Source organism: Peribacillus sp. GL_122 (genome assembly GCF_057835005.1).
In genome coordinates this window covers 167,501-252,500 of record NZ_CM174415.1, presented here as the reverse complement: position 1 = coordinate 252,500, position 85,000 = coordinate 167,501, and the positions used below count along the sequence as shown (strand labels likewise).

The 85,000-nt window shown below is 41.7% G+C and carries 66 protein-coding genes, 9 tRNA genes, 6 rRNA genes and 2 pseudogenes (2 of these 83 cut by a window edge); 22 read left to right on the top strand and 61 right to left on the bottom strand.

Going from position 1 to position 85,000, the window contains the following annotated elements; all coding sequences use genetic code 11:
* The 4 genes from AC3ISB_RS01340 to AC3ISB_RS01325 form a co-directional block, all read right to left on the bottom strand.
* Nucleotides 1-714: ribosomal RNA gene (locus AC3ISB_RS01340) — 16S ribosomal RNA — on the bottom strand (it extends 837 nt beyond the left edge of the window).
* Between the two features lie 531 nt (nucleotides 715-1,245).
* A 5S ribosomal RNA gene (rrf, locus tag AC3ISB_RS01335) occupies nucleotides 1,246-1,361 on the bottom strand.
* Between the two features lie 66 nt (nucleotides 1,362-1,427).
* Nucleotides 1,428-4,360, bottom strand: a 23S ribosomal RNA gene (locus AC3ISB_RS01330).
* A gap of 175 nt (nucleotides 4,361-4,535) precedes the next feature.
* Nucleotides 4,536-6,086: ribosomal RNA gene (locus AC3ISB_RS01325) — 16S ribosomal RNA — on the bottom strand.
* The 16S, 23S and 5S rRNA genes sit together here, the layout of an rRNA operon.
* A 637-nt stretch (nucleotides 6,087-6,723) precedes the next feature.
* Between AC3ISB_RS01325 and AC3ISB_RS01320 the strand changes: the two genes are divergently transcribed.
* Complete coding sequence (locus AC3ISB_RS01320; RefSeq protein WP_489275355.1) at nucleotides 6,724-7,482, top strand: alpha/beta hydrolase; 759 nt, start codon at nucleotides 6,724-6,726, stop codon at nucleotides 7,480-7,482.
* A gap of 80 nt (nucleotides 7,483-7,562) precedes the next feature.
* Complete coding sequence (locus tag AC3ISB_RS01315; protein WP_096340795.1) at nucleotides 7,563-7,733, top strand: CsbD family protein; 171 nt, start codon at nucleotides 7,563-7,565, stop codon at nucleotides 7,731-7,733.
* A gap of 114 nt (nucleotides 7,734-7,847) precedes the next feature.
* Here AC3ISB_RS01315 and AC3ISB_RS01310 read toward each other — a convergent pair whose 3' ends face one another.
* The 5 genes from AC3ISB_RS01310 to AC3ISB_RS01290 form a co-directional block, all read right to left on the bottom strand.
* Entirely contained in the window at nucleotides 7,848-8,990 is a 1,143-nt protein-coding gene (locus tag AC3ISB_RS01310) for a PP2C family protein-serine/threonine phosphatase (protein WP_452454374.1), read from the bottom strand.
* A gap of 263 nt (nucleotides 8,991-9,253) precedes the next feature.
* Nucleotides 9,254-10,087, bottom strand: coding sequence for a CheR family methyltransferase (locus AC3ISB_RS01305; RefSeq protein WP_480340394.1), 834 nt, complete (start codon nucleotides 10,085-10,087; stop codon nucleotides 9,254-9,256).
* 28 nt (nucleotides 10,088-10,115) lie between these two features.
* Entirely contained in the window at nucleotides 10,116-12,914 is a 2,799-nt protein-coding gene (locus tag AC3ISB_RS01300; protein WP_480340393.1) for a response regulator, read from the bottom strand.
* Between the two features lie 312 nt (nucleotides 12,915-13,226).
* A complete protein-coding gene (locus tag AC3ISB_RS01295; protein ID WP_489275352.1) occupies nucleotides 13,227-14,543 on the bottom strand; it encodes a hemolysin family protein in 1,317 nt (438 codons plus the stop codon).
* 180 nt (nucleotides 14,544-14,723) lie between these two features.
* Entirely contained in the window at nucleotides 14,724-15,155 is a 432-nt protein-coding gene (locus AC3ISB_RS01290; protein WP_286178757.1) for a MerR family transcriptional regulator, read from the bottom strand.
* 489 nt (nucleotides 15,156-15,644) lie between these two features.
* Here AC3ISB_RS01290 and AC3ISB_RS01285 point away from each other — a divergent pair, with 489 nt between their 5' ends.
* Entirely contained in the window at nucleotides 15,645-16,070 is a 426-nt protein-coding gene (locus AC3ISB_RS01285) for a DUF4395 domain-containing protein (RefSeq protein WP_377400551.1), read from the top strand.
* Between the two features lie 43 nt (nucleotides 16,071-16,113).
* Here AC3ISB_RS01285 and AC3ISB_RS01280 read toward each other — a convergent pair whose 3' ends face one another.
* The 4 genes from AC3ISB_RS01280 to AC3ISB_RS01265 form a co-directional block, all read right to left on the bottom strand.
* Nucleotides 16,114-17,868 carry an FTR1 family protein gene (locus AC3ISB_RS01280; RefSeq protein WP_141994166.1) on the bottom strand — a complete coding sequence of 585 codons (1,755 nt, stop codon included), beginning with the start codon at nucleotides 17,866-17,868 and terminating at the stop codon, nucleotides 16,114-16,116.
* Nucleotides 17,869-17,954: 86 nt separating this feature from the next.
* Nucleotides 17,955-19,241, bottom strand: coding sequence for an iron uptake transporter deferrochelatase/peroxidase subunit (efeB, locus tag AC3ISB_RS01275; RefSeq protein WP_098187315.1), 1,287 nt, complete (start codon nucleotides 19,239-19,241; stop codon nucleotides 17,955-17,957).
* Complete coding sequence (gene efeO / locus AC3ISB_RS01270; protein WP_489275349.1) at nucleotides 19,242-20,087, bottom strand: iron uptake system protein EfeO; 846 nt, start codon at nucleotides 20,085-20,087, stop codon at nucleotides 19,242-19,244.
* A gap of 187 nt (nucleotides 20,088-20,274) precedes the next feature.
* Entirely contained in the window at nucleotides 20,275-20,754 is a 480-nt protein-coding gene (locus tag AC3ISB_RS01265; RefSeq protein WP_098372134.1) for a MarR family winged helix-turn-helix transcriptional regulator, read from the bottom strand.
* 129 nt (nucleotides 20,755-20,883) lie between these two features.
* Here AC3ISB_RS01265 and AC3ISB_RS01260 point away from each other — a divergent pair, with 129 nt between their 5' ends.
* The 3 genes from AC3ISB_RS01260 (at nucleotide 20,884) to AC3ISB_RS01250 (ending at nucleotide 23,230) form a co-directional block, all read left to right on the top strand.
* Nucleotides 20,884-22,398, top strand: coding sequence for an MDR family MFS transporter (locus AC3ISB_RS01260; protein ID WP_489275347.1), 1,515 nt, complete (start codon nucleotides 20,884-20,886; stop codon nucleotides 22,396-22,398).
* Between the two features lie 131 nt (nucleotides 22,399-22,529).
* Nucleotides 22,530-22,664 carry a hypothetical protein gene (locus AC3ISB_RS01255; RefSeq protein WP_489275346.1) on the top strand — a complete coding sequence of 45 codons (135 nt, stop codon included), beginning with the start codon at nucleotides 22,530-22,532 and terminating at the stop codon, nucleotides 22,662-22,664.
* A complete protein-coding gene (locus tag AC3ISB_RS01250; protein WP_489275344.1) occupies nucleotides 22,661-23,230 on the top strand; it encodes an SGNH/GDSL hydrolase family protein in 570 nt (189 codons plus the stop codon). The genes AC3ISB_RS01255 and AC3ISB_RS01250 overlap by 4 nt, the downstream gene beginning before the upstream one ends.
* Before the next feature lie 40 nt (nucleotides 23,231-23,270).
* Here AC3ISB_RS01250 and def read toward each other — a convergent pair whose 3' ends face one another.
* Entirely contained in the window at nucleotides 23,271-23,849 is a 579-nt protein-coding gene (def, locus tag AC3ISB_RS01245; protein ID WP_489275342.1) for a peptide deformylase, read from the bottom strand.
* A gap of 249 nt (nucleotides 23,850-24,098) precedes the next feature.
* Here def and AC3ISB_RS01240 point away from each other — a divergent pair, with 249 nt between their 5' ends.
* Together AC3ISB_RS01240 and AC3ISB_RS01235 are read left to right on the top strand one after the other, a co-directional pair.
* Nucleotides 24,099-25,832, top strand: a complete 1,734-nt coding sequence (locus tag AC3ISB_RS01240; RefSeq protein ID WP_489275340.1) for an AAA family ATPase — start codon at nucleotides 24,099-24,101, stop codon at nucleotides 25,830-25,832.
* A gap of 352 nt (nucleotides 25,833-26,184) precedes the next feature.
* Nucleotides 26,185-26,376: pseudogene (locus AC3ISB_RS01235) on the top strand (ABC transporter ATP-binding protein); the annotation flags it as partial.
* Between the two features lie 42 nt (nucleotides 26,377-26,418).
* Here AC3ISB_RS01235 and nagE read toward each other — a convergent pair.
* Nucleotides 26,419-28,329 carry an N-acetylglucosamine-specific PTS transporter subunit IIBC gene (gene nagE / locus AC3ISB_RS01230; protein ID WP_489275338.1) on the bottom strand — a complete coding sequence of 637 codons (1,911 nt, stop codon included), beginning with the start codon at nucleotides 28,327-28,329 and terminating at the stop codon, nucleotides 26,419-26,421.
* Between the two features lie 311 nt (nucleotides 28,330-28,640).
* On the opposite strand from nagE, the gene nagA reads away from it, so the two are divergent.
* From nagA to AC3ISB_RS01210, 4 genes are all read left to right on the top strand, one after another.
* Nucleotides 28,641-29,819 carry an N-acetylglucosamine-6-phosphate deacetylase gene (gene nagA / locus AC3ISB_RS01225; RefSeq protein WP_141994158.1) on the top strand — a complete coding sequence of 393 codons (1,179 nt, stop codon included), beginning with the start codon at nucleotides 28,641-28,643 and terminating at the stop codon, nucleotides 29,817-29,819.
* Nucleotides 29,819-30,553: a glucosamine-6-phosphate deaminase gene (gene nagB, locus AC3ISB_RS01220; protein ID WP_489275335.1), complete on the top strand. Its 735-nt coding sequence runs from the start codon at nucleotides 29,819-29,821 to the stop codon at nucleotides 30,551-30,553. Before nagA ends, nagB begins: the two co-directional genes overlap by 1 nt.
* Nucleotides 30,554-30,568: 15 nt before the next feature.
* Nucleotides 30,569-31,291, top strand: coding sequence for a GntR family transcriptional regulator (locus AC3ISB_RS01215; protein ID WP_098372142.1), 723 nt, complete (start codon nucleotides 30,569-30,571; stop codon nucleotides 31,289-31,291).
* Between the two features lie 67 nt (nucleotides 31,292-31,358).
* Nucleotides 31,359-32,081 carry an SIS domain-containing protein gene (locus AC3ISB_RS01210; protein WP_480340382.1) on the top strand — a complete coding sequence of 241 codons (723 nt, stop codon included), beginning with the start codon at nucleotides 31,359-31,361 and terminating at the stop codon, nucleotides 32,079-32,081.
* A 109-nt stretch (nucleotides 32,082-32,190) separates the two neighbouring features.
* Here the strand turns inward: AC3ISB_RS01210 and AC3ISB_RS01205 are convergent, their stop codons facing one another.
* On the bottom strand, nucleotides 32,191-35,307 hold the full coding sequence (locus AC3ISB_RS01205) for an MMPL family transporter (protein WP_480340381.1): 3,117 nt from the start codon (nucleotides 35,305-35,307) through the stop codon (nucleotides 32,191-32,193).
* Nucleotides 35,308-35,775, bottom strand: a complete 468-nt coding sequence (locus tag AC3ISB_RS01200; protein WP_452454356.1) for a MarR family winged helix-turn-helix transcriptional regulator — start codon at nucleotides 35,773-35,775, stop codon at nucleotides 35,308-35,310. It lies immediately after the preceding gene.
* Between the two features lie 166 nt (nucleotides 35,776-35,941).
* Here AC3ISB_RS01200 and AC3ISB_RS01195 point away from each other — a divergent pair, with 166 nt between their 5' ends.
* Nucleotides 35,942-36,484 carry a YtxH domain-containing protein gene (locus AC3ISB_RS01195; protein WP_480340380.1) on the top strand — a complete coding sequence of 181 codons (543 nt, stop codon included), beginning with the start codon at nucleotides 35,942-35,944 and terminating at the stop codon, nucleotides 36,482-36,484.
* A gap of 68 nt (nucleotides 36,485-36,552) precedes the next feature.
* Here the strand turns inward: AC3ISB_RS01195 and AC3ISB_RS01190 are convergent, their stop codons facing one another.
* The 10 genes and pseudogenes from AC3ISB_RS01190 to AC3ISB_RS01145 form a co-directional block, all read right to left on the bottom strand.
* Nucleotides 36,553-37,443, bottom strand: coding sequence for a foldase protein PrsA (locus tag AC3ISB_RS01190; RefSeq protein WP_063236126.1), 891 nt, complete (start codon nucleotides 37,441-37,443; stop codon nucleotides 36,553-36,555).
* Nucleotides 37,444-37,731: 288 nt separating this feature from the next.
* Entirely contained in the window at nucleotides 37,732-38,805 is a 1,074-nt protein-coding gene (locus tag AC3ISB_RS01185; protein ID WP_339201234.1) for an ABC transporter substrate-binding protein, read from the bottom strand.
* Nucleotides 38,802-39,605 (bottom strand): ABC transporter permease, encoded by an 804-nt coding sequence (locus AC3ISB_RS01180; protein WP_098372148.1) that lies wholly within the window; start codon nucleotides 39,603-39,605, stop codon nucleotides 38,802-38,804. Before AC3ISB_RS01180 ends, AC3ISB_RS01185 begins: the two co-directional genes overlap by 4 nt.
* A gap of 1 nt (nucleotide 39,606) precedes the next feature.
* Nucleotides 39,607-40,410, bottom strand: a complete 804-nt coding sequence (locus tag AC3ISB_RS01175) for an ABC transporter permease (protein WP_098372159.1) — start codon at nucleotides 40,408-40,410, stop codon at nucleotides 39,607-39,609.
* Nucleotides 40,400-41,510 (bottom strand): annotated as a pseudogene (locus AC3ISB_RS01170) (ABC transporter ATP-binding protein). The gene AC3ISB_RS01175 and the pseudogene AC3ISB_RS01170 overlap by 11 nt, the downstream one beginning before the upstream one ends.
* Nucleotides 41,511-41,573: 63 nt before the next feature.
* Complete coding sequence (locus AC3ISB_RS01165) at nucleotides 41,574-42,116, bottom strand: helix-turn-helix domain-containing protein (RefSeq protein WP_489275330.1); 543 nt, start codon at nucleotides 42,114-42,116, stop codon at nucleotides 41,574-41,576.
* Nucleotides 42,117-42,286: 170 nt separating this feature from the next.
* Nucleotides 42,287-43,672 (bottom strand): protoporphyrinogen oxidase, encoded by a 1,386-nt coding sequence (locus AC3ISB_RS01160; protein ID WP_489275328.1) that lies wholly within the window; start codon nucleotides 43,670-43,672, stop codon nucleotides 42,287-42,289.
* A gap of 179 nt (nucleotides 43,673-43,851) precedes the next feature.
* Nucleotides 43,852-44,370, bottom strand: coding sequence for a GNAT family N-acetyltransferase (locus AC3ISB_RS01155; RefSeq protein WP_377414710.1), 519 nt, complete (start codon nucleotides 44,368-44,370; stop codon nucleotides 43,852-43,854).
* A 119-nt stretch (nucleotides 44,371-44,489) separates the two neighbouring features.
* Nucleotides 44,490-46,523: a Na+/H+ antiporter gene (locus tag AC3ISB_RS01150; protein WP_098372153.1), complete on the bottom strand. Its 2,034-nt coding sequence runs from the start codon at nucleotides 46,521-46,523 to the stop codon at nucleotides 44,490-44,492.
* Nucleotides 46,524-46,821: 298 nt separating this feature from the next.
* A complete protein-coding gene (locus tag AC3ISB_RS01145; protein ID WP_489275326.1) occupies nucleotides 46,822-47,712 on the bottom strand; it encodes a diacylglycerol/lipid kinase family protein in 891 nt (296 codons plus the stop codon).
* A 507-nt stretch (nucleotides 47,713-48,219) separates the two neighbouring features.
* Between AC3ISB_RS01145 and AC3ISB_RS01140 the strand changes: the two genes are divergently transcribed.
* From AC3ISB_RS01140 to yhfH (AC3ISB_RS01120), 5 genes are read left to right on the top strand one after another with little or no spacing between them, the layout of a single operon-like run.
* The gene (locus AC3ISB_RS01140; protein WP_489275324.1) at nucleotides 48,220-48,354 is read left to right on the top strand and encodes a protein YhfH; all 135 of its coding nucleotides are present in this window, start codon (nucleotides 48,220-48,222) and stop codon (nucleotides 48,352-48,354) included.
* 43 nt (nucleotides 48,355-48,397) lie between these two features.
* Complete coding sequence (gene yhfH / locus AC3ISB_RS01135; protein WP_098372156.1) at nucleotides 48,398-48,535, top strand: protein YhfH; 138 nt, start codon at nucleotides 48,398-48,400, stop codon at nucleotides 48,533-48,535.
* Nucleotides 48,536-48,565: 30 nt separating this feature from the next.
* The gene (yhfH, locus tag AC3ISB_RS01130; protein WP_144529495.1) at nucleotides 48,566-48,703 is read left to right on the top strand and encodes a protein YhfH; all 138 of its coding nucleotides are present in this window, start codon (nucleotides 48,566-48,568) and stop codon (nucleotides 48,701-48,703) included.
* Between the two features lie 29 nt (nucleotides 48,704-48,732).
* Nucleotides 48,733-48,870, top strand: a complete 138-nt coding sequence (yhfH, locus tag AC3ISB_RS01125; RefSeq protein WP_144553350.1) for a protein YhfH — start codon at nucleotides 48,733-48,735, stop codon at nucleotides 48,868-48,870.
* A 29-nt stretch (nucleotides 48,871-48,899) separates the two neighbouring features.
* Entirely contained in the window at nucleotides 48,900-49,040 is a 141-nt protein-coding gene (gene yhfH, locus AC3ISB_RS01120) for a protein YhfH (protein ID WP_480340375.1), read from the top strand.
* Between the two features lie 108 nt (nucleotides 49,041-49,148).
* Here the strand turns inward: yhfH (AC3ISB_RS01120) and AC3ISB_RS01115 are convergent, their stop codons facing one another.
* From AC3ISB_RS01115 to AC3ISB_RS01060, 12 genes are all read right to left on the bottom strand, one after another.
* Nucleotides 49,149-50,783 (bottom strand): PucR family transcriptional regulator, encoded by a 1,635-nt coding sequence (locus tag AC3ISB_RS01115; protein WP_480340374.1) that lies wholly within the window; start codon nucleotides 50,781-50,783, stop codon nucleotides 49,149-49,151.
* A 166-nt stretch (nucleotides 50,784-50,949) separates the two neighbouring features.
* Complete coding sequence (locus AC3ISB_RS01110; protein ID WP_098371753.1) at nucleotides 50,950-51,165, bottom strand: hypothetical protein; 216 nt, start codon at nucleotides 51,163-51,165, stop codon at nucleotides 50,950-50,952.
* A gap of 16 nt (nucleotides 51,166-51,181) precedes the next feature.
* Nucleotides 51,182-52,666 (bottom strand): NCS1 family transporter, encoded by a 1,485-nt coding sequence (locus AC3ISB_RS01105; protein WP_098371752.1) that lies wholly within the window; start codon nucleotides 52,664-52,666, stop codon nucleotides 51,182-51,184.
* A 42-nt stretch (nucleotides 52,667-52,708) separates the two neighbouring features.
* Complete coding sequence (gene hydA / locus AC3ISB_RS01100) at nucleotides 52,709-54,127, bottom strand: dihydropyrimidinase (RefSeq protein WP_098371751.1); 1,419 nt, start codon at nucleotides 54,125-54,127, stop codon at nucleotides 52,709-52,711.
* 14 nt (nucleotides 54,128-54,141) lie between these two features.
* The gene (gene preA / locus AC3ISB_RS01095) at nucleotides 54,142-55,428 is read right to left on the bottom strand and encodes an NAD-dependent dihydropyrimidine dehydrogenase subunit PreA (protein WP_339201229.1); all 1,287 of its coding nucleotides are present in this window, start codon (nucleotides 55,426-55,428) and stop codon (nucleotides 54,142-54,144) included.
* Nucleotides 55,429-55,454: 26 nt separating this feature from the next.
* The gene (locus AC3ISB_RS01090; RefSeq protein ID WP_480340396.1) at nucleotides 55,455-56,813 is read right to left on the bottom strand and encodes an NAD(P)-dependent oxidoreductase; all 1,359 of its coding nucleotides are present in this window, start codon (nucleotides 56,811-56,813) and stop codon (nucleotides 55,455-55,457) included.
* Between the two features lie 711 nt (nucleotides 56,814-57,524).
* On the bottom strand, nucleotides 57,525-58,790 hold the full coding sequence (hflX, locus tag AC3ISB_RS01085; RefSeq protein ID WP_347941006.1) for a GTPase HflX: 1,266 nt from the start codon (nucleotides 58,788-58,790) through the stop codon (nucleotides 57,525-57,527).
* Between the two features lie 275 nt (nucleotides 58,791-59,065).
* The gene (locus tag AC3ISB_RS01080) at nucleotides 59,066-61,189 is read right to left on the bottom strand and encodes a heavy metal translocating P-type ATPase (protein ID WP_480340373.1); all 2,124 of its coding nucleotides are present in this window, start codon (nucleotides 61,187-61,189) and stop codon (nucleotides 59,066-59,068) included.
* Nucleotides 61,182-61,553 carry an ArsR/SmtB family transcription factor gene (locus AC3ISB_RS01075; RefSeq protein ID WP_098371746.1) on the bottom strand — a complete coding sequence of 124 codons (372 nt, stop codon included), beginning with the start codon at nucleotides 61,551-61,553 and terminating at the stop codon, nucleotides 61,182-61,184. The genes AC3ISB_RS01080 and AC3ISB_RS01075 overlap by 8 nt, the downstream gene beginning before the upstream one ends.
* 525 nt (nucleotides 61,554-62,078) lie before the next feature.
* The gene (locus AC3ISB_RS01070) at nucleotides 62,079-62,279 is read right to left on the bottom strand and encodes a cold-shock protein (RefSeq protein WP_034304915.1); all 201 of its coding nucleotides are present in this window, start codon (nucleotides 62,277-62,279) and stop codon (nucleotides 62,079-62,081) included.
* Between the two features lie 328 nt (nucleotides 62,280-62,607).
* Nucleotides 62,608-64,302, bottom strand: coding sequence for a methyl-accepting chemotaxis protein (locus AC3ISB_RS01065; protein ID WP_489275322.1), 1,695 nt, complete (start codon nucleotides 64,300-64,302; stop codon nucleotides 62,608-62,610).
* 13 nt (nucleotides 64,303-64,315) lie between these two features.
* Complete coding sequence (locus tag AC3ISB_RS01060; protein WP_489275320.1) at nucleotides 64,316-65,485, bottom strand: ATP-grasp domain-containing protein; 1,170 nt, start codon at nucleotides 65,483-65,485, stop codon at nucleotides 64,316-64,318.
* Nucleotides 65,486-65,852: 367 nt separating this feature from the next.
* Between AC3ISB_RS01060 and AC3ISB_RS01055 the strand changes: the two genes are divergently transcribed.
* The 3 genes from AC3ISB_RS01055 to AC3ISB_RS01045 are packed head-to-tail and all read left to right on the top strand — an operon-like array spanning nucleotide 65,853 to nucleotide 69,327.
* The gene (locus AC3ISB_RS01055; RefSeq protein ID WP_489275318.1) at nucleotides 65,853-67,598 is read left to right on the top strand and encodes an ABC transporter ATP-binding protein; all 1,746 of its coding nucleotides are present in this window, start codon (nucleotides 65,853-65,855) and stop codon (nucleotides 67,596-67,598) included.
* Nucleotides 67,599-67,621: 23 nt separating this feature from the next.
* Nucleotides 67,622-68,296, top strand: a complete 675-nt coding sequence (locus AC3ISB_RS01050; protein WP_098371742.1) for a response regulator transcription factor — start codon at nucleotides 67,622-67,624, stop codon at nucleotides 68,294-68,296.
* On the top strand, nucleotides 68,293-69,327 hold the full coding sequence (locus AC3ISB_RS01045) for a sensor histidine kinase (RefSeq protein ID WP_489275316.1): 1,035 nt from the start codon (nucleotides 68,293-68,295) through the stop codon (nucleotides 69,325-69,327). The genes AC3ISB_RS01050 and AC3ISB_RS01045 overlap by 4 nt, the downstream gene beginning before the upstream one ends.
* 368 nt (nucleotides 69,328-69,695) lie before the next feature.
* Here the strand turns inward: AC3ISB_RS01045 and AC3ISB_RS01040 are convergent, their stop codons facing one another.
* From AC3ISB_RS01040 to sigW, 10 genes are all read right to left on the bottom strand, one after another.
* Nucleotides 69,696-70,556: a CPBP family intramembrane glutamic endopeptidase gene (locus AC3ISB_RS01040; protein ID WP_489275315.1), complete on the bottom strand. Its 861-nt coding sequence runs from the start codon at nucleotides 70,554-70,556 to the stop codon at nucleotides 69,696-69,698.
* 343 nt (nucleotides 70,557-70,899) lie between these two features.
* Nucleotides 70,900-71,199 (bottom strand): hypothetical protein, encoded by a 300-nt coding sequence (locus tag AC3ISB_RS01035; RefSeq protein WP_489275313.1) that lies wholly within the window; start codon nucleotides 71,197-71,199, stop codon nucleotides 70,900-70,902.
* A 369-nt stretch (nucleotides 71,200-71,568) separates the two neighbouring features.
* Nucleotides 71,569-71,940, bottom strand: coding sequence for an iron chaperone (locus AC3ISB_RS01030; RefSeq protein WP_098371738.1), 372 nt, complete (start codon nucleotides 71,938-71,940; stop codon nucleotides 71,569-71,571).
* A gap of 462 nt (nucleotides 71,941-72,402) precedes the next feature.
* On the bottom strand, nucleotides 72,403-72,855 hold the full coding sequence (locus AC3ISB_RS01025) for a hypothetical protein (protein WP_141992578.1): 453 nt from the start codon (nucleotides 72,853-72,855) through the stop codon (nucleotides 72,403-72,405).
* A 658-nt stretch (nucleotides 72,856-73,513) separates the two neighbouring features.
* The gene (gene glmS, locus AC3ISB_RS01020) at nucleotides 73,514-75,316 is read right to left on the bottom strand and encodes a glutamine--fructose-6-phosphate transaminase (isomerizing) (protein WP_098371736.1); all 1,803 of its coding nucleotides are present in this window, start codon (nucleotides 75,314-75,316) and stop codon (nucleotides 73,514-73,516) included.
* 465 nt (nucleotides 75,317-75,781) lie between these two features.
* Nucleotides 75,782-77,131 (bottom strand): phosphoglucosamine mutase, encoded by a 1,350-nt coding sequence (gene glmM, locus AC3ISB_RS01015; protein ID WP_141992577.1) that lies wholly within the window; start codon nucleotides 77,129-77,131, stop codon nucleotides 75,782-75,784.
* A 56-nt stretch (nucleotides 77,132-77,187) separates the two neighbouring features.
* Entirely contained in the window at nucleotides 77,188-78,546 is a 1,359-nt protein-coding gene (locus AC3ISB_RS01010) for a CdaR family protein (protein WP_098371734.1), read from the bottom strand.
* Nucleotides 78,539-79,363: a diadenylate cyclase CdaA gene (gene cdaA / locus AC3ISB_RS01005; RefSeq protein WP_480340364.1), complete on the bottom strand. Its 825-nt coding sequence runs from the start codon at nucleotides 79,361-79,363 to the stop codon at nucleotides 78,539-78,541. Before cdaA ends, AC3ISB_RS01010 begins: the two co-directional genes overlap by 8 nt.
* Nucleotides 79,364-79,581: 218 nt before the next feature.
* Nucleotides 79,582-80,205, bottom strand: a complete 624-nt coding sequence (locus AC3ISB_RS01000; protein ID WP_063236210.1) for an anti-sigma factor family protein — start codon at nucleotides 80,203-80,205, stop codon at nucleotides 79,582-79,584.
* 16 nt (nucleotides 80,206-80,221) lie between these two features.
* A complete protein-coding gene (gene sigW, locus AC3ISB_RS00995) occupies nucleotides 80,222-80,785 on the bottom strand; it encodes an RNA polymerase sigma factor SigW (protein ID WP_489275309.1) in 564 nt (187 codons plus the stop codon).
* A 172-nt stretch (nucleotides 80,786-80,957) separates the two neighbouring features.
* On the opposite strand from sigW, the gene AC3ISB_RS00990 reads away from it, so the two are divergent.
* Nucleotides 80,958-81,143, top strand: a complete 186-nt coding sequence (locus tag AC3ISB_RS00990) for an aspartyl-phosphate phosphatase Spo0E family protein (RefSeq protein ID WP_076372678.1) — start codon at nucleotides 80,958-80,960, stop codon at nucleotides 81,141-81,143.
* Nucleotides 81,144-81,281: 138 nt separating this feature from the next.
* On the opposite strand, the gene rocF is transcribed toward AC3ISB_RS00990, so the two are convergent.
* The 12 genes from rocF to AC3ISB_RS00930 form a co-directional block, all read right to left on the bottom strand.
* Nucleotides 81,282-82,184 (bottom strand): arginase, encoded by a 903-nt coding sequence (rocF, locus tag AC3ISB_RS00985; protein WP_141992575.1) that lies wholly within the window; start codon nucleotides 82,182-82,184, stop codon nucleotides 81,282-81,284.
* A gap of 204 nt (nucleotides 82,185-82,388) precedes the next feature.
* Nucleotides 82,389-82,464: transfer RNA gene (locus tag AC3ISB_RS00980), tRNA-Ala, on the bottom strand.
* A 21-nt stretch (nucleotides 82,465-82,485) separates the two neighbouring features.
* Nucleotides 82,486-82,557 (bottom strand) — tRNA-Gly (locus AC3ISB_RS00975).
* A gap of 3 nt (nucleotides 82,558-82,560) precedes the next feature.
* Nucleotides 82,561-82,635 (bottom strand) — tRNA-Gln (locus AC3ISB_RS00970).
* Nucleotides 82,636-82,739: 104 nt separating this feature from the next.
* A tRNA-Tyr gene (locus AC3ISB_RS00965) sits at nucleotides 82,740-82,823 on the bottom strand.
* 18 nt (nucleotides 82,824-82,841) lie between these two features.
* Nucleotides 82,842-82,917: transfer RNA gene (locus AC3ISB_RS00960), tRNA-Thr, on the bottom strand.
* A gap of 15 nt (nucleotides 82,918-82,932) precedes the next feature.
* Nucleotides 82,933-83,008, bottom strand: a tRNA-Val gene (locus tag AC3ISB_RS00955).
* An 8-nt stretch (nucleotides 83,009-83,016) separates the two neighbouring features.
* Nucleotides 83,017-83,091: transfer RNA gene (locus AC3ISB_RS00950), tRNA-Glu, on the bottom strand.
* A gap of 32 nt (nucleotides 83,092-83,123) precedes the next feature.
* Nucleotides 83,124-83,196: transfer RNA gene (locus tag AC3ISB_RS00945), tRNA-Thr, on the bottom strand.
* A gap of 3 nt (nucleotides 83,197-83,199) precedes the next feature.
* Nucleotides 83,200-83,274, bottom strand: a tRNA-Asn gene (locus AC3ISB_RS00940).
* Nucleotides 83,275-83,319: 45 nt separating this feature from the next.
* Nucleotides 83,320-83,435 (bottom strand): 5S ribosomal RNA (gene rrf, locus AC3ISB_RS00935).
* 74 nt (nucleotides 83,436-83,509) lie between these two features.
* A 23S ribosomal RNA gene (locus tag AC3ISB_RS00930) occupies nucleotides 83,510-85,000 on the bottom strand (it continues 1,442 nt past the right edge of the window).

Here is an 85,000-nt window from a genome sequence, read left to right as displayed (position 1 = left end):
AATCTCTACGCATTTCACCGCTACACTTGGAATTCCACTTTCCTCTTCTGCACTCAAGTTCCCCAGTTTCCAATGACCCTCCACGGTTGAGCCGTGGGCTTTCACATCAGACTTAAGGAACCACCTGCGCGCGCTTTACGCCCAATAATTCCGGACAACGCTTGCCACCTACGTATTACCGCGGCTGCTGGCACGTAGTTAGCCGTGGCTTTCTGGTTAGGTACCGTCAAGGTACCAGCAGTTACTCTGGTACTTGTTCTTCCCTAACAACAGAACTTTACGACCCGAAGGCCTTCTTCGTTCACGCGGCGTTGCTCCGTCAGACTTTCGTCCATTGCGGAAGATTCCCTACTGCTGCCTCCCGTAGGAGTCTGGGCCGTGTCTCAGTCCCAGTGTGGCCGATCACCCTCTCAGGTCGGCTACGCATCGTCGCCTTGGTGAGCCATTACCTCACCAACTAGCTAATGCGCCGCGGGCCCATCTATAAGTGACAGCGTAAACCGTCTTTCCATCTTCTCTCATGCGAGAAAAGAACGTATCCGGTATTAGCTCCGGTTTCCCGAAGTTATCCCAGTCTTATAGGCAGGTTGCCCACGTGTTACTCACCCGTCCGCCGCTAATCTCAGGGAGCAAGCTCCCGTCGATTCGCTCGACTTGCATGTATTAGGCACGCCGCCAGCGTTCGTCCTGAGCCAGGATCAAACTCTCCGAAGAAATGTTTGACTTGCTCATTTGCTTTTTTGATAGTGTGTGCTCACTTAAAATTTAACGTTGGCGCTTTGTTTTGTTCAGTTTTCAAAGAGCAATTTTACAATCATTCTTTCGAACGGCTGTTTATTCATCATAACACTTTATTGATTAGTTGTCAACTTCTGCGAAGTTTTTAACTTATTTTAAATCGCTGTGTTTTTCAGCGACCATTTCATCTTATCATTTTCATAGTAAGAAGTCAATAGTTATTTCTTTCAGCAATCTGCCGAAAGTGATGAAGTTTTTCGTTCGTAAAGTTGGTGCTTATTTATATTAATCTTTTCCTGCGATAAAGTCAACACATTTCACAATAAATATTTTCTTCTCTCAAAGTAAGATCAAGAATGGTTTCAAGGGTACGTTTTGCTTAAGGAAAATACACACATTAGTTGGACAGAGCTGAAGGTATCATGAAAAAGCCTTAAAAGTTTTCATCTTTTTTCATGACCTTATGAAACAAAAAAAGACCAGCCGGATGGCTGATCTTTTTAAATGGCTTGGCGGCGTCCTACTCTCACAGGGGGAAACCCCCAACTACCATCGGCGCTGAAGAGCTTAACTGCCGTGTTCGGAATGGGAACGGGTGTGACCTCTTCGCTATCGCCACCAAACATAAAAGGAACGTTGTTCCTTCAAAACTAGATAATAATAAGAAGGTATTTCATTTTTTTAAAGCGTTGGTTAAGTCCTCGATCTATTAGTATCAGTCAGCTCCACATGTCGCCACGCTTCCACCTCTGACCTATCAACCTGATCATCTTTCAGGGATCTTACTAGCTTGCGCCATGGGAAATCTCATCTTGAGGGGGGCTTCATGCTTAGATGCTTTCAGCACTTATCCCGTCCGCACGTAGCTACCCAGCTATGCCTTTGGCAAGACAACTGGTACACCAGCGGTGCGTCCATCCCGGTCCTCTCGTACTAAGGACAGCTCCTCTCAAATTTCCTGCGCCCGCGACGGATAGGGACCGAACTGTCTCACGACGTTCTGAACCCAGCTCGCGTACCGCTTTAATGGGCGAACAGCCCAACCCTTGGGACCGACTACAGCCCCAGGATGCGATGAGCCGACATCGAGGTGCCAAACCTCCCCGTCGATGTGGACTCTTGGGGGAGATAAGCCTGTTATCCCCGGGGTAGCTTTTATCCGTTGAGCGATGGCCCTTCCATGCGGAACCACCGGATCACTAAGCCCGACTTTCGTCCCTGCTCGACTTGTAGGTCTCGCAGTCAAGCTCCCTTGTGCCTTTACACTCTACGAATGATTTCCAACCATTCTGAGGGAACCTTTGGGCGCCTCCGTTACTCTTTAGGAGGCGACCGCCCCAGTCAAACTGCCCACCTGACACTGTCTCCCACCCCGATAAGGGGCGCGGGTTAGAATTTCAATACAGCCAGGGTAGTATCCCACCAACGCCTCCACCGAAGCTAGCGCTCCGGCTTCTCAGGCTCCTACCTATCCTGTACAAGCTGTACCAAAATTCAATATCAGGCTGCAGTAAAGCTCCACGGGGTCTTTCCGTCCTGTCGCGGGTAACCTGCATCTTCACAGGTACTATAATTTCACCGAGTCTCTCGTTGAGACAGTGCCCAGATCGTTACACCTTTCGTGCGGGTCGGAACTTACCCGACAAGGAATTTCGCTACCTTAGGACCGTTATAGTTACGGCCGCCGTTTACTGGGGCTTCGGTTCAAAGCTTCGCTTGCGCTAACCTCTCCCCTTAACCTTCCAGCACCGGGCAGGTGTCAGCCCCTATACTTCGCCTTGCGGCTTCGCAGAGACCTGTGTTTTTGCTAAACAGTCGCCTGGGCCTATTCACTGCGGCTTTTCTGGGCTATTCACCCTAAAAAGCACCCCTTCTCCCGAAGTTACGGGGTCATTTTGCCGAGTTCCTTAACGAGAGTTCTCTCGCACACCTTAGGATTCTCTCCTCGCCTACCTGTGTCGGTTTGCGGTACGGGCACCTTACATCTCACTAGAGGCTTTTCTTGGCAGCGTGGAATCAGGAACTTCGGTACTATATTTCCCTCGCCATCACAGCTCCGCCTTAATGGAAACGGGATTTGCCTCGTTTCCGGCCTAACTGCTTGGACGCGCATATCCAACAGCGCGCTTACCCTATCCTTCTGCGTCCCCCCATCGTTCAAACGATGTATAGGTGGTACAGGAATATCAACCTGTTGTCCATCGCCTACGCCTTTCGGCCTCGGCTTAGGTCCCGACTAACCCTGAGCGGACGAGCCTTCCTCAGGAAACCTTAGGCATTCGGTGGAAGGGATTCTCACCCTTCTTTCGCTACTCATACCGGCATTCTCACTTCTAAGCGCTCCACCAGTCCTTCCGGTCTGACTTCAACGCCCTTAGAACGCTCTCCTACCATCGACACCTAATGGTGTCAATCCACAGCTTCGGTGATACGTTTAGCCCCGGTACATTTTCGGCGCGGAGTCACTCGACCAGTGAGCTATTACGCACTCTTTAAATGGTGGCTGCTTCTAAGCCAACATCCTGGTTGTCTAAGCAACTCCACATCCTTTTCCACTTAACGTATACTTTGGGACCTTAGCTGGTGGTCTGGGCTGTTTCCCTTTCGACTACGGATCTTATCACTCGCAGTCTGACTCCCAAGAATAAGTATTTGGCATTCGGAGTTTGACTGAATTCGGTAACCCGTTGGGGGCCCCTAGTCCAATCAGTGCTCTACCTCCAATACTCTCATCTTGAGGCTAGCCCTAAAGCTATTTCGGAGAGAACCAGCTATCTCCAGGTTCGATTGGAATTTCTCCGCTACCCACACCTCATCCCCGCACTTTTCAACGTGCGTGGGTTCGGGCCTCCATTCAGTGTTACCTGAACTTCACCCTGGACATGGGTAGATCACCTGGTTTCGGGTCTACGACCTCATACTCATTCGCCCTATTCAGACTCGCTTTCGCTGCGGCTCCGTCTCATCAACTTAACCTCGCATGAAATCGTAACTCGCCGGTTCATTCTACAAAAGGCACGCCATTACCCATTAACGGGCTTTGACTACTTGTAGGCACACGGTTTCAGGATCTATTTCACTCCCCTTCCGGGGTGCTTTTCACCTTTCCCTCACGGTACTGGTTCACTATCGGTCACTAGGGAGTATTTAGCCTTGGGAGATGGTCCTCCCTGCTTCCGACGGGATTTCTCGTGTCCCGCCGTACTCAGGATCCACTCAGGAGGGAACGAAGTTTCAACTACAGGGTTTTTACCTTCTTCGACGGACCTTTCCAGGTCGCTTCATTTACCCCGTTCCTTTGTAACTCCATGTTGAGTGTCCTACAACCCCAAGAGGCAAGCCTCTTGGTTTGGGCTAATTCCGTTTCGCTCGCCGCTACTCAGGAAATCGCGTTTGCTTTCTCTTCCTCCGGGTACTTAGATGTTTCAGTTCCCCGGGTCTGCCTTCAGTACCCTATGTATTCAGGTAAAGATACTGTTCCATTACGAACAGTGGGTTTCCCCATTCGGAAATCTCCGGATCAAAGCTTACTTACAGCTCCCCGAAGCATATCGGTGTTAGTCCCGTCCTTCATCGGCTCCTAGTGCCAAGGCATCCACCGTGCGCCCTTTCTAACTTAACCGTTAAAAAAGTCTTACAGATGCTTTGAAAAAAATTAATTGCCTTCTATCTATTATCTAGTTTTCAAGGAACAAAGCAGAAAGAATCCATCACATCGTGATGCTTCTCTTTCCTATTTGAATGAATTACTCATTCAAAACTGAACAAAACAAAAGCGCTCTCGTAATTATCCTTAGAAAGGAGGTGATCCAGCCGCACCTTCCGATACGGCTACCTTGTTACGACTTCACCCCAATCATCTGTCCCACCTTAGGCGGCTGGCTCCATGAAGGTTACCTCACCGACTTCGGGTGTTACAAACTCTCGTGGTGTGACGGGCGGTGTGTACAAGGCCCGGGAACGTATTCACCGCGGCATGCTGATCCGCGATTACTAGCGATTCCGGCTTCATGCAGGCGAGTTGCAGCCTGCAATCCGAACTGAGAATGGCTTTATGGGATTCGCTTACCTTCGCAGGTTTGCAGCCCTTTGTACCATCCATTGTAGCACGTGTGTAGCCCAGGTCATAAGGGGCATGATGATTTGACGTCATCCCCACCTTCCTCCGGTTTGTCACCGGCAGTCACCTTAGAGTGCCCAACTGAATGCTGGCAACTAAGATCAAGGGTTGCGCTCGTTGCGGGACTTAACCCAACATCTCACGACACGAGCTGACGACAACCATGCACCACCTGTCACTCTGTCCCCCGAAGGGGAAAGCCCTATCTCTAGGGTTGTCAGAGGATGTCAAGACCTGGTAAGGTTCTTCGCGTTGCTTCGAATTAAACCACATGCTCCACCGCTTGTGCGGGCCCCCGTCAATTCCTTTGAGTTTCAGCCTTGCGGCCGTACTCCCCAGGCGGAGTGCTTAATGCGTTAGCTGCAGCACTAAAGGGCGGAAACCCTCTAACACTTAGCACTCATCGTTTACGGCGTGGACTACCAGGGTATCTAATCCTGTTTGCTCCCCACGCTTTCGCGCCTCAGTGTCAGTTACAGACCAGAAAGTCGCCTTCGCCACTGGTGTTCCTCCAAATCTCTACGCATTTCACCGCTACACTTGGAATTCCACTTTCCTCTTCTGCACTCAAGTTCCCCAGTTTCCAATGACCCTCCACGGTTGAGCCGTGGGCTTTCACATCAGACTTAAGGAACCACCTGCGCGCGCTTTACGCCCAATAATTCCGGACAACGCTTGCCACCTACGTATTACCGCGGCTGCTGGCACGTAGTTAGCCGTGGCTTTCTGGTTAGGTACCGTCAAGGTACCAGCAGTTACTCTGGTACTTGTTCTTCCCTAACAACAGAACTTTACGACCCGAAGGCCTTCTTCGTTCACGCGGCGTTGCTCCGTCAGACTTTCGTCCATTGCGGAAGATTCCCTACTGCTGCCTCCCGTAGGAGTCTGGGCCGTGTCTCAGTCCCAGTGTGGCCGATCACCCTCTCAGGTCGGCTACGCATCGTCGCCTTGGTGAGCCATTACCTCACCAACTAGCTAATGCGCCGCGGGCCCATCTATAAGTGACAGCGTAAACCGTCTTTCCATCTTCTCTCATGCGAGAAAAGAACGTATCCGGTATTAGCTCCGGTTTCCCGAAGTTATCCCAGTCTTATAGGCAGGTTGCCCACGTGTTACTCACCCGTCCGCCGCTAATCTCAGGGAGCAAGCTCCCGTCGATTCGCTCGACTTGCATGTATTAGGCACGCCGCCAGCGTTCGTCCTGAGCCAGGATCAAACTCTCCGAAGAAATGTTTGACTTGCTCATTTGCTTTTTTGATAGTGTGTGCTCACTTAAAATTTAACGTTGGCGCTTTGTTTTGTTCAGTTTTCAAAGAGCAATTTTACAATCATTCTTTCGAACGGCTGTTTATTCATCATAACACTTTATTGATTAGTTGTCAACTTCTGCGAAGTTTTTAACTTATTTTAAATCGCTGTGTTTTTCAGCGACCATTTCATCTTATCATTTTCATAGTAAGAAGTCAATAGTTATTTCTTTCAGCAATCTGCCGAAAGTGATGAAGTTTTTCGTTCGTAAAGTTGGTGCTTATTTATATTAATCCCATTTCACTTTAATGTCAATGCCTTTTTCTCCATTTCTTATATTTATATCTTGCACCGGTTATAAGCTTCTTCAATTTATCAAAAATTCCAAGACAGTACTTATATAATAGAAAGAATGGCAACGATACATGGAATAGACCTACTAAGTATCTTTATCCTTTTTTAATGCCTCTTAATGACAATGAATTTTGGAATATAACCAAGTTGACTTCACAATTTTCATTATGCTATTATATAACCAAGTAAAATAATCGGAATAGTTAATTTTATTTATAAACTTTCTTTCAATAAAACTTAGCTAATTTAAAGGAGATGGGAATATGACAGCAGCAATGGTAATACCAGGTGCGGAATCTTTTATCATACCCGGCAATTCTATCGGCATTCTTATTTGCCATGGTTTTAATGGAACGCCACAAAGCGTAAGGTATTTAGGTGAAAAATTCGCCGCCAAAGGCTTCACTGTCTTCGCTCCTCGACTGGCGGGCCACGGAACGGATGAATATGAAATGGAAACGAGTCATTATCAGGAATGGATACAAGATGTTGAAATGGCTTATGCAAAATTAAAGCGAACCTGCACCCATGTATTCGCCATCGGACAATCAATGGGAGGCGCCCTTGTTCTCGATTTAGCGACAAAAGTGGCTTGTGATGGAATTCTCACCATCAATGCCGCTCTCCAAGTTCCTGAATATGAAAAATATCGTAAACAATCGGTTCCGCGCTTCGTTCCTGAAGGCAAGCCTGACATAAAAGACGATACAACTAAAGAAATCACATATGACCAAGTTCCGGCAAAAGCAATTAATCAATTGCTCGATATAATGGAACATACCAGTCAAAAACTAGTAGACGTTGCATGCCCGATACTTATCTTCCATTCTCCAGAAGATCACGTTGTACCAGACTCGTGTTCCTATCAGATTTACGATACTGTCATGTCCGGTGATAAGGAGATGGCGCCCCTTGAAAATTCATATCATGTGGCCTCGTTGGATCATGACAAAGATCATATCATTGATCGGTCATATCAGTTCATTCAAAGGTTAAGCAAAAGGGCAATAATCGCTTCTTAAACTCCTTTCTCCATAAAAATCAGGTTTACCCATACACTTCATGGGTATATATAGCATATAAAGAAAAAGGAGGTAACATAATGAGCGGTTTATCAGACAAAGTAAAAAGTGCTGTAAATAAAGTTAAAGGTGAAACGAAAGACCAAGTCGGAAACGCGAAAAATGATCCTCACTTACAAGCAGAAGGTAAAGTCGACAAATTAAAAGGCAATCTCCAAGATGGCATTAGTAAATTGAAAAATGACCGTTAATTGCAAATAACCGAATAGAGGATTCTCTCTCTAAACGAACATTCTCATTTCATATAAAAGTGACCCCCCTTTTATAGAGAAGAGGCGGCAGATAATCTGCCGCCTCTTCCTTCTTCAATTTGCTTGAATAACAACAACACACATATCATCAGGTTGATCTTGCTGCATTTCCGGGGACATCAAAAAATCGATAGGGGGAGATTCTTTACAATCAAACCAGCTCGTCGAGACCGCTTCTTTTATTTGGTCGAGTCCTTCCGTCCCTTCTCGATCTATTGCTTCCATGACTCCATCCGTAAATAGCATAATCTGAATCTTCTCTTCATAATGAATGACGGATTTCTCTATTTTCATTTCGGTGAAGAACCCAACAGGACATGTCCCTTTTGAAAGTGAGGCCACTTTTCCATTGTCCATTAAAGCAAATCCCGGAGGATGTCCGGCATTCACATATTCCACTGTCTTTTGCTCTGTATCAATGATCATATAAATCGCGGTAAAATAATAATGCACTTGATTATCTTCTTTATTAAGGGTACTCATCCAGCGATTCATTTCGTTTATTACTGCCACTGGATCTGTATGTGTCCTGATGGCATCCCTCAATACGGAGGAAATGAACATGCACACAAGTGAGGCGGATATACCATGCCCCATCATATCCAACAGGATGATCCCATACCGATTTTCATCGATGCGGTGCCAATAGTACATATCCCCTGCTAATTTATTCGCAGGTAAGTATGATGCCCTTATAGTTAAGTGGTCATTTATAATGGGTTCACTTAATAAGCTGCTTTGAACCTGCATGGAAAGATCCAATTCATTGCGGATTTTTTCATCCTGCATTTTATGCCAATCTTTTTCATATTTAAGTCTTAACCCTACGCGAATCCTCGCAAGTAAATCTATTTTATTGATAGGCTTCATTATATAATCAATTCCACCAACATCAAGTGCCTCGGCCACCTTATTTGAATCTTCAAGGGCGGTTACAAAAATGACGGGTATATCTCTAAGGTGTGGAATACTTTGAAGTCTCCTGCACGCCTCTATCCCATCGATCTCCGGCATCATGATATCAAGCAGAATGATATCAACTGAAGTCTCTTTAGGTTGCGGACTATCCACCTGTAAATATTCAAACATCTCAACAGCTGAAGTTAATGATAGAAAATCCGTATAGCCAGCTCGTTTTAGAATTTTCTCTATAACGAAAAGGTTAACCTGGTTATCATCTACGATTAAAATCGTCATTCTTTCATTCCCCTTTTGGCTTATATCGAGCGGCAACATTTATCTTCATTATATGGATCGGTACGTTCTAAAACTCCCTTAAATATTATAACGAAGTTCAGTCTCATTTAATAATAATAAACCATGGCAGCGATTTTACATGGAGACCAACTCATTTTATATACCCCTTCTTCCGATACCTTAAACATAGAAATGCAAAAAAAGTGAAAAATAATGCACTAAATTAAAAAGAAAGAGTCCGCTTATATGCGAACTCTTTCTTTTTACAATTTCCGATAAATTCTTTCCTTTGAGTCAAAGTCCTCATAATCTTCCGAAAAGGATGATGTATGAAGTGTTTCCTTGCTGCCAACCGCAAGGAAGCCGTCTTTACAAAGACTGTCATAAAACAACTGATTAACATAGGTCTGCAATTCACCGGTAAAGTAAATCATCACATTCCGGCACATGATGATATGAAACTCATTGAACGAACCATCAGTAACTAAATTATGCTGGAAAAACACAATGTTTTTAAGGAGATTCGAATCAAGATAAGCATTTTGATAATCGGTTGTATAATACTCCGAAAATTCCTGGTTACCTCCAGCTTGCAAATAGTTTTTCGTATAAGACTGCATTCTATTTAAAGGTAATATTCCTTTTTCCGCATGACGGAGGACTTCATCATTCATATCAGTGGCGTAAATCCTCGCCTTATCATAAAGTCCTTCTTCCTTGAGGATGATCGCCATGGAAAAGGCTTCTTCACCGGTCGAACATCCCGCATGCCAAATTCTGATTTCAGGAAGTTTTTTCAGGAGCGGTACAATATTTAAACGAAAGGCTTTAAAGAAATCCGGATCGCGAAACATTTCAGTGACATTTATTGAAAAATCCTTCAAAAGCTTCTCAACATACCCTTTATCATATAAAACCATTTCAATCATTCCGCTAATCCTGCGAACATGGTCCAGTCTCATTCTATTTTCAACTCTTCTTTTTATTGAAGAACGCATATATTTGCGAAAGTCAAAGCCAGAAACGGAATAAATGGCCTCTAACAATAATTCGATTTCTAAATCTTCTCTTTCCTCAATCGTTAAAGTATCCTTCATGCAAAACCTTCCTTACCCGTACTATCAATCAATTAGTTAGCCATACTCTTAGGACGGATAGCAGCTGATCCAATTTCAACGGCTTGCTGACATAATCCGAGGCGCCGGCCTTCAGGCATTTTTCCCTATCGCCTTTCATCGCTTTCGCAGTTAGCGCGATGATTGGGAGTTCCTCGAACTTACTTTGCTCGCGAATTCTGGTCATCGTTTCGTAACCGTCCATGCCTGGCATCATGATATCCATCAAAATAACATCTATATCGTTTCCTTTTTCAAGGAGTTCCAAACATTCATAGCCGTTTTCAGCTGTAAGGATTTCCATCCCCTCATGCTTCAGCGCATTTTTCAGAGCAAATATATTACGGTGATCATCATCGACGACCAGTACTGTTTTATTGCAGAATGGTTTGACCTTATTCTGATTTTCTTCATCCATTATAACTACATCCGATTCTCCTTGACCGCCAAAAGGCGCTTCAGAATCATCGTGGTTAGCTGCTGCCACTTCTGGAGAAGCAGCTATTGCTTCGCCGACATTTTTGAAGCCCTCTGGCATGCTTGGAATAAAGAAAGTAAAGGTACTGCCTTGCCCTTCTTCACTATCTACAATGACCCAGCCTCCCAGAAGTTTAGCAAACTCCCGGCAAATCGATAGCCCTAGGCCCGTACCGCCATATTTTCTCATTGTAGCTCCGTCACCTTGCTGAAACGCTTCAAAGATAAGTTTTTGCTTTTCTTTTGATATTCCGATGCCCGTATCCGTCACCTTAATTTCAACCCAATTGCTAGCTCCTTTTGTCTGTATCCATTGTGCTACATTTTCTTCATCAGCTTTTTGGATTTGAACAGACACAGAACCTTTTTCCGTGAATTTAAATGCATTGGATAACAGGTTTTTCAAAATTTGCTGGAAGCGCTGTTCATCCGTAAAGAAAATATCCGGAACGTTTTTACTTTTTTCTATTATAAAGTCAATGTTCTTTTTCTTCGCTACATGATCGAAGTTACGGTGCAATAACTCAGGAAGTTCACTCAAATTCATTTCGTCAAAGACCACTTCAAGCTTTCCGACTTCAACTTTTGATAAATCCAAAATGTCATTAATCAACGTTAATAAGTCTTGGCCCGATGAATTAATGACACGAGCGAATTCCTGTTGCTCTTCATTTAATTTACTATCATTTGGATCTGAAAGCATTTCAGATAAAATCAGAATACTATTGAGCGGTGTCCGCAATTCATGGGACATATTTGCCATAAACTCCGATTTGTATTTTGAACTTAACTTTAATTCTTCCGCCTGTTTTTCAAGATTTTGTTTTGCGACTTGAAGCTCTTTCGATTTTTCTTCGGTTTCACGATTTCTCTCTTCTAATTGTTCATTGATCATTCGCAACTCTTCAGCCTGTGTTTGCAGTTCCTCCGATTGGGCTTGCATTTCCTCTGACTGTGACTGCAATTCTTCCGATTGAGCCTGTAACTCTTCGGTCTGTGCTTGTGATTCTTTCAATAAACGCTCTATTTCCATCCGGCCCTCTACATTATTAATCGTGATGCCTAGAGTATCAAGAACCTGGTTCAGGAAAGATTTTTGCAACTTCGTAAAAGTCTCCAAACTTGCCAGTTCAACCATCGCCACAACTTCTTCCTCAAAAACGACTGGCGCAATGACAATGCTTTTCGGATTGACTTCCCCTAATCCTGTCGTTACCAATTGAAAATCTTCAGGGATATCGTCAATGACTTTGGATTTCTTTTCAAGGGCACATTGTCCGATCAACCCTTCGCCAAGACGGAATTCACGTCTGCCCGAATCTTCGCCATCTCCAGCAAAGCTGGCAAGCTTCACAAAACGCATATCCACACCCTCACCCCGTTTGACGTAAAAAGCTCCAATTGAAGCCCCCATCATCGGTGCAAGTCTTGTAATGAACCGGTCAGCCAGAACTTCCACATCAACAATGCGCTGATACATGGTAGCTATATCTGCAACACGGGTCTGGATCCAGTTCTGTTCACTGATCTTTTCGGTGAAATCTTTCTCTTTTCGATTATAGTCTTCAAGCGATTCCGCCATATCATTGAACGATCTCGCTATATCACCAATTTCATCAGTAGTCCGAACCGGAACTCTTGGTATGACAGATAAATTTTTAAAATCGATATTTTTGATGACATTCGTAATCGATTGCAGATCTTTCGAAGTACTGCGAATCATCCAAACAACCGTTACGGAAATAACCAAAATGCTGAGAATAACCGCAAAAATCACAAAGCCGATCATATCTTCATAGGTTTGTTTCGAATTACTTAATGTATCTTTCATGACACCTTCTTGGTAATCCTTAAATTCATCCATCGTACTGATGACTTTCGTTCGTTTTTCCCTCTGGTCATCCATCAGGCTTGTTAGATCCGAAGAGTTTCCCGACTTTATCTTTTGGATGATCTCAGCCTCCGTTATGGAGTAAGAAGCATATTGAGTCTCGAACTCTTTCAATAATTGCTTTGCTTTCGCCTTATTTAACGAACCTGATAACCCAGCAATTTTTGATTCAATCAAACTATGATTCTCATTGATGATTTCGAGGCTCTCTGCTCTTTCTTCTTTGTTTGCATCATTAGCTGCAAACAGGATCTCACGGTCCGACCTGGAAAAAAGCTGACGGATTTCCATCGAATCTTGAACTTTTTCATAGCGATTTTCAACTATCTCAGTCATGCTGCTCTTTAAATTGTTAAGCGTAACCATCATGAAAGAAAGTAAAATAGCCAAGAAAAACAAGATTAAACCAAATCCCAACATTTGCTTCTTCTTAAAACCCATTTTCCCGCCCACCTTCGATACTTATTTATACCAGCCAAAAATAAACGGCATTGCAAAGTAAATCTTAATACTATCATTAGTATTACTTTTATTCTTTGACACTTTAAAATGATATATAGATAGATTCATTGCTCAAAGTCAATTTTAACATTTTCCAAGTCAAAATGGTTACCTACAGCGTACTTTTCAAGGAATTCCTTTTCCAAGTAAGTAACAGTCTGCTTTAACCATTGTTATAATTGTCATTGTTCGAACGAAGGAGCATTAATAAAAGCCGAAAGTTTCCACTTTCGGCTCTTGTTGTGATCCTGTTTATTTAATCTTCTTCACTTCAACATATAAAACATGGTGGCCGTCCATTTCCTTTACAGTAAATTCAAATCCGGCGTATTCGATTTTATCCCCGACAGCAATCTCAAATCTGCCTGTCAGGAACCATCCTCCCAATGTATCGATATCTTCCTCCGGCAAATCGATAGCAAGGGTATCATTGACATCTTCAACCAATGTTTTAGCGTCGAATACATAATGCCCTTCATCAATCTTTTGAATGAGCGGACGTTCATCCTGGTCAAATTCATCACGGATTTCCCCAACGATTTCTTCAAGGATGTCTTCAACCGTAACAAGACCGGCAGTTCCGCCATATTCATCAGTCAAAACTGCCATATGGATCCGTTCCTTCTGCATTTTCAGCAGCAAATCATGAATGGCGATCGTTTCAAGAACACGTATGATGGGCGTTACAAAGGAATCCACCGTCAAAGCTGTTACATTATCTTCTGTAATCGTCGCTGTATAAAGTCGCTTGATATTGACCATCCCCACGACGTTATCTTTATCGCCGTCTATGACCGGATACCTTGTGTATTGTTCTTCTTGAATAAGTTCAACAACTTCCAATAATGGCATGCCTTTTTCGATAACGGTCATTTCCGTACGCGGAACCATGATTTCATTGGCAATACGCTCATCAAATTCAAATATCTGATTTACATATTTGTATTCCGATTGGTTGATCTCACCGCTTTTATAGCTTTCCGATAAAATGATGCGCAGCTCTTCTTCAGAATGGGCCATTTCTGACTCAGATGCTGGCTTTAATCCGAAAATGCCAGTCAGAAGACGCGCAGAACCATTCAGTAACCAAATGAATGGGTATAAAATGCGGTAGAAGAGAATTAACGGCTTTGCAAAAAGCAAGGTTACATCTTCAGCCTTTTGAATGGCAACCGTTTTCGGTGCCAATTCACCGACTACAACATGAAGGAATGTTACGGAACCGAACGCGATCAGGAACGAGATGATGTGACTTACGGATTCCTCTAATCCCCATTTAGTGAACAATGGTTTTAAGATCGCCTCGACCGTCGGTTCACCCAACACCCCCAAACCTAAGGCGGTTACTGTAATCCCCAATTGACAGGCAGATAAGTACTCATCGATATGCGTTGTCACTTTCTTGGCTGCGAGGGCATTTCTATGCCCTTCTTCAATCAATTGATTGATTCGGGAACTTCTGACTTTCACGATTGCAAATTCCGATGCAACGAAAAATGCGGTTAATGCTATTAATACAGCTACTGCTATTAACTTTATAAAAATCTCCAATATGTGCGGGTTCGCCATATAGTGCCAATCCTTCTGACCTTCGGATTAGACATGTACGGCTTAATCCCAAGCACCTCCTGTATAAATGGTTATTGTCGTTTCAAAATGCGATTTTTGCCTTATAACATGAACCAAAACCATTTAGCCTATATCGTTAATATGCACCTTAGTGCATAAAACTATAGAGATAAATTTTAATCATACAAGCAACAATAATAATGATTGGATCAAGGCCATGCTTTCACGGGACACCTGTTTTTTTAGAAGAAGCTCACTTTTTCCGTCCTTTTCAATCAAGCTGATGAATTCCTGAAGTTCCTCGTTCAGGCCATCCATTTTATTCTTGAGTTGAAGACCTTTTTCCTCAATTGCTGACGCGGCTTCCATTTCCTTTTTAAGTAGTTCTTTAATATCTTCCAATGAAAGGTTTTCTCTTTTGTATCCTTCGATACGGCGGAGCCTTTCAAGTTCACCGACTGAATAATAACGGTAATTAGAGGCGGAACGTTCTGCTTTAAGCAAGCCTAGGTTCGTATAATAATCTACGGTTCGTTTCGTAACGTTCGCCATTTCCGCCAACTCGCCAATTTTTAAAGTCTCGTTCCCAACATAACCCCCCCTAACCGTCACGTGATGGTTTGACAAACAAAAAGTATGTCTTTTCCTCCATGACGTTTTATTCTATTCCATAATCGTACATTATTTTAATTGAAATGAAAAATATTTATTACCCTCTTTTTACCCTTTAATGGAAAAACAAAAACCGATTAATTGAATAATCGGTTTAATTTTATAATTTAATCCACGGATTTATTTTTTTGTTTTAACTGAGAATTGATTGCTCAATATCTTAGGACCGCATTGGCATAGGGAAGAATGCTTTAGCTTTTTTATTGGTGTTCCGCATGTTTCACAGACTTTTGCTACCATTTATACTGTCCTCCTTACTTTAATTGCTTGTTATATATATTATACTACTTTTATAATGATAATCAATACTAAATTAAAATAATTATAAACAAGGAGAGTTTTTGACTTTATTTTATTAGCTTTTCAATTCACAAGTGATTATAATAAAGATGAAATATCACAAAACACATAAGGAAGGTTGGTATAAGTATGACGAGTGAAATCCGTTCCATTCCCCGTCCCTTAGTACGAACGAATCAATGGGTCATTTTGTTAAGCGTAGCCACCGCCTTATTAACGGGACAAATATGGATATTAGTGATTCCTTTAACAGCAGGACTTTTGGGTCTTCTCTTTAATTTCAATCCAGTGATGCGTCTCGCCAAGCTCTTTCTGAAAAAGAAACCTTCCGATTATATTCCTGAAGATCATTCACAGCAACAATTCAACCAGGTCATAGCAGTCGCTTGCTTAGGACTTGGATTCACTTCTTTTTTGCTGGGTTGGAATGTTACCGGTTATATATTCACCTTGATGGTCGGCATGGCTTCTCTCATAGCCATTCTTGGATTCTGCATCGGCTGCTTCATCCTTTTTCAATGGAAGCAATATTCCTATCGCCGATCTATTCGCTAATACCACACATAAAATGGGACTGACATTCGTCAGTCCCATTTTATTATTCGGTTGCCCGTAAGGAATTACTCTTTTTGACCCAAATGGTGGCCAATGCAATCAGCAATAATAATACACCTTGCGGCACCAGCGTTTCCATTGTTGGATAAAGACCTATCGTTTCCACAAATGGGAAGGAGCTGATCGTATTTGTCTGTAACACTTGAGAAACCTGAAGTGAGTGGATAGAGACTCCAAGAATCTTGAAAGCCAAGGCATATATGAGTATCGTTGCCACTTTAAAGAATAGGGTCATCGGTAATTTCACACTGTACCGCAGCATGATGAAACCAATTACCACTAAAATGAGGAAGGCAAGGAAAATCCCGCTCAACAGCTGCTTTAATTCCATATAAGGAGCCATTCCAGCATAAAAGATAATCGTCTCGGCACCTTCACGGAATATGGATAGAAAACTGATTAAAGCGAAAGAGATGATACTCCCCGTCGCAATGGCTTGGTTCATTTGCTTGCCGATATACCGGTTCCATGCATTGACATTCGATTTACTATGAAGCCAAAGACCAATTGTCAACATCATCAATACAGCTATTATCCCAGTGATTCCCTCAATATATTCCCGGCTTGAAGCAGCTGTGATCTGAGAGAAAACGATATTGATTATGACCGCCAATATAGAACTGGCAGCTAAACCCGCACCAACTCCTGTCCAAATCCATTTTTGTTTGTCCGCTTGCCCGATTTTCTTTAGGAAAGACAGCAATGTAGCTACAATCAAGAGTGCTTCCAACCCTTCCCGCAAAAGGATCAGAGCTGCATCCCATGTTGTATAACCCGTATCCTCAATTAAAGGGAGTAACCTTGTGTTTAAATCGGATACGATTCCCTTTGCTTCATCTGCCTTTACATTTTTCGACTCTAATAGGCTGATTGCGGTCGGGACTTTCGTTTCCATATCGCTGTAAAGCTTGCTGTCCCTTGTGGAAACCTCCCCTTCTACATTAGGCCAAATTGTTAAGATTTCATTTAGCTTATCAACGGCAGAATCGATTTCATCCTTTTCAATATCCGTTGCACTTCCTTGTAAAAGTTCTGTTACATCCCCAAGTGAATATGTGTTCTTCTGGCTTCCTACTTCAACTTTACCAGCAAGGAAATCCTCGATTAGACCCTTCAATTCAGTTAGATTTTTTTGGGCTTTTTCCGGATCAGGTGGGTCTTGGGTAATCGCTATCCGCACAAAGGCCATTTTCGTTTCAAACTCACCATATGTAGCAACACTTTTCTCCCTGACAATGACCTCTGCATCGGTCCATTGATTCAGGAGATTGGTATATTGAACTTTAGCTTGATCAAAGTCACCTTCAGTTATCAAAGCCTCCAACTTATCTATTAATGGAAGTATCGCTTGTAACCGTTCTTTATAGTCAGTCTTGTCAACAGGGTTTTCATTGGCATCATAAATAACAAGCGTACTTGATAATGCCGATAATCGCTTCTTGATTTCATCTGTGGAGGCTTGGTCGCTCACAGCACTTTTTACAGCGGATAGCTGCTCGTCGACTTTCCTCGCACTCTCGCTGTCCGTTTTTATCGTTTTCCAATCTTGCTCGAATAGATCGATATTTTTCGATACTTCCTCAAGGTCGCCGGATTTTACCTTCATTAAACTATCGCCAATATAAACAAAAAGCTGATCATGGTTTTCACCCGCCGAAACCATCTTTATATCAGTCGAAAGAAATAAAAGACTGACGACTAAAACCAATATCCCACTCTTCCATCTAGAAACGGTCATAGTGGTTCCTCCTTATTCATGAACTAAAATCGCCAACTGGATAATGTCCATGCTGGCGATTTTCACGTCCTCATTTGAAATTATATTTATCCAAAAAGGGAATCCCCGATATAGCCACCCTTTTTCACACCTGGTAAACAAGCGAACATGGCACTGCCCCTGTGAACGATATATTCGTTGAGCTTATCATTTTTCGCCAGTCGCTCTTGTATGGGTATGAATTGTTTACTTGGGTTTCGCTGAAAACAAATGAATAGCAAGCCGGCATTGAAGCTCCCTGTTTTAGGATCCATTCCATCTGCATATGAATATGGACGCCGCAATATCTTTGCTTTTCCGTCCCCCCTGGAGAGACTCATATGTGAATCTTCTGGAATGATCCGATTTCCATTTGGATCTTTAGCTTCAAGGTCCACGGTATCGAACTCATTCTTCATTCCTAGTGGGGCTCCACTGTCGCGATGACGGCCAAACGTATTTTCTTGTTCTTTCAATATAGTCCGGTCCCAAACTTCAATGTACATCTGGATTCGTCGCACCACCATATAACTGCCTCCAACAAGCCAGTCAGGACCGTCCTCACCCTTCACCCAAACATGCTCATTCATTTCATTATTATCATTCTTATCCGGATTGACAGTACCATCCTTAAACCCGAATAAGTTCCGCGGTGTCGTTTTTTGTGAATCGGCTTGCTTAGTCCGTTGAAAACCTGTTTGTGCCCAATGAATGATCGCTTTCCCTCTGCCTATCCTCACTAAGTTCCGGACGGCATGGAAAGCCACTTGAAGATCATCTGCACATGCTTGAATACAAATATCCCCACCGCTCCATTCTTCTTCTAAAGCATCTAAAGGGAATTGGGGCAGGTCCTTTAATTCGGCAGGTCTTTTTGATTTCAAACCAAATCGATCTTTTCCATCCTTCGAAAACAGGGTCGGCCCCACTCCAAAAGTGATCGTTAAATTGGAAGGTGATAATTCTTTCGCTTCCCCTGTATCCTTTGGAGGCATATTCGTATTAAGTGATGTATCACCAATCAAATTCCCCGCGGTCATCTGAGCCGCAGCCTCTGTCCAATCCTTAAATAACTGGATTAAGTCTGACCTTTTATCCGTGGTTACTTCCAATGATGCGAAGTAAAGGTTATCTTGCGCTTCAGTGGTGATACCAGCTTGGTGCGCTCCATAAAAAGGAACAATATCCTTAGTTTGTCCCTTCGCCTTTTGTTCAGAAAGTGTCAGAAGCCCACCAAATCCGGATGCTCCTATCACGACTCCGATTCCACCCACTCCTGCCGTTTTCAACATGTTTCGACGACTCACCTTTTTTGTAAAAAGCCCGGTTTCATCTTTCGGCGTATGTTCTTTCAATTAAGATTCCTCCGTTACAATACCTATTTGCGAAAGTGGTTCAGCCAATGCATCAATTGCTTGACTTAACTCTTTGACTTCAGATTCCTTTAAATCCGTATATGAGATGTAGCCATTGCCTTCCTTATGCTTTTCAAGCAAGCCGTATACATCGTCAAAACGTTTTTGGATTTCCGCAGCAAGCTTCGCATCCTTTTCTTTTAGAGCTGGAGTAAGCAGTTCATAGATCTTTTCTGCACCTTCAACATTAGCCACGAAATCATATAAATCGGTATGGGAGTATCGGTCTTCTTCTCCTGTCACTTTACTCGTGGAAACTTCATTCAATAAATCCACTGCACCCGTGATCAACAAATCAGGTGTTACCTCAACCGTCTCAACTTTGGCACGAAGCAAATTGACATCACTCATTAATTTATCTGCATACTTTTCGTATCCTTTCGTTGTATTTTCTTGCCATAACCCCATTTCAATCCTATGGTAACCGCCCCATTCTTCATCTTTGACATCCCCTTTACGCGCATCGATTTTGGGATCAAGATCGCCAAAAACTTCAGCGATGGGTTCCGCTCTCTCATAATGCATCCGTGCTGGTGCGTATAATTCCTTCGCCTTTTCAATATCACCGGCAGATACGGCCGTAGTGAATTCTTCCGTTGCGTTTACGAACTCTTCTATTTCACCAATGGCATATTCCCGGTACTCGCTAGATACACCATCAAGCTTACTCGCACTCACTTCTTTGGCCTTATCATCTGCCGGTTTAGTTCCTTCCTTTTCCTGCGCACAGCCAAATAATAGACTGGTTGATAGTAATACTGCTAATGACGCCTTTGCTTTCTTCATATTGTATTCTCCCTTTGAAATGTTTTGTAGATTCATATTAGCAGATAATGAAATTCATTATCAATATATATTTTAATGGAAACATAACATTGTTCATTCTCTTCCAAAATATTCAACTTTATCCCTTTTCCTTTCGTATGATAAGCCACCGGCTGGCTAAAGATAAAAAAGGCAGCCTATACATCTGCTACCTTTCACGCTCACTCATTAATTTGTCATTTTCTTTGTCCATGATTTTTGTTATATCCTCAATAAATTTATCGATTAACATTAGCTCTTGCTCATTATAAGCGGAACATAACTCCTTGGTTGCCATAGAGAGCGATTGATAGTGCGATTTAATCTGTTCCTGTCTTTCGGGTATCGGTGCAATCATTACCCTTCTTCCATCCAATTGATCTCGTTCCCTTTTAACATAACCGGATTTCTCAAGGCGATTGATCAGTGCCGTAACCGATCCCGTACTCAATCCTGTAATTTTGGATAATTCACCGGCGGTAATCGGTCCTGTTTCATTCAATATTTCAGCACTCTTTAAGTCCGTATGGGACACCCCTATTTTCTGGGCCATGTTTTGTTGAAATAAAACGGACCTCATTCCATACCGCTGCAATCTGTGTGTTAAACTCTCTAACAGAGTTGCATTCAACCCATTATCACTTGACATAAAATGCCACCCCTTTTACACTTAAATTTATCTTGATTTTCAAGATAAATATTTTGTTTCATCTTAACGTTTACCCTTCAACCATGTAAAGGAAATTCATTAGCTGGTTGATTTGAAGGAGGAAAATAAATGAACAATCAAAAAAAACAAAAATTCATTGTTGCCGGTTTACTATTGGGTATCTTGATGTCAGCAATGGATAATACGATTGTTGCAACTGCAATGGGAACGATCGTTTCTGATTTAGGCGGGTTCGATAAGTTTGTATGGGTGACATCTGCCTATATGGTCGCCACGATGGCAAGTATGCCGATTTTCGGTAAGCTTTCCGACATGTATGGAAGAAAGCGGTTTTTTATTTTTGGACTTATAGTCTTTTTGGTCGGTTCCGCATTATGCGGCATGGCTCAGAGCATAGTGCAGTTAAGTATCTTCCGTGCAATCCAAGGGATAGGCGGAGGCGCTTTGATGCCTATAGCCTTTACGATCATTTTTGATATTTTCCCACCGGAAAAACGCGGGAAATTAACTGGCCTTTTCGGCGCTGTATTTGGGGCCTCAAGCGTATTGGGACCACTTTTAGGCGCTTATATTACTGAATACTCCAGCTGGCATTGGATTTTCTACGTCAATGTTCCGATTGGGGTCATTTCTTTATTTTTCATCTGGAATTATTACAAGGAGTCACCCAACACCCAAGAGCAAAAAATTGATTGGGGTGGCGCAGCAACTCTCGTCATTGCCGTTATCAGCTTAATGTTCGCTCTCGAACTGGGCGGGGAGTATGGCTGGAGTTCCTCTCCTATCATAGGCCTGTTTTCCAGTTTTGTGGTTTTCTTCGTTTCATTTTTCTTTTTCGAAAAAAGAGCAAAAGATCCAATCATTTCATTATGGCTGTTTAAAAGGCGATTATTTGCCACTTCTCAGATTTTAGCGATTCTTTATGGCGGCACGTTCATTATTTTAACCGTCTATATCCCGATTTTCGTGCAGGCAGTTTACGGTGGTTCCGCAACAAATGCCGGCTTGATTCTCACTCCCATGATGCTTGGTTCAGTATTCGGCAGTGCAGTTGGCGGGATATTCAATACAAAGACAAGCTTTCGCAACTTAATGACGATTTCCGTCATCTGTTATTTTGCAGGAATGCTTCTATTAGGGACCATTACCCCTGATACCAGCAGGACTTTATTAACTTTGTACATGATTCTTACTGGATTTGGCATGGGCTTTTCTTTCTCCCTTTTACCTATTGCGTCCATTCACAACTTGGAACCTAGATTCAGGGGGTCGGCCAACTCAACAAACTCATTCCTCCGTTCATTTGGGATGACACTCGGTGTAACGATTTATGGAGCGATTCAGACAAATGTATTCCAAAGTAAAATGACGGAAGCATTTAAAGGAATGCAAGGAGGTCCGGATACAGCCGGATTGATGGAGGACCCACGTCAGCTCTTCCAATCGGATACACGTGCCGAGATTCCGGACTTTATCTTGGATAAAATCGTTCATGCGATGTCCGATTCGATATCATTAATATTCACCTTGGCTCTCATTCCGATCGGTCTTGCTGCAATCACTGTTTTCTTCATGGGAAAAACAAGAGTGGAAACACCTTCAAAAAAGGAATCATTGCAATAAACAAAAAGCGCTGAAATTCCAGCGCTTTTTGTTATTTTCATCTTCCTTCTATAAATGGGAGGTGAAGATTGCCGAAAAATCATTCCACAACTAAAATATAAGTAACACATTCACATACCGAGGTGAGAAGTTTGAAGATCGTATGTTTTGGTGACAGTTTAACAAGAGGCATTTCTTATGTTATGGGGCGCCTTCGCATCATTAAAGAAAATTATCCGAACTCTTTAGCTAAGCTAACAGAATCTTTGCCATTCGTGGAAGCTTGAATAAAGGGGTTTTCAATGACAACTCCGACATGTTGGTTAGCCGGATCGAGAAAGACGTCATGTCTGAAAATCCCGATATCGTACTAATAGAGGTCGGTGGAAACGACTGTAACTTCCATTGGGATGAAGTAGCCAACAATCCAGAAGGTGACCATGAGCCCATCGTTCCAATCGAACGCTACCTGGATAATATCACACAACTTGTCAAGCAGATTCAGGACAAGCATGTAACACCATTCCTTTTAACTCTCCCGCCACTTGACCCTGCCAGGTATTACAGATCCATCGCTGATAAGTTCGGTCATTCGATCGGGCATTTCGTTTCCCATGTCGGTGGTATTGAACATTGGCATGGGATGTATAATCGCCAATTGAAACACCTTGCAGAGGAACTAAAGGTGCCATTGATCGATATCCGTTCCTATATTAAATCCTCCGGCGACTTGGGTCGCTTGATTAGCGATGATGGCATCCACCTCACTTCAGAAGGGTACCAGCAAATGAGCATGGCCATATCCAGTGATTTGCAAAAGCATATGGAAGAGGATATGCTTCCTCAGCCATAAAACGGTAAAAAGGCAAAGCATGGCGCTTTGCCTTTTTTCCTTACAGACTTTTCACTTCCACGTTTTCCGGAAGCTTGAAAGGGTTTTCGGTGTTGATCCGGTCATAAAACATCGTCCCGTTTAAATGATCTAACTCATGTTGAAAAACGATTGCAGCAAAGCCCTTCAGCCGCATCTCTATTTCCTCACCATTACCATCCACCGCTTTAATTTTAACCCGTTCATAACGCGGTACATAGCCTTTAATATCACGGTCGACAGAAAGGCAGCCTTCACTTTGCGGTAAATAGATCATAGTGGCCGAATGACTGATGATTTTCGGATTCACAAGGGCATATTCAAACAGCTTCCCCTTTTCGTCGGGAAAATACATGACGAACATACGTTTATTCAAGCCTATCTGATTTGCAGACAACCCCACTCCTTCACGCAAGTTGAACTTCTTTTGGAGTTTTGGATCCTGACTATTTTTCAGGTATTGCATCATGCATCCCAACGTTTCACGATCTTCATCCGAAATCGGCAGGCTAACTTCATCCGTTACCTGACGCAGAATGGGATCCCCTTCTCTAACGATATCCTTCATCGTAATCATATAGTCTTTTATAAATTTACTCATAGAACTTCACACTCTTCTACCATTTTATTTTTTCATGACTTAGACCATTTCACTTTAGCATTTCGCTTTTAAAAAGTCTAATATGCTGGTTAGATTAAATATTTCTAAATTCCGGGATCTTTAAACTACCATAATAAATATTATTTCTTTCATTTCACATTATTTACCTTTAATTTAAGGTATAAAGACCTATAGATTACATGTTTAAAAATTTTATACTAGATATATACTCTTAAAGGAGATGAAAAATTGAACTCGAACTCTAAATTAGTTTCGAAATTGCTGCCGTTCCTTACGGCTCTCATTGTGATAATTGCTGGAGTCAGTTGGTATGTTGTTACTCAGTCAAAGGATATGGTCATTCCCTTTTCTTCGGTAGAAAAGACGATTAAAGCCCAAAATGGAGCCCTTGTCACCATTGAAGAAAAAAGAAATGGCACTCTTCACATCTCCACGCCAGATGGAGAATATGTTTCCAATATTCCTCCCAACAGTCAAATGATCAATAAACTTGTCGAAACTTATAACGTTCAATATTCTTTTTCATCAACTAATAAATCAGCATTATGGATTTTAGGCGGTTTAATGGCGGCTCTCGTCACAACCGGTGTCATTATACAGAAAAAATCAAAGAACGGATTGCGGATCGGCAGTAAAAAACAAAGCCTTTCCACCCCAAAGCCCCTGCCAGAGATAACTCTGGATGATGTAGGCGGGTTGCAATCCGAAATCAAACAGGAAATCCTACAGACACTCACTACACTGAAGGAACCTGAACGTTCAGCTAAAATTGGAATTAAGCCGCCTCAAGGCATTTTATTATATGGCCCCCCTGGAACGGGGAAAACTCTGCTTGCACAGGCAATTGCAAAAGAGCTTGGTGCAAACTTCTTCTCAACGAGCGGTTCAGCCTTCAACGAAATGTTTGTTGGAGTCGGTGCAGCCCGAGTCCGCAGCCTTTTCCAAAATGCACGTAAGCAATCGCCAGCTGTCATTTTCATCGATGAAGTGGACGCGTTGGCTGGTAAAAGGAAAGCTCATGGCGGGGAAGAAGGCGAAAAAACGTTAACTGAACTGCTTGTGCAATTGGATGGAGGCCATCCAAATGAAGGCATTTTATTCATTGCAGCGACCAACCGGAAAGATATGCTCGATGAGGCATTTCTACGTCCGGGCAGGATTGATTTTTCTTTCCAAGTTCCACTTCCAGATACACAGGGAAGAAAGGAAATCATCGATATCCATACGAAGGGAAAGCATCTAGCGACAGATGTCCTGGCTTCCCTGGATGAGTTGGCTGAAAGTACATCCGGTTTCTCCGGCGCTGACTTAAGCTCCCTGTTCGATACTGCCTCACGACATGCCCTGAGGAATGAACAGGATATGATTCGTAAACAGGATCTAGATTACGCCATTGACCGTACGATACTTGGAGCGACATCACGTACCTTGAATGATGCGGATACGAAGCGGCGTGTGGCCATTCATGAAAGTGGACATGCCCTTATTGCAGCTTTGACAAAGCCCGGTTCCGTTCGAAAGGCGACCATCATTCCGCGTGGGGAAGCCCTTGGATATGTAGCGCCAATACCAAAAGAACTCCATCTGGCAACAGCCAGTGAATTGCTTGATCAAGTCAAAATGATCTTAGCAGGTGGCGTGGCGGAAAGAATGTATTTAGGAGAACATAGCATCGGTGTAGGCGGAGATGTACAACAGGCGAAGCATCTGCTTGAACAAATGGTCGATACCGGAATGCTTCAAGATGGATTTACCCTCACCTTTAATAAAGGTGAGAAGGAGCAAAAGATGCAGGAATTATTCACGAAAGCGATTTCTGAGACGGAAATGTTGATTGACTCGAATCGATTACAATATGAAGAGCTCGTTGAAGAGTTATTGAAAAAAGAGACACTTGAAGGATCAGAAGTTCAGCGTATCGTTGATGCTTCAGAAATAACCGGCATATGCTCGAATGCTTAATACTCTTTTTCGCTGAGTCTTAAGACCTAATGTTATATTTAGAGCCTGTTTCCAATCGAACAGGCTCTTTTTTTTTATCATATATGGCCTCAAGACAAAGAAATGAATTAACCAGATGGAAATTCCTCATACTAGTCAACACGATATGATCTTTTACGGTTTTTCCTCCCCTTGTCCACCTTGACACTCCCTTTCCTAATCAAAATCAAAAAATTCGATGGCAGCTCAAATACAATCCCCTTGGCAGATATGAATTTCAGAAAGTTTTCCGCTCCTCCATGCGAAGGCCATGGACTTCAGTCTGGTCTTACAGGTAACTCACTGACCACAACAGGCAGAGTGAAATCATAATATCGTTCAGAAGGAAGGAGAAATCGTTAAAATCGGTACCCCGGGCGAAATCATTACACCTGCCGTTTTAGAAGAAGTCTTTCGTATTCATGCAAGAGTCATGATAGATCCTGCCAATGGTGCACCCGTTTGTTTTGGTTATGACAATTTATCACAGCAAGAAGTATACAAAGAAGCCGTTTCATCCAATTAAAAAAGGGATGTCGACAAGTCGACACCCCTTTTTTTACACATTTTATAGTTTTTCCAACTGGATGATATCCGGTGTATTTTGTTTCTGGATCCCTGACTTTTGCAATTTCACTGCCGTTCCTTCTGGTAAGTTAGTGAATATAATAGGAGTGACCGTTGATGGTGCATTCCGTTTTATGAAATCTAAGTCAATTTCCAAAAGAGGTGTTCCTTTTGTTATTCTTTGACCTTCTTGAACAAGAGCTGTAAACCCTTCGCCATTTAATTTAACTGTATCTAGACCAACATGAATCAGGATTTCCAGACCATTATCCATTTTCAATCCCAGTGCATGATTTGTCGGGAAGATACTTAGAACTTCCCCATCAATTGGGGATACTAGTTTTCCGTTGACTGGCTCGATAGCAAAGCCATCCCCCATCATTTTCATGGCAAACACTTGATCGGGAACTTGTTCGATCGGTAAAACGGTTCCTTCAATTGGAAGGACAAAGTCATTAGCACCCAAAGCTTGGTTTTCTTCCATTTTATCCTCTGCCACTTGTGCAGCTGGACTTGTTTTCACTTTGCTTGGATCGACGCCATTCTTGACAAGTTGTTTCATTGCATTTGCAACGAATTCTACATTCGTTCCAACAATGACTTGTACACTCGATTTATTTAATTTCATGACACCCCGCGCACCATGCCTTTTTAAAGCTGCTTCATTCACATTTCCTGAATCGGCCACTTGTAAACGTAAGCGTGTTGCACAGTTATCAATTATCTTTATATTCTCTTTACCGCCAAGGTCTTGAATGAAAAGCGATCCCATATCGGTATATTTATCCCCTGTTTTCACAATCGTTTCTTCTTCCACATTTTCCTCATCGTCTTCACGGCCTGGTGTTTTTAAATCCATGATCTTAATGACAAAATAGAAAATCACGAAGTAAACGACCGCGTATACCAATCCAATCGGTATTAACCATAGCGGTTTTTGCGCAATGCCGAAGTTCAAGAAATAATCAATGGCTCCTGCGGAGAATCCAAAACCATGATGGATATCCAACATAACAGCGAGTGCCATAGAGACCCCGGTTAAAAGGGCATGTATTACATATAACACTGGGGCGATGAACATGAACAGAAATTCAATCGGTTCAGTGATTCCTGTTAGGAAAGAAGTGAAAGCTAACCCAATAAGCATCCCCGTCACCAGTTTACGTTTCTCTTTTTTAGCAGCTGCAATCATCGCTAATGCGGCGGCTGGAAGGCCGAACATCATGATCGGGAAAAAGCCGGTCATGAAGGGCCCAGCAGTCGGGTCCCCTGCGAAGAAACGATTTATATCACCTGTCGCACCATTGTATTCACCAAAAACGAACCAAACCATACTATTCAAGACATGATGCAATCCTACTGGAAGCAATAAGCGATTCAATACGCCGAATACGCCGGCACCCAATGCCCCTGCACCTGTAATCCAGTCTCCAACACTATTGATTACATCCTGAATTGGCGGCCAGACAAAGCCGAATATCCCCGCAAGTATAATCATCGCCAGCGAAGTGATAATTGGGACGAATCTTTTCCCTGAAAAGAATCCAAGCCATTCAGGGAGTCTTATGTCGGAGTATCTATTATATAGAAGAGCTGCAACTATACCTGATATAATACCGCCTAAAACAGCCATATCGATATCTTTATTAATTGCTTGTGTTCCATTCGTTAAAACAAAGTAACCAACAAGACCAGCTAATGCCGCTGCACCGCTTCCATCTTTGGATAATCCTATTGCAATACCTAAAGCGAATAGTAAGGCAAGATTATCAAAAATCGCTTTTCCCGCGGCCGCCATAAATGCAATATCAAGTAAATCTGGCTGACCTAAGCGAAGTAATATAGCTGCTGCTGGCAAAACAGCAATTGGCAGCATAAGGGCTTTACCAATCTTTTGTAAAAAATTTAACATCGAACTCATCTCCCTTGTTCCTAACTTCTTTTAATTCAGCAGAACGAAAAGACGTATAAAGCGTTTTCATTTTATCAATATAATAACTTTTCTTTGGCTTATACTAGCACAGAAAATATATAGATGTCTATACCAATTTACTTGAAAATATACTATATTCTTCGAAAATAAAGCAATAATATCTTTTTTATTCCTTATACCCTTTAACTGGTCTAGACAACTTTTGATAAAAACGATAAAATGAGGGCAAAATATATGAGACTTTTTCATGACTCATTCATTAAGTTTTACTTTCATAAAGGAGATTATGTATGAAAACATTCATTATTAATAATCTAATAGTTCATGGCGAAAAGGAAACATATAAAAATGGGTATATTAAAGTCGTGGATGGAAAAATTGCCGAGGTTGGTCCAATCAGCCAATACAAACAGGAAGATGATGCCAAGGTAATTACTCTTTCACCGGATTATCAGGTAATTCCCGGTGCCATCGACATTCATATTCACGGAGCATCCAATTCCGATGCAATGGATGCCACACATGAAGCATTATCCACAATGGCAGAGACTCTTCCCAAAGAAGGAACCACGAGCTTTCTGGCCACTACAATGACTCAATCTACCGAAGCCATTGAATCAGCCCTTCTTAATGCTGGTAAATATATCGAAAATCAAACTGAAGAACATGCTGAAATAGTTGGGATTCATTTAGAAGGTCCTTTCATTTCACCCGCCCGTAAAGGAGCGCAGCCTGAGGATTATATCGTTGATCCTGATGTCACTCTATTTAAAAAGTGGCAGGAAATGGCCGAAAATCAAATCAAGCTTGTAACGCTTGCTCCTGAACAACCAAATGGATTAGATCTAGCCGCCCACTTAAGGGGAACTGGCGTCGTCGCCTCCATTGGACATTCAGATGCAACATATGACCAAATAGATGAAGCAATCCAGGCAGGCACTACCCACGTTACACATCTTTATAATGGGATGCGGGGACTCCATCACCGCGAACCTGGTGTTTTGGGAGCTGCTTATCTTCGAGACGAGCTATATGTTGAACTTATTGCTGACGGCATTCACTGCAGGCCGGAAATGGTGAAGCTGGCATATAACCAAATTACCAGTGAACGCATGATCTTGATAACGGACTCGCTTCGTGCCAAATGGCTTGAAAAGGGAACCTATGATTTAGGCGGTCAGCCAGTGTATGTAAACGAAACGAAAGCAACGCTTTCAGACGGTACACTAGCCGGCAGTATATTGAAAATGAACGATGCCATCAAGAACACATTGGAATATACCGATTGTTCCATGACTGACATCATAAAAATGACGGCAGAAAACCCTGCCAAACAGCTTCGGATTTTTGACAGAAAAGGAAGCATCCAGGTTGGCAAAGACGCCGATCTTGTAATATTGAATGACCGCATGGACGTTGAAATGACGTTCTGCAGAGGAAACTTAGCTTTTAAAAAGGAGAATGTATAATGAAAATCATACAGGTGCAGGACTACATGGAAATGAGCCGGACAGCTGCAGAAATTGTGATCGGAAAAGTCAAAGGGAATCCAAATATCAAATTGGGCCTTGCTACGGGCGGCACCCCAAAAGGAATGTATGATAATTTGATTGAAGATCACGTGAATAATCATACTTCTTATGAAAATGTTACATCTTTTAATCTTGATGAGTATATCGGCTTAAAACCAAATGATCCAAACAGTTACCATTATTATATGAATGACTCCTTATTCACTCACATCAATATAAATAAAGAGCATACTCACCTACCAAATGGCACGGCCGATGATACCAACGGGGAATGTAAACGGTATGACGAAATGATTGATTCCGTGGGAGGGATCGATCTTCAGATACTTGGTATTGGCCAAAATGGCCATATTGGTTTTAATGAACCTGGAACTTCATTCACATCGGGTACACATGTTGTGACACTTGAAGATTCAACTCGCCAAGCGAATGCACGTTATTTCGATTCCATAGACGAAGTTCCTACACATGCCATTACGATGGGCATTTCAACAATCATGAAAAGCAAAGAAATTCTGCTGCTGATATCTGGTGAAGAAAAAGCCGAAACCTTGAAGAAATTGATACACGGTGACATTTCCGAGGAATTCCCTGCATCTATCCTAAAAAAACATAATAGTGTTACAATTATCGCAGACCAAAAAGCGTTATCCGGAGTGATAATACCCTAAAAGGAGCGAAAGTCGATGATTGATAAAAACTCACCTCTTCCGATTTATTTTCAAATCGAAGAACAAATAAAAAGACAAATAGAAAACGGTGAGTTCCAAGCGCACAATGCCCTTCCATCTGAACGTGAATATGCTGAGCAATTCGAAATTAGCCGAATGACCGTCCGGCAAGCCATAAATAATTTGGTGAATGACGGATACTTATACCGTCAAAAGGGAAGAGGAACCTTTGTCGCCGATAAGAAATTGGAGCAGCAGCTCAATGGGTTGACCAGCTTCACCGAGGACATGAAAGCCAGGGGATTAAATCCAAGCAGTAAGCTGCTGAGCTTTGAAATCATTCCGGCTGATAAGAAGATTGCCAGTGAATTGCACATTTCCCTTTATGCTCCCGTTTATGAAATAAAACGCATTCGGTTGGCTGATGATGTTCCAATGGCGCTCGAGACCGTGTACATGTCTGCCAATTTAATTAAAGGATTAACGGAAGAGATCATCAATCTCTCTCTTTACCAATATGTAGAGAATTACGTTAAACTTAAAATAGACTATGCTACACAAACGTTGGAATCATCGATTGCTTCTGAATTAGAAGTCACCCATTTAGCGATTCCAAAGCACTCACCCATATTATTCATTCAAAGGCATACGTTCCTAATGGATGGAACTCCCCTTGAATATGTTAAATCGGCATATCGTGCGGACAGGTATAAGTTCACTATCACTATAAGCAGATAAAAATTAATATATATTTTCATCACTAAAGTCTTTTAATTGCCAAAGGTAATCGGAGGGTGTCACAAATATGAACTCATACTTTGAAGAAGTGCAGGCTTTACTCACAATTGTGGGAGAACAGGAAAAGCAATCAATTAAGGAATCCGTCGACCATATCTCAAAAGCGGTGATGTCGGATGGAATCATCCATCTATTCGGAAGCGGACACTCTCATATTTTGACCGAAGAGGTATTCTACCGGGCAGGTGGGTTAGCCGCAATTCGTCCTATTTTCGTTGAAGATTTGATGCTTTTTAAGGGAGCTTCAAGGTCATCCCAACTTGAACGGCAAAATGACCTATCAGAGAAATTCATGCATGATGAGGATATCCTTCCTGGTGATGTCTGTATCGTCATTTCATCATCCGGCGTAAATCCCGTTCCCATAGATGTCGCCACTATCGCAAAAGAAAAAGGGGCCTTCGTCATTGGACTAACATCACCGGAGTATGCAAAAAGTTGTCCTTCACGGCATAAACAGAAGCATTATCTCCACGATGTCGTTGATTTGGTCATAGACAATCATATTGCCAAAGGTGACACATTACTGAAATCAAATAATATATCTTTTGGTTCTGGATCGACCGTGATCGGGGCCGTTCTCCTCAATATGATTTTCACGCAAGTAATCCAAACGATTATTGAATCAGGGGAGACCCCTCCCGTATTCCTGAGCAGTAATATCGAAGGGGCAGATGAACACAATCAAAAGATCATCGCGAAATATAAAACAAGAATCCCCCAATTATGAATCGATATAGCAAAAAAGGAATACATAAGCTTTTATGTTCATCGTGAAGCAGTCATATAAAAGAAGGCATCCATTCGGATGCCTTCTTTTATTCAATGGTTACTTCCCTTTATTCCTTATTCTTCAAAAACGGCCACCAATTCGCATTTCCAAATGTCGCAACCATAACAGGAATAAACAATGGCAATATGACAAACGCATATAAAGCAAGCCCCACCAAAATTAAAGTGGCTATCTCCAAGAGCGATAAAACTCCTGCTGGCATCATGGCAGCAAAGGTTCCACCCAGAATGACAGCCGCTGAGATGATCACCGTTCCCATTTTTCTCATGGACAGTAACATAGCTTCCTTGACCGGTTTATCTTTCCACTCGTTAAAGCGATCCATCAAGAAAATGCTATAGTCAATGCCAAGAGCAATCAAGATGACGAAAGCAAAGAAAGGAACTGCCCAGCCGATGCCGGCATAACCGAGAATATTAACAAAAATCAACTCTGTAATGGCTGCCGCTGTATAATAAGTCAAAACGAGCGACACAATCAAATAGACCGGCATGACCAAGGATCGCAGCATGAAAAAGAGAATGATTGCGATACCCGACAGCATCAAAATGACCGTCCGCGAGAAATCCTCCTCAGACATCATGCCCAAGTCATGATGTGTACTTGTGATTCCCCCTATCGCCACCTGCGCATTTTCAAGCTTTGTATCTTTCGTTACTCTTTCAACAGCTGCCTCAATCGAATCGATTTGCTCGATTGCTTCATTGGAATATGGATTTGCCTTGAATACCACATCCATGGTCATGATTTTACCATCTTCAGATAAATACGCGTTCAATGCTTCCCCGAATTCTTCGCTTTCCACTACTTCTTTGGGAATGTACATGCCTGTTACCGTTTTATCCGTTTTTGCCAGCCCTGATAAATAACCCTGTGCGGACGATAGTCCATCATGGACTTCATTCAAACCATCAGCACTTTCATTTAAGCCATCTGTCAAATCGGTAAGTTGCCCGCCGAGGCTTGAAAAACCATTTAGGAGCTCTTGCTGCCCATTACTTAAGCTGGTAAGGCCTCCTTTAAATCCTGACAAGTTATTTATGACTTCCCCCTGACCATTGGCCATCGTGCTTAAACCTTTTTGTAAAGTGTCAACACCTGAAATCAATTGGTTCAGGCCCTCCCCAAGAGAAGTTTGACCCTTTACGATCTCTGCCATATTTTGATTCGCCGTATTCAAACCGCCGGACACTGAACCAAGATTCCTATTGAGCTCGGATAGGCCTGCTGCCATGGGCTCCAAGCCACCCTGTGCCCCTTGCACCGTTTGCTTGATCGTTTGATAGGACTGATCAGCCTGTAACTCTGGATGTGTGGCTTCCATTTGCTCAAAGGAAGGATTTAAACCAGCAAGGCTTTGTGATACGCCCGTAAGGTTAGTTTGAATCTCTTTGTATCCCCCTGTGAGCTCACTTAACCCATTGGCTGATTGTTTATAGCCTTCGAGGAGCTGTCCGCTTCCAGCGGCGAGCTTCTCCAAGTTTGCCTTGACCTCAATCAGTCCGTTTTTTATGTCCCCAGTCCCTGAAGACCCATCGCGAATGCCTGCTTCAATGCTTGTTAACGCCTTCTCCACCTGACCTACGCCGCTCTTCAATTCATTGGTGCCAGATATGAGACCACCTATTCCGTCCGTCGCTTGCTTCAAGCGCGGTCCTGAATCGGAAAGCTCACTGCCTGCCGTTTTTAATCCATCACTGATTTGTTTAATGCCTTCATTTCCTTCCCCGATTCCCTTTTCCAAAGTTTTGGCTTGGTTTGCGACAAATAAGTCCTTAATGGGTTCACCTGTCGGGCGGGTCATGGAACGAACTACATCGACTTCATCCACCTTGACGACTTCCTGACTGATTTTTTCAGCAAGTACGACGTAATCCTCCGAATCCATGCGTTCGTCATTTTTTATGACAATCTGTGTTGGCATGGATTGTCCTGGCCCGAATTCATCGGAAATGATATTAAATGCCATGATGGAAGGAACATCATCACCCGCTTCTTCAAGGGAGTTATATGAAATCTTCCCATCATACATAAACAAAAAGGGAACACAGACGATTGCAACGAATATAAGCGCCAACAATGGGCGGTTCAAGGAGAAGTTACCCAGAATTCCCCATAGTTTACTTTCACTATGCTCAAGCTTCCCTTTTGCTGGCCAAAATAGCTTCTTGCCAAGAACCGCCATGAAAAATGGAACGATCGTATAAAGGGCGATCATTAAAATGAAAACCCCTATTGCAACAGCCGCCGCAGATTGATAGAGCTTAAAAGTAGAAAAACCGATTGCCGCAAAGCCAATCATTACGGTCAGCCCACTGAAGAAGACAGTCTTACCGGCGGTTCGGTATGTCTCCACGATCGCTTCAGGCAAGGACTCCTGTGAAGATAGCTCCTCCTTGAAACGACTAAGAAGCAGGATGCAATAATCAGTCCCGATTCCAAATAAAATACCTACCAGGAATATTTGGGTGTAAGACGAAATCGGAAAGTCCCATTTATCCACCAGGAATGAGACGATGGATTGTGAACATAAATAAGTGAAACCGACTGTTACTAACGGAATGATCGGTGTCACCACTGAACGGAAGACTATCAGCAATACAGCCAGAATGAAGACAACCGTGATGCCTTCAGTTTTCTTCAGCCCCTCTTGGGAATTGGCATTAAGATCCTCATCAATCATCCAGCTGCTTGTGTAATAATGCTCGACATCCACTTGTTCCAACTCTTTATAAAGGGCATCGATCACTTCCTTAGCTTCTCGGTCCCCCTTGACCATCGTGATGGAAGTCAAAACTGTTGATTCATTCTCCGAGACCAACTGGCCTTTTAGCGAGGGCTCTTTAAAATGGGTCATGACCTCTTTGATGCCAAGCTCTGCTTTATTCTTTTCAAGCTTTTGGATCGCTATCTCAATCTCTTTCAATTCCGAGGAAGACAACTTCTTATCACCATGGAATACGAGAGCCACTTGTGACTCATCCTTGTCCTGGATCTCTTTCATTAGCTCATTTGCCATCCCGGAGGAATACTCTGCCGGTACATCCAGCTGTCCCTTATTCCGGACAAGTTCCGCCATATTCGGTGCCGCAAACAATAATCCTGCTGTAATTGCAACCCAAACGATAATGACCAGCCATCTTCCCTTTATGATTCCCCTCATTTATATTTCCTCCAATTCCTCATTTTTCATTTGAATGAAAATTTGTGAAAGCTTCTCATATGTATCAAGGAATCTAACAATCTCTTCATAATCGAATTTCGTCATGATGCTCTCTACCAATTTATGAATCTTACTTTCCGTTTCATGTAACAATGCTTCCCCCTCTTTGGAAAGCTTCAAGTGAAAGACCCTTCGGTCAACCAGGTCCTGTTCCCGTTCTATCAATCCTTTGCCTTCCAGCCTGTTGATGTTGGAAGTGACGGCACTCTTATTAATATAAAAGGCATCACTGATTTCCGTCGATGTACACAACCGCTGTTGTTGAATGAACCGTAAAGTATAGTATTGTTCGTTCGTCAGCACATCACAAATCTGGTCTTTTATTAAAAGCTCACCCATCTTATTGACATAGAAGGATACCCTCATATATCGATCAATCAATCCAGAAACTTTGTCATTAGTCATCATTGCACCTCTCGAAAAGTAGTTCAGTCATTTAACTATATGTAGATTACTATTGTTTTATTTATTATGTCAATCCCATCATAGTTTATTATTTCCAGTTTAACTTATGGTAAATAAGGGAAAACCCAAAGTAAGCAAACAATCTACTATTCTAAAGGAGGAAATATAAATGACTCAATCAACTATCGAAAATCAATCGACTATCGAAACTCAACCGAATAGCAAACTCTTAAAAGGGATTCTAATTGGGGGGCTTGTTGGTGGTGCGTTGACCTTGCTTGACTCCAATACAAGAAATAAAGTAAAGCGTTCAGCCGTCCTTTTAAAAGACAACTCCATGAATATGATTGAACAGGTCAAGGAAAATCCCGGAGAAATGAAGGAACAGATGGTATCAGGAGTCAAAGGGGCAACGGAGACGATTAAAGAGGCAATCAATGACGTTGAAACACTATATGAAACCGTTAATGAAGACGTGGTGGGTAAAGTATCCGAAGTAAAGGATATCTCCACTGATGCCCTTGGTACAGCTAAAGATGCAACAAGTGAATTGAAAGACATCAGTTCAAAAGTGGTCGTTGCCGGTAAACAGCTGAAAGAAACACCATCACAATCATTGAAAGCCGATAATGATAAAGATGAAAAAGAGAGTGATGAAATCGTTAAAAAATCAGGATTATCCAATCAAAAATCCATTTCATCCAACTTCTAATATATAAAAAAAGCTGGGGCACGATGCCCCAGCTTTTGTTTTTCCATATATCATCTCACACGATGATCTTAGTTAGAACCCTCTAATTTATTCGTTATCTCATGGTCTTTTTTCACTTCAGCCAACCAAACTGGATATTCCTCTTGTAATTTTTCAGAAAGAAGCGTTTCTTTAATTACATCTTTACTGTCTTCTAAATTAGCCTTTTTTGCTTCCTTCTTACCGGTTACTTTTATGATATGGTACCCATAATCGGATTTGACTGGGTCACTGACTTTATTTATATCAAGATCAAAGGCGACATCTTCAAACTCTCCCACCATATCACCTTTCCCAAAATACCCCAGGCTTCCGCCGTTATCCGCCGTTTGTGTATCAGTGGAATATTCAGCTGCCAATTTAGCGAAATCACCGCCTTCTGCAATTTCTTTCGCAACTTTTTTAGCCGTTTTTTCGTCTTCGACTAAAATATGACTAGCTTCCACTTGTTCAGCTTGATCAAATGTTTCTTTATTATCTTCAAAATACGTACTGATTTCATCGTCCGTCACGGTAATTCTCGGTTCGACCAGTTTTTTCGTTTGCAGATAAACCACGATGTCCTTTTTTAAGGCCTCCATGGAAGAACCGCTTGCTTCCAATTGCTCTTTTAACGACTTTTCATCACCATAGGACTCAACCATAGTATCGATTTCTTTCTGGATTTCTTCATCCTTTATTTTAATTCCCGCTTTTTCCGCTTCCAATTCAACCAATTTATTCGTAACTAACAGGTCTAAAGTGTCTGCTCCGTACCCCGCAACAAGCGCGTCATACAGCTCATCCTTACTGATTTTCTCGCCATCGATGCTCGCCATTGTCTTATCCGTGGACGAGATCATCGCAAATACCATGATCCCGGCAATGATTAAAATGCTCCCTGCCCAAATATATGCCTTCGTGCTTCTTAATAGTTTCATGAATACTCTCCCTTAATTTTTCTATAATGATAGCTTAGAAATATTAATTAATCCTTAAGATTCCTTAATATGCACTAACCCATCATTATACTAACATACATATATCCCTACAGATATTTTAGAGTATTTCATTCTGCTACCAATTTACATTGAGATTTGGTTGATCATTACAAAAAAGAAATTATACCGTTATATCGACTATGATATATAGGTAACTGAGTGCAAAAACATAGAAACAAAAAAGCATGGTGTACGGAGGGAATTCCTACACCATGCTTTTTTTATGTGTTATTTACGATGCATCTTGAATTCAAGGAAGAGTTCGTTGTAATGGGCCAAGTTTTTCTTCCCGAGGTTTTCGTACACTTCGAGTTTCTTTGTCAGTTCCGGTGATGGATAGAAACGTTCATCCTTCACCACTTCTTCAGGCATATATTTCAGTGCTTCTTTATTAGGTGTCGAGTAACTTACATATTCAGCATTCTGTGCCGCAACTTTCGGGTCCAGCATGAAGTTGATGAACTGGTGAGCCGCATCGACATTTTTGGTTGTCTTCGGTATGACCATATTATCAAACCATAAATTGGACCCCTCTTTTGGAACAACGTATTCGAGATCTTCATTTTCAGCCATGATTTCAGAAGCAACTCCCGACCAAACAAGGCCAATCGCCGCTTCCTGGGCTTCCAATAGCATGCGGCTTTCATCTCCTACTATCGCTTTAATATTCGGGGTGAGGGCATCAAGCTTGGATTTTGCCTCTTGAAGGTGTTCTTCATCTATATCATTCAATGAATAATTCAAAGAGTTGAGACCCATACCCATCACTTCTCTTGCCCCATCCGTCAAAAGGATTTCATTTTTTAAATCTTTATCCCATAAATCCGCCCAGGCCGTTATTTCTTTGCCACCGAGCATCTTGGAATTGTAAACAATTCCGACCGTTCCCCAGAAATAAGGGACGGAATATTTATTCTCCGGATCGAATGGCAGATCGATGAATCGCTCATCGATATTTTTCAAATTCGGAAGCTTGGAATGATCCAAGGGAATCAGCAAGTCTTCTTGCCGCATCTTATCGATCATATACTCAGACGGGATGGCAATGTCATAAGTCGTACCGCCTTGTTCGATTTTAGTCATCATGGCCTCATTCGAATCGAACGTCTCATAAATGACCTTTATCCCTGTTTCTTTTTCAAAACGTTCGATTAGATCCGTATCGATGTAATCGCCCCAATTATAGATGGTAAGCGTATTGCTGCTCGTAAACCCCTGCGATGAATTCAATCTTGAAATCGCATATAGCAGCAAAGCGGATACGAGGGAAATGATCAAAAACATTTGGACAAGCCTTTTCATCGTTTCCCCCCCATTCCCGTTTGCCTTACACGTTGAGTTATAAAGTAATATACGACAACCAACAGCAGTGTCACGACGAACAGCAGTGTCGATAGTGCATTGATATTCAATGAAATACCACGGCGGGCCAATGAATAGATTTCCACAGAAAGAGTGGAGAAGCCATTACCGGTCACAAAGAACGTAACTGCAAAATCATCAAGTGAATAAGTCAATGCCATAAAAAAACCAGCAAAGATACCTGGTAAGATGTATGGAAGGATGACCTTCGTCAATACATCCCACCGGCTTGCCCCTAAATCTCGGGCCGCATCAATTAAAGTAGGGCTCATTTCCTGAAGTTTCGGAAGAACCAGTAGCACTACGATCGGGATGCTGAAGGCGATATGCGACAACAGTACCGAGTAGAATCCAAGCTTGATCCCGGCCATTGTGAATAAAATCAGGAAGGAAGCACCGATGATCACATCGGGACTGACAATCAATACATTATTCAATGATAATACCGTATTCTTAGCTTTACTGCTCGTAAAGGACCGAATTCCAATCGCCCCCATCACCCCAATGATCGTTGAGATCAGTGCAGATAATAAAGCGATCACAAGTGTATTCAATACAATGATCAGCAGCCTTGTATCTTGGAACAGTTCCATGTACCACTCCATCGTGAACCCTTTAAAGTCATACATCGTTCCACCGCTGTTAAAAGAGTAAAAGACTAAAAAGAAAATCGGTGCATAGAGTATGAGAAAAATCAAAACGAGAAACGCTTTTGATGTTGGTGATAATTTATTGCCCAATTTACACACCCTGCTTTCGGTTACCCGTTACAAACATAATCAGGAACATTATAATAATTAAAAATACCGCAATTGTGGAACCCATTCCCCAATCCTGTGTCACAAGGAAGTGCTGCTCGATAGCCGTACCAAGCGTAATGACGCGGTTACCGGCAATCAGTCTTGTAAGCATGAACAAAGAAAGTGCCGGGATGAAGACTACCTGGCATCCCGTCTTTACACCATCTAACGTCAATGGAAAAATGACACGGCGGAATGTCATCCATCGGGACGCTCCCAAGTCATTAGCCGCATCCAAAAGGGTTGGATTCATTTTATCAAGCGAATTGAATATCGGTAAGATCATAAACGGGATAAAAATATAAACCGAAACGAATATGAAGCTGAAATCCGTAAAGAGAATCTGCTGCTTCCCGATTCCTACAGCCTCTAGAAAACCATTCGCCACACCATACGTGCCAAAAATACCAATGAAGGCATAAGCCTTCAAAAGTAAATTGATCCAGGAAGGAACGATGATTAGCAAAAGCCACAACTGCTTATGCTTTGTTTTCGTTAACAAATATGCGGTTGGGTAAGCGACTAAAAGGGATATTCCCGTAATCAGGAAAGCATACCAAAATGAGCTTAATGTCATTGTTAAATATACTGGCGTAAAGAACTTTTGATAGTTAATCAAAGATAGATTGCCTTCAATGTCAAAGAAGGAATAGTAAAGGATTAACAAAATGGGTGCAATCACGAATAAAGCAATCCATAAGACATAGGGTATGAAGTAAATATTCCGGGATATTTTATTCTTCATGACTTTCTCCATCATGATACGCTTCCAGACGTTTATCGAATTCTTCTTCCGTTTCACCCAATCGCATGACATGAATCGATTCTGGATCGAAATAAAGACCTATTTCATCTCCAACTGCCACTTTTTTCGTTGATTGGACAAGCCATTCATTTCCATCATGGTCATAACAGCTGATTTCATAATGAACACCGCGAAATAGCTGGGAGTCCACCCGAACTTGCAGTTTTCCGCGATCTACGGAAGTAATCTCTAAATCTTCCGGGCGGATGACGATATCGACAGCTTCATTACTGTTCAATCCTTGGTCGACACATTCGAACTGTCTGCCGACGAATTCCACACAGTAATCTTCAATCATTTTTCCTTTTACAATATTAGACTCACCGATGAAATCTGCAACGAACCGATTCAGTGGTTCATCATAAATATCCGTAGGGGTTCCACTTTGCTGAATCTTCCCTTTGTTAAGGACAAAAATCTCATCTGACATCGCTAACGCTTCCTCTTGGTCATGAGTGACGAAGATAAACGTGATACCAAGCCTCTGTTGCAGCTCCCGTAATTCATATTGCATTTCTGTACGTAATTTTAAATCGAGGGCAGATAGCGGTTCATCCAGAAGGATGACTTCCGGTTCATTAACAATCGCCCTGGCAATCGCTACCCGTTGCCGCTGACCGCCGGACATTTCCCTGATTCTCCCGTTTTTCATACCCCTCCAAATTAACAAAGCTGAGGGCTTCCTTCACCTTGATTTCCACTTCCGAATTCTTCATTTTTTTAATCCGAAGACCAAATGCTACATTTTCAAACACATTTAAATGCGGAAAAAGTGCATAATCCTGAAATACCGTATTCACTTGCCTTTTATTGGCTGGCACATCATTGATCTTTTTACCTTCAAAGTAAATATCACCTTTGGAGGCTTCCGTAAATCCGGCAATCAAGCGAAGGATCGTGGTCTTCCCACATCCGGAAGGACCCAAGAGCGTATAGAACTTCCCTCTCTCGATTTCAAAACTAACATTATCGAGAACTACCGTATCATCATCAAATTGCTTCGTAACCTGATCGAAGCGTATTATATTCCCGTTTGCCATAGCTTCTTCCCTCTCTCCATTACCTTACTCATCAATCTTCAACGATTGCATTTGTTTTGAATTCTATAAGTATGATTCCGTCACCACGAGTAATAACTCTGACGGACCTTCAAAATCATTGATGATTTGATGTTCATCTGAAGCATGAAAATAAATCGATTCCCCTGCCCTGACGAAATACGTATGTGTACCAAGCTTTACAATGACTCTTCCGCTTAATACATAACCGAATGTTTCCGACAGGGATGGTTCAAACTGTTTGAACTCCCCTTTTTCCTGGAGAATCAGCCGAATAGGTTCCATTTCCTTTTCATTCGATTCAGGCACGAGCCACTGAATTTGATACCCGCGTTCTTCATCGATGAAAAATGTTTGTGCTTCTTCTTCATAAACCACTTTTTGGACTGTATCCTCTTCATCGAAGAACTGCTTCGGCTTGCAGCCGAGTACTTCTAAAATATTAAAAAGAGTTTCAATTGAAGGGGAACTAAGATCCCTTTCCAACTGTGAAATATATCCTTTGCTTAAATCCGTTCTTTCCCCCAATTCTTCCTGGGTCAATCCTTTTTTCAAGCGAAGGTTCTTTATTTTTTTTCCAATTTGCATCCCATTACCCTCAATCGGTTTACTTATAGTAAACCCACAGTAGATAAAGTTTTATATAAGTAAACTTTCAGTTTAATTTTACGAATATCATTATACAGGAAATGCGGGAAACTTCAAACGGAATTTCCAGGTGTGAATAAAAAAAGGACCGCCACTTGGCAGTCCCCCTTTTACAACTTCAGACATATCTCTTGCGCTTTCTTTTCCCCATCAGCAATACAGTCCGGTATTCCGACACCATTGTATGAGCAGCCCGCAAGTAAAACATTCGGATAATTCTCGGAGATTTTCTCCTCCAATGATTGAACGATTTGAGGATGTTTAATATGGTAGTTCGGCATATTCTCATGCCATTTCGTCACTTCACTCGTTACTGGATTCCCGGAAATGCTTAGACTGTTTTTAATGTCGCGTAAAGCCACCTGGATCAATTCCTGGTTTGTAAGGGACCGTAAGCGTTCATAGTCCGGACTAGAGCTTTTATAAAAAAGCCTTACCAAAAGCTGACTGTTTTCAGAAGTATGCTTCCATTTCCGGCTTGTCCATGTACATGCATTGCAGATCAAATCACTATTATCACCTGCAATAAAACCTGTCCCGTCTTTAGGAAGCATGCTGTCCGGGATATCGAATCCAAGATAAACGCTAATCATCGAACTATTGATCAAGCCGTCGAAGTCCTCATCCAACTCCCGATCACCCAATAATTTCTGGGCAACTGTATGCGGTGTACTCAATACGATGAAGTCCGTTTCCAGCGTTGCACCGTTTGCCAATGAAATGATGTACCCTTCATCTCCAACTCCAATTTTATCCACACTGACCCCTTTTAAAATTTCCACCAGATCGAGGCTTTCCTCAATTCGATCAACCAATGTTGATAAGCCATTTTTAAACGAAAGGAACTTCTTATTTCCCTTGCTTTGGTATTTCTGCTTATTTTCCGATAGACCGCGTATTATACTGCCATATTCATTTTTATAATCCAGCATCTCTGGCAGTGTTTTGGCAATGGTCAATTCATTTAATTTTCCTGAGTAAACACCCGATAGGACAGGCGATATCTGCTTTTGCACCAATTCCTTACCTAAAAAGCTTTCAAGAAATAAACCAATTGAGTCATTCTTCGTAAACGTCTCATTTTTTGTATAGAAATCCTTTAAGGCGTCAACCTTCCCTTGGGCAGAAACCAGATCGCTTTTCGCCAGCGACTCAAGGCTCATTGGTATTCCGAATAGGGCATCCTCGGGAATTCCCTTCAGCATCCCATCTGTATGGATGAATGATTTTCCCGTCGCATTATAGACAACTTGATCCTCTAGGTTCAATTCCTTAATAAATGGTTTTATATTTTGTTTCCTGGCGACAATCGAATCGGCACCCGCTTCAATTTTAAATGGACCATTGAGCACAGTCCTTATTTTACCGCCTAGTTCCTCATTTCCTTCTATTAATATCAATCGTACGGAGAGATTCCTCGCTTTAACTGTTTTTTGTAAATAATACATGGTTGATAAACCGGTAATGCCTCCACCTACGACTACGACTGTTTTCATTAGGGCTACACCTCGATTAACGAATTTTGCATTAAGTAAAGTGTACCATAAGGCAGCGGCATTATTAAAAGCGGCACTTCTAATTCATTGGTTTCGTAATGAAACCTGTAACAAATTTGACAAAAAAAGACCTCTCCTCTTGGAAAAGTCTAGATCAAACAATATTAGTTATTCGTTTCTTATTCCATATCCTTGTTCATCGTATCTAATCGATACTCCATTATCTCCATCAACCCGCTTCTGCCTACTTTTTGAATCCCTGTATCCTGATACCCCGATTTCGCATATAGCGATTTTGCAATCACGTTCATGACGTTCACTGCCAGAATGATCGAATCCTTGTTTGGAAAAATCGCTTTTGCGAATTCCGGAAGGATTTGCAAGGCTTTCTTCGCAACCCCTTTACCTTGATGCTTTTGATCAACAAGAAATCCACGGAGTAATATCGCTTTTTTATCATTGGTGAAAGGGGTGATATTCTCGCCAATGTGTAAAACGAAAAAACCAACTGGAATACCCTCATCCATTATTACGATAGGATGCCTGTCGCAATCTTCCCGGCAATATTTTAGTGACTCTTCAGGCAGAGCAGAAAAAGGGGTTTGTGTATCCGGTAAATAAAACTGGGAAAGCTGGTGAAGATGTTCCGGTAAATAAGGCGTTAAGGTGATGGTCCCGATTTCCTTGTCCTGGTTCATTAAGCACACCCTCTATCATCAATTATTGGATACATTAATGATTCGATGACCCTTCCGATAATCCCTTCATAAACCGCAAGGAGCACTGCCGAATATATCGGCAGTGCTCCTTAAGTAAATCAATGTGTATTTTCATTGATTGTTAGTGCTTCCCGTAAATTGATCTGCTGGCGGAGTATGTTGGCAACATCTCGGGAAATTACTCGTTTTTCAAACATATCCTGCACTTCGTCCCGTTCTGCCTGGATCGCTTTATAGAACAGCTCTCTTTCATAATCGGCCATTTTACTCGGGGTCCGGCCTCTATTTTCACGTTTACATTTTAAAATCAGCACTTTATACTCATCTATGATCATCGAGGATGTCTTATGATTATCGGCTGTAATTCCGGCCTGTATCTCTTGGATGGCAGCTTTATACATCCTGATTTTAAGATCCCTGACCTTTTCCAATCTCTCAAGATTGATTTTTCTTATTTCTCTTTTATTAGGGAAAAATAATTTTAAAACCCTCAGCATACTTCTTCTGAAAAGCGTTACTGACCTGAAAAAACGGAACTTCAGTCGATTTGTTACGGCACTTTCCATACGCTGGATGTATTCCTTGCATATATACGCCGTCTCCCGGTCCACTTTTTCATCCTTAATGAGCTTATCCAGGAATCTTTGCTCTGCTTCAAGGGCCTTGAAGCGAAGATCCTTCTCTTCTTCCCTTAATGCAGCTGGTTCTTTCTCCTGTTCTACATAGGACAAATCATTGATCTTTGTACAGTACCTCGAAATGATCGATAAAGCCGCTTCCCGGTTTTCATCAGTCATTTGTGACTCAATCACCCGAATAGCCGCTTGATGTGAGTGAATGGCAGCAGTTTTCGTTTTGTCAGCCTGCTTGTCCACCACTTCCTCTTCTTCGGACCGTGCCACGATTGGCAGAAATACACTCGCAACAATCAAGGTCAGCAAAATGACTCCTGCTGCTATGAAAATGATTAACGAACGCTCAGGAAAAGGACTTCCATCCGCCAACACATACGGAATCGAAAACGAACCCGCTAACGTTACAGCTCCGCGAACACCGGAAATGGTAATGATTCCGGCCGCTTTGAAGTCCGGTTTTTGGGCGCCTGCTTTTTTCGTCATCCAGCCAATTGACCAGGCAGCCGTAAGCCAAATGAATCGTAAAGCGAAGAGGAAAAGTGTAATGACCACGATATAAAGGATCACTTGTCCATTATTGAAGGCTGGATCTTGAAAGATAATTTTCGCAACGCTTGGGATTTGCAAGCCAAGCAAAACGAATACAAGGCCATTCAATATATATAAAATGACGGACCATGTACTTCTTGAAACGACCTGAAGTTCCACAGTTGGTGATATTTCCCGATCTCGTTCAATGGCATGGACAATTCCCCCAGCCACGACCGCTAAAATCCCAGAAAGGTGGAAATGTTCCACAGCGAGGAAAATAATAAAAGGAGTTAGGATTTGGATCAGCATATGCATCGTGACGTCTTCCATCCCTAAACGGCGAAGAACTACACGAAGCCTGATAATGATGAAAGCAAGTATTGCTCCACCTACAAACCCGCCAATTGCAATCCATATGAAACTGAAGGTTGCATCGACTAAGGAGAAAACACCAGTAACTGTAGCCGCAACGGCAAACTTAAAGGCAACTAGACCTGAGGCATCATTCATTAGTCCTTCTCCTTCGAGAAGGTGCATGATGCTCTTCGGTAACTTGACCCGACTCGCCAAAGCACTCACTGCCACAACATCTGTAGGTGACAAAATGGCCGCCAAAGCGAAAGCCGCCGGCAATGGAATCGAAGGGATCATCCAATTAATTAAATACCCGCCTGCCCAAACCGTTATGAATACAAGTCCCAGTGCAAGCATTAGAATGGGTGCTCTCAACTTCCATAGTGCTGTTCGGGGTACATTTTTTCCATCATTGAACAATAGGGGCGCGATGAATAACAGCAAAAACAATTCCGTCTCCATCTCAACATGCATACCCAGGGGTAAAAGCGCCAATATGACACCCAGTGTTATTTGTATTAATGGTACAGGTATAAAGGGTATAAAATGGTTAATTACATTAGACACTCCAATCAATATAAGAAGAGCTAATATAACAAGAAAAAACTCCATACAAACATCAAACTTCCTCTCTCATCTATTCTCATAACTATAAGCGTAACATATTTATACCCATTCATTCATGCATTAACTATTCTAACCTAGAATCCTCCTGAATAATGATACCTGTTTTAATATCATGAAGATTGAAGTGATTGGATGTTTTACAAAATCAACTCTATCAACAAACTTGGGCACACATAAAACAGAAAAAAGCTGATTGGCTAACCATAATCAGCTTTTCCCAAATGATGAATGAAAATGGTCTTTGTGAAAAGACACCTCCCATAACAAGCTCGGACTAAAAAACTTATTTAGTTCCCGGGACAAAGAGACGAAGATGTTTGTGCAGTACATTTGCCTGGAAAGGAAGACGGATGCCTTCATCGCCATCGATATTGACTGCTAGTTCCTCTGATGTGGCTAAATGGAGCTTGGATGTTTTAATATATTCAACTTCGTCATGCCCCTTGATCTCCCCCCTAATTAAACTGGGAATGATCTTGACGATGAGAGGAAGAGATAAATCCTTAATGATGAATGTGTGCAGCTTTCCATCATTCACTTCCGCCTCTGGTGCAAGTTGTTCGAAACCACCGACAGAGTTAGTCATTGTTGCAATTAGTAAATGTGCCTCGCCCATCCACTTTCCCTGATCATGTTCCACCGTTAAAGGAAACGGAGTCTTTTTAATGATCGCTTTTGCTCCTTCAATGAAATATGCAAAAGACCCCAGACGGGTTTTTTGTTCAACGGTAACATTATAGGTAGCCTCGGCGATCGCCCCTACTGCCAACACATTCATGAAGTAACGGTCATTGATCTTCCCTATGTCCGATTCCTTAATATGCATATCCTTTAAGATCTCAATGGCTGCATTAGGATCCAGGGGTATTCCCAAAGATCTCGCGAAATCATTAATGGTTCCTAGTGGAATGATTCCGAAAATAGGTCGATGTTGCTGCTCGCCCAAGCCATTCACTATCTCATTCACCGTTCCATCCCCACCCATGGAAATGACAGCATCGAACCTTTCTGCACAGGCCTCCTTTGCAAAATCCATAGCATCCCCCTCTCCTTCCGTTTTACAAACGCTTACCACATCATAAATTTCACCAAGTGCCTTTTCCGCTTTCGGCAAAATCTTTCCTGCCTTTTCCTTACCTGAAGATGGATTGATGATAATCATCGCTTTCGACATATGCTACCTCCCATTATTGTACTTCTACTAGCAAGTTACCTCTTTACTGATGTACTAAAACCACACGGACATTTTTTCTGATTGTTAAATAAGCATTTCCCCCAGTAACTTAATCGCTGCCACTTGAAGTTTTCCGTCATTTTAAAACAGGCTCTTATTTGTTACATAGGCTGTGAAACCGGCATTCACTGATCACTGAAATTTCCTGTTCCACATCTGTTACATTAATACCTATCTCAACCAATTGAAAATTGTCTGTCCCTTTCGCTCCCTCTTTGTTTTTTCCTTTCATAAAAAGCATTATTTCTTCAATTTCCTACTTGCCGTGAAGAAAAATACAAAAATAAATTTATGATAAATCCCTTTCCTATAAGGTTTTCACACTAAGAGTGAAAAAAATTTGAAATTTTCTGTAAAATACCTATACATTTTCCAAATTCGGGTATATACTGTATTATAACAACAAGCAAACACCCAAAACTGTACTATAAAGAGGAGGAGCGAGACATGCAAGCAAATCAATCAGATTTATTCATAATCGATTCATTTAATCATTGCCCGGAGTGTGGTGAAACACATGTGGACCACTCAGATTCCTATCTGATGGAATGCGATCGCTGCCTTTCCAAACGTGAAGAATAAAACGATCGGAAAATATATCTAACATTAAAAAGGAGGAAATATCATGCAAATGAAAAAGTCCATTGAGTTTTTTAACAATATCCCTGCTAAACATTGCCCCGAGTGCGGTGACCATATTATTGAGCACGCTGAGTCCTACTTAATGGAATGTGACCGCTGCCTTTCCAAACGCGAAGACTGATTAAACCAAATCAAAAAAGGAGGAACCACCATGCAAACTATAAATCCACTGGAATTCTTCAGGACTCTGCCGCCTAAACAATGTTCGGAGTGCGGAACCCATATCACGGAACAAGCTGAATCCTACTTAATGGAATGTGACTACTGCCTTTCCAAACGCGAAGACTGATTAAACCAAATCAAAAAGGAGGAATCATCATGCAAACTAAAAACCCATTGGAATTCTTCAGGACTCTGCCGCCTAAACAATGTTCGGAGTGCGGAACCCATATCACGGAACAAGCTGAATCCTACTTAATGGAATGTGACCGCTGCCTTTCGAAACACGAAGACTAAATTAAACCAAATCATAAGGAGGAATCATCATGCAAACTAAAAACCCATTGGAATTCTTCAGGACTCTGCCGCCTAAACAATGTTCGGAATGCGGGACCCAAATCACGGAACAAGCTGAATCCTACCTCTTGGAATGTGACCGCTGCCTTTCCAAAAAAGATGAATATTAATATAAGATGCTGACATCAAGAAGCTATATAGGCCAATTTGATGTCAGCATTATTTCCTTGCATTCAAAAAAGGATGTCCCCGGGACACCCTTAAGCCGTACTTATTTTTTATCTCCCAATATATTTGTCTACATATTTTCCACTTATCTGCCTGCTGCTGTATTGTAAGAAATCCAATGCAAAAATCATGAATTCAAGGCCTAGACGCTTATCTGAACGCATAAAATCAGAACCTAGCAGTTTCTCCAATTTTTCAAGCCTATGGTATAGCGTTTGCCGGACAATGAATAGTTGTTTCGATGTTTCCTGTTTGGAACCGTTACAAGCAAGATAGGTCTTCAAGGTAGGCATTAACTCACCATTGTTTTGCTTGTCATATTCAATGACCGGACCTAAATATTCGTACACCGTTTCCTCCAGATTACCATGTTTATTTATGAGCGAAATCATGCGATGCATATGTAAGTCCTGATAAAAGAAGCTCCTGTTATCCTCTGGTAGTGTATCCTGAAGCAGCAAAGTCTCACGGGCCGTTTCATAACTTTTATAAATCTCACTTAACCTTTGAACATGCTTTCCAAACCCAATGGCAAGCAGACCCATACGATTACGCCCGCTTACATCCATTTTCATGATTCGATCCACCGCGCTTGTAATCCTTGATTTCCAATCTTCAGATGAACGATTATCACCTAAAATAAAAACAAGATGCTGATGTATTTCCATGGAAAATATCTGAAACCCGTACTGTTCAAAAACTGTTCTAAACATTATCTTAAAATAGGTTCCATCTAATTTTGTGGAACTTTTATTATATTTTGGGTGTTGTTTGCAAATGCAAACAATTCCGCCATCCAACTGCATTTTCGGATCAATATAGGAAAGTCTCTCCCGGATTGCTTCGTCACTATATTCACCTTCAATCCAATTTGTAAGCCATTTACTTTCTTCCGACATTTTCTTTTCTTCTATATATAACTCCCTTAATAGATGCTGTGCCAATGCGGTAGCCGTTCGATCCAAGATCAGTGAATCAAAATCAGTCAACTCTCTGTCGTTGCTGCAAATGAGCAGTTCCGCATAATTTTCACCGAGCACTTGAATCGGCTGTCCAAGAACGGTCTTATCCAATTTCCGCCTCTCTTCGTATATGTCCGCTACCATTTGGAAGGTTATTTTTTTCTTGGTTTTTGGAATGCTGGCTATATCATTTTCATTAAAGATAAGAATAACCTGTACATTTAAATAGCTGTGGAGAAATTTTAGAATTGGTTCATAATGGTCAATTTCGAGGAGATTTTTATTTAACTGCTGGGAGTAGTTTTCTAAGTTGGAGATCATCTGATATTGTTTATTGATGATAAGGGAATGAATATCCTGCGTGATTTCTACGAAAGGGACCTCTTCATGAAATAGGATGATAGGGAATTGCCGTTCATTTGCGAGATCAATGGCACATTGCGGCACGGCCATGGTGTCTGCGCCAACCTCTATACAGAGTCCAGCTGCATCGCATTCAATTAACTGTCTTAAGTAGGATAGAAATGTGTCATCGCAATCTTTCCACCCTAAACCGGTAGTCAGAATCAGTTCATTTCCATTTAACAAATGGCTGATTTGGGTTACTTCCATACAGTGTACCCACTTCACTTGACGCTTTATCCCACCGCTACCTGCAATTATATCCGTCAGATTAAAATGCTTGCGTGTTAGAATTTCCTCGATTGTAATCGATGTATTCATCCATACACATCCTTTTATAAAACTGCTTTAAAATCTATTATAAACGGACAACCTTTAAATCTCCAGACACTTGTTAGAAAATCTAACGTCAAAATTCTACAAAAAAATCGAACAGGAACAAGAAAAAGGACCCATTCGTGAGGAATAGGCCCGGTTCATAACCATTTCAATTCAATTTTTTGACAAGCAATGTAGAGAAGTATTTCCTTCCTTCCGGGGTTTTGATGTTCAATTGCTTCCATTCCTGCTTCGTTCCTTCAATCAGTTCAAAATCGAGAAAAGCTCCACTTAAACTTTCGGAAACCCGGGTGATTCGATATCCTCTTTCAAGTAAAAAATCGATTTGTTCCCTTTCTAAGCGATACTCTTGATATTCGGACATTTACATTCCCCCTTTTTCATACGTTCTCCTTGCCGGTTGAAGCCGGAAAAACCATCTCTTCCTCAAGTTCTGGACCTTTTCCGATTTTCCAATCCCTGCCAACTGAAATTCCTAAATATTTCTCATCGCTGGGATCAATGATTTCAGCTTGTTCATATTGCTTGAACCACCAATACTTAGCTAATATATAATAACTTGCACCGCCGAGAAGAAAGCCAATAATAAACGAGTAATTTGAAAAAATCGTGGCACCGATTCCGCCAATCACCCAAGAAATGATTCCTGCCCAATTCACTCCATTCAAATATTTATACTGGCCTTCACTCTCATAGAGGTCTCGTACATTCACTCTCCGTTTACGGAGGAAATAGTAATCCGCTATCAGGATGCCGACAATGGATGCCAGGATTCCGCCTATTATTAATAAAACTTCTATTATGATGCCGAACAGGCTCCATGGCTGAACTACTATCCCAATAACCCCCGCCACAACGACTCCCGCCCAAAATGGCATTTTAGGACCCATGACATTGGAGAAAATCGTAGCTGCGGGAATGACATTGGCCGTAGTATTCGTCGACCATTGAGCAAATACGATCATGATTAATAGGACCCCGAGAGCAATTCCACTTGCTGATCCCTGTATGGCAACTACAGGATCATAATTGGAAACAGCCATATAAGAAACGGCTCCGATAATCACCATGAACGTCTGCGTGATGGGATAGGTGATAATATTCCCAATTATTTGCCCCTTATTGCGCTTGAACCAATTTTTTTCATTTTTTGGTGCCTTTATATAGCGGGAAAGCGTGGGCATATCTGCAGTCAACGTGCCCCAAAATCCCATATTTGCCATGATGACGACCATGAAAGCCGTGGCGGCAGCCCCGCCAGTGACCGGACTTTCAATCCAGGACCATACATCTCTTCCTTGGGCCACAGCCTGATCGGATAGAGTGAAGTACATCCAGCCAGAAATTAAAATGATAACGGGCGCCGCCAAGTCGGCGAATCGTTCTATCGACTTTATTCCCATTGCCGTGTTGACCAATTGTAAAACGGCAAAAATGAGGAAGCATATAAACCAATTATCAAAGTCAAAAAGGGTTGTGAAGATAGCGTTCATTGCAGTGGCTCCAAAGTAAGTATTGAGGCCGAACCAGCATGACGCTACAAAACCCCGTACAACCGAAGGGATGTGGGTGCCAATCGTACCGAACGGCGCCCTCATATAGACCGGGAATGATATTCCATGTTCAACACCAATATCCCCTGTCATTGTCATCAAAAAGCCGAGAACCACACAGGCAATGACCGTTGCAAGAACGACCCAGCCTAAGGATAAACTTTGAACACCGTTCCCACCGATTGCGAAGGCGGCCAATACTACAGCCATGCCCACCCAAATGAAACCAAATCCGGCTGCACTTATATTTTTCTCACTATGAGGTATAGGCAGCAAATCGGGAGACTTTAAATAATCTTTCTTCTCACTCATAGAAAATCCCCCTAAATTAATTTGCAAGATTCCTTACCGAAGTTAGACTGGAAGCCTTTTTCCGGTATCCGGCTTCAGCGCCGCATTATATTTTGCCCGTTTCAGGAATTGCCCTTTTCCAGCTTCGCCTACAAATTGTTTGTCTTTAATGACGAATTGACCTCTCGATAAAACGGAAACCGGTTCACCTGTAATTTCCATACCTTCAAACGCATTATAATCCACAGCCATGTGATGAGTATCAGCAGAAATGGCCCTTTCAACTTTCGGGTCAAAAATGACGATATCAGCATCCGAACCTACTGCAATCGTCCCTTTCTTAGGGAATAATCCAAATAGTTTGGCAGCACGCGTAGAGGTCATGTCGACGAATTGATTCAAGGTAATACGCTCTTTCATGACCCCTTCAGAGAAGAGGATACTCATACGATCCTCAATAGTTGGGCCACCATTCGGTATTTTTGTGAAATCTTCACGTCCAAGTTCCTTCTGTCCCTTAAAATCAAAAGAGCATTGATCGGAGCCGATCGTTTGCAGCTGTCCCGTTTTCAAAGCATTCCATAGCACTTCCTGATTTTTCTTCTCCCTTAACGGCGGGGACCATACATACTTAGATCCTTCGAAATGGGGCTTTTCAAGATAAGACTGGTCAAGAACCAAATATTGCGGACAAGTCTCCCCCCAAATATCCACCCCTTTATTTCTTGCCTCCGTGATCTTTTCAACCGCATCTTCACAGGTGACGTGAACCACATAGAGCTGACCATTTGCCATTTCCGTCAGTTTAGCTGCACGTCCAGTTGCTTCCCCTTCAAGTTCCGGAGGCCTTGTCAGTGCATGGTAAATTGGATCGGTGTTACCTTCAGCAAGTGCTTGCTTTGTAAGATAATCGATGACATCACCATTTTCAGCGTGAACCATGACAAGTGCGCCAAGTTCCTTTGCTTGCAACAAAGTGCGGTATAGCGTGGCATCATCAGCTTGAAAAACATTCTTGTAAGCCATGAACACTTTAAAGGAAGAAATCCCTTCATTATCGATGATACTTGGCAACTCAGCCAATACATCATCGTTAATCTCACTGATCATTAAATGAAAACCATAATCTATGGCCGCTTTTTCATTGGCCTTTTCATGCCATGTTTCAATTGCTTTCTTTAATGGCACCCCTTTTTCGGTCAGACAAAAGTCGATGATCGTTGTCGTGCCTCCATATGCAGCAGCAATCGTACCCGTTTCATAATCATCCTTCGTCGTTGTCCCTCCAAACGGCATATCGAGATGGGTATGCGGATCAATGCCCCCCGGAAAAATATAAGCGCCTTTTGCATCAATGATTTCAGCCCCCTCAGCCGGCAGGTCCTTGCCAATCATTGCAATCTTCTCATTTTCAATCAATATATCCGCCTGATACGTATCTGCAGCTGTTGCAATCGTTCCATTTTTAATGATTTTCTTCATCTTCGACCCCTCCATCATTTTACGAAATCAACACTTTCACTGCTTATGCCCCCAAGGAACGACTGGCGTTCATTCCAGGTCATTGGCGGTAATTCATTTGTCAACTCGATCATATCGATCGCCCCATCGACCGGACAGACGATCGAACAAAGGTTACAGCCTACGCAATCTTCTTCGCGCACTCTCAAGAAGGAACTGCCTGACGTGTCCTTTAACATATCTATACATTGATGAGATGTATCTTCACACGCAATATGGCATTTATTGCAGTTGATGCACACATCATTATTAATGCGCGCAACAACCTTATAATTGAGATCTAAATTCCCCCAGTCGGAATAACGCGGTACGGACTTACCGACAATATCCATCACAGAAGAAATCCCTTTTTCATCAAGGTAATTGGACAGGCCATCAATCAAATCTTCTACTATTCTAAAACCGTGATGCATGGCAGCCGTACAAATTTGCACTCCAGTCGAACCCATCAATAAAAATTCCACCGTATCCTGCCAATTTGAAATCCCGCCTATTCCGGAAATGGGAACATTGATCATTTTATTCCTTGCACACTCAGCCACCATATTCAAAGCAATCGGCTTCACGGCGGGACCGCAATACCCTCCGTGGGCCCCCTTGCCGCCTACATGGGGAATCGTATTCCATGAATGGATGTCCACTCCTGCCAAGCTGTTGATCGTATTGATCATGCTTATTGCATCCGCACCGCCGCGCACCGCCGCTTCAGCCGTAACCGTAATGTCGGTTATATTGGGTGTAAGCTTGACGATGACGGGTTTGGATGCAGCTTCCTTCGCCCAGTATGTTTGCTTTTCCACAAGTTCGGGAACCTGTCCCGAAGCAGCTCCCATCCCACGCTCTGCCATACCGTGCGGGCAACCAAAGTTTAACTCGTAACCATCGACCCCCACATCTTCTATACGTTTGATGATTTCATGCCACTTTTCCTGTTTTGGCTCCACCATCACCGATGCAATGATTGCATGATCAGGGAATCTCTTCTTCGTTTCATATATTTCTTTCAGATTCACTTCAAGAGGACGATCCGTAATCAATTCTATATTGTTGAACCCGGCAACTCTCTGTCCATTAAAGCTGACCGCTGCAAAACGTGATGAAACATTCAGGATGGGATCACCCAATGTCTTCCAAACAGCTCCACCCCAGCCAGCTTCAAATGCGCGCTGGACTTGATAACCCGAATTAGTAGGTGGTGCTGAAGCAAGCCAAAAAGGATTGGGAGATTTAATACCTGCAAGATCAATTGATAAATCAGCCATGATAAGCCTCCTAATTTTCATAGTTATTAAGCAATATCCACCGCTTCGCCCATCAAAATCGATTCAATTTCATAGGCTGTCTTCTTCCCTTGCTGGGCAGCTGAAACAACCATTGCCTCACCTTGGCCTTTTCCGAAGATCACGTCACCGCACGCAAAGATCTTTTCATTCGATGTCCTGTAGGAATCACCCTCCAATGTTACGACACCATCATCATGTTGAATGCCGAACTGTTCAATCAATCCTACATACCTGGATTGGCCTATAGCACGAATGACCCCATCGACCGGTATGACGAACTCTGATCCGGAAATTTGGACTGGACGGCGCCTACCATCTTCCCCCGCCTCGCTAAGCACCATCTTCACGCACTCGATGCCCGTAACCTGACCGCTTTCATCCGAGAGTATCCTGGAGGGGGCAGTCAGCCAGTGAAACCCGACACCTTCTTGTTTGGCAAACTCATATTCAAAATCATAGGCTGTCATTTCCTTTTGGGTACGACGATAAATAATGCTCACCTGTTCGGCGCCAAGGCGTACAGAACAGGTTGCGGCATCGATCGCCGTGTTTCCAGCCCCTATTACCGCCATCTTCTTCCCAATGAATTTATCAGTGATTGCCCCTGTTTTCGTTGCTTTCACGAAATCGATTGCATCATAAACTTCAGCCAAATCCTCCCCTTCAATTCCAAGCTTAGGAACATCGGACATGCCGATCGCTAAAATGACCGCATCATAGTCGGCAGTCAGCTGATTTGCGGAAACATCCACTCCGACCCGTGTATTCGTTTTAATATCAACATCCAAACTCTTTACTTGTTCTGCTTCCCAATAAGAAATGCTCTGAGGTAAACGGAACGATACAATTCCGTAAGTATTTAATCCGCCTGGATTCTTTTCAGCTTCGAAAATGGTTACACTGTAGCCAAGCAAGGCTAACTCCCTTGCTGCAGACAAACCCGCCGGACCGCTTCCTACAATGGCAACTTTTTTGCCATTCTTCTTCCCGGCCTTGAATAAGGCTTGTTTATTTTGGATGGCCCAATCTGTGGAATAACGCTGGAGATTGCCAATCATGATTGGCTTTGTAGAATGGTTCAGGACACATGACCCCTCACATAGCTCTTCAGTCGGACATACCCGCGCACAGCTGGCACCGACAGGATTGGCTGTCATGATGGTCTTGGCCGACCCTTTAAAATTACCTGAAGCTATCTTCTTAATAAAACCTGGAATATCTATTCCGGTCGGACATGCTTGGATGCATGGGGCATCATAGCAGTATAAACATCGATTCGATTCTTCCAAAGCTTCCCTTGGGGATAAACCCCTCTCCGCTTCCTGGAAGTTAATCTCCAGATCACCTTTTAATGGGCTCGTCATACTCATCCACTATTTCTCCTTCCAAACATTTATTTTTGAAAAATAAAAAGGGAGGAATTGCATGCATTTCTCTCTACTGTCCTCATATTTAAACGATTGAAAGCATTGCCAACATGGTTTTCATCAATTTATTCAACTAACAGTCATGGCGATTTCCCAGCCAAAATTCTCTCGTTTTGCTTATTATTTTCTATCATTCTCTCACTGGTCACGCCTCGGTCCCTGCTTCCTTCTAACACAAAGAGCCCCCCCTGCTAATCTTAAAAACTCATATCCTGATGATAAATCAGAGAAATGAGTATTCTTTATTTTATAATGTTAAAAAGTAAGTTACATTATACAAAGTGTAAAGTATTTCCAGATGCTAGATATGCAATATGTAATAATCATGTTATATTTCCTAACAATAAGTGATAAACATCGTCATTTTTCTACATTCAAACTTACTTTTCACCATACTTATTGATATTCTTTGGATGGTTTGTTCTGAAGACCTAATTATCAACACTTTGTCCACATAAAAAAAAACCCAGAAACTAAAATCTTGGTTTCCTGGGTCTTTTCACTTTTATCCACAACTTATTCACATATTATATGGCATTATTCTCTTTGTTTTCGCAGAACAGAGGCATTCAACCAAAAGTTATCCACAATATTGAATCGACTTTTCCACTTATCAACAAACCGTTAACAATTTATCAACAGGCAGGTTCATTCCGGATGAATAACGTATCGTTTATATTTCTCATAATCCGTTTTCTTGCACTCAAGCTTTATTCGATATCCGGTTGCCTCATATTCTGTTACGGTTATGTGACCATTTTCATTGAAATATGAAACCAGCTGTCCTTGATCAAATGGAATCAGCATTTCACAGTGAGTATAGTCTACAAAAATATGCTTGCGAATTTGATCTATCAATTCCTCAATGCCAACTTTGTTTTTTGCTGACATATACACAGAGCCACGATTCACCTGAGGGATATCCAAATCGGTAAGGTCCGCTTTATTATAGGCAAAAATCGTTGGAATCCCTTTAATGCCTATCTCATCTAAAGTTTTATCCGTTATCTCTATTTGCTGCTCATGATTAGGATTGGAAAAATCGACAACATGGATCAACAGGTCCGCTTCTACCACTTCTTCCAATGTGGATCGGAATGCTTTCACGAGATGATGGGGCAATTTGGACACAAACCCCACCGTATCCGTCAATAAAAATTCCTTTTTATCCGGAAGCGGGATGTTTCGGACGGATGTCTCAAGCGTAGCGAACAGCATATCCTTCTCAAACACCTGCTTCTCGGCTGTTGGATGGAACATCTCAATCAGGGCATTCATGATCGAAGATTTACCTGCATTGGTATAACCGACTAAGGATACGACAGGGATGGCATTCTTTTTTCGCTGTTTCCTCTGCGTTTGCCGGTGTGCAACAAGGGCTTCCAGTTCTTTATTCAAAACACTTATATTTTCCTCGATTCTCCTGCGGTCAAGCTCTAACTGCTTTTCACCTGCACCTTTGTTTGTACCGACCCCGCCACTCTGACGCCCTAATGACTCCCTCAAACCAACGAGACGCGGGAGCATATACTGAAGCTTTGCCACTTCTACCTGAAGCTGTGCCTCCTTCGTTTTCGCCCGATGCGCGAAGATGTCCAGAATCAAGATTGTCCGGTCGATCACCTTGCAATCCATGTCCCTCTCCAGATTACGAAGTTGCGAAGGGGAGAGCTGATCATTAAAAATGACGACATTAGCTTCTTTATGCTCAACGAGATTTTTTACTTCCTCGATCTTCCCGGTACCGATAAAATGTGACGAGTTCACCCGTTGCAAATTTTGTGTGATGGTCCCTGCAACCTCTACCTCACATGCTTCCGTTAAATTGGCCAATTCCTCCATTGAATACTCAAAATCCTTTTGACCGTTGAGATTAACTCCAACCAAGATTGCCCTCTGCTGTAATTCCATCATTTCAAATCCCTTCCGTACATACCTTACTCCCTATATTATGCTTAATCAAACCCATCATACTGCCTAAAAGCCAGCCACATTGTAGCATACCAGACATTACTTGCATAACGTTCGCTGCCCAAGTTTATCGGACTTCCCTTTACTATAAAAGAAAATTCAACAAAAAAATAACAGGACCGATTAATTTTTTCAAAGTTTCACATGAAACAATTGGAAAGCTTATAAATAAAAGCTCCCTGGTGCACCTTAAGATACACCAGGGAGCTCATATTATTCTATTCCTTTACTCTCAATAACCTAAGACTATTCAATGTAACTAATAACGTCGCACCCATGTCGGCAAAAATCGCCATCCAAAGTGTTAACCAGCCCGGCGCTATCAATAATAAGGCCAGGATTTTAATCACCAATGAAAACGTGATGTTCTGCTTAATGATTTTTAATGTTTTGCGACTTAAGCGGATTGTATAAGGCAGCTTCGATAAGTCATCACCCATTAAGGCAATATCGGCTGTTTCAAGGGCCGTATCTGTACCCGCCCCGCCCATTGCTATTCCTACCGTGGAAGCTGCCAAGGCCGGAGCATCATTGACACCATCGCCTACCATGGCCACTCGATCATATTTTTGTTTCCATCGTTTAATGATGGTCAATTTATCTTGTGGCAATAGCTCCGCCTCGATCTCATGAACGCCAGCTGCCGCTCCAATAGCTTTAGCTGTTCCGATATTATCCCCAGTCAGCATGATCGTTTTTTCAATGCCTAATGCATGCAGTTTCCGAATTGCTTCTTTACTGCTTTCCCTTATTTCATCAGACACCGCGATGAGCGCCAGGATCTTCACTTGATCGCCAAGCACCATCACCGTTTTTCCCTCATTTTGAAAGCCGCTGATTAATTTAAGCACATCATCAGAGAAAACTAAACCTGCCTCTTCTTCAAAAAGGTGGGGTTTACCAATGTAATAGATTCCTTGATTGATTTTCCCTTTTATACCTTTACCTGTGATCGAAGTAAAATCCTCTACCAATAAAGAATGATAGTCCACATCATGGTTTTCCGCCTTTTGAAGAATGGCTGTGGCAAGGGGGTGCTGTGACCTGCTTTCTAAAGCAGCAGCGATAGCCAGCACATCCTGTTCATTCAACTCAGCAGATAACACAGTGAAATCAGTCACTTCAGGTACGCCCTTTGTTAAAGTACCCGTTTTGTCAAACGCAATCGCCTTTAAGGCTCCCGCTTCCTCCAAATGGACCCCGCCTTTAATCAGCACACCATGTTTCGCAGCATTTCCGATAGCTGTCACAATGGCGATGGGCGTAGAAATGACCAAAGCACAAGGACAACCGACAACAAGTACAGCCAACCCCCGGTAAATCCATTCACTCCAATCCCCGTTCATCACAATCGGGGGCAACACGGCAATGGCCAAGGCAATGAGCATAATGGCCGGCGTATAGAATTTTGCGAATTTATCCACGAAGGCTTGGGAAGGGGCCTTTTCGGCCTGTGCTTCTTCAACAAGGTGGATGATTTTTGCAATCGTCGTATCCTCGACTCGCTTCGTGACCTCCACTTCGAGCAACCCTTCACCATTTAAGGTTCCGGCAAACACTTCACCATCAACCGTTTTAAAAACTGGCTCGGATTCCCCAGTAATGGCTGCTTGATTAAGTGTCGAGGCCCCTTTCATGATCCTGCCATCCATGGCAAGCTTTTGACCCGGTTTAACGATCATGATGTCGCCCACTTCAATCTCATCAACAGCAACCATCATTTCGTGATGCCCCCTACGGATCAAGGCTTCTTTAGGTGCGATGTTCATTAATGATTCTATAGAATTACGGGCTTTATCCATCGAATATTTTTCCAGTGCTTCACTTATCGCAAATAGGATGACGACAGTCGCCCCTTCGCCCCATTCACCAAGCACGGCCGCCCCGATGATGGCAACCGTCATAAGGGTGTGCATATCAAAGCGAAGTCTGACAAGATTCTTCAATCCATTGACAAATAATGAATATCCCCCAACTATGATTGCAGCCGCATAACCGATCACTGGCATGATGCCTCCATCAGCATATCGATTATCCAATATCCAGCTGATCAGCAAAAGGATAACCGAGAACACCACTTTTATATTTTCCTTTTGCTTCCAAAATGGTTCCTTTTGCTTCACCTGTTCCTGTTCACCACGGATTCTCAGGTTATCAAAAGCACCCGCCTTTTCAATTTCTTCGATAGTCGCACTGCCCTGTACAGAAATCTTCGAGGCACCAAAGTTGATTTTGGCATCCTCCACGCCCTCTAGTTCACGGACTTTGTTCTCAAATTTAGCTGCACAATTAGTGCATGATAGACCTTGGATACGATATGTTTTTAATGGGGACTCAGCCATCGACCCTTACCTCCTGCTGATGTTCTAAAGCAATGAGAATTAATTGCTTTATATGGTGATCATCCAAAGAATAAAAAGCCAACTTTCCTTCTTTTCGGTATTTTACGATTGCGTGTTTATAAAGGGTACGAAGATGATGTGACGTTGTCGCCATCGAAGCACCAATGATATTGGCCAGATCGCACACACACAATTCCTCGTCCTTACAGAGCGCATAAGCTATCTTCGCCCTATTCTCATCGCCTATAACCTTAAACAGCTTCGACATACTGGATAAATTCACCTGGCTCATTTCCTCTTGAATGCGATTAACCTTCACTTCATCATGCAGGTGGACATCACATATATCTTTCAGTTCCGTCATCTTCTCACACCTCTCATTCAAATATGCGTTTGATTATAATATAACATAATTACCTGAATATTCAAATCTATATTTGAATGTACAAGAATCTTTTCTCCTTCCTTTGGAAAGTGCTATATGTCTTTATATGTGGGCCATTGTTTTTTGTTTCACTTCGCAGTCGTTCCCCTGGAATTTTACTGAACACAAAAGGGCAGGCCGTCCTCTTTCCAGGGACTCCATGAATCTCCTGAACCGAAACTTCTATACTTCAGGCGAAAAAAAAAGAAGGGACATAAATTCTTTCACGTCCCTTCAATCCAATGATTTCAGTAATTTCCTATCGATTCCTTGATAAGTACAATATATTTAATTTAGTATTTTTTAGAAAAACTATGATATACTTAGTCAAACCTTTTTAAGCGTTTTACTTTACTTGTACCATTTACCCTGCTTATCGTTGAGCAGGGTTTTTTGCTATGTATTTTCACAAAACAAAAAAAGACAGACCCTATAACAAGGATCCGTCTTTTTTTGTTATTGAAATTATGCTTTTTGAACGTTAGAAGCTTGAGGTCCGCGTTGACCTTGTTCTACTTCAAAAGTAACTTCTTGACCTTCGTCTAAAGATTTGAAACCTTCGCTTTGGATAGCTGAGAAATGTACGAATACGTCGTCTCCGTTTTCGCGTTCGATGAATCCAAAACCTTTTTCTGCGTTAAACCATTTTACTTTACCTTGTTCCATTGTTGTTGCCTCCTAGTGCATCTAAGCACAATGTATTACTATCCTTGCTCTAAGTCATCATCGAAAACGAAAAGTAGTACTTTTAGTATCCTTAGTACCGAACAAAAATAATTAAGACTAAGCATAACATTAAATGGTAGCGATTGCAAATAGTTTGGGGAAACTTTTTTCCAGCAATTTTTAATACTCTCTAAATTCATTTAAAATCAAGCAGTAACCAATTGGCTCTATCTATACAGATGATGGCTTTATGACCTCCCACATGCATTCATCAAAACAAAAACCTCTCGTATAACAAGAGGTTTTTGTAAATGTTCAAATCGAATATTTATTTTTCGGTAATGAACTTTTCTACCATTTCTTCTAAAATGGCCGATTCTTTTGCTAAATCTTCATTTTGTTCCTTCAATCCAGTCATTATGGTGCTTTGTTGAATTGCAGCTGCCGAGATTTGCTCCGTTGTTGCGACTCCTTCTTCTGAAATCGCCGCAATTTCCTGAATGGATGCCAGGCTTTCATCCGAAGACTCATTGATTTTTTTCGAATGTGCGGCTAATCGTTCCGTGCCTTTCAGTAATTTCTCTACGGATTCAAATATCTTATTGAAAATCTCGCCATTGTTTTCCACTAAGGAAACACCATTTAATATATCCTGAAAACTCTCATCATTATTTTGGATGACTTTGGCTGTTTGTTCATTAATCCGCATAATGGATTCTGAAATGATATCGATGGATTCATCTGTTTGCACAGCCAATTTTTGCACCTCTTGAGCCACTACGGCAAAACCTCTGCCGGCATCACCCGCCCGTGCCGCTTCAATGGAAGCATTCAGGGATAGCAGGTTCGTTTGAGAAGCAATCACCCTTATTAAGCCAATCACTTCATTTATCTTCACTACATCCTCTTCCAAGCTCACCAAATTGGCTTTATTCGCTTGGCCGTTTTCCATGATTTTATCCATCTGGCTCGTTACATCTTGCACTTGTTTACTTCCTTGTTCAGCAAGTGTATTGGTATGCAAGGTAAATTCATTCATTTCATTCGTTTGTTCGTTCATTAAACGGATTGTGTCCGTTAAGTCACTGATCATATTGGAAATTCGGTCAATATGATGGGCACGTTCTTCTGAAGCTTTTGCTTCTTCCGTTGTCCCCGTCACTATCTGACCATAGGATTCCACCATCTCTTCAAAGGATTTTTGAATGGACACGGTGCTTTGATTCATCGTTCGAGCGTGTTCTCGGACATTCTGAATGATATGGGACAAACTTAATCTCATATCCTCGAATCCATTTGACAGATCACCAATCTCATCTTGCCTACTAACTGGAATCGATTTACTTAAGTCCCCTTCTGCCATTTCACTCGTGTAACCAACAAGTTCATTAACAGGTCCCGAGATCCTTTTCCCGATGATAACGGCACATAGCACACCTAATATAATGGCACTTGCGAGAAATAAAATATTATAGAATATCATTTTGCTTTTCAATTCACTGATGAATTTCGCATCCATGTCGATTCCTACGATGGCGTCCGTTCCTTTGATTGGCGTAAAGTATGACTTGTGTGTACCCCACTTATCATTATATATTTCACTTAATACATCTTCTTTTCCATTTATCGATTTGGACTGTTCCGGCGTGAACGGGGATTCCACCATGTAGTCCTCGCTGCCACTCAAGGCTACAATCATGTCGGAATCATTCTCCCGCTTCAACACATACACATATTCAATGCCCTTTTTATTTTCAACAAAGGCATCTAATTTCCACTTAATCTCTTCTCCCCGTACCGAAGCATTGTTTATCAAAGTAGGATTGAGGCTTGATGCTAAACTGCGGGCATTTTCAGAAAGACGCTCATCGAATTGCGGAAGGACATTCTCGTTGATCATTTTATTGGTAATATAGGAAAAGCAAAGTCCCATGGCACCTGCAAAAAGCACGAATGGGATAATATAAAACAAGAATAATCTTGCCAGTAAAGATTTTTTAGGATTCAGCTTTGAAAATCTCATTCTCATGACCTCCTTAGATAAAAGCCAGATGTTTTATGGTTAAATATGGAATTAAGTCCAAATGAAGCAATTGAAGATTCTTATTCAAATCCTCACTTTTATAAAAGATGATTGCCATGCTCCGGTCATTTTGAAAAGGAAGCTGTCTATATTCCAAAACATGTTCAAATTCTTGTCGAAGTCCATCATGATCAATCCTAGCAACATCTTCCGGATTGACTTCTAGTGGAACCTCTGCAAAGAAAAAGCTATATACGTGATCATCCATCTCTTCCAATATCCGATTCCAATCGGGCTTGGTACCCAAAAAGTAGTGTTCATACATATTCATCCCATAGGCATGGTACCCCAGGTCCGTTGTACCCGCTCCGGCAAAACGCAGGGGATTGATTTCAATAGGAATCACCCGGTTTCCTTTTTTGCGAATTTCAAAATGGACAGGGTAGTTCCTAAGAGGAAGAAGCGTTTGAATATTCTTCATGAACTTTAGTGCATCATCATAGATCTCTTTAATGGCTATCTTCGACGTATAATAAATTCGATCGGAGGTATCGTAATCATCCTTGAATGATCGTTTGAAGACATTCAAAATGATCGGATCACCATCTTGATTGTAATAGCCATCAATGGCATACTCTTCTCCCTGAATCCACTCTTCTATTAAAACGGTCTGGGAACCAACCACATCCGAATCATACAATCCATCCGAATGAAGTAAATCCGCTTTAAGCTGGTTCACGGCTATATCCCAATCCTGCTCATTCTTGACTTTGTGGACCCCTACACTCGAATAGCCAATATTGGGTTTGATAACTGCCGGAAACGGTATTTGATTTTTATCCAGGTCACTTATTATGGATAAATCAATATCTTGGAAATAGAAATCGGGATATAAAGATTTCGTCAAATTTCGCACCTGACTCTTATCCTTCAATAACTTTGACCAAATGTATTCATTGCTATTCGGTTGGAAATGACCTAATAATGTTATGCCATTTTCAGAGTTTGTAAGAATTCTTTTGTCCATTTCCATGGACTTGAAAAATTCGGTATCTTTTTGAATGTTTAGCTTTTCTGATGTTAATGCGACTCCCCATTGCCCTTGTTCCAGCACTGGAATTTGCTGTTCCTCCAACACCTTTAGAAGAATTGGCGACACAATGGACTCATTCAAAATAATCATTTTTTCCACCTAACTTATACTGTTTTTTGTATCTCCATATTTAATCGGTCAAAAGCGGTAAGTATTTAGCTTATATAGGGATTATTATTAAAAATGCATTAAAAATAAAGATATCAATATATCTTTTTACCTATCCCATCAGATCTAGCCTTGAGGTCCTTACACATACCATCGAATATTTAATTTTCTTGTATCTTCATTAAAAAAGGCCGACACTATTTTAAGTGTCCGCCATATTTTTTCAAATTTATCATTCAGAAAAAGTTCACCACTAATTTTCGTGGAATAATTAAGACTTGTTCATATTCAATTCATAACTTCTTTGTATACTTCTCTGTAATGAAAACCAAGAAAGGATGTATTTCATATGTCAGAAGCAAAAAATCAAAAGGGATGGCGCCAGTTCATTCGGTTAGTTCAACAAACGAAGCCTTCTAAACTAATGATAGGGATTGCATTGGCATTAAGCCTTGGTACAACGGGTGTAGGTTTATTAGTCCCTTTATTCACAAAAAATCTAATTAATGATTTTTCGATCAGCTCACTAAGTACTGAACGGATCACCCTTCTCGTTCTTGCCATCATCGTTCAAGCATTGGCCAGTGGATTTTCCATCTATTTATTAAATCGGATCGGTCAATCTGTAGTGGCGGGTATCCGCGATCAACTATGGAAAAAATTACTCGTATTGCCCGTGAGTTATTTTGATGAACATCCCTCAGGAGAAACAGTCAGCCGAATGACAAATGATACAACTGTAGTGAAGGGATTAATCTCTGAACACCTCTCAAATTTCGTTACTGGAATCATTTCCATCGTAGGCTCCATGATCGTGTTATTCGTACTGGATTGGAAAATGACATTATTGATGTTCACTGCAATTCCACTCTCTGTTTTGATATTAATGCCATTAGGGAAAAAAATGCATAAAATTTCAAAAGGGATGCAGGACGAGACAGCAAGCTTCACCGCAGTCCTTCAGCAGGTGCTAACGGAAATACGCCTTGTTAAAGCTTCGAATGCAGAAGCTTTGGAATATCAAAATGGAAAAAAAGGAATCCATAAATTATTTCAATTCGGATTAAAAGAGGCAAAAATCCAAGCGTTGATTGCGCCGCTAATGAGTTTTGTGATGATGGCATTACTCGTGCTGATTTTAGGTTATGGTGGAATGCGCGTTTCTTCAGGAGCCCTGACAGCTGGAGCTCTAGTTGCATTCATCATGTATCTTTTCCAAATAATCATGCCAATGGCTCAATTAGCTAGTTTCTTTACACAATTCCAAAAAGCAACGGGTGCAACAGAGCGCATCATTTCCATTCTGGATTCAGTGGAGGAAGAAGATGCGATGCAGCCAGTTCAAAATATAAGTCAATCAATCAGCGTGGAGAACCTGAACTATAGTTATAATAATGGAGAACAGGTACTTAAAGATATAAGCTTTAACGTTGAAGCCGGAAAGGTCACTGCAATTGTCGGCCCAAGCGGCAGCGGAAAAACGACCCTTTTTTCGTTATTCGAGCGTTTCTACAAACCACAGCAAGGGTCCATATCCATAGGCGGGAAAAACATAAATGATTTCACACTCCTTTCATGGAGAAGCCAGATTGGATATGTTTCACAAGAAAGCCCGATTGTATCAGGTACAATTCGAGATAATATTTGTTATGGCATCGAACGGGATATAACGGATGAGGAATTAAATCAAGTGGCTAAAATGGCGTATGCAGATCAGTTCATTTCTGATCTTCCGAACGGATATGATACAGAGGTTGGTGAAAGGGGCATGAAATTATCAGGGGGTCAAAGACAAAGAATCGCGATCGCTCGTGCATTTTTAAGAAACCCCAAAATATTAATGCTTGATGAAGCTACTTCCAGCCTAGACAGCAAATCAGAAAAAGTGGTTCAACAGGCATTGAATGATTTAATGAAAGGCCGAACAACAATAGTTATCGCCCACCGCCTATCGACCGTTATCGGTTCAGATCAAATCATCTTCCTTGAAAAAGGGAAAATAACAGGCAGCGGTACACATAAAGAGCTGTATCATACGCATTCATTATATCGAGAATTTGCTGAACAGCAGTTGCACAAACTTGAACTGGCCTAATTCACCGAAAGGAAAGAAGAAGGATGACAAAAATATTGATAGTAGATGATGATGCACATATTCGCGAACTTATAAACCTGTTGTTAAGAAAAGAAGGATTCGATCTATATGAGGCCCGAGATGGACTGCAAGCATTGAAAGTAATGGAGAAGGTGAAAATCGATTTGGCAGTCATCGATATTATGATGCCTAACATGGATGGATGGCAATTATGCAAAGAGTTAAGGGAATTTAGTGATATCCCCATTTTAATGCTGACTGCAAAAGGGGAAACAACTCAAAAAGTAAAAGGATTCGGTCTTGGGGCAGATGATTATCTTGTAAAGCCATTTGAACCGATCGAATTGGTTCTTAGAATAAAGGCATTACTTAAACGGTATAAAATCACTATTTCACAAACATTAAATATCGGCGAATTAAAGATGAATCGCAACACGCATGAAATGTCATTCAAAGAACAGGAATATACGATTCCATTAAAAGAATTCGAATTGTTGTTTAAATTAGCAAGCTATCCTGGAAAAACTTTTTCCAGGGAAGATCTTATAGAAGACATTTGGGGCTATGATTATGAAGGTGATGAACGAACTGTCGATGTACATATTAAAAGAGTGAGAGAACGGTTTCCGGAATCGGAGTTCCCCTTCCGAATTAAAACGATTTGGGGATTGGGCTACCGTTTGGAGATAACGAGATGAGAAGCAATCGATTTTTCAAACAAATGCTTGGCATATTGTTTTTTGTTACGTTTAATTCAATTTGCTTTTCGGCCGGGTACTATATCATTGAGCTATTGCCATTAAGGTTACCCGATTTTGTACGGTATCTGACCACAATCATCACAAGCATCGCAATCATGATATTAATTGGCTATCTTATGCATGCCATCCATCACAATAAATGGGCAAATATTTACCTCGAGATCATTGATGCCTTAAGGAAAATAGCAAATGGCGATTATAATGTTCAATTGGATTTTAAAATCGATAGGAAAAACGAAATGACCGATATCATTAACCACTTCAATCACATGGCCAAGCAATTGAAGCAAATGGAAGAGATGCGGCAGGAATTCATCTCTAACGTCTCACACGAAATACAGTCGCCCCTAACCTCCATCGTAGGATTTGCCCAAGCTCTTCAATATAATAAGCTGACAATCGAAGAACGAAATCATTATCTTCATATAATTGAGACAGAGAGCAGGAGATTATCTAAATTAAGTGATAACCTTCTAAAGCTTACATCCCTGGAATCTGAGCATCATCCTTTTGAAAGGACAGACTTCCGGCTGGATCAGCAAATACGAACCATTATTTTGGCTTGTGAACCGACGTGGTTGGAAAAAGAACTCGAAATGGATATATCTTTAGAAAAGATTCGAATTTTTGCAGACCAGGATTTAATGAGCCAAGTATGGACAAATTTAATACACAATAGTGTCAAATTCACCCGCCATCGTGGAAAGATCACGATTCGATTACAACAGATTGATGACCTGGCATCCATAACGATATCCGACAATGGAATTGGCATATCTGAAACAGACCAGTTCCATATATTCGAACGATTCTATAAAGCCGACCTGGCAAGGGAACGTACAAAAAGCGGGAGCGGTTTAGGTCTGTCCATCGTGAAAAAGATTATTGAAATGCATGAAGGGACCATATCCGTGGAAAGTGAGCTCGATAAGGGAACGACTTTCACCATTCTGCTTCCTATTTCGTGAAGGGTTTTGTGATTGTTAAGTACCTTTTATAAAAGAGGTTGATCATTAATGCTGCCTTATTGTTAACAACACTGCCCAGTTCGTTGATGATTATCTTGTAATATCAACGCTTCTATTAAAAGAAAATGGCTATCCAGAACAGGTGATTGTGGGGAAATTTGCAAAAAAAGATTGAAACAGGAAATGGAGAATTTAATCAGATCGTTGGGGCGTATCGTTGGGTTCAAATCAGGTTCGATCCCAACGGTTAACAAGCCGGAAGAATTGTTGGTGGCAATAATATGGACATCGACCTCAAAGAAATCCTCTTAAATGAAATCGTTATGAATTAGGTTCATTTTAATACCTGTATTATCTTTGATTAAAATTTATTTTATTGTTAGGAAAAGAACATACATCAAAAACAACAAAATAATATATCCATCAAAGAATTTAACTTTTCCACTTTGAAATTGATTATTTTTTCTTACCTTTATTAATAAAAAAGTTAATATAGATAGAAAAAATATTAAACCTGTTATGGCAGTAATTGGAGACACCATTACCTTAAAATAAGTTTCAGTAACCTTTTCTGGGAAATGCATGATGATCCTCATTATTTCATTCACTAAAAAGTGAAAAAAGATAGCCGGAACAATACTTCCAGTATAGATGGTTAATAGTGCAAAAGAGATACCAATTACAAATGCAAAAACCAAGTTTCCCACCGTCATATGATAAATGCTAAAAATAAGAGCACTTAAAATTATGGCCGACTTTATGTTCATTCTCTGATATTGTTTTAATAATATGCCTCTAAAAAGAATTTCTTCACTAATCGCCACTGAAAAGCCAATCATGATAATGCTGTAAAAACTTATGTTTTTACTACTCTCCATAAGTGTATTAACAATTTTTTCAGCAGTAAGCCATTCGCCGGTTAGTAGATAATATTGAATCCTACCAAAAAACATAGTTATCATGTGAACTATAATACCCATTAAAATACCAAGAAGTATATATTTTATATGTACCTTTTTAAGCCTAATGCTCGATAAGGTTATTTTTTTCTTTTTTAAGAAAAGAAAAAGCACATAGATAAAAACCAGTTTACTTAAAAAGAAAAATAATTGTTTGTTTATTTGGAAAAAAAGTTCTTGTAATATAAGTTGTGCAAAAGGAAAAATAATCATAATTAGTATTGTTATATATAATATAAAGCGATGAGTTTGCTTAATATTAGTATCCATTCTTACCCCTTTTTATATGAAAATTTCAAATTCTAAAAAAACTCTCTTTTTAGAATAAGGGTTTGCATTTGCACTATTTCTAACTTATTTTATTGCTACTTTTTTATATTTAATGTAAGTTTCATTTCTTTGTTCTGTTTTTATCAAATTACCAGTTGGGTTATATGTTTTTAGAGTTCCAGTCAATTTCCATGTTTCTTTGTACTGGTTCCATTTTTTCGATGCCGAATATACCTTTTCCCCCCCCACCAGAAACAGCTATTATACCAGTTATTCCCATCTTAAAGGTAAGGTTTAGACTCCATTTTGTATCATCAGTCACTTTTTTGTGAAAGACACTTGATTATCGTTTATCTGTGGCTGTTTTCCAAGTATATCGATTACAAGTAGCACACACCGGAGATATACCAATTCTATTATTAGTCATTTCTCCTGTTTTTTCATCTACTAGTATAGGTATTTCTTGACCTAAAGGTACATCAGTGCCTGATAGAGTTGTATATTCTGTCAGAAACTCACCTGATTGGCTTTCCTCTTTTAAATCAACTTCTTTAGTTGGAGAACTTGCAAAGGTTGATACGGGATTAAATCCAAACAAAAATAAAGGAATTATTAATATAAAAAGATATAGTAACTTCTTCATTTCTTCACCCCACCTAATATTTTTTCCTTAAATACCCACTATGAATTTTTGTTTTAATATCTTAAGTAGTTTGGTTGTAATATTTGTATATCTCGATTTTATTAAAAACCAAAAGCACAAGGAGTTCCAAATCTGGAACTCCTTGTGCTTTTTTTGAACTTTAAACTATTTATGGAATCGCAACCGTAAAGGTAAGGTCATTAAGGAGGGAGAATCTTCCTTTTTGCCTATGGAGCTAGATCAGACGGCAGATATGGGGATCTTATAACCTCAGGACCACATCGTTTCACTTCTAATATTGAACAGAACCCCGAATAATGGACACTTTAATAGAGGTTCAGCTCACCCTTAACTAATCCGATTTTTTATTTATTTCCTCCAAAAAGTTGAACAGTCTGCCTTATCAAAAATATTAAACTCGATCATTTTTTCAAGTAATGAATAATCAACCGGACTGTCCCACTTGATACGTACCAACTGCTTGGTGTGATCATAGCCAGCCTGCACGATTTCATCAGAAAAATGATCAATCCCTGCCTTTTCAGGGGCAACAGCCAAATGATGTTTCGCTACACTAAAGCCAATAATATATGTGTCATGATCGGTAAACATAGGCTGATTCCACGCAATCTTCGGCATTAAATTTGGAAATTTCTTAGTTACCCAAGCCAAGACTTCTTCCGTTCGGTCCCTATGTTGCGGGTTATCAATATTCGCTAAAAATTCTGCAAAAACTTCCATGTCATTCTCTCCTAAATTAAAAAATTTTTATGAAGATGTTATTTTCATTCCAATACGCCCCAGCTTCGATAGAATTACAGCTTCATTTTCCACATCGCCTAAATTTAATGCCTTATGGATTTCTTTCAACAATGCACTATAGGAAGATCTTTAACTTTGCTCTAATGGATGCCGTGATTACCTACCGATGGATTTAATAGATTGCATTAAACAACTTTATTGTCACTGCACATCGTTTCCTATTCCTTAGAATGCTTTAAACCACTTATCAACTTGAGAGGTTCTCGTTGTTTTAGACATAAAAAATACCCCTTTGGCTAATCATAGCCAAAGGGGTAAAGCTTCGCAACTTTTTAAAAACAGTTAATCTTTATTTAGATCTACCTAACATTGTTCAGTTACAAAAAAAGTCGGGTACTGATTGTATATTTGGCATCCGTTCGTTGAGGAAAAAATCTTGTATTATTGTACCTCTATGACAAAAGTATAAGAGGAGTCTCCATTTGACCATTTAGCGTTAATTTCAATTACATACTTTCCTTTTTCCGACGGTAAGGTTATGTGGTGTTGATTCAAAGGTAATTCTTCACCACGTTTTTCTCCTTCCCATAAATAAGCCTGTAATTGTGGTTGGGAGCCATCATTAAACTCTACATTTGCTACTGAACTTTGTTCAACTATTTTCGCTTTCATATCTTCAGCTATTTGAATTGGTGCAGCAGCATCGGCGATAACCGTAGTATTAGAGAGTAAACGCTTTTTTTCCCACTGATAAGTACCTCTAGCTGTTTCGATATTTTCATCATTTATTTTCACTATCGCTTCTGGTGGTTCTTCTTTGGTTTCATTTGAACAACCTACTACTATAAGTAAGAACAGCATCAATATAGCGAAAAAATATTTCTTATTTTTCACATTAATCCCACCTTTTTTCTGTTAGACGTTAACTATTTATAAAAGTTACATGCCTTCTTCTACAATCCTGCAACGCATTTGTGGAATGGAAATAAAAGTGAAAGATTTTTAAGGGAGGGATCGTAATGGTTCCATCCTTTTTTTGATATACATAAGAGAATGAAAGAAGACCACAATAGGTAGTCTCTTCTATTTGTTTAAAACCAACAATAAGTTTAACAAACGCTATCTAAAGGTAATTTAATACTGAATCTCGAAATTAAAAGGATTAATTTAAAGACCAGCCTGATATCCAGGCTGGTCTTTTGGTTTATTAGTAACAAGAATTATACTTAATTTCCAATCTCGCTAGAACAGGACTACCGCAGCAACTAGAAGCTAGATTCATACTGTACACTCCTGTTTCAGGGAGATTCAACTGTATCTCTTTCGCACCTTTGACATCCCCTGTAAGGTAATCCACAACATCAATATTTATTGAAGTCCCCAGCTGAGTTAGTTCTTTATCCGCTAATATAAACAAGTATTATATTTAAAAAAGAAGCATAGGATATAACCTATGCTTCTAGTGCTTAATCTTATTATCGAATACCCGACTTTGTTGTCCAGTACCCAACTTTGTTGTCTTTCAACAAACATACATTGCATTCATTCCGACTTACTCAACCGTTACACTTTTCGCAAGGTTACGTGGTTTATCCACGTCACATTCGCGGTGCAAGGCTGCGTAGTAAGCAATGAGCTGCAGCGGGATAACAGAGATAAGGGGTGTTAATAGTTCATTCACTTCCGGGATGACGAAACGGTCATCCTCTTCTTCAAGCCCCTTCATGGAAATGATGCAAGGGTTGGCGCCTCGGGCAACCACTTCCTTTACATTACCACGGATGCTTAGGTTGACACCCGCTTGCGTAGCAAGGGCTATGACAGGTGTACCTTCTTCAATCAAGGCGATCGTTCCATGTTTAAGCTCTCCGCCAGCAAAGCCTTCCGCCTGGATGTATGAAATCTCCTTCAGCTTAAGGGCCCCTTCAAGCACAACATAGTAATCAAGGGAACGGCCGATGAAGAAGCAGTTTCTTGTAACGGACAAATATTCACGGGCAATATCTTCCATCTCTTCTTTTGAATCACATAGGGCTTCCATTGCTGTCGCAACGATTCCAAGCTCTTTTACAAGGTCGAAATCATACTCCATGTTACGGAATTGGCCAGTTACATTCGCTAAGATCGATAAGACTGCCACTTGAGCTGTGTAGGCCTTTGTAGAGGCAACGGCAATTTCAGGGCCAGCATGCAGCAAGAGCGTATAATCCGCTTCACGTGACAATGTAGAGCCAGGTACGTTCGTGATGGTCAGGGCTTTATGACCAAGCGCTTTGATGGACACTAACACGGCACGGCTATCTGCAGTTTCACCACTTTGTGAAATGAAGATGAATAGCGGTTTTTTCGATAATAACGGCATATTGTAAGTGAATTCCGATGCCACATGGACCTCAACCGGAATTTCAGTCATTTTTTCGATGAATTGCTTACCAATCAACCCTGCATGATAGCTGGTTCCGCAAGCGATGATATAAATACGGTCAGCCTCACTTACGGCTTCAGTAATGCTATAATCGATTGCAAGTTTACCTTCTTCATTTTGGTATGCTTGAATGATTTTACGTATGACAGCTGGCTGCTCGTCGACTTCTTTAAGCATATAGTGCGGATACGTACCTTTTTCAATATCACTCGCATCCAGTTCAGCAGTGTATGGAGCACGCATGACTTCTTCGTTGGAAAGGTTCTTGATCGTTACCTTTTCTTTTGTCACGATAACCATTTCCTTATCCATCAGTTCAAGGAATTGATCTGTGACTTGCAACATGGCCATTGCATCCGAAGCGACAACGTTAAAGTCTTTTCCGACACCGATTAGCAGCGGGCTTTTATTTTTTGCGACTAAGATGGTTTCATCATTTTCAGCATCCAATAGGGCAATGGCATATGAACCCTCCAGAAGAGTGAGTGTTTGACGGAACGCCTCTTCCACTTCCATGCCCTCGTTTACGAACTTCTCTATGAGTTGAACGATGACTTCCGTATCCGTTTCACTTTTAAAGGCAACATCCTTCAAATATTCACGTTTTAGAATCGCATAGTTTTCAATGACCCCATTATGAACTAAAGTCAATCGACCTGAATTACTTTGGTGAGGATGGGCATTTTCACGGCTTGGCACACCATGGGTGGCCCAGCGTGTATGTCCTATTCCAGTATGTGCCATAGTATTTTCATCCACGGCTCCGCGTAAGTCCGCGATTCTTCCCTTTTCCTTAAAGATTGTAACGCCTGCTTCATTTCTCACAGCAATCCCTGAAGAGTCATAACCGCGGTATTCAAGTTTTTCAAGACCTTTTAATAAAATTTCCTTTGCATCGTTAAGTCCAATATATCCAACAATTCCACACATAATTTCTGTTCCTCCAACCGATTCGAGGGAACAGGAATGCACGGGGGCATCCCTGCCCCCTCATCTCTGATATATATTTTTTATAAAGGAAATGCCTTAAAGCACTTTTTCCCTTTGTGCATTTCCAATCCTTTGTGCAGTAAGTTGCCCTACTGTTTTAAGATTGGAATTACTGCGGCTGTGCACTTCAGCCGGGAGGTATCCGCCGATCATTCGATAAACCTCCTCCTCGTCAACTAAGCCATTTCTCGTCCAGACTTAGTTCAGGCGCTTTTGTGAATCCGTTTCTCCTTGCCTACCCTCCTTTTTAACACAACCCTTTTCAGAAAATGAGTTGTAAATCAGGATAATCATACCTTAAACAAGGGACATAGGTCAATTCTTTATTACCAAGACCTAAAAAAAGTACTTCTTAATAAAAATATGCATAAAAGGAAATTACGTTCCTTTTATGCATAGGATTAATTATTCGTTCATTCCCATTTCCGCTCTTACAACTGCGACGATGCGATCTACATAATTAGTGCATTCCTCAGCTGTCGGTGCTTCAGCCATAACACGGACTAGCGGTTCAGTACCGGATGGTCTCACCAAAATTCGACCGTTTCCGTCCATTTCCTCTTCGACTGCCTTGATGACTTCCTGTACCTTTTCATTATCGGTTACAGCGTGTTTATCGGTAACTCTGACATTGACCAGCGTTTGTGGATATTTCTTCATCTCGCCAGCGAGCTCCGATAAGGTTTTTTGGGTATCACTCATGATGTTCACAAGCTGCAGGCCCGTCAATAAGCCATCGCCTGTCGTATTATAGTCCAGGAAGATGATATGTCCGGATTGTTCGCCGCCCAGGTTATAGCCGCCTTTTCGCATCTCCTCGACCACATAGCGATCCCCCACTGCCGTCTGGGCGCTTTGTATACCATGCTCTTCAAGACCTTTATAAAAACCAAGGTTGCTCATGATCGTAGAAACCACTGTTCCTTGTTTCAGACGGTTATTTTCTTTCAAGTATTTCGCACAGATATACATGATTTGATCGCCGTCCACTATATTTCCTTTTTCATCTATCGCAATGACGCGGTCTCCGTCACCATCGAATGCAAGTCCGACATCCGCACCTTTTTCCTTTAAGAATTCAGCAAGTGCCTCAGGATGGGTGGAACCTACCTTATCATTAATGTTCAAGCCATTGGGCGATGCCCCCATCGTAGAGATGTCTGCATCAAGATCTGCAAACAAATGCATTGCCAAGGCAGATGTCGCCCCATGTGCACAATCAAGAGCAACATGAATGCCTGTAAAATCTTCATCCACTGATTGTTTCAAGTACTGGAGATACTTTTGCCCTCCTTCGAAATAATCGTTCAAATGGCCTAAATCTCCGCCTACAGGGCGTGGAAGTTCATCCTTTTCCATATCTAATAGTGCTTCAATTTCCGCTTCTTGATCATCGGATAACTTAAACCCATCCGGTCCAAAGAATTTAATCCCATTATCCGCTACTGGATTATGAGAAGCGGAAATCATGACACCTGCTTCAGCACTTAAGGCCTTTGTTAAATAGGCAACTCCCGGTGTCGAAATGACACCGAGGCGCATCACCTCAGCCCCAATGGATAAAAGACCGGCAACAAGCGCACCTTCCAGCATTTCACCTGAAATTCGAGTATCGCGTCCTATCAGCACTTTGGGTTTCTCTGTATTTCTAGTAAGCACGTAGCCACCAAAACGGCCTAGTTTAAATGCCAACTCCGGTGTTAATTCGCTATTCGCTATACCCCTGACTCCGTCTGTTCCAAAATATTTACCCATCTTTATCGCTCCTTCTTCGAATCGTTACTGAATTTAATGATGATGTTAAAGGAAGGTCATGTCTCTTCGTCTTTTTGTGAGATGGTGACCGAAACCGTTTTAGAATCCAGTTCCCATTCCACTCCCTCAGGCACTGTTACCGCCAAATCCACATCATGCGTACCTTCATCTAAATTACTCACATCTACTGTAAGATTAATGTCGTCTTTAGTTATTTTCTTCAAATCATCCGCCTCACCAAGCAAAGTGATGCTAGTTACATCGGATTCCAATTCGGCATTTTGGTCATCCTGTATGCCCACAGGCACTATTTGTATATTGTTGAAAGTTTTAGACTCAATGGCAGCCGGTTCATCTTCTTCTGCTTCTTCTTCGACTACTTGTTCTTCTTGTTTTTGTTCGGTTTCTGGTTCTTCCTCTTCTACGACTGGCTCTGCATTCTCTTCATCCACATCAACTTTCTCTGTACGAATCTTGACCTTTGCCTTACCCAAGGACATTTTTTGTACACTTTCCGGTTTATCAAGATCAAGTTCCAGTTCTGTATCACCATCAATTTTCGAGATATTTACAGGAAGAACTACTTCATCTATTTTCTCCAGGCTCGTTTCCGACCCAAATAAGGTGACCTCTTTTGGGTCGACACTTATACTCGTGATTCTGATGCCATCCTTTGTCTTGCCAGTTTGCTTCGGTGCTATCGACACCGTCTTGGAAGGAATGCTCACTTCTAAGGAAACTGAAACAGTAGATGGCTCGATCGTCACATCCAGCTTGTTCAAGTCCCTGTCCAGGGCTTTAACGGTTGCCTTGCTGTTCACCGTTTCGTTAAGTCCCTTACTTATTTCAAGGTTTGCCTTTACATAGGAAATTTGTTCAATCGCATCTTTAGCACCCGTTATTTTGACAGTTTTCGGGCTGACTGTTGGCTGGCCAGCGGTATATCCCTCTTCAAGTAAAGAGCTATTATACTCGGCTTCAACGGGGAATTCCTTCGTCACCCGTTCCTGAACGTTGACCTCCGCATATTCCGGATCGATCGTCGCCACTAACTTTTCATTCAAATCACTTATTTTAAATGTGACAGTTCTGTCCCCCATTGAGATTGCAGGATCGGAAAGGTCTACATACACTTTAAAGTCCCTTTGGTTTTTCGCATTTATCAATAAGCTTTTTGCTCCCTTTAGAGTAACATCAACCGTCTCCGGCACTCCGCTCACCACTAGATTCTCACGGTCATAGTACACTTCAACCGGTACATTTTCGATGGTCTCCGTACTGATTTCAGGGGCAGTCGATAAACCAAGGGATTTTTTATCCGACTCCATTTCGAAGTTAATGGAAATGAACAAAAGTGCCGCCAAGGCAAAAGCTACGATTCTCATAAACCAAGCGCTATTGGTGAATTTATCCATTCTTTTTCCCCCTCCAGTTAAAGATGCTTGAGGAAGTTGATTTGATGTTTTCCACTACCAGTTCACTTGTAAGTATGGCCCTAAATGATTCTTGATTCAAATCCCGGTAAAGTTCCCCGTTTTTAGTGACGGATATCCCTCCCGTTTCTTCTGAAACGACAATCGTAAGACTATCCGTAACTTCACTCATGCCTATGGCTGCCCTATGCCGTGTGCCAAGTTCCTTTGATATGAATGGACTCTCTGATAGTGGCAAATAGCAAGCTGCAGCTGCCACCTGGTTATTTTGCAGAATAACTGCACCATCATGGAGCGGCGTATTAGGGATGAAGATATTAATGAGCAGTTCTGAAGAAATATAGGATTTTAGCGGTATCCCCGTTTCTACATAATCCCCTAGCTCCGTACCTTTTTCTATCGTAATCAAGGCTCCGATCCGCCTTTTTGCCATATAGGTGGACGCCTTTAGGATTTCTTCGACTAAACGCTCTTGCTGATTCTCTTCCGGAACGGTGCCCCTTGCAAAGAGCTTCCCGCGTCCTAATTGTTCAAGTGCCCTTCTCAGTTCAGGTTGAAAAATGACGAGAATCGCCAATACTCCCCAATTCATGACTTGTGCCATTAACCATCCGAGTGTATTGAAACCAAACAGGTTGCTTAAGCTTTTTACAATGACAATTACAAAAATTCCTTTTAGCAGCTGAATAGCCTTCGTGCCCCGAATAATAGTTAACAATTTATATATCACAAACCATACAAGGAGAATATCAATGAAATTTACTACATAGTCCCAAACAGTCAAGTTGGTTAAAGACATGTTGTTTCCTCCAGTCAGTATTACTCCAAATACAAATTACAATCTTTATACGATAACCTTAATAGTATACCATTTTTTAAATGATACATCTAAAAACTAGTGTGAGAAATTTACATAGGAAAAATGAATCATGAAAAAGGGTTCCCTTCCCTTAAAAAAATAAAGCTGAGCGAAGTCACCGTAAATGAAAAAACGGTGCCCCCTCCCAGCTTTATTCCTTATTCCTTTTTCTCCTCTTTAGCAGGAACCAACGAGGTTGCAGTATCCTTTACTTTATACCACATCCACTCAAAAGCTTGGTCAATAACATGGATGCTTCCAGTCACATTCCCTGCCTTTGACATATATTTATGCCCATTTATGACTGTCACATCTCCCTCTACTTCACCATCTATTTGAATGTTACCATTTTGAACTACCACATTCCCCTTGATTGTCTCACCTTCAGGCACAATCACCGTTTCACCTTCGACCACTAAGTTAGGCTGCTTTGATACTGAAAAATGTTCGTCCTGATTATAAGTGGAAAAAACAGATCCTGTCATCAATATGATGAACATCGCTGCCGCTGTCATGAAGGGATGGCTTTTGAACCAACGTTTGGCACCTGTTGTTTTCGTTTCCTTTGGCAATTGAGCCATAACCTTTGCTGTAAAGTCATCCGGGGCCTTTATATGGGAAGTGCTTTGTACAAGAGCGACCGCCTTTTTCATTTCATGAAAGTAATCCCGGCATTCAGCACAGTTATGCAAGTGCTCCCGTAAAACTTCTTTATGCTCCGGTTTGATGTCCTCATCTAAATAATCATGCATATATTCAATGATTTCCTCATGGCAGTTCATTTTTCTCACCTTCTTTTTATAAATGGCGTAGTTGTTTACGCAAGGCTTCCCGACCGCGATGTATCCTCGTCTTAACCGTACCGACCGGCAAATCGAGTATTTCACTGATTTCCTTTAGAGATAACTCTTCAATATACTTCAATACGATTACCGATCGGTATTTCTCGGGCAATTTCGTTATTTCCACTTGAATGGTTTCCTGTAGTTCTAAAGATTCAACCTCTTCCTCGGGTTTCGCCATATCCGATGCAATTTGGGAATACATATTCAATCCCTCTGTTCCTGCCACCTCTGCATCTAAATAGTAATCCGGTTTTTTCTTGCGAAGCCGGTCAATACAAAGATTGGTCGCAATCCGGTATAACCATGTAGAAAATTTCATTTGTATATTGAAACTTCGAATATTCACGTAGGCCCTTACAAAGGCCTCTTGTGCCAAATCTTCTGCTTCTTGCCTGTTTCCGAGCATCCTGAAACATATTTGGAACACTTTGTCCTTGTATATTTCGACAATTTCCCCAAATGCATTATGGTCTCCCTTTAATACTTGATTAATTCTCTCTCTAATGAGTGCATCCATTTTCCGGTATTACCCCCGCTCATGCGGCTATACGATTACTACGAACCGTAAGCTAAAAGGTTTCAAAAATTTAATACATTAATTTTAACAAAGTTTTACATTTTATGTTTAAGAAAAAAAAAACAGGGCTATATAGTAAGAAATTGTAAAATCCAAGGGAGTGATTCTCAATATGACTGCAGAACAAATTTTAGACCATATTGAACAATACAGACAGAAAATGATGTTTTTGGCTTCCCGTTCTTCGATGGTGGATAATGAAGTTGTTGAAGTTAGCAGCAAACTGGATTCTTTAATCATCCAATACATCCATTTAACTAAAAATGGAGACCTCACTGACAGACGTGCCCTCAAGTGAATATGGATATACGATTGCAACCATTTATCTATAGATATGTTCCTGTTACATACACCCTAGTAAATAAACCTACGTCTTCTAGCATATAAAAAACAGTAACCCATTACAAGCCGGTTACTGTTTCTTTTATTTTTTCAGTTATAATAATTTTTCTCCAAATAGCGAACCCATTAGGGCCACGGCCACGATCGCCGTCTTATTTCGCTCATCTAAAACGGGATTCACTTCAACGAATTCAGCTGATGTAATCAAGTTGGATTCCGCAAGCATTTCCATGGCCAAATGACTTTCCCTATAACTTATACCACCAATCACCGGTGTCCCCACTCCGGGTGCATCTGCTGGGTCGACTCCATCCAAATCCAATGAAAGGTGGACGCCATCCGTTCTCTCCCTTAAATAATCAATGCATTCTTCCATGACCCGTGCCATTCCCATGCGGTCGATCTCATGCATCGTGAATACTTTAATCCCTTTCTCACGGATAAGTTCTTTTTCCCCTTCATCCAATGACCTTGCTCCAATTATTACGATGTTTTCCGGTTTCACTTTTGGAGCAAAACCATGGATATTGATTAGGTCCGGATGTCCAAGCCCAATACTGACAGCTAGGGGCATACCGTGTATATTCCCTGATGGTGAAGTATCTTCCGTATTTAAATCCCCATGTGCGTCGTACCAAATCACACCCACATTTTCATAGTGCTTCGCGACTCCTGCCAGTGTACCTATAGCTATGGAATGGTCTCCTCCCAATACAAGCGGAAAGGAACCCCCTTCTATTATTTCATCAACTCTTGTAGCTAACAGGGAGTTACCCTTCGCTACAAGCTGTAAGTTTTTTAGATTTGTCCCAGGCTCATCTGCATTTTCAGGGCGCCCTACAATTATATCCCCTAAATCCTCTACTGCTATATTCAACTTTTCAAGACGCTCGACAATCTCTGCGCAGCGAATGGCACTAGGTCCCATATCCACCCCTCGCCTTGCTTGACCGAGGTCCATAGGCAACCCGATGACGGAAATTTTCTGAATAGACATACAATTCCCCCTTTCCATCATTTTATATCGTATATGCCGATTGGTTCAACTCGACATTTCCATGTATAAAGATGCACGTTCCTATCACATATGTTTTTTGTGAAATAATATCTTTCTGGGGTAGTTTGCCCAATTATGTCTTAAACAAAAAAAAGTCTTAAACCATTTTTGGCTTAAGACGTAAGTTTTGGTGTATGTAGTTGATGGTGGAGCCTAGCGGGATCGAACCGCTGACCTCCTGCGTGCAAGGCAGGCGCTCTCCCAGCTGAGCTAAGGCCCCTAAGGGATTTAAAATTTATTAAGCGGAAGACGGGATTCGAACCCGCGACCCCAACCTTGGCAAGGTTGTATTCTACCACTGAACTACTTCCGCAAATGGCTGGGCTAGAAGGGATCGAACCTTCGCATGACGGAATCAAAATCCGTTGCCTTACCGCTTGGCTATAGCCCAATATATGATATGTAATGATTAATGTTCAACAAAATAAAAAGGTGGTAATCATATATTTCCCCAATACAGAGAATATATAACTGATCCACAGGATTTTATTAAAATGGTGGAGGGGGGCAGATTCGAACTGCCGAACCCGAAGGAGCGGATTTACAGTCCGCCGCGTTTAGCCACTTCGCTACCCCTCCGCAATATATGGTTGTAAATGGTGCCGGCAAGAGGACTTGAACCCCCAACCTACTGATTACAAGTCAGTTGCTCTACCAGTTGAGCTACACCGGCAAGTAAAGAATAAAATGGTGGAGGATGACGGGATCGAACCGCCGACCCTCTGCTTGTAAGGCAGATGCTCTCCCAGCTGAGCTAATCCTCCGAATTAAATGGTGACCCGTACGGGATTCGAACCCGTGTTACCGCCGTGAAAGGGCGGTGTCTTAACCGCTTGACCAACGGGCCGAACTTTTTTTGTGTTCATAGATAGATTGGGAAGCTCCCAAGCGGATTCGAACCGCTGACCTCTTCCTTACCATGGAAGTGCTCTACCTACTGAGCTATGGAAGCATATGGCTCCGCAGGTAGGACTCGAACCTACGACCGTTCGGTTAACAGCCGAATGCTCTACCACTGAGCTACTGCGGAATAATATAATGTTTCCTAAAACCCATTTAAAGATTTAAATGAATAGCCTGGCAACGTCCTACTCTCACAGGGGGAAACCCCCAACTACCATCGGCGCTGAAGAACTTAACTTCCGTGTTCGGAATGGGAACGGGTGTGACCTCTTCGCCATCATTGCCAGACTATATTCATTTTTGAAGAATTTTCATTCCTTCAAAACTAGATAATAAGAAGGTATTTCATTTTTTTAAAAGCGTTGGTTAAGTCCTCGATCTATTAGTATCAGTCAGCTCCACATGTCGCCACGCTTCCACCTCTGACCTATCAACCTGATCATCTTTCAGGGATCTTACTAGCTTGCGCCATGGGAAATCTCATCTTGAGGGGGGCTTCATGCTTAGATGCTTTCAGCACTTATCCCGTCCGCACGTAGCTACCCAGCTATGCCTTTGGCAAGACAACTGGTACACCAGCGGTGCGTCCATCCCGGTCCTCTCGTACTAAGGACAGCTCCTCTCAAATTTCCTGCGCCCGCGACGGATAGGGACCGAACTGTCTCACGACGTTCTGAACCCAGCTCGCGTACCGCTTTAATGGGCGAACAGCCCAACCCTTGGGACCGACTACAGCCCCAGGATGCGATGAGCCGACATCGAGGTGCCAAACCTCCCCGTCGATGTGGACTCTTGGGGGAGATAAGCCTGTTATCCCCGGGGTAGCTTTTATCCGTTGAGCGATGGCCCTTCCATGCGGAACCACCGGATCACTAAGCCCGACTTTCGTCCCTGCTCGACTTGTAGGTCTCGCAGTCAAGCTCCCTTGTGCCTTTACACTCTACGAATGATTTCCAACCATTCTGAGGGAACCTTTGGGCGCCTCCGTTACTCTTTAGGAGGCGACCGCCCCAGTCAAACTGCCCACCTGACACTGTCTCCCACCCCGATAAGGGGCGCGGGTTAGAATTTCAATACAGCCAGGGTAGTATCCCACCAACGCCTCCACCGAAGCTAGCGCTCCGGCTTCTCAGGCTCCTACCTATCCTGTACAAGCTGTACCAAAATTCAATATCAGGCTGCAGTAAAGCTCCACGGGGTCTTTCCGTCCTGTCGCGGGTAACCTGCATCTTCACAGGTACTATAATTTCACCGAGTCTCTCGTTGAGACAGTGCCCAGATCGTTACACCTTTCGTGCGGGTCGGAACTTACCCGACAAGGAATTTCGCTACCTTAGGACCGTTATAGTTACGGCCGCCGTTTACTGGGGCTTCGGTTCAAAGCTTCGCTTGCGCTAACCTCTCCCCTTAACCTTCCAGCACCGGGCAGGTGTCAGCCCCTATACTTCGCCTTGCGGCTTCGCAGAGACCTGTGTTTTTGCTAAACAGTCGCCTGGGCCTATTCACTGCGGCTTTTCTGGGCTATTCACCCTAAAAAGCACCCCTTCTCCCGAAGTTACGGGGTCATTTTGCCGAGTTCCTTAACGAGAGTTCTCTCGCACACCTTAGGATTCTCTCCTCGCCTACCTGTGTCGGTTTGCGGTACGGGCACCTTACATCTCACTAGAGGCTTTTCTTGGCAGCGTGGAATCAGGAACTTCGGTACTATATTTCCCTCGCCATCACAGCTCCGCCTTAATGGAAACGGGATTTGCCTCGTTTCCGGCCTAACTGCTTGGACGCGCATATCCAACAGCGCGCTTACCCTATCCTTCTGCGTCCCCCCATCGTTCAAACGATGTATAGGTGGTACA

Coding starts and splice junctions, on each gene's coding strand:
- AC3ISB_RS01320 (WP_489275355.1), top strand. CDS start 6,724: ATGACAGCAGCAATGGTAATACCAGGTGCGGAATCTTTTATCATACCC.
- AC3ISB_RS01315 (WP_096340795.1), top strand. CDS start 7,563: ATGAGCGGTTTATCAGACAAAGTAAAAAGTGCTGTAAATAAAGTTAAA.
- AC3ISB_RS01310 (WP_452454374.1), bottom strand. CDS start 8,990: ATGACGATTTTAATCGTAGATGATAACCAGGTTAACCTTTTCGTTATA.
- AC3ISB_RS01305 (WP_480340394.1), bottom strand. CDS start 10,087: ATGAAGGATACTTTAACGATTGAGGAAAGAGAAGATTTAGAAATCGAA.
- AC3ISB_RS01300 (WP_480340393.1), bottom strand. CDS start 12,914: ATGGGTTTTAAGAAGAAGCAAATGTTGGGATTTGGTTTAATCTTGTTT.
- AC3ISB_RS01295 (WP_489275352.1), bottom strand. CDS start 14,543: ATGGCGAACCCGCACATATTGGAGATTTTTATAAAGTTAATAGCAGTA.
- AC3ISB_RS01285 (WP_377400551.1), top strand. CDS start 15,645: ATGACGAGTGAAATCCGTTCCATTCCCCGTCCCTTAGTACGAACGAAT.
- AC3ISB_RS01280 (WP_141994166.1), bottom strand. CDS start 17,868: ATGACCGTTTCTAGATGGAAGAGTGGGATATTGGTTTTAGTCGTCAGT.
- efeO (WP_489275349.1), bottom strand. CDS start 20,087: ATGAAGAAAGCAAAGGCGTCATTAGCAGTATTACTATCAACCAGTCTA.
- AC3ISB_RS01265 (WP_098372134.1), bottom strand. CDS start 20,754: ATGTCAAGTGATAATGGGTTGAATGCAACTCTGTTAGAGAGTTTAACA.
- AC3ISB_RS01260 (WP_489275347.1), top strand. CDS start 20,884: ATGAACAATCAAAAAAAACAAAAATTCATTGTTGCCGGTTTACTATTG.
- def (WP_489275342.1), bottom strand. CDS start 23,849: ATGAGTAAATTTATAAAAGACTATATGATTACGATGAAGGATATCGTT.
- nagE (WP_489275338.1), bottom strand. CDS start 28,329: ATGTTAAATTTTTTACAAAAGATTGGTAAAGCCCTTATGCTGCCAATT.
- nagA (WP_141994158.1), top strand. CDS start 28,641: ATGAAAACATTCATTATTAATAATCTAATAGTTCATGGCGAAAAGGAA.
- nagB (WP_489275335.1), top strand. CDS start 29,819: ATGAAAATCATACAGGTGCAGGACTACATGGAAATGAGCCGGACAGCT.
- AC3ISB_RS01215 (WP_098372142.1), top strand. CDS start 30,569: ATGATTGATAAAAACTCACCTCTTCCGATTTATTTTCAAATCGAAGAA.
- AC3ISB_RS01210 (WP_480340382.1), top strand. CDS start 31,359: ATGAACTCATACTTTGAAGAAGTGCAGGCTTTACTCACAATTGTGGGA.
- AC3ISB_RS01205 (WP_480340381.1), bottom strand. CDS start 35,307: ATGAGGGGAATCATAAAGGGAAGATGGCTGGTCATTATCGTTTGGGTT.
- AC3ISB_RS01200 (WP_452454356.1), bottom strand. CDS start 35,775: ATGATGACTAATGACAAAGTTTCTGGATTGATTGATCGATATATGAGG.
- AC3ISB_RS01195 (WP_480340380.1), top strand. CDS start 35,942: ATGACTCAATCAACTATCGAAAATCAATCGACTATCGAAACTCAACCG.
- AC3ISB_RS01190 (WP_063236126.1), bottom strand. CDS start 37,443: ATGAAACTATTAAGAAGCACGAAGGCATATATTTGGGCAGGGAGCATT.
- AC3ISB_RS01185 (WP_339201234.1), bottom strand. CDS start 38,805: ATGAAAAGGCTTGTCCAAATGTTTTTGATCATTTCCCTCGTATCCGCT.
- AC3ISB_RS01175 (WP_098372159.1), bottom strand. CDS start 40,410: ATGAAGAATAAAATATCCCGGAATATTTACTTCATACCCTATGTCTTA.
- AC3ISB_RS01165 (WP_489275330.1), bottom strand. CDS start 42,116: ATGCAAATTGGAAAAAAAATAAAGAACCTTCGCTTGAAAAAAGGATTG.
- AC3ISB_RS01160 (WP_489275328.1), bottom strand. CDS start 43,672: ATGAAAACAGTCGTAGTCGTAGGTGGAGGCATTACCGGTTTATCAACC.
- AC3ISB_RS01155 (WP_377414710.1), bottom strand. CDS start 44,370: ATGAACCAGGACAAGGAAATCGGGACCATCACCTTAACGCCTTATTTA.
- AC3ISB_RS01150 (WP_098372153.1), bottom strand. CDS start 46,523: ATGGAGTTTTTTCTTGTTATATTAGCTCTTCTTATATTGATTGGAGTG.
- AC3ISB_RS01145 (WP_489275326.1), bottom strand. CDS start 47,712: ATGTCGAAAGCGATGATTATCATCAATCCATCTTCAGGTAAGGAAAAG.
- AC3ISB_RS01140 (WP_489275324.1), top strand. CDS start 48,220: ATGCAAGCAAATCAATCAGATTTATTCATAATCGATTCATTTAATCAT.
- yhfH (WP_098372156.1), top strand. CDS start 48,398: ATGCAAATGAAAAAGTCCATTGAGTTTTTTAACAATATCCCTGCTAAA.
- yhfH (WP_144529495.1), top strand. CDS start 48,566: ATGCAAACTATAAATCCACTGGAATTCTTCAGGACTCTGCCGCCTAAA.
- yhfH (WP_144553350.1), top strand. CDS start 48,733: ATGCAAACTAAAAACCCATTGGAATTCTTCAGGACTCTGCCGCCTAAA.
- yhfH (WP_480340375.1), top strand. CDS start 48,900: ATGCAAACTAAAAACCCATTGGAATTCTTCAGGACTCTGCCGCCTAAA.
- AC3ISB_RS01115 (WP_480340374.1), bottom strand. CDS start 50,783: ATGAATACATCGATTACAATCGAGGAAATTCTAACACGCAAGCATTTT.
- AC3ISB_RS01110 (WP_098371753.1), bottom strand. CDS start 51,165: ATGTCCGAATATCAAGAGTATCGCTTAGAAAGGGAACAAATCGATTTT.
- AC3ISB_RS01105 (WP_098371752.1), bottom strand. CDS start 52,666: ATGAGTGAGAAGAAAGATTATTTAAAGTCTCCCGATTTGCTGCCTATA.
- hydA (WP_098371751.1), bottom strand. CDS start 54,127: ATGAAGAAAATCATTAAAAATGGAACGATTGCAACAGCTGCAGATACG.
- preA (WP_339201229.1), bottom strand. CDS start 55,428: ATGGCTGATTTATCAATTGATCTTGCAGGTATTAAATCTCCCAATCCT.
- AC3ISB_RS01090 (WP_480340396.1), bottom strand. CDS start 56,813: ATGACGAGCCCATTAAAAGGTGATCTGGAGATTAACTTCCAGGAAGCG.
- hflX (WP_347941006.1), bottom strand. CDS start 58,790: ATGATGGAATTACAGCAGAGGGCAATCTTGGTTGGAGTTAATCTCAAC.
- AC3ISB_RS01080 (WP_480340373.1), bottom strand. CDS start 61,189: ATGGCTGAGTCCCCATTAAAAACATATCGTATCCAAGGTCTATCATGC.
- AC3ISB_RS01075 (WP_098371746.1), bottom strand. CDS start 61,553: ATGACGGAACTGAAAGATATATGTGATGTCCACCTGCATGATGAAGTG.
- AC3ISB_RS01070 (WP_034304915.1), bottom strand. CDS start 62,279: ATGGAACAAGGTAAAGTAAAATGGTTTAACGCAGAAAAAGGTTTTGGA.
- AC3ISB_RS01065 (WP_489275322.1), bottom strand. CDS start 64,302: ATGAGATTTTCAAAGCTGAATCCTAAAAAATCTTTACTGGCAAGATTA.
- AC3ISB_RS01060 (WP_489275320.1), bottom strand. CDS start 65,485: ATGATTATTTTGAATGAGTCCATTGTGTCGCCAATTCTTCTAAAGGTG.
- AC3ISB_RS01055 (WP_489275318.1), top strand. CDS start 65,853: ATGTCAGAAGCAAAAAATCAAAAGGGATGGCGCCAGTTCATTCGGTTA.
- AC3ISB_RS01050 (WP_098371742.1), top strand. CDS start 67,622: ATGACAAAAATATTGATAGTAGATGATGATGCACATATTCGCGAACTT.
- AC3ISB_RS01045 (WP_489275316.1), top strand. CDS start 68,293: ATGAGAAGCAATCGATTTTTCAAACAAATGCTTGGCATATTGTTTTTT.
- AC3ISB_RS01040 (WP_489275315.1), bottom strand. CDS start 70,556: ATGGATACTAATATTAAGCAAACTCATCGCTTTATATTATATATAACA.
- AC3ISB_RS01035 (WP_489275313.1), bottom strand. CDS start 71,199: ATGAAGAAGTTACTATATCTTTTTATATTAATAATTCCTTTATTTTTG.
- AC3ISB_RS01030 (WP_098371738.1), bottom strand. CDS start 71,940: ATGGAAGTTTTTGCAGAATTTTTAGCGAATATTGATAACCCGCAACAT.
- glmS (WP_098371736.1), bottom strand. CDS start 75,316: ATGTGTGGAATTGTTGGATATATTGGACTTAACGATGCAAAGGAAATT.
- glmM (WP_141992577.1), bottom strand. CDS start 77,131: ATGGGTAAATATTTTGGAACAGACGGAGTCAGGGGTATAGCGAATAGC.
- AC3ISB_RS01010 (WP_098371734.1), bottom strand. CDS start 78,546: ATGGATAAATTCACCAATAGCGCTTGGTTTATGAGAATCGTAGCTTTT.
- cdaA (WP_480340364.1), bottom strand. CDS start 79,363: ATGTCTTTAACCAACTTGACTGTTTGGGACTATGTAGTAAATTTCATT.
- AC3ISB_RS01000 (WP_063236210.1), bottom strand. CDS start 80,205: ATGAACTGCCATGAGGAAATCATTGAATATATGCATGATTATTTAGAT.
- sigW (WP_489275309.1), bottom strand. CDS start 80,785: ATGGATGCACTCATTAGAGAGAGAATTAATCAAGTATTAAAGGGAGAC.
- AC3ISB_RS00990 (WP_076372678.1), top strand. CDS start 80,958: ATGACTGCAGAACAAATTTTAGACCATATTGAACAATACAGACAGAAA.
- rocF (WP_141992575.1), bottom strand. CDS start 82,184: ATGTCTATTCAGAAAATTTCCGTCATCGGGTTGCCTATGGACCTCGGT.